Origin of the sequence: Rahnella laticis (assembly GCF_015644585.1) — a bacterium.
GTDB classification, from domain to species: Bacteria; Pseudomonadota; Gammaproteobacteria; order Enterobacterales; family Enterobacteriaceae; genus Rahnella; species Rahnella laticis.
In genome coordinates this window covers 1-115,343 of sequence record NZ_JADOBI010000011.1, presented here as the reverse complement: position 1 = coordinate 115,343, position 115,343 = coordinate 1, and the positions used below count along the sequence as shown (strand labels likewise).

Below are 115,343 nucleotides of genomic sequence, written 5' to 3'. Positions count from 1 at the left end.
GGCGTTACCGCTGGCGCTGGGCAGCGGCGGCGACGCGGATCTGCGCAGTCCGCTGGGTCTGGCAATCGCCGGAGGGCTGGCGCTGAGTCAGATCCTCACCTTATTCACCACGCCGGTGGTTTACCTGTATATGGATCGCACCAGCCGCGCGACGCACCGCTTATGGCACCGTTTGCGCCCGCATGCGACACCGCCGGAGGTCAGCTCTAATGACTGATAAAACAATGAATTCTTACCCAGAAGTGAATCTGATGACTCTGCAAAAAACGCGTTCTCTTGTGTTTCGTCTTGCGCCGCTGGCTCTGGCTCTGCTGGTCAGTGCCTGTGCCGTCGGCCCGGATTACAAACGGCCTGACGTTGCAATGCCGGTGGCGTTTAAAGAAGCCAAAGGCTGGACGGCGGCCGTTCCGAAAGATAACCAGAGCAAAGGCGAATGGTGGTCGGTTTATCAGGATCCGCAGCTTTCTTCCCTGCTGAGTCAGGTACAGATTTCCAACCAGAACGTCGCGCAGTACGCCGCGCAGTACCGCCAGGCACAGGCGCTGGTGACGCAGGCGCGTTCTGATCTTTACCCGTCCGTAGACGCGACCGCAGGCAGCACGCGCAGCGCCACGTCATCGTCGGTTTCCAACAAACAAACCGCGCAGCTCAGCGCCAGCTGGGAGCTGGATTTGTGGGGCAAACTTCGCCGCACGGCGGAAGAACAGGATGCCAGCGCACAGGCCAGCAAGGCCGATCTGGCGGACGCGACGCTCAGCGCCCAGTCCGAACTGGCGCAGGATTATTTCCAGCTCCGCGTCATGGATCAGCAAATTGCGCTGTATAAACAAAGCATTGAGGCGTATCAGCGTTACCTGACCGTGATTCAGAACCAGTATGCGGGCGGCAATACGTCGCGTGGCACGCTGGCACAGGCGCAGACGCAGCTGGAAAGTACCAAAGCCTCCGCGCTGGATCTGCAATGGCAGCGCGCGCAACTGGAACATGCGATTGCGGTGCTGATTGGCAAGCCACCGGCCCAGTTCAGCCTGGCGGCGAGCAACGTGAAACTGAACCTGCCGCCAATGCCGGATGCATTGCCATCGCAATTGTTGCAGCGCCGTCCTGACGTCGCTGCCGCCGAACGCACGATGGCGTCTTCCAATGCCGCGATTGGCGTCGCCACCGCGGCATACTTCCCGGATCTGACCCTCAGCGCGACCGGCGGATACACCGGATCCGCGCTGCATAACCTGTTCTCCCTGCCGAACCGCGTCTGGTCGCTGGGCCCGGAACTCAGCATGACCGTGCTCGATTTCGGGGCCACCCGCGGAAAAGTCGCACAGGCCGAAGCCGCGTATGACGCCGACGTCGCCAGCTATCGCCAGAGTGTGTTAACCGCGATGCAGGAAGTGGAAGATTATCTGGTGGAACTGCACACGATCGACACCGAACTTGTTGCCCGCCAGAACGCCGCCGACTCCGCGAAAGAATCCGCGCGCGTCACCTACAACCAGTATCAGGCCGGGATGATCGACTATCTCGACGTCGCCACCACCGAAAATACCAGCCTGACCCAGCAGCAAAGCGTGCTTTCGCTGCAAAGCACCCAGATGGTCACCAGCGTTAAGCTGATCGCCGCATTGGGCGGTGGCTGGAACGGGGATGTGGGGAAGTGATTTGAGAGACAGGGAAGGGCTGGAAACAGCCCTTTTCTGAGAACGAGGCCCGTTCCGTTTTACATTAAAAACGCAGAAGAGTGATCTTCAGCTTTGACTTCCATCCCGCTGAGGACATCGTTTAGAACGCCACGTAATATCGTCAGGAAGTAGCCATTAAATTTTTCTGTAGACAGTGTTCGTTCATAAACGTCAGTGGGGATAAAGCGTTTCATTTCATTATGGAATACACCTTTTTGCATTATTCCTTCCAGTGCATCCCGTTTCTCCCGGACTTTATCGACGTAATTTTCAACACGGTAATCCGCCAGTTTGCTGAACAGCAGCGGCATATTGATGCGCGCACCTTGTTGATAAAGCCAGACTAAATCCCACATGTCCCGGTAACGGATATAGGTCTGCGTTGCGGGGAATGCCACCAGTTTGTCGGCCAGTACTTCTTCCAGCGTTTCGACATAGATCAGCGTGTCACTGTAGCCGTCCGGCAAAACGAAATAGTTTCGGCCCAATGCCAGCGTATTTCGGGTGTAGGCCTCCACATTGGCAATCTCTATTTTTATTCTCTGGCGGGCGATATTGGATTGCCGGGGAGATGTTTCAATCGTAATTTGCCAGCGGTCGACATTAATCTGGTCATAATCGGGAAGCTGGCGCAACTCTCCGGGCGCTTTCACGCTGATGGCAAAACCATACCGGGCGCCGATGTACTCTTCGATGCAGGATTTCATCGCCATCAGCTGAGCGGAACAGAAAGTTCTGCCGCCGGCAAAGTCTAAATCCTCACTAAACCGGTTTGAGTTGTAGCAAAGACGCAGGGAAGTCCCGCCCTGAAAAACCAGCCCATCCAGCAAACCGGCTTTATCCAGACAAAAAAGCACATCGTAATGCAGTAATTCCTTTTCGATCACCGGACGCATTGCGGCAAGCCCTTCGCTTTGAAGCGCACGGTTAACCAGCAAATCAAAATCGACCTTTTCACTCATTATTCTTCCTTAATATCCAGCAGATGAGTATTCCTTCCTGCACGGCGCAAATCCCTGATTGCCGTAGCGGGTGTCGCTTGTTTCAGTGGTGATTGCGTTTCAACAGTGGCGTCGAGGATATTGAGAATACTGCGGCTGGTGTGCGTCAGCTCGATGGTGCCCCAGGGCGTTTTGTACTCACCGGAACGTCCGGTGGTCATTACCGTCAGCCTGTCGACAGGGATCTGCGAAATGATGCCGTAAGCCGACAGCGCAGATTCAAGGCTGACATATGTGTATTCCCCGCGCCGTAACGCCTTCACCACGTGCTCGAGAAGGTAACTGTCTTTGGGGGAGAAAATATTGACGTAAACACCCTTGATCGGTCTGCATAAAATTTCTTCATCGACAAGACGCAAGAGCCCGGCTTTCAGCGCATGCGGGGAGTCCTCAGGGAAGATTTTTTGCAGATCTCTCAGCAAAAAAACGGTACGACCCTGACGGCTTAGCGCTTCCAGTTTTCGGGTTGCTTCAAGCTTGTTCATTTTATCTCTACACAAAAGCGACAAAAAAGTGTCTTTACTGTAGAGATAAAGTGTAGCCGTTTGCATGCAAGGAAGCAAAAATCAGGGTTGAAAGATGTGTTATGTCTAAACGGAGCCGGGTTTTACCCCGACCCCGCATTGACCTATTTCCCGGCTTTACGTGCCTTAGCCACATCGCCCGGTGTGACTTCTGCGGCCTGATTTCCCCAGCTGGCGCGCAGGGTATTGGTTAACTCAGCGGCTTGCTGATCGGTCAGCGTCCAGCCATAACCCGGCATCGTATTGGACATATGTTCTGCGGTCACCGGTGTCTGACCGCCGTAGAGGATCACCCGCAACAGGGTTTGCGGATTTTCTGAATTCACCGTCAGATTGCCCGCCAGCGCAGGGATGGCCAGTGCCTTTCCATCGCCATTCACCCCGTGACAGGTAGAACAATAGCGCATAAAGGTTTGCTGCCCGGCAGGCGTTGCGACGGCGGTTTTAGCCGGTTTTTGCGGAACCTCTGCTTTCAGGCTCAGCAGATAAACAGCCATGCTGTTGAGATCGGCGTCAGTCATAAATTGCGTACTGTTGGTGATCACTTCCCCCATCGGCCCGCTGACAGCGTCACGGGTATTGCGCCCGGTTTTCAGCAATGTCACCAGTTCCGGCTGGCTGATTTTCAGGCCGCGCAGCGAAGGCGCGGACCAGCCATCCAGTTCCCCGCCACTCAGAAACGCTACGTTTTGCTGATCAACCGCTTTTTCCTGCTGCGCCCAGCCGCGCGGTGTGTGACAGGCACCGCAGTGTCCTGCAGCCTGTACCAGATAAGCGCCCCGGTTCCATTCGGCACTCTGATCTGCCTGCGGTTTGTATTCGCCGTTCTCCAGGAAAATGCTGTTCCAAACGTGCAGCGGCCAGCGAACCGACATCGGCCAGCTGATGTCATTGTCGCGGTTAGCGACCGGCTGAGGTTCCACCTCTTTCATCAGGTAGTCATACAGTGCGCGCATGTCCTTATCGCTCATTTTCACGTATGAGGTGTAGGGCATCGCCGGATAGAGTGCATGACCATCTTTGGCTATGCCTTCGCGCATCGCTTTATTGAACGCGTCGAAGTTGTAGCCGCCTATGCCGTGCTGAATATCCGGCGTGATATTGGTGGAATAAATATCCCCGAGCGGTGTGGCGAAACGCACACCGCCGGTCAGATCCTTGCCCTGCGGCGAAGTATGGCAGGCCGCACAGTCGGCTGATTTAGCGACGTATTCTCCTTCGGACAAAGCCACCGCGGAGCCCGCTGTCGCCATCAGCGTGGCGAAAATCATCAGATTTCTCATGCGTTCTCCTTCTTCAGTGCCGTCAGTTCATTCACCGCGCGCCATGCCTGATCCACCGCCGAGTTGGCGTACGGACTCCAGTCAGAATCGGAGTTAGCGATGGTGATCCGCCCGACCGGCTGACGGGCAAGGTGAATGGTTTTCTGCGACTGTTCTTCATCGTCGAACATCCCGCTGAGGAAGTAGGAATAGCCGTGCGACCAGCGGTTGACGGTGATCGCCATAATGTCGCGCTGATGGTCGAAACCGGCCTCGCCGAACATGCCCTGAAGCTGCTCGCGGATCATTTTTTCGTGAACGTCGAACGGGGTGCCGAGTAACAGGGCGCGGCCTTTACGCGACTGTTCGCGCGGGCTGAGGCCGCTGCCCGGCAAGGTCGGGACGTAAACCATATGCAGGCCAATCGGCTGGTTCGGGTCGCGCGGGTGCTGATAACCGCCCATATCCACCGGATAATCCAGCTTCACGCGGCTGTAAGGCGCGGCGGGGGAGTAAATCTCGTGAACGCCCAGCTTGATAAACGGCTGCCAGTTGCGGATCACGACTTTCGAATATACCAGTGGCGCTTTGACATTCTCTTTCAGCGCTGCTTTTTGCGTTTCGGCAATTTCAGGCACCAGATACGGGATCATCATATTGTAACCGGCCATCACCGCCTGCCCGGCGCGAACCCGGTGCAGCGTGCTGCCGGTCATGTAAGTTACGTCAACCGCCGGTTTTCCTTCATGCTCCACGTTGGCGACGTGCATTCCGGTGCTGTTGAGGCGCAGGCGCACCGGCCGCCCGGCCTTATCCAACTGGCTGTAATCAAATTTCGCCAGCACAATATCTTCCATCGTATTGCCGGGTGCCACTTGCGGGATCAGATGCCGCACCATCAGACGCGCTAAACCGGCGTTACCGTCGGGGAAGTGGAAAATATACGGCTGGTCGAGGTCTTCCAGCGATTCGGCATCCAGAGGCGGCAATCCCATATTTTCCAGCCCCGGCAGGGCGCAAATGCGTGCGTCACTGCACGATGTCGCATCAATGCCGACGGCCTGAAAATCATTGGTACGTTGCTGAAAATAGCGGATCGCCATCTCGCTGAGCCCGACTTTTTCGCGCAAAAATTGGGTATAGCTGTGCCCGTCAACCCAGGCGACTTTCTCTTCCTGGCTCATACCGTGCAGATAATCTTTTGATTCGGTGTGCAGGGCGATCAATGCCTTGCGGTCGGATTCCTGCAGCGGGAAATCGTTGATGAACGCAGTGATATCGCGGCCATTCAGGCGTTCTGGCGGAATGTCATCGGCCACCGCACGGCCCGGATCGCCGCTGACAATTTTATCTACACCAAAGTTTTTACGGTCAAAATACACGCCACGGCTCAGATGCAGATCCGGATAAAACGTCTGGTCGAAATCTTTTGCCATCGTCTCGATATCGACGTTCAGCGTTTTCAGTAATCCCATCGCCACCGGGCTGAAATTAGTGCGCGGCGACTGGAAAGATTCACTGCCGCCGTAACCGAGCAACATTTTATCCTCAACGTGAAATTCATTACGTTTCGCATGCCCGCCGAAATCATCATGGTTATCCAGCAGTAAAATGCGCTGCTGTTTTCCGTGCTGCTCCTGCCAGAAGCACGCCGCCGCCAGCCCGCTGATCCCGGCACCGACCACCACCAGATCGAACTCATCCTCAACCTGCAAACCGGAGGGATCGACCTTTTTACCTTCGCGCCCGAGAATGTGCGCGGCTTCGTAAGATCCCTGATGATTCCCGCGTAAACCGGTGAGCGAAGGCGGGTAATACAAAGACTGTGCAGCGGTTTGCGGCGAAGCCCGCAGCGCCTCGAACGGCGTCATACCGGCAGTGACGGTAATCGCCACACCGTTTAAAAAATCACGACGAGTGATGCCCATATTGTTTCCTCAAAATTACACCATCAACCCGCACGGAAGCCGTGCAGCAAAAGTTCTGTGCTTACAAAATGTCTCAGTTGTTTAACAAATTTAACATAAAGAGCGACTTAGGAAGAGTGATGTCGGGCGCAAATGAGGAATGAAGGGGCGGTAAGTTGGTAAACCTGGAAGCTTCGCCGCAAAAATCTTTGACCGAGTTTTTTGCTGCTGAGTATACCGATATGCTCAGAACAGCTCCCCTGTGAAGGGGGGACAGGGGGTATTAATGGCTGCGGGGAGTCACTATGTTCAATGGTTTAAAACATAAGGATTTACGACAACAGCTCAGGGGAAACCTGACGCGCCCGGAGTTTATTTTATGGCAGGCTATCCGGGGTAAAGCGCTGGGTGTGAAGTTCCGGCGCCAGCACGGGATCGGGCCTTATATTGTTGATTTCTACGCGGCGGAAATATCGCTGATTGTCGAAGTGGACGGCGAAAGTCACTTCGACGAGAAAGATATTTTTGCGGATGAATTGCGAACATGTCTTCTCAATGATTTTGGCATGAAGGTTTTGCGATATACAAATCTTCAGGTAATGCAGGAGCTTCCGGCTGTTCTTGAGCATTTGCTTGGTGAAATTGAACGACGCAGGCTCCGTTAAATCGCAGGCGTTTCATGCTAAACCCCCTCCCAACCTCCCCCTTCGCAGGGGGAGGAGCTAGAAACCAAAGCCTAAACTCAACGTTGCCTGAGTTATTCGCAGGAGGTGAAAAAAATCTTGGTCGGCTCCCTCCCCTGCGAAGGGGAGGGTTGGGGTGGGGTATTAAAAACGGCTCGGGATAAAATTTTTCACCCAAATTTTTTCCCAGATAACTCATCAATATTTCATTTAATTTCATCTTATCTATCAATGACCTGATCAATTTTTATCTGGTGCTATCCCGTTTTGGGATAATTTTTATGTCAGCTTACTCTTCCTGCGTAGACGTTTTACTTACTCATAACCAAGTAAAGGATCCTCCATGAATAACCCACAAAATTACACCGACTGGCATCAGGCAGGCATCATTGCGGCACTGCGGAAAAGAGGGACGACACTGGCGGCGGTTTCGCGTGGTGCGGGGCTGAGTTCATCGACGCTGTCGAATGCGCTTTCGCGGCCGTGGCCGAAAGGGGAGAAGGTGATTGCGCATGCGCTGAATGTGCATCCGAGTATTATCTGGCCGAGCCGTTATTTTAATACGCGGGGTGAACTGGTGGAGAAAATCCTGCGGGGAAACCGCTAAACCTGGAAGCTTCGCCGCAAAGGCCGCAGCAAACAAAAACGCCGACTTCCGTCGGCGTTTCTTATCAAATCAAAACATTTACTCCTTCCAGCCGCCGCCCAGCGCTTTATACAAACTGATGTCCTGATTCAGTTGGGCGAGCTGTGTGGTGATCAGCGTTTGCTGTGCGGAATACAGTGAACGTTGCGCGACCAGTACGCTCAGGTAGTTGTCGATGCCGCCTTTGAAACGCATCTGCGAGAGACCGTAGTTGCGCTGGTTGGCGTCGGCGTCCTGTGTGCGGGCCAGCAGTTCGTCTTTGTAGGTCGCCTGACCGGCTAAGCCGTCGGACACTTCTTTGAACGCCGTCTGAATCGCTTTCTCATAGTTGGCGATGTCGATTTTCTTGGTGTCTTTGGCAATGTCGAGGTTCGCCTGATTCACGCCGCCGTCAAATATTGGGATATTAATCGATGGCATGAATGACCACGCGCCGGTGCCGCCGTCGAAGAGCTTACTCAGGCTGCCGCTTTCAGAGCCGGCGGTGCCGGTCAGCGTAATGCTTGGGAAGAACGCCGCGCGGGCAGCGCCGATGTTGGCGTTGGCGGCTTTCAGGGTGTGTTCCGCCGCAATAATATCCGGGCGACGCGTCAGCAGATCAGAGGGTAACCCGGCGGGCGTCTGCGGGAATTTCCAGTCCTGTTGCAGCGTGGCACCGGCCAGCAGGTTTTGCGGGATCGTCGTGCCGACTAACAATGTCAGCGCGTTGACGTCCTGACGGACCTGACGCGTGTACTGCGCGATATCGGCCTGCGCCGCCCGCACCGTGGTTTCCGCCTGCACCAGATCCTGCGAGGTGCTGATACCCGAATCGTAGCTGCGTTTGGTCAGATCGTAGGATTTGTTCTGGCTGTTGGCAGTGTTGATCGCCAGTTTCAGCAGATCGTTATCCGCCGCCAGGCTCAGATAGCCGGAAGCCACTTCGGAAACCAGCGTGATTTGCGTGGCGCGCTGCGTGGCTTCGGTGGCGAGGAAGGTTTCCAGCCCCTGATCGCGCAGGCTGCGCACGCGGCCAAACAGATCTACTTCATATGACGTCACGCCGAGATTAGCGCTGTATTGCTGATACGTTACCGGTCCCGACGTTTGTGTTGAATACAATCCGCCCGGCAGATGCTGGTTGGTTTCACCGGCGCTGGCATTGAGCGTTGGCAGCAGGGCGGCGCGGTCAATCTGGAAGGCGGCGCGCGCCGTATCGACGTTTAACGCCGCGACCCGTAAGTCGCGGTTGTTATTCAGGGACATGCCGATCAGCTGGTTCATGGCCGGTTCATTGAAGAACGCTTTCCAGCCGATATCCTGCGCGGCGCGGGTGTTATCGCCGTTACCGGCGATCCAGTTGCTGGCGACCGGCAGGGCAGGACGCTGATATTTCGGTTCCAGCGTACAGCCCGCCAGCAGGGTGAGTGAAAACGCGCCAATTACGGACAGCGCGAAATGCGGTTTATTCATGGTGTGTTGCCTCAGTCGCCGGAAGCGCCTTGTCTTGTTTCTTTGATTTGCGCGTGAACAGGTTTACCACCGTCACGTAGAACATCGGGACGAAGAAAATCGCCAGGAAGGTGGCGGTGATCATGCCGCCTACCACCGCTGTACCAATAGAGTGCTGGCTGCCTGCACCCGCCCCGCTGGAAATCGTCAGCGGGAATACGCCGAGAATAAAGGCCATCGAGGTCATGATGATCGGGCGGATACGCAGCTTGGCGGCCTCCACGGCGGCATCAATAATCGACATTCCCTCTTTCTCGTGCAGCTCTTTGGCGAATTCGACAATCAATATGGCGTTCTTCGCCGCCAGCCCGACGGTGGTTAACAGCCCGACCTGGAAGAAGACGTCGTTGGATAATCCGCGCAGCAACACCGCGCCGATCGTCCCGAGGATCCCCAGCGGAACCACCAGCAGAACTGAGAACGGAATCGACCAGCTTTCATACAACGCGGCCAGACACAGGAATACCACGATGAGAGACAGGGTGTAGAGCGCCGGCGTTTGCGAGCCGGAGAGCTTTTCTTCATAACTCAGGCCGTGCCACGCCACTTTGTAGCCCTGCGGCAGTTTGGCGGCGATTTCCATGACGGCTTCGTTGGCATCGCCCGAGCTGTAGCCCGGTGCCGGTGCGCCCATCAGTTCCACCGAGGAAACCCCGTTGAAACGCTCGTAACGCGGTGAGCCGTAAACCCATTTACCGCTGCCGAAAGCGCTCCACGGCACCATATCGCCGCTGGTATTACGGAAATACCAGTTGTTCAGATCCTCAGGCGTAACGCGGGACGCCGCCTTGCCCTGGATGTAAACGCGCTTCACGCGGTTGTTGTACATGAACTGGTTCACGTACGCCGAACCCCAGGCCGCTGACAGCGTGTTGTTGATGTCGTCGAGGCTCAGACCCAGCGCCTGCGCGCGTTCGTCGTCGATTTCCAGCTGGTATTGCGGTTCGTCTTCCATTCCGTTCGGGCGAACGGCGGTCAGGCGTTTATCCTGCGACGCCATTTGCAGGAACTGGTTACGCGCGGCCATCAGGGCTTCGTGCCCCTTGCCGTTGGTGTCCTGAAGGAAGAAGTCGAAACCGGTGGCGTTACCCAGCTCCATCACCGCAGGCGGTACGAAGGCAAACACGCGGGCATCTTTGATGGTGGCGAAATGTCCCATCGCACGGCCCGCCAGCGCCTGGACTTTCTGCGCGGCGTCCGGACGTTGTGCCCAGTTTTTCAGCTGGACGAACGCAATGCCGACGTTCTGCCCGCGACCGGCGAAGCTGAAGCCGTTGGCGGTGAACACCGACGAGACAATCCCGCCTTCTTTATCCATCAGGTATTCGCGGACGTTATCGAGCACTTCCTGCGTACGTTGTGATGAGGCGTTGGCCGGCAACGTGGCCTGAATCAGCATGACGCCCTGATCTTCATCCGGCAGGAATGTTGTCGGCACGCGGGTAAACATAAACCCGGTGGCAACCACAATCAGCAGGTAAATCAGCATAAACAGACGACGGCGGGAGATGACCGTGCCGACGGCGCGGGTGTAATGCATCGCGCCTTTGTCGAAATTACGGTTAAACCAGCCGGCGAAGCCTTTCTGCGATTTCTCTTCGTCGTTGTGTTTGATGATGGTGGCACACAGCGCCGGGGTGAAAATCAGTGCCATCAGAACCGAAAGCGCCATCGCGGAAACAATGGTAATCGAGAACTGACGGTAGATGATGCCGGTTGAACCGCCGAAGAACGCCATCGGCACTAATACCGCCGACAGCACCAGCGCGATCCCGAACAGGGCGCCCTGAATCTGTTTCATCGACTTAATCGTGGCTTCTTTTGGCGATAACTTTTCTTCCGTCATCACACGTTCGACGTTTTCCACCACCACGATGGCATCATCCACCAGCAGGCCTATCGCCAGCACCATCCCGAACATTGTCAGGGTGTTAATGGAATACCCCGCGGCGGCCAGAATGCCGAACGTCCCGAGCAGAACGACCGGTACCACCAGCGTGGTGACCAGCGTGGCGCGCAGGTTTTGCAGGAACAGCAGCATGACGCAGAACACCAGCACGATGGCTTCGATCAGCGTTTTCACCACTTCTTCAATGGAGGCGCTGACCACCGGCGCGGTCTGGTACGGGAATTCTACTTTCACGCCCGCAGGCAGGGATGATTCCAGCCCGGCGACCGTGGCTTTAACGGCTTTATCGGTATCAAGCACGTTCGCGCCGCTCGCCAGACGCAGGGCGATGGCGGTTGACGGTCTGCCGTTAAAGGTGGAGGAAATGGAGTAACTTTCCGGCCCCAGATCCACATTCCCGACATCACTCAGGCGCACCTGAGAACCGTCGGCATTCACTTTGAGCAGCACATTTTTGAACTGGCTGATGCTGTCAAAACGCGTTTTACCAATGATGGTGGCGCTAACTTTGCTGTCTTTCACCGTCGGTAATCCGCCGAGAGAACCGGAAGAAACCTGCACGTTTTGCGCTTCAATGGCCGCGCTGACATCACTTGGGATCAGCTGATATTTATAGAGCTTCGCCGGATCTAACCAGATACGCATCGCGTATTCTGAACCGAGCACCAGGAAGTCGCCGACGCCTTTGGTACGGACAATCGGGTCTTCCAGTTTGGTGACCAGCAGGTTACTCAGGTCCGAGTTACTCATTTTGCCATCGGTCGAAATCAGGCTGACCAGCAGCATGAAGTTGGCCTGATATTTGGCAATACGGATACCCTGATTGACCACTTCGGTCGGCAACTGCGATTCGGCCAGAGACACTTTGTTCTGCACCTGAACCTGCGCGATATCCGGGTTAGTCCCCTGATCGAAGGTGGCGATAATCGTGGCACTGCCGTCGCTGTTACTTTGCGATTCGATGTAACGCAGGTTATCCAGCCCGTTAAGTTGCTGTTCGATAACCTGGACGACGGTATTCTGCGCGGTTTCTGCCGAAGCACCCGGATAGGTGACGCTGACGGAAATCGCCGGTGGGGCAATATTCGGGTACTGGTTGATCGGCAGCTGCATGATCGACAGCGCACCGGCGATCATGATGACGATAGCGACAACCCAGGCGAATATGGGACGGTTAATAAAGAAAGTAGACATTCAGCTCACCCGTTATTGCGCGGAAGGATCGGTCATCGCGAGATTAGCCTGTGCGGCAGGGGCGCTGGCCGGGCGCTCGGTGGCATTAACTTTTGCGCCCGCTCTGACGTTTTGTAATCCGTCGGTGATCACTTTATCGCCGTCGTTCAGCCCCTGATTTGCCAGCCAGTAGCCATTCATCATCTGGCCGGTGGTGATGGAACGCTGCTCGACGGTGTTATCGGCTTTCACCACGTAAACGTACGGTGCGCCTTTCACGTCGTGCATGATCGCTTCCTGCGGCACGAGGATCCCTTTGTCATCCACGCCCTGTTGCAGCTCGGCGTGAACAAACATGCCCGGCAGTAATTCGTCATGCGGATTCGGGAATGAGGCGCGCAGCGTCACGGAACCGGTGCTTTGCGAAACCGTCACTTCTGAGAATTCCAGTTTGCCCGGCAAGGCGTATTTGCTGCCATCTTCCAGCGTCAGATTGGCCTGTGCGGCGTTTTCACCGGCGGACTGCAATTTGCCGGAAGCCAGCGCGCGACGCAGTTTGAGCAAATCCTGTGAGGATTCACTGACGTCCACGTAGATAGGATTCAGCTGGTCAATCGTGGTCAGATACGCCGTCTGGCCGCTGGTGACGAGCGCACCTTCGGTCGACAGCGAACGGCCAATGTGGCCGGAAATCGGCGCGTAAACTTTGGTGTATTGCAGATTCACGCGGGCCGTTTCGACATCGGCGGCGGCTTCGCGCTCGGCGGCTACGGCGTCGTCATACTGCTGACGGCTGACTGCCTGCGCTTCGACCAGCGGTTTGTAGCGGCGCGCGGTGGCATCGGCGCTTTTCCATGTCGCCATCGCGCGGTCATAGGCCGCCTGATAGGTTGACGGATCAATCTGATAAAGCTGCTGACCGGCTTTGACTTCGCTACCTTCCACAAACAGACGTTTCTGGATTACGCCGCTGACCTGCGGACGAACTTCGGCGCTGCGCACCGCGGTTGTGCGGCCGGGCAGGCGGGTGGTTAACGTGACGGGCTGGCTGTGCAGAGTGACGACATTGACCGCAGGCACTTGTGCCGCCGGAGAGGCAGAACCGGCGGAACCATCACATGCGGAAAGCAGTACAACCGTACTGACAGAAAGAAACTTCAGGCGCATAGAATTCACTCTTTTTGGGGAATTGAGAATAACCGTTCTCAACAAGTCCCCCACTATACGAGAGCGCCACAATTCGCTGTGTAAGGTTATTGTCATGACGCATGTTGCGATGTTTCAAAATGGAAGGTAAATGTTGCGGCATAACCCCTTGTATCATTGAGGTTTTAATCTTTTCGTGCAGTCGCAAAGGGCAGGTTATTTGTTACTTAGCAAACTAACCAATAAGGCTTAAGCGGGATTTTCAGCAGAATCGTCTGAACGTAAATGAATTGTTGTAGCGCGGCGAAGTGTGATCTGGATCAAACAAATTTATACATTTTAACCTGCCGTTTACCAGAAAAGGCTGAAGGTTCTGCCGGTCTGCCGTTACCTTAAGACCCGAGAGCGAGCAGTTCTCACATTTGCTTGTTGCCAGCCGTACTGAACGACGGCCAGTTGCAACCCCCGTGCCCACAGTCCGATGTGGGCTTTTTTTTGCCTTTACTTTCCCTTCACTTCTCCGACATAACCAATAGATAAAGCATATAACTTTACTTCGGTTTACTTGCTGCTCTTATAATTCATGGTAATAATAAAACCAGTTTTACTAAGCCTTCAGGCCAATCAAAAGGAGTGATGATGAAGACTTTAAAAGTAGCAGCAGCAGCCGTATTACTGGGCACTTTCTCGTTTGGCGCGATGGCCGCGCAGGAAATTACCCGCGAGCAGGCAAAGGAATACGAGAAAATAGGCCGGGTGGATACGTCGGGTGTGACGTCCTCACCGATGGATGCGAAAGCGGAACTTTCGCGTCTGGCAGATGAAAAGGGCGGTAATTATTATGTGGTTATCGCCGCGGATGAAGCAAACCGCGTCAATGCCACGGCGGAGGTTTACAAGTAAGCTTCGCCCTGCAAACTCACCTTCAACCGGAACATACCCCCGCTTTTTAGCGTATGTTTCCGGTTGATTTGCATCTTTTACACGTCTGACCCCGCCCGTTTTCTTCCCGCAAAACTGTGATCCCTTTCATACTCCTGACTTCTATGTCTATACAACTATACATTCTGTGACTTAACTCAATTAACGGCTTATTTTTAGCCACCCAATTGAGGGATTTCAGATGATTAAACTTGGCAGCAAAATTCACGATCTGGGCAAGGCCCTGATGACGCCTATCTCGGTGATTGCCGCCGCCGGGATCTTCTTAGGGCTGGCGGCCGCGTTACAGAATCCGGCGGTGACCGGCGAAGCCTTTACCCAGATGAAAACCTTGCAGCTGGTGATCGGGTTTATCCGTCAGGTTTCCGGCGCATTGTTCGCCAATCTTCCGCTGTTTTTTGCCGTTGCCACCGCGATGGGTCTGGCCAATGCAGAAAAGGCCACAGCGGCCTTTTCCGCAGTGATCGGCTTTGTCGGGCTGCACGTCGGGGTGAATTACAGCCTGCTGGCGCAGGGGATTACACCGGACACCATTACCGTTGCGAAGCTCACCGCAAAAGGCATGACCGAAAGTAACGCGATGATTTACGCTGCCGAGTTCACCAACACGCTGGGGATTTTCACCTACAACATGAGCGTGCTGGGCGGTGTGCTGGTCGGACTTATCACCATGTGGCTGCATAACCGGTTTTATACGATTGTGTTGCCGACCGCGATTGCCTTCTTCGGCGGGCGTCGTTTCGTGCCGATTATTACCATCCTCGTGCTGCCGGTTGTCGGCGTCATTATGTCGCTGATCTGGCCGACGATTGCACTGGGTATTCAGTGGGTTGGCGAACTGATTGGCCGTACGGGAGAAATCGGGACGTTCATTTATGCAACGTCGGAACGGTTGCTGATCCCGACGGGTTTGCATCACATCATCAACGAAACCGTGCGTTTCACGCCGATTGGCGGGGTGACAACGGTGGATAACCAGAGCATTGTCGGCGCGCTGAATATCTTTAATGCCGCGCTGGCGAATCCGGGGATGATTCCGGATGCCGTCACGCAGCAGGCGACGCGCTTCCTGGCGCAGGGGAAAATTCCGGTCATGATGTTTGGCTTACCGGCGGCCGCGCTGGCGATGTATCACTGCGCGCGCCCCGAACATAAAGGCCGTGTGAAAGCGCTGATGCTGGCGGGGGGGCTGGCGTCATTTACCACCGGGATCACCGAGCCGCTCGAGTTCTGCTTTATCTTCGTCTCGCCGGTGCTTTATATCCTGCATGCGGTGCTGACCGGGCTTTCGTTCGTACTGATGCAGATGCTGCATGTAATGATCGGAAACGTGCAGGGCGGGGCGATCGACTTCCTGATCTTCGGCGTACTGGGTGGCAGCAAAACGCATTGGTGGTATCCGCTGATCCTCGGGATCATCTATGCGCCGGTTTATTACTTCAGTTTCCGCTGGGTTATTTTGCGCATGAAGGTGAAAACGCCGGGGCGTGAAGATGAAAATGATGCCGAAGAACGTGCAAAACCGGCGCAGGGAACCGGCGAGAAAACCAAAAATATCATTATCGGTCTGGGGGGCGAGGGAAATATTACCGCCGTCGACTGCTGCTTTACCCGTTTGCGGGTGAAGGTCAAAGATATGGCTCAGGTGCAGGACGGCACGTTAATGAAAACCGGTGCGGCAGGCGTGAAACGGATCACCGAAACGGATGTTCACGTGATTTATGGTCCGCAGGTTGAACAGGTGGCAAATCTGGTGAAGGCGGAGTTGTCAGGCATAGCCTGATGGCCGCTAGCTTTTAACTTTGGCATGGACGCTGAAGCTGTAGTTTTTCTGGTTGTAGTAGACGTCGGAAACTTCAAACAGCGTGCCGTCGGTAAATGACACCACGGCGTGCGAATGCAGCACCGGCTGATCGCGGGACAGATTCAGTGCAAGGCGGATTTCATTGGAAGGCAGTTCGGCGGAAATGAGTTTTGTGCTGCCCGCTGGCTGAAAACCTTTGGATCGCAGATAGGCGTATTTCGACGATGTCATCGCCGCGCGGCTGATATCAGGCAGGTTATCGGCGCGCATCCAGCATTGTTCATACACGAACGGCTCATCGCCCAGCAACCGCAGGCGGATCATGAAATAGACGTCCGTTCCCGCCGGGATATTCAGCTCGCGGGCAATTTCGTCGCTGGCGGGCGTCCGGCGAAATTCCAGAACCTGATTTTCGATGCGCTGATTATTTTCCTGCGCGACTTCGCTGGCGGTCAGATGGCGGTCGAGCGGCAGGACGATTTTCTGTTGTTCGCCGGGTTCAACGACGAAGGTGCCGCGTCCGCGAAAACGCGCCACACGTCCCTGGCGCACCAGATAATCCACCGCCTTGCGCGCGGTCATGCGGGATACACCGTAGATCTCACATAATGCGGCTTCCGTCGGGATGGGATCACCGGGTTTGATCTCACCCGCGCTGATTTTCTCGGTCAGTTGTTGTTCGATTTGCAGGTAAAGCGGTGTGAACGAGTTTTTATCTATTTTCATCAGACCTGAACCTCCGGATTTAAAGAAAGTCACTTAAGGATAATTGTATAGTCAGGTATACATTTGAACCAACCAGACTGTTGATTTTCTGCGCGAAATGGGTTTCAGCACACAAAAAAGAAAGGTTGCTGACATCAGCAACCTTTCTGTATTTCGAAACCACAGGACGGTGGTGTCAGGTTTTATTCAGGCAAAATCGCCGAAGTGGTGAAACCGCACGGGCCGTTTTCCTGATTTTTGAACTGCCAGCAATGCTGATGATATTTCGCCACCGTGCTGCGGTGCGCGACGCTGATTACCGAGGTTTCCGGCAGTTCGCTCAGCAGTAGCGAATAAACCCGGTGTTCAGTTTCTTCATCCATTGCGCTGGTCGCTTCATCGAGGAACAGCGTATCAGGCTTGATCAGCAGGGCGCGGGCAAATGACAGACGCTGTTGCTCGCCCGGCGACAGGCGCTGGCTCCAGTTGGCGTAGTCATCCAGCACTTCAGTTTTCGCCAGATGCGGCAGACGGCATTGTTCCAGCACGCGCTGCAACTGCTCGTCGGTGTAATCGCGGTCAGTGTCCGGATAACTCAGCGCATCACGCAACGTCCCGATCGGGATGTAACTGCGCTGTGGCAGGAACAGATAGCGCTTACCTTCGGCCAGCGAAACATTGCCTGCGCCGTAAGGCCAGATACCGGCAATCGCGCGCAGCAATGTGGATTTACCACAACCTGAAGGACCGGCAACCAGCACACGTTCGCCCGGTTTCATGGCCGCAGAAACGTTGCAGAACAGCGGGCTGCCGTCCGGCAGATTCAGCGTCAGGTTATCAAGTTTCAACGCATGTTCTGTGTTTTGCCCCACTTTAATGCCGCGCGGCTGAGCGTTAACCTGATCAATGGCGGCGTTGAAACCGGCCAGACGGTTCACGGTGGCTTTCCAGCTTGCCAGATTATCAAACGCGTTGATAAACCAGGATAATGCGTCCTGAACCTGACCAAATGCTGAGGAAATCTGCATCAGTGCGCCGAGCTGGATTGCACCGGAGAAATAGCGCGGAGAGGCCACCAGAATCGGGAAAATATTGGCAAACTGCGCGTAGAAGTTGGTGGCAATGTTCAGGCGACGGGTGACGCGCATGATTGACCACCAGTTGGTTTTGATGGAATCAAATTTGCCGGTCAGCTGGTCGTGCTCATTTTTCTCGCCGTGATACAACGCAATCGCATCGCTGTTTTCACGGATACGGATCAGCCCGAAACGGAAGTTCGCCTCGAACCATTCCTGATTAAAACCTAAACGAACTAACGGCTTACCGACCGACCAGATGATGGCAGAACCGACGGCAGCGTAAAGGATCGCGAACCACACCATATAACCGGGGATCGTAAATTCATGGGAAGCAATCGCAAAGGACAACGGCCCGCTGATAGACCATAAAATAAACACGAAGGAGAACAGTGTGACCACGCTCGACAACAGCCCGAGCACCAGAGAAAGCGTGCCGCTGGTCAGGGAATTCAGGTCATCGGAAATACGCTGATCGGGGTTATCGACCTGATGCTGATACTCCGTGTAATAATAGGCGTGATTGGTCAGCCACTTCTCCATATACTCTTCGGTCATCCAGCGCCGCCAGCTCATTTGCAGGCCCTGCGTCAGATAAACGCGATACACCGCAATGACAATAAACAGCAGCGCCAGCCAGGTAAATTTGAAGAGCTGAGCTTTGAAAACCGGATAGTTTCTGTTTTGCAGCGCGTCATAAAAAACGCGGTTCCATTCGTTGAATTGTACGCTGAGGTACACGCCGGCCAGCGAGAGGATGATAATCGTGGTTAACATGCCCCAGGCACGCCACTTTTCTTCTGAGCGCCAGTAAGGCTTAATTAGCTGCCAGACGGCGCCCCATTGCGCCGATTTCCCAGGTTTTTTAGTCATAATTGCCATTAGTCATCGATATGTTGTGAAGCCAATCATCCCAGAATGAGTGCCTCAGCGCGATAGAGCAATGAGCCACTTGTAAGGATGTTTTTCCAGCACGAAGCTCTGTAGACCACAAAAGTAGAAGGATGTTTGATGAAAGTCGCAGTGAATTTACTGCTGGTGGCAGGATGTTTTGCCAGTGTTGAGGCGTTTGCTCAGATTGATGAACCGGATATTGCGAACGATTGCGTAAAAGCGGGCATCTATGCGGCCGCCGGAAAAGTGGCGTATCAGCAAGGGGACATCGCCAAAGCGCGGGAAATTTTCCGTAATCAGGTGGCCTGGAGTGAGTTTTGCCACAAACCGCAGGACCAGATTGCGACGGCTTACAACAACATCGCACTGACCTACATAAAGCAGGGAGATTACCTGAAAGCCAAAGCGTGGCTGATGCTGGCGCCTGCGGACAAAAAATCACAGTACAATCTGGGTCAGATCCAGCCAAAACTGGATGCCTTACCGCAGCCGGAATCTCCGGCGGGCGTTTACTGGCAATATGCCGGTTTCGGCAGCTGGAATCTGGTGGAAGTCAAAGCGGAAGAAGCGCAGTTCAAAATCGATTTCACCGGTATGTACATGGGGCAAATGTCATTGTACTACGGCCCGAACACCGGCGATTTCTCCGTCGTGACGGCGGTGAAAGATAATTACGCGGTTTATCACGAAGCCGACGATGCCTCCGCGGGCGGCGGCCAGTGCAGCGTGGATATGAAATTTGATGTCGCCAGCGTCATGCTGCATACCACCGGCGACTGCGGTTTCGGACAAAACGTCCGCGCCGAAGGGCAGTTTGTCAGGGTGACGCAGTAGGTTGAGGTGAGGATTTTCAGGTAATAAAAAACCCGCGTTATGCGGGTTTTAACGTCATGACCAGCCGGTGTAATCCGCTGGTGTCCACCGTTTGTTCTGCTATCCACAAGCTCCGGTTTGCCTGCAAATTCAGCCAGTACTCTGCTGAGCCTCCCAATACCGCTGCCAGCTTAACCGCCATTTCCGGCGTCACGGCCATTTTCCCTGTCACGATCCGCTGAGCCGTTGAAGGCGCGATGTGCAGGGCGCGGGCGAATTCACGCACGCTGACGTTCAGCTCATCCAGCGTTTCTGCAATCAGTTCACCGGGATGAGGTGGGTTATGCATGTTCATCAGTGATAATCCTGATCGTTGTATGAGTTATACATAAGAATACAGGGTGTTGCGTGTGAAGCAACACCCTGTTTCACACTATTATTCCGCCGTTTCCGCCGGATATGGGCCAAAGCGGTTATCTTCAGGATCGCTTTTGAAGAACATCAGGATCAGGTTAAAAATAGGGCAGAGGATCCACCAGCCGCTGTAACCGGTATCGTGATTACGGCGAACCATAACTGCCAGACCCGGTAAGAATGCGAATAAAGAGTAAATCGTCGAGATAATCCAATCATCGCCAAATAACAGGGCAAACAACGTTACGCCTAATGAAATAAGACCATTAAAAAGGGTAAACCACCAGTACTCCCTTCTTTTCGCCCGGCCAGAAAATGTGGAGTAATTCTTTATTGCCTTGATATACCAATTCATAATATTCCTTTATATAAATTGAGGTGGGTAATCCCAGAATGAATAGGATTTTCCCTGTACCTTTTTTGGGGAAGTGTAATGCCGTGCGGAGTCTAATACGGGGAAAGTGAGGCTTCAATTACTGATTAATGCGTTGTTATTGTTTAATAAAAGATGTTTTGGCTGTTTGGGAAAGGCTGATGGCTAACGTAATGATAAATAGTAAATAGAGTTCCTCTGTATTTTCTGAAAATAAAAAACGGCGATAAATAATATCGCCGTCAGATTTTATTCATTATTTAAAGAAGAGTATTTACTGCGGCCACTTCATTTCGCCTTTCAATACTTTTGCACTCAGCTGTAATGAAGAATCGTCTTTCAGCTGCGGATAATGTTTTTTCATCGCAGCGACCAGCGCGGCGGAATCTTTAGCTTTTGGCAGCTCTTTTTCCAGCGTCAGCAGATAGTTGCGGGTGAATTTCACGGCTTCCAGCGTCTGAGAAGCGCCTGGCAGGAAATGCCCCGGCACCACAACGGACGGTTTCAGCCCGGCGATTTCATCCAGCGCTTCGACCCACTGTTTGCGCGATGTCGTGGTTTGGGTATCGGCAGTCCAGACATGCATGTTGTCGCCATTCACCAGCACACCGCCAACGACGGCTTTCAGCGACGGGATCCACACGAAAGTGCGTTCCGCATCCACGCCCTGAATTTCAAACTTGTGGCCTTCCAGCTCGAAAGATGAGCCTTTCAGCGGAGCCGGAACGACGACCGATTTCGGCGCGTTATCTTTCAGTTGCGGGCCCCAGAAAGCGACTTTGCCGTCTTTGGTGGCATTGATCTGATCGACCGTTGCCTGTGTGGCGATAATTTTAGCCTCCGGGAAAGCCGCGTGGATCACATCCAGGCCAAAGTAAAAGTCCGGATCCGACTGGCTGATGTACACGGTGGTCAGCTTTTTGCCGGTTGCTTTGATCATCTCCACCAGTTTCTGCGCGTCATTGCGCTGGAACTGTGCGTCGATCAGCACCGCGTCTTTTTCACCGGTAATAATTTCAGAAGACACCGGAAATACGCTTTTTTCACCGGGGTTATAAACGTCCATTTTCAGCGCGGTGGCGGCATGAGCGGACAGGCTGCTGCCCAGAAGGGCGGCGATCAAAGTCAGGGGTTTCAGGGACAGGCGCATAGCATTTCCTCAGAGAGCAAAAATAATCACGTTCAGTAAGCATCTACTGTACGTTGCATAATCCGCGGGAAAAACCGGATAATACGCAACTGTTTGTTGCATAAACCGGACGAATCATGGACAGAATTACCGCTGCACAAGTCTTTGTTGCCATCGTGGAACGCGGAAGCATGATCAATGCCGCCGAGTCGCTGAATATGTCGCGGGCGATGGTGACGCGTTATTTGTCGGAGATGGAAAAGTGGTCGGGCGCACGCCTGCTGCACCGTTCCACCCGCAAGCTCAGCCTGACCGATGCCGGTGAAAACACGCTGGCGCGGTGCCGGAAAATGCTATCGGTCGCGGCGGAAATGGGCAGCGTGGCCGATACCGGCAGTGAGGCACTGCGCGGCTTACTGCGCCTGAGTTGTTCGCAATCTTTCGGGCAGGGCGCGGTGGTGATTGCCGTCAGCGAGTTTTTGCGGCGTCACCCGCAGGTGAGCATCGATCTCCAGCTGGAAAGCCGGGCAATCAATCTGGTGGAAGACCGTATCGATCTGGCGCTGCGCATTACCAATGATCTGGATCCGAACCTGATTGCCCGGCCACTGGCGATGTGTCCGTCGGTGGTGTGCGCCTCTCCGGCGTATCTTGCCGCGCAGGGCACGCCACTGCATCCGCAGGATCTGAGCGTCCACAACTGCCTGACGTACACCTATTTTGGCAAAAGCCTGTGGCAGTTTGAGCATCAGGGCGAAAAAGTGACGGTGCCGGTAAGCGGTAATCTGAGCGCCAATGAATCGCTGGTGTTGCTGACCGGCGCGGTGGAAGGCGCGGGGATTGTCATGCAGCCTTATTACTCGGCGGCGCCGCTGATTGCCCGCGGGCAGCTGGTTTCCCTGCTGGAAGGCTGGCAGCCGCAGGAAATGGGCATTTACGCGATTTACGCGTCACGGCGGCAGATGCCTGCGGCGCTGCGTGCTTTGCTCGATTTCCTGGTGGAATGGTTCAAAGGGCATCCGCGCTGGCTGTCCCTGACGGATGAAAAGCGCTGAGCCGCTTCGCAAGGCGCTTACTGGAATCGGTTCCTTTTCGGCTTTTATCGCAATTTATGCAATGTATTGTTATGTAAAGATTAATCCGGATATTGAACGTTTTGCAGGCAGTCAGGGCACAGACTGCGTCTGGTCAAAAGTGTGATCAACGTGGTATTTAAGCCAATCCGGTGGAATACCGGAGCCATTAAACATAACTAAAATATCCGGAGTTTTTATGCCTGTCGCACTCCTGGCACTGGCGCTAAGCGCATTTGCCATCGGTACCACCGAATTCGTCATCATGGGGCTGTTGCCCAATGTGGCGGGTGATCTGAATGTCAGCATTCCTTCCGCAGGCTGGTTAATCAGCGGCTATGCGCTGGGCGTGGCTATCGGCGCGCCAATCATGGCCGTGCTGACCGCCAAACTGCCGCGCAAGAAAACCCTGCTGCTGCTGATGAGCATCTTTATTATCGGCAACGTGATGTGTGCGTTGTCCTACAGCTACGGCTTCCTGATGCTGGCGCGCGTGATCACCGCACTGTGCCACGGCGCATTCTTCGGGATTGGCGCGGTCGTTGCGGCCAGTCTGGTGGCACCGAACCGCCGTGCTTCTGCGGTGGCGCTGATGTTTACCGGCCTGACGCTGGCAAACGTGCTGGGCGTTCCGCTGGGCACCGCGCTGGGGCAGGCTTTTGGCTGGCGTTCAACTTTCTGGGTTGTGGCCGTCATCGGTGTGGCGTCGCTGTTTGCGCTGTATAAAAAGCTGCCGGATAAGAAAGAAGAAGAACCAACGGATTTGCGTAAAGAAATCCGCGCGCTGGGCAGCCTGGGTTTGTGGCTGTCGCTGTCGATTACTATCTTCTTTTCTGCGGCGATGTTCGCACTGTTCACCTATATCGCGCCAATCCTGACCGAAATCACCGGCGTTTCTGAGCACGGCGTCAGCTGGACGCTGCTGCTGATTGGCCTCGGCCTGACCATCGGTAACGTGGTTGGCGGGCGTCTGGCGGACTGGCGTCTGGGCGTTTCCCTGACCATGACTTTCCTGCTGATCGCCGTGTTTTCCGTGCTGTTCAGCTTCACCAGCGTGCATCTGGTGGCCGCGGAAATCACGTTGTTCATCTGGGCGATGGTGAACTTCGCCGCCGTTCCGGCCTTGCAGGTGAACGTGGTGACTTACGGCAAACACGCGCCCAATCTGGTGTCGACGCTCAATATTGCAGCCTTCAACGTGGGTAATGCGCTGGGTGCCTGGGTGGGCGGCGTGGTGATTGAACGCGGGCTGGGCCTGAGCGTTGTCCCGCTGGCGGCGGGCGGTTTGGGCGCTGTTGGTTTCGTGCTTTGCGTGATCACTTTCCGCCGTGCGGCGAAAAAGGCTGAGAAAGCCGTCGCGTAACCTGTAAGAAATGTGTTGAAAGGGCCACGCGGAATGATTTCTGCGTGGCCTTTTTTTTGCTTTTATCTGATGTGAAGTGATCAGAAGCGGATTTCGCCGCCCGCGATATACGTCCGGCCGCGGGCTGTGTTAACCGACGTGCCCGGGTCATTCTGGCCGTACATAGAATTCAGTTTATTCAGGGCTTCTGAATAATCTTTATCCATCAGGTTCTGCACGGTGAATTTCAGCATCACGTTACGGTTAATTTCGTAGGTGCTGTAGAGATCGACAATCGTCGGGATCTTCGGCATATCTTCGTTTTCCAGCGCGCCGGTTTGTTCGTTGAAGTTCTGATCCGGTGAGGTGCGGCGGGTTTTCCCCGTGTATTTCACCAGCGAGCCTACGGTCAGGGATTCATCGAGGAAACGCACGCCGGTATCCACCGTGAAATACATCTGCGGCAGCTCGTTAATATTGCCGACGCCAAAGGAACCGGTAGCGATCGACGTCGGCTGATTGGTGTGTTCCTTGCTGAACGAAAGTTTGGCGAAGGCGCGTCCGGCATCATATTCCGCTTCAATCTCAACGCCGTGTGTGCGCACCGGCGACAGGGAATTCACGTAGATATACATGTTGTCGGAATACTCATCGCTGGCATCTTCCCAGTCGTTTTGGATATTTTCGCCAATGCTGCATTTGCGGCCATTACGGCACACCATAAAGGATTCGCTGTAGATGTAATTCTTGATTCTGCTGGTGTAATACAGGGCTTTCAGGCGGAAAGCATCCTCTTCAAACAACAGGTTACCGGCAGTGGAGTTGAAACCAATCTGGTAGGTTTCAGCCCGTTCGCCTTTCAGGAACGGGTTCATGGACGCGCCGCCTGAGTTGGAGAAAAACACTTCCTGAACGTTCGGACCGCGCATGGATTTGCTGTAGCTGACAAACGGCTGGAACCATGGCCGGACTTCCGCCGACAACATGACCGACGGGTTAAATCCGTCTTCGGTTAAATGGATATCCTGGCCACCCTGCGGGAAACAGGCAACGCGCGGATCGCACGCCGGTTTGTATCCGCTGAGATCGTAATAGCTGTAATTCAGGTCAAAGTTGGCCTGCCAGATGCCTTTTTTCAGCTCCAGCCCGGTATACAGGCTGTAAACATCCTGTTTGCCGGAAGGCTGGAAAGTGTTGTTCTCGATGGACTGTTCTGCCGCATCCGGGTTATCCGGATCCCAGGCGTTGCTGTTGATGTTTTTATCGTACTTATTACGCATCAGCTTACTGCCATAACTCCACGCTAAATCCACGTCAGCGAGCGTAAAGCGCGAGGTGTTATTAATATCGAGAGCGTCAGACTGATTGCTGGCATCGGTATTATAAAAAGTATAAAGCGTGTTCTCGTTATACTTTTGATTCCCGCGGCTGGTGCTCAGCATCAGATTAAAATCCACCAGCTCAGAGAAGGGCGCGAAATGATATTTCATATAGAAGTCATCGCTGCGGATATCACGCTGGGTAAATTTATTCTCGTAATGCCGCCCGGATAATTCAATAGAGTTAAATTCATCCGGTTTAATATCCACTTTCACTAACTGGGATTTCGGATTCTGGCGGTAACTCTTTTCGTAGCCGAAATCGCTGCTGTTCTGACCGTCGCCATTTTTGAAATCAGCATCGATAGAACTGCCGCTGATGGCCGCCATAATGCCAAAACTGCCGGTGTCGGTGAAGGCGTCTGTTTTGCTCGCCACCGCCACCATACCGCTTTCGCCGATGCCGTTATTCCCGGCGGAAAAGCGGGTGCGTATCCCGAACGGATTGCCGGAAAAAATCACGTCATCTACGCCGATAGTGCGCAGGTTGGCGCTGCCCGCGAGGGCGTTAACCCCGGCTGAACCGGCGCTGGAGCCGCGCGAGACATCAATGCCGACCAGGAAATTCGGGTCGATCAGTGCGCCCGCCGCGCTGCTCGTCGAGCCGTGGGAAATCCCGCCCGGTACTGAGGAGCCGTAGAAGTTTTGGGTGACGCCGTCGATCATGGTGTTGACGCGCCCAAAGCCGGACATTCCGCGAATATTGACGTCTACCGTGCCCTGGCTCGGGTCAATCTGCGTGAAGGTGCCGGGTATACCGCGCAACACCGAATCGGTCGATTGCAGGTTGGTGTTTTCACCACGCGAGCTGAACGCGCCGGGCTTTGCCATCGCTTCATGTTCACTGTTTACTTTTGCCGCAGAAACTTTCAGCGGGCTGAAGGCGACGGTTTCTTTATTACTTTCTGAATCTGTGGTGTCAGCGAATGCCAGCGGTGCGGCCAGCGTTAAACCGGCACTTAATATGCCGGTGAAAAGTGTATTTTTCATATTCCCTCGAGGAGCGATATTTTCTAATTGTTATTGCCCTGCATTGCGTTCCGTAAATTAAAAACGGGGACTGCGATTATTATTATTTTTGTCCATCTCAAGGATGAAACTGTATTCCTGCGCGGTATTTTTCAGGCGGTTCAGGCGGCCTGATTTCCCGCCGTGCCCAGCGGCCATTTCGGTGGACAGTAAGATCAGGGAATTCCCCTGATTCATGGCGCGTAATCTGGCGACCCATTTCGCCGGTTCCCAGTAGGGCACTTGTGAGTCGTACAATCCGGCCGTCACAAACAGATTCGGGTAAGCGGCTGGTCGCACATTGTCGTAAGGGCTGTAGGATTTGATGGTCCGATAGGCGGCGGGCTGCGCCGGATTTCCCCACTCTTCGTACTCGCCTTCGGTGAGCGGTAACGTCGGATCAGACATGGTGGTCAGCACATCAACGAAAGGCACCTGCGCCACGACCGCGTGAAACAGCGCCGGTGCCTGATTGATGACAGCGCCCACCAGCAGGCCGCCCGCGCTGCCGCCCTGAGCGTATAAATGCCCCGGCTGGCCGAAACCTTTCTCCGCCATCGCCTGCGTGGCATCAATAAAGTCATTGAAGGTATTCGGTTTTTTGTCGAGTTTCCCTTGCTGATACCACTGCTGACCCAGCTCGCCGCCGCCGCGAACGTGGATCAGCGCAAACACAAAACCGCGATCCAGCAAACTGATGCGGCTGGCGCTGAACGCCGGATCCATGCTCATGCCGTACGCGCCGTAGCCGTACGCCAGCAGCGGATTCCGGCCTTTCTTAAACAGCGATTTGCGGTACACCAGCGAAACCGGCACCTGCACGCCGTCGCGTGCGGTAATCATCAGCCGCTGACTGGCATAATTGGCCGGATCCACGCCTTCGACCGGCTTTTGCTGCAACAGCGTGCGGGTACCGGTCGCCATGTCCCATTCATAAATCGTGGTTGGCGTGGTCATCGAGGAATAGCCGTAACGCAGTTTGTCGGTTTCCGGGCTGGGGTTGGAACCCAGCCACGCCATGTAACTTTCTTCATCGAACGGCACGGTTCGCGTTTTGTGATCTTCCCGGCCAATCTGTTCCAGCTGCACGCGTCCCTGGCTGCGAACCTGCAACACCAGATGGCGGCGGAACAGCGCGAAGTTTTCCAGGTCACGGTTATCGTCTGGCGCGATCAGCGTTTGCCACTGACCTGCGATGTCAGTTGTCTGATACAGACCGAAATGCGGGCTGTACAGGTTGGAGCGGATGTAAAACTGGCCGCGGTAATGATCCAGATAATATTCAACGCCCGCACGACGTGGCGTGAAGCGCTGCGGAACCGCCAGCGGACTGGCGGCCGGGATCAGATGAACTTCAGACGACGTACTGCCGCTGCTGAGAATAATCAGGAACTCACCGGACGCCGAACGGGAAAGGCCGAGGTAAAATCCGCCATCTTTCTCTTCGTAAACCCGCGCGTCCTGCGCCACCGGTGTGCCGATTTTGTGGCGATAAACCTGATACGGCATCAGCGTTTGCGGGTGATTACGGATGTAAAACAGATAATTTCCGTCGGCGGACCACGCCATACTTCCCGAGGTATTGTGCAGTACGTCGTTTTGCCAGCGGCCGGTGTTGAGATTGCGCAGGCTGACGGCAAACTGGCGACGCCCCTGCGTATCTTCGGCAATAGCCATTTGCTGATTATCCTGACTGATTTCCAGCCCGCCAAACTGATAAAACTTTTTGCCCGCCGCACGCTGGCTGGCATCGGCCAGCGTCTGCCAGACGGTATTTCCGCCAACCGGTTGACGCAGATATTGTGCGTAATCCTGGCCCGGTAAATAGCGTTGCTGATAGCGATAACCGCGTAATTCGTAGGGCACGGATTCGGTGTGTTCGCCCTGACGCAGGCGCATTTCCTGATACAGCGTGTTGGTCAAATCTGACCAGCGCGACATTACCTGCGCGCTGTACTGGTTCTCCGCACGCAGATAATTCAGGACCTTAGGATCCTGCCGGGAATCGTCGCGCAGCCAGTAATAATTGTCCGTCCGGCGCTCGGTTGCACTGCTCAAAATATGCGGATGTTTTTCAGCGACCGGCGGCTGGAATTCAGCGGTTGCCGTCGCGCAGAAAAAGAGAGTTCCCGCCAGTAACAGCGTAATAAAACGTGAAAAAGTCATAGTGGCCCGATGATATTGAAAACAATAAATATTCCCTGAAAAACTCAGGAATAAAGGTATTAACCGTTTGGTTTTACGACTTCCGGCTGCCGCCGTCGCTGAGCGTGAATTCCAGCGGCATACTGACCGGCACTTGTCCGGCTTTCAGCATATCGCCCGGCGGTGGCGGCAGCGGGCTGGCGCGTTGCAAAACAGCCAGCGCTTCGCGATCCATCGACATCGTGCCGGAAGATTTCAGCAGGCGGCTGCTGATAATTTCTCCCCGCGCATCCACGACAAACGCCACCTGCGCGACGCCCGTCCGGTGGCGCGCAATCGCATCCTGCGGATATTTTTTCAGGCGGTTAAGCTGCACCTTCACCCGGGTTTCCCATGTCACTTTCGCGCTGGCGGACTGCGTGGAATCGCTGTTCATCGGTGCGGCGATTTTGTCGGAAAGGCTTGCGGTTGCCGGTGGCGCGGCGGCACTGGCAGCGGAAGCGCGGGTTTGATCCTGCGAGCGCTCCTGTGTTTTCTGTACCGGTTTCGGGCGCTTTTGCTGTTCTTTCGGTTTCTTATGCTGCTGAACCAGTTTGATTTCCGCGCTTTCATCGACCGGCGGCGTGATGTTTTTTTGTTGCTGCTGCACGGCTTCCTGCTGGCTGGACGCAGCCGAATCCACCGCCTGCACAATGCCTACCGGCAGCGGTTTAGTCAGTTGGTTATTTTCGATATCAGCGGAGAACGTCAGCATGACGGCGGGCGGCGGCAGCTCGACAGGTGACGGTACGGGCGCGGACCACAGGAAAAATGCGGCCAGCGCGACGTGAATCGTCACTGATAAGAGAAGCCCGAGGCTCCGGCGCTGAGGACGGAAGATAAACGCCGCAGCAGCCGGAGATCCGGAAGGAGAGTAAGTCGTCATTTAGTCCATTAAAATGATAATGAGATTCAATATTATTTGATAATAGTAATCATTTGTAATGGGTCTTAACAAGAAACTTTCGATTCCTCCACAATTTAATTTCAGTAGACACAATGATTTAATGGTTATCAGGGCGCAGATTTCGCCGCCGCGGCTGCCGTCGTCCAGACAAAATCGGCCTGTGATTTATCAATCACCACGCCTTTTTCGGCCAGTATCAGAACGGCGACAGACGCCTGAGGATCCAGATCCTGAATATGCACCGGCACGCCGATACTTTTTCCAGCGTGATAGCCCCCGGCAATCAGCAATGCGGGCGCAGGCGCGGCCAGCAGACGCTCAGCCATGCGGCGGTCGCGTTGTTGCTGAATGGCGAGCATCGCGTGTAACTGCTTTGCATCGATATTTTGCTGATGAGAAGTGCGGATGGTGTCGCTGATGGCATCACGAACATGCGGATCTGCCGCGTGAACGCCCGCCGGGAAGACGGGTTTTTCGTAAAATGCCATGATTTCACTGCGATTCAGATTGGCGGAAAGCAGCGGATATGGCGCTTTCATCGCGGTCATCACCACATCGCTGTACATCGACCAGTCCCAGCTTTTCTGCCAGTTAATCAGCTCTGTAACCCGGGCAGGCCGCGCTTCCGCGCCGGTTTGCAGCCAGGCTTTTACCTGATCGACTTTCGGCTGCTGATCCGGCGTCAGCATTTCCATCAGCACGCTGCCTTGCGGGCGGATCTCCGGCAGGCGCTGAACCAGCCAGTTTTCAATCTGATGATGCGCGGGGTTGTCATGTTTTTCGCCGACGATGACCCTTGGTGCGGCGGCAAGCTGGCGGAGCAGCTGATCCGGCGTCAGCGTTTTTCCGGTGCGTAAATCCTGAATCTGGCCTGAAGGCGCGGTAGCGGGAACGGCGGTATTGTGCGGTGCGGTCGAGCAGGAGGTCAGTGCAAGTGTGGCCAGAAGTAACAGCTTTTTCATTGTGATCCTCATTTTCCATAGCGGGACAGTGCCCGCATGTTATGGATAATGATTATCATTTACAAGATCAGCCGCCGACGACCACCTCGAGGCGTTCTGCGAACCGTTGTGCCTGCTGATGACAATGTTCGGTAAATGTCGTGACCAGCGCGGAAGCGGGGCGGTGCAGCGGTTTGATCAGGCTGACGGTAAACGGCACGGCGACGCTGAATTCGCGGATCACCACGCCGTGGTCGCGTTCGGCATAATCCAGCGCCGTCAGCGGATTGACCACCGACACGCCCGCACCTTCGCGCACCATGCTGCATACCGAGGCGGCGCTGTGTGTTTCCATCACCAGCCGCCGGGTAACCTGCTGCTCGGCGAACAGCGTATCCAGTAACTGCCGGTAGCTGTCGGTGGCCGACAAACTGATAAAGTTCAGGCCGCTGAAATCCTGCGGTGTCAGGCACTTTTTCGCCGCCAGCGGATGGCCTGCGGGCAGCACGCAAACTTCGTTGAGCGTCAGCAGCGTCTGCCGTTCAGTGCCGGCGGGCGTCTGAGTGTTTTCCGTCAGCCCCAGATCATGACGCTGCGCCGACAGCCACTCTTCCAGCAGCGGCGATTCCTGCGGCACGATGTTAAAACTGACGTCAGGATACTTGTCGAGAAACGGTTTACAGACCGCCGGTAACAGCGACTGGCTGAAAACCGGCAGACAGGCGATCGACAACTGCGCCTGCTCAAACTGGCGGATCCCTTCCGCTGCGCTGATGATCCGGTCCAGCCCGTAATACGATCGCTGCACTTCTTCAAACAGCCGCAAACCCTGCACCGTCGGGTATAAACGCCCGCGCAGACGCTCAAATAACTGGAGATCCAGCAGCTTTTCACAGCGCGCCAGCTCGCGGCTAACCGTTGGCTGTGAAGTATTGAGCAGTGCGGCGGCTTCGGTCAGGTTGCCGGTGGTCATCACGGCATGAAAGATTTCGATGTGGCGCAGGGAGAGAGCGGGCATGAGTTTATTGCATTCCGGCAAGGTATTTAGCCATATCATAAATGAATAGACTAGCCTGAAATAGATATTTTATCGGCGCTTCATCAGCCGTCATACTGAACGAAATATGACAGCCTTCATCTGACGGAAAATCTTATGCCACGCGCCCTGAACGATACGTCCACTGCACTTAACGCCGCGAATTTGCTGGCGCTTGTGCAACAATTTGGTTGCCCGGTCTGGGCGTATGACGCTGAAATCATTAAGCAACGTATTGCACAGTTACGTGAATTTGATGTGATCCGCTTTGCGCAAAAAGCCTGTTCGAATATTCATATTCTTCGCCTGATGCGTGAGCAGGGCGTGAAGGTGGATTCGGTATCGCTGGGCGAAATAGAACGTGCGCTGGTGGCCGGTTTTATTCCGGGGCGTGAAAACAGTGAAATCGTGTTCACCGCCGATGTGCTGGATCAGCCGACGCTGGAACGCGTAACGGCGCTGGATATTCCGGTGAACGCCGGTTCCATTGATATGCTCAGCCAGATTGGTCAGCACAAAGCCGGGCATCCGGTATGGCTGCGCGTGAATCCGGGCTTCGGCCACGGTCACAGCCAGAAAACCAATACCGGCGGTGAGAACAGCAAACACGGGATCTGGCATGCCGATTTACCGCAGGCGCTGGCTGAAATTGCCCGTTACGGCCTGAAACTGGTGGGTATTCATATGCACATTGGTTCGGGCGTGGATTACGGCCATCTTGAGCAGGTTTGTGATGCGATGGTTCGCCAGGTCATTGAAACCGGACAAGATATTGAAGCGATTTCAGCTGGCGGCGGGTTGTCGATTCCGTATCATTTTGACGAAGAATCTATCGATACCGGCCACTATTTTGGTCTGTGGAACCGTGCGCGTGAGCAGATTGCGGCACACCTCGGGCATGAAGTGAAACTGGAAATCGAACCGGGGCGTTTCCTGGTGGCGGAATCCGGCGTGCTGGTGGCGCAAATCCGCGCGGCGAAAAACATGGGCAGCCGCCATTTCGTGTTGTGCGACGCCGGGTTTAACGATCTGATGCGTCCGGCGATGTACGGCAGTTATCACCATATTTCACTGTTACCGGCAGATAACCGCGACCTCAGCGGTCAGCCGCTGACGGAATCCGTGATTGCCGGGCCTTTGTGTGAATCCGGCGACGTATTTACCCAGCAGGCAGGCGGCGGCGTTGAAACCTTCCCGCTGCCACCGGTGCAGATCGGCGATTATCTTGTGTTCCACGATACCGGCGCATACGGTGCATCGATGTCTTCCAACTACAACACCCGTCCGCTGCTGCCGGAAGTGCTGTTTGAAAATGGTGTTCCGCGGTTGATTCGCCGCCGTCAGACGGTAGATGAACTGATTGCCTTAGAGTTATAATTTTTAGCATCTCCCCCTGCTAAGGGGGAGATGCCGGACTCACGCCTTCTCAAACATCTCTTTGCGCAGTAACACGATTTCTTCGGCCAGTTCGCGGCACAGCATGGCGGTCATCAGATGATCCTGCGAATGCACCATAATCAGATTGACCGGTATTTTCCCCACGCCTTCATCCAGCCCGATCAGCTGCGTCTGCACTTTGTGCGCGACGCGCGCCGCATCGTCTGAAGCTTTCAGCATGGCATCGGCCTGCTCCCATTCCTTTTTGCGGGCGTGCTGAATCGCCATCATCGCGTTAGAACGCGCTTCCCCGGCGTTGATCAATAACTCCATTACCGTTTGTTCCAGATCGAATTCCATCGACATCTCCAAAATTGGTATACCAGAAAGGGGTGAATTCATCATATTGGAATTCCAATATTCACATGTGAGAACGCTGTCACAGAAATTAATTCGTATTCCGCTATTTTTTGGCATGCCACATTAAGACAACAATCACCAAAAAGATGGACGGAATTTCTCTCAGAACCGGAATCTGACTTTATATTCGCACTCAACCTTTATCCTCTGATACGTCAAAAGGTCAATGCGAAACAAACACCTGTAAAGCAAAACACAATATTAAAAGAGGTGGTGTCATGTCACTGAAAGACCGTTTTATCGATTCTCTCGGGGGATTCGCGAATACTTTTAATAGCCTCAGATACATCATGGCTATTAAGGCTTCTTTTATCACGTTAATGCCGGTCATTATCGTGGGGGCATTCTCAGTTTTAATTTCAAATATGGTGATGGATCCGAAAAACGGATTAGCCCACTTTGAAATGTTCTCCTGGCTGGCGACGCTCAAACCGATTATGAGCAGTATTAACTACGCCACGCTGAGTTTCCTGACTATCGGCGCGGTATTTTTAATTGGTATTGAACTGGGCAAAATTAACGGCTCGCGTTCGTTATTTCCCGGCCTGCTGGCGGTGATTTGTTTTATTGCCGTCACGCCGACGACCGTCGATATGATGGTCAACGGCCAGATGCAGGAAGTGAAAGACGTGCTGGCGAAACAATTCTCCGACACCAAAAGCCTGTTCCTCGGCATGTTTATTGCCATTCTCTCGGTGGAAATATATTCCCGCCTGGAAAAGGTAAACGGCCTGCGCATTAAAATGCCGGAAAGTGTGCCGCCGAACGTTTCTGCATCGTTCTCCGCACTGATCCCCGCGATCATTACCGTGGTTATCGTCGCCACATTCGGCTTCGTTTTCCATCGCGTGACCGGCATGTATTTGTACGACGCGGTGTATCAGGTGATCCAGCGTCCGCTGGAATCGGTGATGCAAAGCCTGCCGGGCATTCTGCTGCTGATGTTTGTCGCGCAACTGTTCTGGGTCATTGGTATTCACGGCAATCAGATGATCAAACCCATCCGTGAGCCGCTGCTGCTGGGCGCGATCATGGTGAATATGACGGCGTTCGAGCAGGGACATGAAGTGCCGAACATCATCACCATGCCGTTCTGGGATGTGTACATGAGCATCGGCGGTTCCGGCTGCACTATCGGGCTTTTGCTGGCGGTCATGCTGGGAACGCGCCGCAAAGAAATGCGCGAAATCGCCAAATTATCCATGGGGCCGGGCTTTTTCAACATCAATGAACCGGTGATTTTCGGCATGCCGATCATGCTCAATCCGATTCTTGCGATCCCGTTCATCATCACGCCGCTCATCACCGGCACTATCGGGTATTTCGCGACCAGCCTGGGTTTTGCCGGACGTGCCGTGGTGATGGTGCCGTGGACCACGCCGCCGATCATCAACGCCTGGCTGTCGACCGCCGGTTCGATGGGCGCGGTGATTACCCAAATTGGCTGCATCGTGGTGGCAGTGCTGATTTATCTGCCGTTCGTCAAAGTGGCTTCGCGCCGCGCAGAACAGGCGCAGATTGATGCTATTGCGCAGCAGCAAAAACGCGCTGCGACGGCCTGAATTCGGGACAACGAGGAAAATTATGAGCAAGGTTTCAATCACCCTTCCTGACGGATTTATTCTCGGTGCGGCGGCTTCCGCGTGGCAAACCGAAGGCTGGAGTGGCAAAAAGGACGGGCAGGATTCGTATCTGGATCTCTGGTACAAAAACAACCGCCACGTCTGGCACAACGGCTACGGCCCGGCGAAAGCCACCGATTTCATCAACCGCTACAAGGAGGACGTGGCGCTGATGAAAGCCAGCGGACTGAGCCATTACCGCACCTCGGTCAACTGGTCGCGATTTCTGACTGACTATGAGCTGGGCACCGTCGATGAAGAATATGCGGCGTACATCGGCAATCTGCTCGATGAGATGAAGCGCAACGGCATTGAGCCGATGCTGTGCCTCGAACATTACGAATTACCGGCGTATCTGCTTGAAAAATATGACGGCTGGAGTTCGAAAAAAGTCGTTGAACTGTTTGTCCTGTACGCGGAAAAAGTGCTTGAGCGCTTCGCCGGAAAGGTCAGCCGCTGGTTCACTTTCAACGAGCCGGTAGTGGTGCAAACGCGCGTCTATCTGGACGCAATCCGCTGGCCGTTCGAGCAAAACACCGGTAAATGGATGCAGTGGAATCACCACAAAGTGCTGGCAACCGCCAGAGTCGTCGAGTTGTTTCACCGTAAAGGTTACGGTTCGCACGGCACGATGGGCGTGATTTTAAACCCGGAAGTGACGTACGCCCGTTCAGCGGCGGCGCACGATCAGAAGGCGGCGCATTTATACGATTTATTCTATAACCGCGTATTTTTAGACCCGATGATTAAAGGCGAATACCCGCAGGAATTGCTCGATTTGCTGCAAAAGCACGACGTGCAATTTGATTATTCAGAGCAGGAACTGGCGATTATCCGTAATAACACGGTGGACGAGGTGGGCATTAATTTGTATTACCCGCACCGTGTTAAAGCGCCGTCCCGCGAATGGAATAAAGAGACGCCATTCCATCCCGCGTTTTACTACGAACATTTTGAACTGCCGGGCCGACGGATGAATAAATCCCGTGGCTGGGAAATTTACCCGAAAATTGTTTATGACTTTGCAATGCGCATTAAAACGGAATACGGAAATATTCCGTGGTTTATTGCTGAGAACGGAATGGGCATTGAAAATGAAGGCCAGTTCCGTGATGCCAGCAGCGGGGAAATTCAGGACGATTATCGTATTGAATTTATTGCCGAACATCTTTACTGGACATTAAAGGCGCGGGAAGACGGTGCACATTGCCGGGGATATATGCTCTGGGCTTTTACCGATAACGTCTCGCCGATGAATGCGTTTAAAAACCGTTACGGGCTGATCGAGATTGATCTTGATAACAACCGTGATCGCCGTCAGAAGAAATCATCTCACTGGTTTAAATCGCTGAGTGAAAGTGGTGTGTTGTCTTTAACACTGGACGATGAAGATAAATAACCCGAGGAAACATTATGAAACGACTCGTTTTAGCTTGTTCGGCAGGGATGTCCACTTCCCTTGTGGTCACCAAAATGGAAAAAGAAGCCGCCGCCCGCGGGCTGGAATTTAAGATCTACGCCATCCCGGAAAATAATCTGCGCGACGAACTCGAGGCCTACGGACGTGACATTCAGGTCGTGCTGTTAGGGCCGCAGGTGAGGTTCAAACTGGCGGAAAATAAAAAGCTGACGGATGAACACAACATTCCCATCGCCGTGATCGACATGGTGGCATACGGAACCCTGAACGGCGCCAAAGTGCTGGATCAGGCATTAAGTTTGATACACTGACCCTTCAGCGTAGGTCCATTGGCTCTGTCTTTGGAGCCAATTTGTCAGTCTTTGCATCAGGGTGAAAGTGTGGATAAAGGTGTGGTTTCGCAGGACAGAAAGCAGTATCAGGAAATCGGGCATGACCTGCGCGAGCAAATCAAGCAGGGGCATTTCGCTGTGGGTTCCCGCCTGCCGCCTGAACGAAATATGGCTGAAACCTACGGCGTCAGCCGGACTATCGTGCGCGAAGCCCTGCTGATGCTGGAACTCGAAGGCACGGTGGATATTCGTCAGGGCTCCGGCGTTTACGTGATCCGCATTCCGTCGCAGGAAGAGGGCGAAGACGAGCTGATGTATCAGGGGCAGATTGGCCCGTTTGAAATTTTACAGGCGCGGCAGTTGCTCGAAAGTAACATTGCCGCGTTTGCCGCCAAAATGGCGACCAAGGCAGATATCGAAAACCTGCGCCGCACGCTGGAGCAGGAACAAATCGCAATTGTCGCCAACGACGAAAGTGGCGATAACGACCGGCTTTTTCACCTGCTGATCGCCGGTGCCACGCAGAACCAGATGCTGCTCGATTCCGTCAAAAATATCTGGATGCATCGCGACTCCAGCCCGCTCTGGAAGCAATTACACAGCCACATCGCCACGCGCGGTTACCGGCTGAAATGGCTGGCTGATCATCAGAATATTTTGGCCGCACTGCGCCGCCGCGACGTGATGGGTTCGTATCAGGCCATGTGGCAGCACATGGAAAATGTGAAGAACACGCTGATGGAACTTTCTGACGTTGATGCGCCGGAGTTCGACGGTTATCTGTTTGAATCTGTGCCGATTTTTCAGGGGAAACTGGTCTGAGTATGAAGATCATCAATCTCAGCGAACGCCCGGAGTTTCAGGAAACCGTCACGGACTGGCTGTGGAAAGCGTTTGGCAGTGAAAACAGCCGGGCGTTTTTTGAAAGCGTCGTGCAAAGCAGCCTGCGCGGTGCGGATTTGCCACAAACCTTTATCGCGCTTGAAGGCGAAACGCTGGCGGGAACGGTCGGGTTATGGCGCTGCGATTTAATCAGCCGTCAGGATCTCACCCCGTGGCTGGCGGCGCTGTACGTTGATGAAGGTTTCAGGTCGCGCGGGTTAGGGTGGGAATTGCAGGCTTTCGTGCTGGAACACAGCCGCCGCAGCGGCTTTTCCGAACTCTATCTCTACGCTGAATTTACCGGCTACTACGAACGGTTTGGCTGGAAATACATCGGCGATGCGCTGGATTACCCTGACAAACCCGTCCGCGTTTACCAGCAATTTCTTTAATTCCCCGGAGAACTCACCGAGTGACGGCGCACCAGCGTCGGGCTGAACATGTGCGTGGTTTCGGGCAACGGCTGGCCGTTTGCCAGCGCTAACGCCAGCTGCGCAGCCTGATTCGCCATCGCGACAACCGGATAACGCACCGTGGTCAGACGCGGGCGCAGATAGCGCGAAATCAGCACGTCATCAAACCCGATAAGAGAAATTTCCCCCGGCACATCAATGCTGTTATCGCTTAATACCGAAAGCGCACCGGCGGCCATCGGGTCGTTGTAGCAGGTCACGGCGGTAAAGCTTTTACCTAATCCCAGTAAGTCCGCCATCGCTTTTTCGCCGCCGATTTCATCGGGTTCGGCGTAGGCAATCAGTTTGTCATCGACAGGAATATTGTGTTCGGTCAGCGCGTCAATGTAGCCCTGAAGACGGTCGCTGGCATCGGAAATGCCGTGGTTGGAACACAAAATGGCGATGCGCTGATGCCCGGCCTGAATCAGATGGCGGGTTGCCAGCCAGGAACCGTAGCGGTCATCAAGCGCAATGCAGCGCTCCTCGAAACCGGGCAGCGTGCGGTTGATCAGCACCATGCCGGGAATTTGCTGCATCAGGCTGGTCAGTTCATCTTCCGGCAGCATTTTGGCGTGAACCACCAGCGCCGCACAGCGGTGACGGATCAGCTGTTCGATGGCCTGACGCTCTTTTTCCACATTGTGATAACCGTTACCAATCAGCAGGAAATTGCCGGTCGCATACGCCACCTGTTCGACGGCTTTTACCATCGCGCCAAAAAATGGATCGGACACGTCGGCCACAATCAGGCCCAGCGTTTCGGTGGCCTGCTGTGCAAGGGCGCGGGCGTTGGCATTCGGATGATATTGCAGATGCTGCATGGCGTTCTGTACGGCTTCCCGCGAGCTTTCACTGGCTTTCGGGGAATGATTTATCACGCGTGAAACGGTCGCAACCGATACGCCTGCCAGTTTTGCTACATCCTTAATCGTTGCCATAACTCTTCCGCTATTCCGTGAGGGTAATCGTTTACACTGCCCAGTTTTGCGGAAAAGACCAGTGGCTGCAAGGATGTCGATCGCAACTTTTCGATGCAAGACGCATGTAACGGGAAAAGAATGCCGTCTTTAACGGAAATCGCAGCCTGAAAGGGCCGAAATGGGTTTGATTAAGATGATTTGTTCTTTGAACTGAGAACGGCGCGAATGTTATTTTTAAGGCTATTCACCCGCGCTGAGAAAAAGAAAAAATGTCGATAAAACGTTACCCGCAACTGGCTCACTGGGGCGCGTATACCGCCGTGGTGGAAGATGGCCGCCTGATCCGCTGCGAGCCTTATTCCGCCGATGCTGACCCTTCGCCTTTACTCGATTCGATTGCGCCGCTGGTGTATTCGGAAAAACGCATCCGCAAACCGGCGGTGCGCCGTTCCTGGCTGAAAAAACGCGAAAACAGCGACCGCTCGCTGCGCGGGCGTGAAGATTTTGTCGAAGTGGACTGGGATCTGGCGCTGGATCTGGTGGCTGAAGAGAACAAACGCGTGCGCGACCGCTATGGCGCATCCGGGATTTTCAACGGCTCTTACGGCTGGTCTTCTGCGGGGCGTTTACACCATGCCCGTTCGCTGGTGCGCCGTTTTTATTTCACCGGCGGCGGTGGTGTGGATCAGCAGGGCAATTACAGCTGGGGCTCGGCGCAGTTTTTCCTGCCGTATGTGATTGGCACATTTACGCCACTGACCGGGCGCGTCACGTCGTGGCCGAGCGTGGTGGAACACGCGGAAATCCTGCTGGCCTTCGGCGGTCTGGCGCTGAAAAACGCACAAGTGGCGTCCGGCGGCGCGGTGGAACATACGCTGAAACCGGCGCTGGAACAGCTGGCGAAAAAAGGCACGCGGGTGATTAACATCAGCCCGATGCGCGATGACTGCCCGGCGTTTGTGAATGCCGAGTGGATCCCGATCCGCCCGAACACTGACGCGGCGCTGATGATGGCGATCGCCTATGAAATTCAGCGCAAAGACGCACAGGACGATGCGTTTCTGGCCAGCCACTGCGTGGGTTATCCGCAGCTTGCGGCGTATCTGCGCGGTGATACCGACGGCGTGGCGAAAACGCCGGAGTGGGCGAGCCACATTACCGGCGTTCCGGCTGAACGTATTGCACGGCTGGCTGACGATCTGACGGGCGTCCGCAGCTTTATCACCTGTTCTTATTCCGTGCAGCGCGCCCATCGCGGCGAACAGCCGTACTGGATGATGATCGCCATTTCCGCCATGCTGGGGCAGGTCGGTTTGCCGGGCGGCGGTTTCTCGTTTGGTCACGGTTCGATGAACAGCGTCGGCAATCCGCGTTTTGACACGCCTGGGCCTGCCGTCAGCGCCGGGCCGAATCCTTCTGGTTTGTCGATTCCTGTGGCGCGCATCAGCGACATGTTGCTCAACCCCGGTCAGCCGTACGAATTCCAGGGCGAGACCCTGAATTATCCGGACATTCATCTGGTCCACTGGGCGGGCGGTAATCCGTTCCATCACCATCAGCAGCTTAACCGTCTGGTCGAAGGCTGGCATAAACCGGACACCGTGATCGTGCAGGATAACGTCTGGACGCCCGCTGCGCAGATGGCCGACATCGTGCTGCCCGCGACCACCTCGCTTGAGCGTAATGATATCGGCGGTTCTTCGCGTGACCGTTTCGTGCTGGCGATGCATCAGGCCGTCGCGCCGCAGCATCAGGCGCGTAACGACTTTGATATCTTCGCCGATATTGCCGACCGTCTCGGTTACCGCGAACAGTTCACGCAGGGGCGCAACGAAGATCAGTGGCTGCGCCATATTTACCGTCAGTGCGGTGAAGCGCAGAAAGGCACCGGCGTGGAATGGCCGGACTTTGAAACGTTCTGGGAACGCGGTTTTGTTGAATTGCCGACGCCGGAAAAAGATTACGTGTTCTTTGAGGAGTTCCGCAAAAGCCCGCGTGCGAATCCGCTGGGCACACACAGTGGAAAAATCGAATTGTTCTCCGAAACCATCGCCGGATACGGTTACGAAGATTTCGCCCCGCACCCGGAATGGCAGCCGCCGGTGGAGTGGCTGGGCGCAGAAACGGCCAAAGAGTGGCCGCTGCATCTGATTTCCATCCAGCCGAAAGACCGGTTGCACAGCCAGCTCGATCAGTCGCCGCTGGCGCAGTCGAACAAAACGGCCGGGAAAGAAACGCTGTTTATGCACCCTGAAGACGCGGCCAGCCGCCAGCTGAACGACGGCGACCGGGTGAAAGTGCATAACGCGCGCGGCAGCTGTCTGGCCGGGGTTTCGTTCAATGACGGCATTACGCGCGGCGTGGTGCTGATGTCCACCGGTGCCTGGTTTGATCCGGGCTTTGGCGGCAAATGGCAGGAAACCGAGCAGGCGGGAAATCCGAACGTGCTGACGCTGGACATCGGCACGTCGCGTTTAACGCAAGGGCCGAATGCGATGAGTTGCCTGGTGGAAGTCTCACAATCCGCATTAAATGACTAAAATCGGGGCTATTTTCACCACTGGTTACACTTTGCGGAATTATGTTTCGATTGCGTGCTGGCTGAGGATCGTGCAAATCCGCTAAATTGAACGTCCCAGAGGTATTGATTGGTGAATCATCAACGTGCTCTGCATGTTGATACCGATTAAATTTGCACCAACCTACGCGGATGCGTAGGTTTTTTTTTGCCTAAAACCTGACAACCTCATCAGGCTCCTCCTAAACTCTCATCTGACTGTCGTGATTCTTCCGCCGCTTATAGTATGCTGTTTCCCCAACCTTTTTCTTTCAAGATCAGGGATGACACATAAGGAGATGGCAAACATGTATAACTTTCTTTTCGCCGCGTTCAGGTGGCTGTTCCGCATAGCGTTCCGGGTGACGGTCACGCCGGCGAAATCCTCATTTAATTACCCGCGTTTACTGCTCACGCCCAACCATGTTTCTTTTATAGACGGCATGCTGCTGGTGCTTTTCCTGCCGGTCAAACCGGTGTTTGCGGTGTATTCCAACATTACTGATACCTGGTTTATGCGCTGGCTGAAGCCGTACGTGGACTTCATGCCGCTGGACCCGACCAAACCGATGGCGATTAAGCACCTGATCCGCGAAGTGGAGAAGGGGCGTCCGGTGGTAGTTTTCCCGGAAGGGCGTATTACGGTTACCGGTTCATTAATGAAAATTTACGACGGCGCGGCCTTTGTGGCGGCGAAGTCACAGGCCACGGTGATCCCGATCCGCATTGACGGCGCAGAATTTACGCCGTTTGGTCGCCTGTTCGGCAGTTTCAAAATCCGCTGGTTCCCGAAAGTGACGATCAACGTTTTGCCGCCGGTGACGATCCCGATGCCGGAAGCCGCGCGTTCCCGCGACCGCCGCGTGCTGGCCGGTGAGCAATTGCATAAAGTGATGATGCAGGCGCGCATGGAAACCCGCGAGCCGGAAACGTTGTATCAGGCGTTCCTGTCGGCGCAAACCCGCTATGGCCGCCGCAAACCCTGCATCGCCGATGTTTCTTTCAAGGAAGATTCTTATCAGGGCCTGCTGAAAAAATCTCTCGGCGTCAGCCGTATCCTGCAACGGTTTACCCGCGAAGGGGAACACGTCGGGATGCTGCTGCCGAATGCCACGATCATGGCGGCGGCGCTGTTTGGCGCGTCTATGCGCAACCGTATTCCGGCATTGCTCAATTACACTGCCGGCGCGAAAGGGTTGCAAAGCGCCATGAAAGCGGCGCAAATCAAAACCATTATTACGTCCCGCCAGTTCCTCGAAAAAGGCAAACTGACGCATCTGCCGGAGAATGTCCCGGAAGCCAACTGGGTGTATCTGGAAGATTTAAAAGATACCGTCACGTTACAGGACAAACTGTGGATCCTGCTCCACCTGATTGTCCCGCGTCGCGCGATGTTGCCACAGCAACCTGACGATGCCGCGCTGGTGCTGTTTACCTCCGGCTCCGAAGGCAATCCGAAAGGCGTGGTCCATTCCCATGCGAGCCTGCTGGCGAACGTCGAGCAAATCCGTACCGTGGCGGATTTCACCCCGCGCGACCGTTTTATGTCCTCCCTGCCGCTGTTCCATGCGTTCGGGCTGACCGTCGGTCTGTTAACGCCGATCATGACTGGCGCGCGCGTGTTCCTGTATCCGAGCCCGCTGCATTACCGCATCGTGCCGGAGCTGGTCTACGATCAGAACTGCAACGTGTTGTTTGGTACGTCCACCTTCCTCGGCAACTATGCCCGCTTTGCACATCCTTATGATTTTGCCCGCTTGCGCTATGTCGTTGCTGGCGCTGAAAAACTGGCGGAAAGTACTAAGGAAATCTGGCAGAACAAATTCGGTATCCGCATTCTCGAAGGTTATGGCGTGACCGAATGCGCGCCGGTGGTGGCGATTAACGTGCCGATGGCCGCGAAAGTGAATACCGTCGGTCAGATTCTGCCGGGAATGGAATCACGTCTGATTAAAGTGCCGGGCATTGAAGAGGGCGGACGCCTGCAACTGCGTGGCCCGAATATCATGAAAGGCTATCTGCGCGTTGAAAATCCGGGCGTACTGGAAGCGCCGCAGGCCGAAAATGCCGACGGCGAAATGCAGGCTGGCTGGTATGACACCGGCGATATCGTCACGCTGGATGACAAAGGTTTCTGCGCCATTCGTGGCCGCGTGAAGCGTTTTGCCAAGCTGGCCGGTGAAATGGTGTCGCTGGAAAGCGTCGAGCAACTTGCCATCAAAGCTTCACCGGATAAACAACATGCAGCGACGTCCCGCAGCGACAGCAGCAAAGGCGAAGCATTGGTGCTGTTTACCACCGACCCGGAATTACGCCGTGATGCCCTGAGCAAAGCCGCCCGCGAGCTGGGGCTGCCGGAACTTGCGGTGCCGCGTGATATTCGTGTGATTAAAGCCTTGCCGTTGCTGGGCAGCGGTAAACCTGATTTTGTCACCCTGCGCCAGATGGCAGAAAACCCGGAGAGTGAGGCATGAGCCAACCTTCTATGGCGGCAGCGCCGCTGATGTCGAAAAGCATGACGGCGGTGATCGTCGCGCAGTTTCTGTCTGCGTTTGGCGATAACGCGCTGCTGTTTGCCGCGCTGGCACTGATCAAACAACAGCTGTATCCCGACTGGAGCCAGCCGGTTTTGCAGATGGCGTTTGTCGCGACCTATATCATTCTTGCGCCGTTCGTCGGGCAGTTCGCGGACAGCTTCTCGAAAGGCCGCGTGATGATGGTTGCCAACCTGCTCAAACTCGGCGGGGCGGCGGTGATTTGTGCCGGGCTGAACCCGTTCCTCGGCTATACGCTGGTAGGGATTGGCGCGGCGGCGTATTCACCGGCCAAATACGGCATTCTGGGTGAAATCGCCAGCGGCGAGCAGCTGGTGAAAGCCAACGGCATGATGGAAGCCTCGACCATTGCTGCGATCCTTCTCGGGTCGGTGGCAGGTGGCGCGCTGGCTGACTGGAGCATTCTGGCGGCGCTCGGCATCTGCGTGCTGGCGTATGGCGCGGCGGTCGCGGCGAACTGGTTTATTCCCAGGCTGACACCGGCGCGTCCGGGGCAATCCTGGAACCCGGCCAAAATGACGCGGACGTTTTTCTCTGCCTGCAAAACCTTGTGGCAGGACGGCGAAACCCGCTTTTCGCTGGTCGGTACCAGCCTGTTCTGGGGCGCGGGCGTGACGCTGCGTTTCCTGCTGGTGCTGTGGGTGCCGGTGGCACTCGGTATTACTGATAACAAAACGCCGACACTTCTGAATGCGATGGTCGCCATCGGGATTGTGTTTGGTGCCGGTGCGGCGGCGAAACTCATCCGTCTGGAAACAGTGAAACGCTGTCTGCCTGCGGGTGTGGCGATCGGGATCGCGGTCGTCGTGTTCGCCCTGCAAACCAGCATGCTGAGTTCGTATATTGTGCTGGTGGTTGTCGGGATCCTCGGTGGTTTCTTCGTGGTCCCGCTGAACGCACTGCTACAGCATCGCGGTAAAATTTCCGTCGGTGCCGGTAATGCGATTGCGGTGCAGAACCTCGGCGAGAACACGGCGATGTTGCTGATGCTGGGTTTGTATTCGCTGGTGGTGATGGCGGGTGCGCCGGTCGTGGCGATTGGTATCGGCTTCGGCGTGGTGTTTGCGCTGGCGATTACCGCGCTGTGGATCTGGAAGAATATGCAGAAACGCCGTCTGGCGTAATGCTGTTTTTATAGCAATTCCGCAAAAACAAAAGGGCGCTGAGCGCCCTTTTTTAATGGCTGTGATACGGCGTTTGTTACGGCGCCGGAATGGTGAAGCGTTTGTGGATTTCTTCCAGCTCAACCAGAATATCGCCTTCAAGCGTCAGGTCCTGACTGTCGATATTGATCTTCAGTTGTTCCAGCGTGGTCGCGCCCAGCAGCGTGCTGGCGACAAACGGTTGCTGGCGCACGAAGGCCAGAGCCATCTGCGAAGGATCCAGATTGTGTTTTTTCGCCAGCGCCACATATTCCGCGATCGCCGCTTCTGACTGCGGTGAGGAATAACGGGTGAAGCGGCTGAACAGCGTATTACGGGCATTCGCCGGTTTCGCGCCGTTCAGGTATTTCCCGCTCAGGGTACCGAACGCCAGGCTCGAGTACGCCAGCAATTCGACGCCTTCGAACTGGCTGATTTCTGCCAGACCGATTTCAAAGCTGCGGTTGAGCAGGCTGTACGGGTTTTGAATGGAAACAATGCGCGGCAGATCGTGTTTCTCGGCCAGTTGCAGATAACGCATCACGCCCCATGGCGTTTCGTTGGAAACACCGATGTAGCGGATTTTACCGGCGCGCACCTGCTCGTTCAGCGCTTCCAGCGTTTCCAGCAGCGTGACCGGAGACTGATCCTGCGTGTACTGATAGCTCAGTTTGCCAAAGAAATTGGTCTGACGCTGCGGCCAGTGCAACTGATATAAGTCCAGATAATCCGTATTCAGACGTTTCAGGCTGGCATCCAGCGCCGCGCGGATATTTTTGCGATCCAGCATCTGGCCCGGACGGATGGAATTGTCGTTGCCGCGCGAAGGACCGGCGACTTTACTCGCCAGAATGATCTTCTCGCGGTTGCCGCGGGCTTTCAGCCAGCTGCCAATATAGCTTTCCGTCAGCCCCTGAGTTTCAGGACGCGGCGGAACGGGGTACATTTCTGCGGTATCAATCAGGTTGATGCCCGCCGCAACGGCGTAATCCAGTTGCTGATGGGCGTCGGCTTCGCTGTTCTGTTCACCAAAAGTCATGGTGCCAAGTCCCAGTAAGCTCACTTCTAAAGAACTGTGGGGTATACGGTGATATTGCATTGCCGGTCTTCCTTTCTATCTGAGAATGTCAGCCTAACGAAAAAGCGCCTTTACTGACTATATACAAGGCTGGAACAAGGGGGAAGGGGGCAACTATCCTGCAATAACGCGGGTGGCACGTATGGCTACCCGCGTTACCGCATCAGGCAGGATGGGGTGGGGCGCGGTGCTTAGCGTTTCATGACCTGGCTGACGTTATCGTTGTTGATCTGACGCTTATTGCCCTGTTCATCGGTGTAGCTGAGCAGGCCGGTGGATTTATCCAGTTCCGGTTTGCCGTCGGTCAGGATCATATTGCCGTCTTTGGTGGAAATCACGTAGTCGCTGGCGCAGCCTGAGAGGCCAAAAACCACAAGTGCAGCACCGGTCAGCATCAAAGTTTTCTTCATCATCGTTGTTATTCCTTTGGTTACGTCGAAGATTTTTCGTTATGGGAAATGATCTACAGTCTAGCGTAGCAAAAGGAATCCAAAGTGGCAGAAAAGGTGTGTGAAATTTTATAAATTTCGGTATTCAAAGCAGAAAGTGGCGGGACAGCAGCGCGCCGGTGAAACGCTTCTTAAGATAAAAGCCGCGGGGAAGTGTCAGGATCGGCTGTCCGAACTCGCCGATAGCTTCTGTCAGCGCCTTACTGTTCGCGGCTTTCGGGCGCAGTTGCAGGTATTCACCGTGACGGGCCGTTATGCTTTCAACTTTGCCGAGCACGATTAAATCCATCAGCTCTTCCCAGTCCTGACGCAGCTGTTCATCTTCTTCCTGCGACGGTTGCCACAGCAAAGGTGCACCGATATGCCGTTCTGCCAGCGGGATCTGACGTTCGCCTTCTACAGGGATCCACAGCACGCGGGCCAGTTTGTGCCGTACATGGCTGCTTTCCCACGTCACGCCGCTGTTTCCGGTTAGCGGGGCGACGCACACGAAAGTGGTTTCCAGCGGTTTCCCCCGGGAATCGACCGGGATCGTTTTCAGCTCAATGCCGATATCGGCAAAATCCTGCTCGGGTTTACTGCCCGCGATGGCACCGAGATACACTTCCAGCAACATGCCGACCCAGCCTTTTTCACGTTTCAGATTCGCCGGAATTGGCAAACCTGCGCGTGCGGCCAGTTCGCCTAATGTATGACCCGCAAGAGATTGCGCGCGTTGCAGCAGCGCGTTTTCGTCGCGGGGCGGTTGTGTTGCAGGTAAAGGAATCGACATAAAAAACAATGCTCATTCAATAGATTAAATTTCGTACTGCTTTCATCCGGCGCAGTGAATAAAAAGTTATACCTGCGCGGCGGCGGAATAATAGCATGATTTATCTTAGTTTTTTTTCCGCATTCCGGCGGATTTTGCAGGCTAAAGATTAGGTTGATCACCTGTTGAAGGCGACAATAAACAGGATCTTCCACCTAGTTATCCACAGATTTCTTGGATAACCTCAGGTTTATCCGATCACTGGTTCGATTTACAGGCTTGACGTATGGGGTTTTATCCAATTTTTGCCCCGGCAACGTCAACTTTTAGTCGATCGCTGTGGATAAAAACGTCATTGGTCGATCTTTCGCCAGATCACTTTCCAATGTGATTTGGCTCTCATTTTATAACGTGGGATAACGTGTTTATCGGCCTTCAATTTTATGTTTTTTAAGTGTTTTATTGGTTTTCATTTTTTGCGGGAAAATAAGTTCAGAAGAGTTTTACCCTGCTTACTCTGAAGTTCTTCACATATCTATCCACAGAAAAAGTGAATAAAATCGCGGGTGTTTTCCCAAATCTGTTTATAACTTTGGTTATAACTGTGAGTTATCCCATTTTTATTCATGCCGATCGGCGTTAACCAGTGGTTTACCGCCTGTTGGTAGTATGAAACAATCAGAACATCTATGATTTTAAGCTATTGAGGTAGTCCGGTGATCGATGATGATGGCTACCGCCCGAATGTTGGTATCGTAATCTGTGACAAGCAGGGTCAGGTGTTATGGGCCAGACGATACGGTCAGCACTCCTGGCAGTTTCCACAGGGGGGCATAAACCCCGGTGAAACCGCTGAGCAGGCCATGTACCGCGAGCTGTTTGAGGAAGTGGGGCTTGGCCGTAAAGATGTACGTATTCTGGCTTCGACCCGTAACTGGTTACGTTATAAATTGCCAAAACGTTTGGTGCGTTGGGACACAAAGCCGGTTTGTATCGGCCAAAAGCAAAAATGGTTCTTGCTGCAACTGATGTGCAACGATGCGGATATCAATATGCAGCGCAGCAGCACGCCTGAATTTGATGGCTGGCGTTGGGTGAGTTTCTGGTATCCGGTTCGTCAGGTGGTGTCATTTAAACGTGATGTTTACCGTCGTGTAATGAAGGAGTTTTCCACCACCATTATGCCGATGCAGGAAGTCTCTCTTCCAAAGACATCACCCGCTTATCGTCGTAAAAGAGGCTAAGTCACGAAGAAATGCTCACGCGTTTGCGAGAAATTGTTGAAAAGGTAGCAATGGCGTCCAGCCTGAATGATGCGCTGGACGTACTGGTCAACGAAATCTGCCTGGCGATGGACACCGAAGTGTGTTCCGTCTATCTCGCTGACAATGACCGCCGTTGTTACTATCTGATGGCGACGCGAGGTTTGAAAAAACCTCGCGGGCGAACTATTACCCTGGCGTTTGATCAGGGGATCGTGGGTCTGGTCGGGCGTCTGGCTGAACCCATCAACCTTGCCGATGCGCAGAGCCACCCGAGTTTCAAATATATCCCTGCCGTAAAAGAAGATCTTTTCCGATCCTTCTTAGGCGTGCCGATCATTCACCGTCGTCAGCTGCTGGGCGTGCTGGTTATTCAGCAGCGCGAGCATCGCCAGTTTGATGAAAGTGAAGAGTCCTTTATGGTTACGCTGGCAACGCAGCTGGCGGCAATCCTTTCCCAGGCACAGCTTAATGTTCTTTACGGACGTTTTCGTCAGACCCGCGTGCGGGCACTGGCCGCATCGCCCGGTGTGGCGATTGGGATCGGCTGGCAGGACAGCTCGCAACCTTCGCTTGAGCATGTCTACATGGCGTCCACGCTGGACACCGTTCGCGAACGCGAGCGGCTGACCCGCGCACTGGAAGATGCCGGTGCAGAATTCCGCCGTTTCAGTAAACGGTTCACGGCCAGCGCGCAGAAAGAAAGCGCGGCAATTTTCGACCTCTATTCCCACTTACTCAATGATGCGCGTCTCAAACGCGAACTGTTTGCGCAGATTGATCAGGGCGCAGTGGCGGAATGGGCGGTCAAAAAGGTTGTTGAAGAATTTGCGGCTCAGTTTGCCAGCCTCCAGGATACCTATCTGCGTGAGCGCGGCAGCGATTTACGCGCACTCGGCCAGCGGCTGGTGTTTCATCTCGACGATACCATCCAGGGCAATACTCAGTGGCCGGAACGTTTCATTCTGGTCGCCGATGAACTGACAGCGACATTGCTGGCGGAAGTTCCGCAAGACCGGCTGGCGGGGGTCGTCGTCCGCGACGGTGCAGCGAACTCGCATGCCGCAATTTTAGTCCGTGCGATGGGCGTGCCAACCATTATGGGCGCGGATATTCAGCCCGCGCTGCTGAGCCAGCGTCAGCTGATTGTAGATGGTTACCGTGGCGAACTGCTGATTGACCCGGAAGCCGTTCTGGTGACGGAATACAAACGTCTCATCAGCGAAGAAATGGAGCTGAGCCAGAAAGCCGAAGATGATGTTGAGCAACCGGCTGCGCTGAAAAGCGGCGAGCGGGTACAGGTTATGCTCAACGCCGGGCTTAGCGCTGACCACGAAAAACTGTTTGGCAGCCGCGTTGACGGTGTCGGGTTATACCGCACGGAAATTCCGTTCATGCTGCAAAGCGGCTTCCCTTCCGAAGAAGAACAGGTCGCGCAGTATCAGGGCATGCTGCAATTATTCCCGCAAAAATCGGTGACGCTGCGCACGCTGGATATCGGCTCTGACAAACAACTGCCGTATATGCCGATCAGCGAAGAAAACCCGTGTCTGGGCTGGCGTGGAATTCGCATCACGCTCGATCAGCCTGAGATTTTCCTGATTCAGGTTCGCGCCATGCTGCGCGCCAACGCGGCGACCGGCAATCTGGGTATTCTGCTGCCGATGGTCACCAGCCTCGAAGAGATTGATGAAGCTCGACGCCTGATTGACCGCGCCGGACGTGAAGTGGAAGAACAGCTGGGTTATGAGCTGCCGCCGACGCGTCTGGGCGTCATGATTGAAGTGCCTTCGATGATCTTCATGCTGCCGGCTCTGGCCGGAAGAGTGGAGTTTATCTCCGTGGGCACCAACGATTTAACGCAATATCTCCTGGCCGTCGATCGCAACAACACCCGCGTCGCCGGGCTTTACGACAGCCTGCATCCGGCGATGCTGCGTGTGCTTAAGCAGATTGTTACCAGCGCAGAAGCCGCCGGGCTGGATGTCAGCTTGTGCGGTGAAATGGCCGGTGACCCGATGGGTGCGCTGCTGCTGACCGGCATGGGGTTCCGCAATCTCAGCATGAATGGCCGCAGCGTGGCGCGTATAAAATATCTGCTCCGCCGTATTGAATTACACGATGCCGAAGAGCTGGCCAGCCGCGTTTTACAGGCGCATTTCACCACGGATGTCCGCCATATGACGGCGGCATTTATGGAGCGACGCGGGCTGGGCGGCCTGATTCGCGGCGGTAAATAAACACCTTACGCGGTACGCCGTACCGCGTGACTTCTGCTCTGGCCGCATTCCGGCGAACGATGAGATGATTTTTTACAGAACTTTTCCAGCGGCTTAGCCCCGGAAAACCTCCCGGCTATGCTACTATTCGCACCCTGCTGGCCCTTAACCGGGCGATAATGATAAACAATTTGTGGTGATAGATGAGCAACAGCTATCTGGCGTTTCCCCAGTTTGACCCGGTGATTTTCTCCATCGGGCCGGTATCTCTTCACTGGTACGGACTGATGTATCTGGTCGGTTTTGTCTTTGCAATGTGGCTGGCGGTACGCCGTGCCAACAAGCCAGGCAGCGGCTGGAAAAAAGAGGAAGTAGAGAATTTACTCTATGCCGGTTTCCTCGGTGTCTTCCTCGGTGGCCGTATCGGTTATGTCTTCTTCTACAACCTGCCACTGTTCCTCGATAACCCTCTGTATCTCTTCAAAGTGTGGGACGGCGGTATGTCCTTCCACGGTGGCCTGATTGGTGTGATCGTCGTGATGCTGATTTTCGCACGCCGTACCAAGCGTAATTTCTTCCAGGTTTCCGATTTTATTGCTCCGCTGATCCCGTTTGGTCTGGGTGCAGGACGTCTGGGCAACTTCATCAATGGCGAACTCTGGGGTCGTGTGACCACCGATGTGCCTTGGGCGATGCTGTTCCCCGGCTCACGTCAGGAAGATATCGCAATTGCCGCCGCAGACCCGAAATGGCAGCCGCTGCTTAACCAGTACGGTGTACTGCCGCGCCATCCTTCGCAGTTGTATGAACTGCTGCTGGAAGGCATCGTATTGTTCATCATTCTGAACGTATTTATTCGCAAATCACGCCCGATGGGCGCGGTATCAGGCTTGTTCCTGATTGGCTACGGCTTATTCCGCATCATCGTCGAACATTTCCGCCAGCCGGATGCGCAGCTGGGCCTGTTCGATGGGATCATCAGTATGGGGCAGGTTCTGTCCATCCCGATGGTGGTCATTGGCCTGATTATGATGGTCTGGGCATATCGCCGTCCGCAGAAACAATTGTCGTGAGGTAACATGAAACAGTATCTGGATTTAATGCAGAAAGTGCTCGATGAGGGCACCCCTAAAGCCGACCGTACCGGTACTGGCACGTTGTCGATTTTTGGTCATCAGATGCGTTTCAATTTGCAGGAAGGCTTCCCGCTGGTCACCACGAAAAAATGCCATCTGCGCTCCATCATTCATGAACTTCTGTGGTTCCTGAAAGGCAAAACTAATATCGCCTATCTGCGTGAAAACAACGTCAGCATCTGGGACGAGTGGGCAGATGAAAATGGTGACCTCGGCCCTGTGTACGGCAAACAGTGGCGTGCATGGGGTGCGGCTGATGGCACGCAAGTTGACCAGTTGTCGAATGTGATTAAGCAACTGAAACAGGACCCTAATTCCCGCCGTATCATTGTTTCGGCCTGGAACGTGGGTGAGCTGGATCAGATGGCGCTGGCGCCGTGCCACGCCTTCTTCCAGTTCTATGTGGCGGACGGCAAATTGTCCTGCCAGCTGTATCAGCGCTCATGCGATATCTTCCTCGGCCTGCCATTCAATATCGCCAGCTATGCATTGCTGGTTCACATGATGGCGCAACAATGCGACCTTGAAGTGGGCGATTTTGTCTGGACCGGTGGCGATACTCACCTGTACAGCAACCACATGGAACAGACGCATTTGCAACTGAGCCGTGAGCCACGCGCGTTGCCTAAACTGATTATCAAGCGCAAACCTGCCTCCCTGTTTGATTACAACTTCGAAGATTTTGAGATTGAAGGGTACGATCCGCACCCGGCAATCAAAGCGCCCGTCGCTGTCTGATCCTTCGCTGTTTGCCGCCTGCCACTCTGGTCAGGCGGCCATTTCCGTTAACGCCTTTCTCCCTGCTGCCGTACGTTTTACACCTTTTCCTGACGATTTCTGCCCCGATTTCTAATTTCATTTCATTCCTGCGAGGCGTCGCGCAACGATTTTGCTGTGTACGCTTCGTTGCACATATTGTTCCCGAGGCGTGCCGGAAAAATGCGTTTTGCCTGTGGCGGGTAAAATTTAAATGCCTAACCTGACCGCATGAAAACAATACAACGGACAGGAGAACAGGGAATGTCGCTGATAGAAATGATGGTCGTGGTTGTTATCGTAGCGATGTGCGCGCTGTGGGGAATGCACAGCTGGCGCGGTTATCAGCAGGCGTTGAAGCTTGAACAGCACGCTCAGCGGCTGCGTCTGTATTTTTATGGTATTCAGACCGGAGCCAACAATTACAACCGTTCCGCGATACTGTGGGTGATGAGCGGAAAGGGCGGTTGCGTGGGAACCGGGCAGCGTGCGGCGGATTGCAATGTGGCTGGTAGTAAGGTGTTTACGGTTGATGATCCTGAAATTGAACTGCTCGATTTTTCTGACAACGCGACCGGTTTTTACGGATTGCGAAATTCGGCCGTGCCGGGACATCTCACCCTGAAAAATGCGGCAGGCAGCCTGCGGATTGTCCTTTCTGCGCGGGGAAGATTGCGGATATGCAGTGAAAATCAGCCTTTACTGGGGATCGCATCATGCCAGTAATCCCGCGAAACAGCCTCGGTTTCACGCTGCCGGAAGTGATGATGGCGATGGGATTGGGCAGTATGCTGATGCTCAGTGCCGCGCAAATTTACCCAATGATGCGCCAGAGAAGCCAGAGCCTTGGCAGACATTATCAGCTGGATCAGCTTCTGCGTCAGACGGCATTTACGATGGAGAAAGATCTCAGACGGGCTGGTTTTTGTAATGGCATCTGTGAGGGAAAGCCCGTCCTTATCGGCAATGCTGACGGAGAAGCGGCGGGCTCCTGCGTCATTGCCATTTACGACCTGAACCGCAACGGAAAATGGGAAAACCCCGGCACCGCTGAATCTGAATATTTTGGCTATCGTCTGCGTCAGGGAGGCATTGAAATCCAGCGCGGAGCCTCCGGTTGCAGCGGTTCCGGCTGGGAAAAATTGCTCGACCCTGCCGAAGTCAGCGTGACAAGGTTTAACGTCACAGAACAAACCAGTGGTTCTGCCGGCCATTTGTTTACTTTGGAACTCGAGGCCCGGTGGAGCCGAAATCCTTTTATCCATCAGCAGGTCCTGGCGCAGGTTGCGGGGCATAACTTGTGAAGGCTGTTGTGAATTTTACCGGTGCGGAACGCCAGCGCGGCAGCGCCATTATATTGAGTGTTATGGTGATGATGGGGCTGGGGCTTATTGCCCTTAACTCATTACAGCAGCAACTTTCGGCCGGGCTGGCGCTGACTTCCAGCCAGCACCGGTTCGTTATTGCCTGGGAAAATGCTTCAACGGCTCTGGCCTGGGGAATTCAGCAAAGCTGGAAGGCTTCTACCGGTTCAGACTGGCAATGCCAGGATGTGGCCGCAGGTTTACTGATTTCAGGAAAAGGTCGGGTCTGTGTGCGCCCGTCACTGCGTCCGGATGTGTTTCTGCTGCGCGGTGCAGGGCAAATGGCCGAAGGCGGTGAGCCTGTCATGCAATTTCAGCAAGCCAGTGGCAAAAAGCAGGCTGACGGCACTCTGGTTTTTATCCCGCTAAAACAAGGCTGGCTGGATTTCTGCCCGGAAAATAATGAGCTGATTTGTAATGGTTAGTGCATCCGGAAAAGAAGATATCTCACAGCAGGGTTTTAGCTTGCCGGAAGCATTGATAGCCGCACTGTTGCTGTCGGTGTCTGTTTTAGGGTTGCTGAATTATTACCAGTCACTGACCTATGGTTTTATGCGTCAGTGGCAGGTACAACAGGCGTGGTCAGAGGCACATTCGCAGCTGGAAGCTTACGCCGCAACCGGCCAGAGCCACGAAACTGTCATGAAAGGCTGGGAATATCAGCTGTCGGGGATATCTTTCGGGCAATCATGCCAGCGGGTCAATATTGTTATCCGGTCACCTGCAAAATATCAGGCAATTTTGCAGCGTCTGATCTGCAAACAGAATGGCTAAATGGCAGCAGAACGGCTTCAGAATAAGTCGGGAAAATACCCTCAAGCCGCTTGCAATGACGGGCTAACAGCTTAGAGTGGTTTAACAGGGTGATTTTCCCCTGGAGGAAACGCCCGGTTCGGGAACAAAATGTGACGGAGCTCCTGACTGCTCATCCCGGTTCGATTTTTTTGACAACTATCCTGCGTCTGCGGGGTCTGAACAGACCTGATAGCAGAAAACAGCAGGTTGAGATCCATCAGTTGTTGAACTGTTTATTTTTAGTGCCCGCGGGCATATTTACTCGATTGAGGGAGAGTGGCAATGTTGAAACAGGTTACCCGAATTTCCGGGTTACTGTTGTTATTGACCTTTTGGGCCCCTGGAGTCGCAAGCGCCGCCAACTGGCAGCCTTATGCACAAGCTATTAATAAAAGTCAGAACGACCCCCGTCGGTATCAGGCGATCAAGCTTGAGAATGATATGACGGTATTGCTGGTTTCTGACCCTCAGGCGCCCAAGTCACTTGCTGCGCTGGCTATTCCCGTGGGTTCGCTGGAAGACCCTGATTCCCAGCTTGGCCTTGCCCATTACACAGAACACATGCTTCTGATGGGATCGAAAAAGTATCCTCAGCCTGAAAGCCTCTCTGAATTCCTCAAAAAACATGGCGGCAGCCATAATGGCAGCACCGCGTCTTACCGCACGGCCTTTTATCTGGAAGTTGAAAATGATGCCCTGCCTGAAGCCGTAGATCGCCTTTCGGACGCCATCGGTGAGCCATTGCTGGACCCGGCTAACGGTGACCGTGAGCGTAATGCGGTGAATGCCGAACTGACCATGGCGCGTTCGCGTGACGGGATGCGTATGGCTCAGGTTCGGGCCGAAACGTTAAACCCTGAACACCCGGCGGCCCGTTATTCCGGTGGTAATCTCGATACGTTAAAAGATAAACCGGGTAGCAAACTTCACGATCAGCTCACCGCGTTCTATCACCGCTATTATTCGGCCAATCTGCTGGTCGGGGTTATCTACAGCAATAAACCGTTGCCGGAGCTGGCTGATCTGGCTGCCAATACTTTCGGAAAGATCACTAACCATCATGCCGTTGTACCGCCGATTACCGTACCGACGGTGACGGCAGAGCAAAAAGGTGAATTTATCCATTTTGTTCCCGCGCAGCCACGCAAAGAATTGCGCATTGAATTTGCTATCGACAACAACAGCGCAGATTTTCGCAGTAAAACAGATACCTATATCAGCTATCTGATTGGTAACCGCAGCCCGAATACGCTGTCAGACTGGTTGCAGAAACAAGGTTACGCAGACGGGATCAGCGCCGGAGCAGACCCGATGGTTAACCGGAATATGGGGGTATTTAATATCTCTGTTTCCCTGACGGATAAAGGTCTTGCCCAGCGTGACACAGTGATCGCCGCGATTTTCAGTTATCTCAACGAAATGCGGACACAGGGCATTAAGAAGTCTTATTTCGACGAAATTGCTCATGTTATGGCGCTTGATTTCCGGTATCCCGCGTTAACCCGCGATATGGATTATGTAGAGTGGCTGGTGGATACCATGCTACGTGTTCCGGTTGAACACGTGCTCGATTCACCGTATCTGACCGATCAGTACGATCCCAAAGCAATCGCATCGCGTCTGGATGAAATGACGCCGCAAAATGCGCGCTACTGGATCATCAGCCCGAATGAACCGCACAACAAAATGGCTTACTTTATGGATGCACCTTACGAAGTTGATAAAGTGCCGCCGCAAACTTTTGAACAATGGAAAACGCTGGCGCAGGGCATCACGTTGTCGCTGCCAGCGCTGAACCCGTACATTCCCGATTCTCTGGCGCTGGTGACGAAAGACTCGACGGCGACCAAACCTGAGTTGCTGGTGGAAGATAAAGGGCTGCGTGTCTTCTATATGCCGAGCCGGTACTTCGCCGATGAACCGAAAGCCAATGTCACGGTGTCTTTCCGTAATGAAGAGGCACTGAGTTCGGCAAAAAATCAGGTGTTGTACGGCCTGACGGATTATCTGACCGGCGTCGCGTTTGATCAGCTGAGCTATCAGGCGTCCATCGGCGGCATTACGTTCGGGACGTCTCCGGATAATGGCCTGCAATTTACCGCCACCGGCTTTACTGAATGTCTGCCTGATTTGCTGGCGGCATTAGTGGATAACTATCCGAACTTTAAGCCGACACAAGAACAGCTGGATCAGGCGAAATCCTGGTATCTGGAACGCTTATCTTCAGCCGATAAAGGCAAAGCTTTCGAACTGGCGTTACAGCCGATCCAGCTGCTTTCCCGTGTGCCGTATACCGAACGCGCCGAGCGTGAAAAGTTAGTCGCGCAGATTACGCTTGATGACGTGAATAATTACCGTGAACAGCTGATTCACCATGCCGCCGTCGAAGTGATGGTGGTGGGTAATATGACCGCCGATCAGGTCAGGGCGATGTCACAGCAGATTATGCAAAAGCTGGGCGCGCACGGAACCGAATGGTGGCGCGGTAAGCAAGCTGAAGTTTCTGAGCCGATGAAGGCCAATATCCAGCGTACCGGCACCAGTACAGATTCTGCACTGGCGGCGGTGTATGTGCCACGCGGTTATGACGAAGTTCAGAGTATGGGCTACAGTGCGCTGCTGGGGCAGATTATTCAGCCGTGGTTCTACAGCCAACTGCGTACGCAGGAACAGCTGGGATACGCGGTATTTGCCTTCCCGATCCCGGTGGGCAAACAATGGGGTATCGGCTTCCTGCTGCAAAGTAACAGCAAACAACCTGACTATCTCTATCAGCGCTATCTGGCATTTTATCCGCAGGCTGAAAAGCGTTTGCGGGAAATGAAAGATGATGAATTCCTGCAATATAAGCAGGGGCTGGTGAATGAGATGCAGCAACGTCCGCAAACGCTGGATGAAGAAGCCGATCGTCTGGGCAATGACTTCAGCCGTGGAAATGCTCAGTTTGATACCCGGGCCAATGTGATCCGTGTGATTGCCGGATTGACGCAGACTCAGCTGGCTGACTATTTCCATCAGGCTGTAATTGCGCAAGATGGTCTGGCGATGCTGTCTCAGGTTTCCGGCAACGACAGTAAAACGCCGCAGTATGCTGCGCCGGAAGGCTTCAAAACCTGGCCGGATACGTCAACCCTGCAGCAGGCTCTGAAATCGCAGACCAGCAAATAGAACTTCCAGACTTCAGTAAAAGCAAAAGGACGCGAAAGCGTCCTTTTTTATGCTCAGAATTATGGGTTCTGATTTTCAGAGATCTGAAATCAGGATCTTAGACCGGCGCTGGTAGTTGTACATTTCCTGTTTCTGAATCGGCAGGACGTCAACTTCCGCAGGTTTGAAACCACGTTCCTGGAACCAGTGAATACTGCGTGTCGTCAGAACAAATAACCGGTTCAGACCCATTTGTTTGGCCTGGCTGGCGACGCGTTGTAGCAGCATTTCACCGCGTGAAGAACTGCGGTAATCGGGATGAACCGCCACGCAGGCCATTTCGCCAATTCCTTCATCGTGGAACGGGTAAAGCGCGGCGCAGGCAATGGTCAGGTTATCGCGCTCGATAATGGTGAATTTATCAATTTCCATTTCGAGCTGCTCGCGTGAGCGGCGAACCAGAATGCCTTGTTGCTCCAGCGGGCGGATCAGCTCAAGAATACCGCCGATATCGTTAATGGTGGCGCGGCGAACCTGCTCGGCGCTTTCCATAACGATTTGCGTACCAATACCGTCACGTGAGAACAGCTCCTGAACCAGTGCGCCATCTTCCTGATAACTGATCAGATGGCTACGACGAACGCCGCTGCGGCAGGCTTTCACCGCACCACGCAGGAACCTGACGGTGCCGGAAAGATAATCTCCACCCGATTCCATCAGGTCGATACGTTCCTGCGCTTCGTTAGGGAACAACTCAGAGATAATATTCCCTTCATCGTTGATGACGCCCTGAGAAGAACAGAAGCCGATCATTTTCTCGGCTTTAAGCTTAATGGCCAGTTGCGTCGCGACCTCTTCTGACGTCAGATTGAAGCTTTCACCTGTGACCGAAACCGCGACCGGGCCAAGCAGCACAATCGCATTACTGTCGAGCTGGCGGTGAATGGCTTCTTCATCGATACGGCGGATGCGGCCACTGTGGCAGTAATCAATACCGTCATCGACGCCCAGCGGCTGAGCAATGATAAAGTTCCCGCTGACAACGTTGATATGCGCGCCCTGCAGTGGCGTATTATTCAGACTCATGGAAAGCCGCGCGGTGATATCAAGCTGCAACAAACCCGCTGCCTGCTTCACCAGTTCGAGGGCCCGGGCGTCTGTCACGCGGATATTTTTGTGATAAATCGGCTCGTAATTGTGCTCAGAAAGGTTCTCATCAATCTGCGGGCGTGCACCATAAACCACCACCAGACGAATGCCTAAACTGTGTAACAGCCCGATATCATTGACGATATTGCTAAAATTCTCATGTTCTATGGCTTCCCCACCGAGCATGACCACGAACGTTTTGCCACGGTGCGCATTAATATAGGGAACTGTGTGGCGAAATCCCTGAACCAGTTCTGTACTACGTTCCTTCACGGCAAAACCTCGTATGAATTTTTATTCGTAATTTTTGTATTTTTATTCTTTTGTCGGCGTGTGGCAAGTAAGAAATCGTTGTTTTTGTTTTAACACCCATTACAAACCTACAACAAATTGATTAATCGAATAAATGTTTAGGAATGACATGCAGGATACGATTAGTTAGAATCCATAAACTGAGTTTTTTATCAGCAATTTCTTACTTTTAGATACTTTTGAGACTGCATGACTGACGATAACCACAATCCCGGACGACGACGACTTCTTCAAACTGTAGCGGCTTCCTGGATGCTGAGTGTGAGCAAAGTGGGGTTTGCTGCCAGCTCACAGGTTATTGCAGTACGCATCTGGCCTTCTTCCACGTACACCCGCATTACGCTCGAATCCAGTACGCCACTAAAATATAAGCAATTTCTGCTGAGTGACCCGCCGCGTGTGGTCGTCGATATTGAAGGTGTTCACCTCAACAGCGTTCTGAAAGGGCTGGGAGAAAAGGTCCAGCAAAGTGACCCTTATATCCGCCAGGCGCGGGTGGGGCAGTTTGATTCCAAAACGGTGCGCATGGTGCTTGAGCTCAAGCGTGCCATCAATCCACATGTGTTTACTCTCAAGCCGGTCGCCGAATTCCACAACCGCCTGGTCGTCGATTTGTATCCGGAAGACGGTGCCGTGAGTGCGGAAGATGATCCGCTGCTGGCATTACTGGAAGATTACAATCGCGGCGATGTGGCGAGAACGCTGCCGCCTGAAACGGCCAAAGACGGTCAGGCCGGGCGAAGCAGGCCGCTGGTCATTATGCTGGATCCGGGGCACGGTGGTGAAGATCCGGGTGCGATTGGTAAATACAAAACGCGTGAAAAGGATGTGGTTTTGCAAATCGCGCGCCGTCTGCAAAAACTGATTACGCGTGAACCTAACATGAAAGCGCATATGACCCGTAATGAAGATGTCTTTATTCCGCTGAAAGTCAGGGTGGCGAAAGCGCGAAAACTACGGGCAGATCTGTTTATTTCTATTCATGCCGATGCGTTTACAAACCGGGCTGCAAAAGGCTCGTCCGTTTTTGCCTTATCGACCAAAGGCGCCACCAGTTCTGCTGCGCGTTTTCTGGCACAAACCCAGAATGAATCTGACCTGATTGGCGGCGTCAGCAAAAGCGGCGATCGTTATCTGGACCATACGATGTTTGATCTGGTTCAGACGGCAACCATCGGTGACAGCCTCAAATTTGGCAAAGAAGTGCTGACGCGCATGGGAAAGATTAATCATCTGCACAAAAACAAAGTCGATCAGGCCGGTTTTGCCGTACTGAAAGCGCCGGACATTCCGTCCATTCTGGTGGAGACGGCTTTCATCAGTAATATCAATGAAGAGAAAAAATTGAGGACGGCCCATTTTCAGCAGCAGGTCGCGGAATCAATCATGGCAGGCATCAAGGTTTGGTTTTCAGAAGGCGGGGCGGCAAGGGCGAAATAAGCGGGGGAATGGTGTGAGAATATGACGCCATTCCTGGCTGTGCCCGAAATTTGGATACAAAAAAACACCCGTTAAGGTGCTTGTTGTTTAATTCAATTCACTGTTTAAGTAGTTGGTTGCGGGGGCCGGATTTGAACCGACGACCTTCGGGTTATGAGCCCGACGAGCTACCAGGCTGCTCCACCCCGCGTCCGTCACTACTTGGTACTGCTTTACATCATCACAGAATCCGAACTGAACATCGTTATGCATCAGTCTCGAATTGGTTGCGGGGGCCGGATTTGAACCGACGACCTTCGGGTTATGAGCCCGACGAGCTACCAGGCTGCTCCACCCCGCGTCCGTGATACTGCTTTATTACATCGAACAATTCAACTGAGCATTTCATACATCGAAATCGAATTGGTTGCGGGGGCCGGATTTGAACCGACGACCTTCGGGTTATGAGCCCGACGAGCTACCAGGCTGCTCCACCCCGCGTCCGATGGAGGCGAACTATACTCCCCATGAGATTTCGTGCAACCCTTTTTTGAATTTATTCAAATAAAGCACCAAGTTGCTGGGTTTTTGTCCACAAAATCGTCGTTTGGGGTGCAATTTGGCTCAGTACACTTTTTTATACTGTGGCAATTCCTTTCTGATATCCCGTTTGTTATCGTTTCGCCAGTCATTTCCCTGAAAGTAAGAGAGCGCGGCAACAATGAAAGGACGTTGGAGTAAGTATCTGCTGAGTGGTCTGGTGATTGCAGTGTTGGCGGGCTGTTCCTCGCGGCCGACTGACCGGGGCCAGCAGTATAAAGATGGCCGTCTGGACAACGCACTGGAATACGTGAATGAGCCGAATGCCACAGGGAAACCGGTCAACGCGCTGGATTATTCAAATCAGGTTGCCGCCGTACAAATCGCGTCTTCCTCTTTATATGGCAGAAATAACACGACGTTTCAGGCCGTGGAGCAATGGCTTCGCTCCGGAGCCGACACCCGTAACCTGAGTCAGTACGGCCTCAGCGCCTATCAGATGGAAGGTGCCGATAACTTTGGTAACGTGCAGTTGACCGGCTATTACACGCCGGTTGTGCAGGCACGCTATACCCGTCAGGGCGAATTCCAGTACCCGCTTTACCGTATGCCGCCAAAACGTGGTCGCCTGCCGGATCGCGCCTCTATTTACTCCGGTGCGCTGAGCGACAATTACGTCGTCGCCTGGACCAATTCCCTGATGGATAACTTTATGATGGAAGTGCAGGGCAGCGGTTATGTGGATTACGGCGACGGGCGTCCTTATATGTTCTTTGGTTATGCGGGCAAAAATGGTCACGCCTACCGCAGCATTGGCAAGGTGCTTATCGACCGTGGCGAAGTGGCGCGCGAAAATATGTCGATGCAGGCCATCCGCCAGTGGGCTGATACTCACTCTGCGGCTGAAGTGCGTGAGTTGCTGGAACAAAACCCGTCATTTGTCTTCTTTAAACCTGAACCTTTTGCGCCGGTTCGCGGCGCCAGCGGTGTTCCGCTGATTGCCAAAGCCTCGGTGGCTTCTGACCGTTCGCTTATTCCGGCAGGCACCACGCTGCTGGCAGAAGTGCCTGAACTTAATGATAAAGGTAAGTTTACCGGTAAATATCATATGCGTCTGATGGTTGCGCTGGACGTTGGTGGCGCGATTAAAGGACAACATTTCGATATGTATCAGGGGATTGGTACGGATGCCGGGCATGCAGCAGGATTTTATAATCACTACGGGCGCGTCTGGGTGTTAAAATCAGCGCAGAACGGCAAACCGCTGTTCACCGCTTATTCACAATCAAATTAAGTTTTCAGACGCACTGAGGTTTTTCGTTCATGACTGCAACATACTCCGACGCTTATCAGCAACGCTTTGGCGGTACTGCTCGCCTTTATGGTCAGCAGGCGCTGGAGCTTTTCTCGCAGGCCCACGTCTGTGTGATTGGTATTGGCGGGGTGGGTTCCTGGGCGGCGGAAGCGCTGGCGAGAACCGGCATTGGCGCTATTACGCTGATTGATATGGATGATGTGTGCGTCACCAATACCAACCGGCAGGTTCATGCATTGCGGGAAAATGTCGGGCAGGCCAAAACGGAAATTATGGCGCAGCGTATTCTGGCGATTAATCCGGAGTGCAATGTGACCTGCATCGACGATTTCATTACGCCCGATAATGTCGCTGAAATGCTCGACAGAGGTTTCAGCTATGTCATTGATGCTATCGACAGCGTGCGTCCGAAAGCGGCTTTGCTGGCGTACTGCCGCCGTTTTAAAATCCCTGTCGTCACCACGGGCGGTGCCGGTGGGCAGATTGATCCGACGCAAATTGCCGTCGTCGATCTGGCAAAAACCATTCAGGATCCGCTGGCTGCGAAACTGCGCGAACGTCTGAAAAATGATTTTAATGTCATGAAAAATAGCAAAGGGAAGCTGGGCATTGATTGTGTATTTTCCAGCGAACCGCTGATGTATCCGCAGGCGGATGGATCGGTATGTACGTCACGCGCGACGGCGGAAGGGCCGAAACGTATGGATTGTGCTTCCGGATTTGGTGCTGCGACCATGGTTACCGCCACATTCGGTTTTGTCGCGGTTTCCCATGTCCTTAAAAAGATGATGGCGAAAGCTCAGCGTCAGGCTCAGGCGGCCTGACGGGCGAGGGCGATTACGCCTTCTGCCAGCGCATTCAGCCCGCTGGAACGGCTAGTGCTCAGTTGTTCGCGCAAACCTAATACGTCAAACAGCGCCAGCGGATCCCGCTTCAGGATTTCCGCTGGCGTTTTGCCTTCAACGGCCGTCAGTAATACGGCCAGCAACCCTTTCACGATCCGTCCTTCGCTGTCGCCATAGAAATGCATTATTCCGTTTTCTGCCTTTTCGGCACCCAGCCAGACCCGGTTTTCGCAGCCTGATAATTCATTTTCAGGTGTTTTGAGCGAAACATCGAGCGGCGGCAGGGATTTCGCGAGCAGGATTAACTGGCGGTAGCGATCTTCCCACTGACGGAATGAAGCAAATTTTTCAGTCAGGGACGTTTCAGTGATTTCATGCCCGAAAGGGTGTGGGGCTAACATGGCTTTCCTCGGTGTAAATTAATCTGCTAACAGCGTCAGGGCGTATTTAACCGCCGCGACCAGCCGCGATACGTCATTTTCGTTATTATACGGTGCAAATGAGGCACGCAATGTTCCGCTGATGCCCATCGCCTCGATTAACGGCTGCGCGCAATGCTGTCCTGCGCGAAGTGCGATCCCCTGTTCAGCCAGCAGTGTCACCAGATCGCTGTGATGCACACCGGCGATATCAAAAGATAAAATCGATGAGTTTTGCGAACGGAAGCTGCGGAAACCTGCAAGTTCTGCAAGCTGTTGCTCTGCGAGCGTCGCGAGGTGCTGCGCATAAATTTCGGCTGCTGGCATATCGACAGTTTCCAGCCACTTCAGCGCCGCTGACAGGCCGATAACGCCTGCAATATTCGGCGTGCCTGCTTCAAAACGATGCGGAACGGTCTGAGGCGTAAAACCGGTCATCGACGCCTGCGTCAGCATTTTTCCGCCACCTTGCCACGGCTGCATATCTTCCAGCAGCGCCGTTTTGCCATAGAGCACGCCAATGCCGGTCGGGCCGTAGAGTTTGTGGCCGGAAAAAGCATAGAAATCAATGTCCAGAGCCTGCATGTCTGCCGGGCAATGCACCGCGCCCTGCGCGCCATCAATAAAGACCGGTGTTCCGTTGGCATGGGCTAGTTCAACAGCGCGGGCCAGATCCGGCGCGCCTCCTGTGACATTCGACATCTGCCCCAATGCCAGCAGGCGGCTTTTGGAATTCAGAATGGCCGGAAGGGCGGAGATATCCGGCAAACCCTGCTCATCAATGGGCAGCGTGACGACGCGCGCCTGGCATTGTTCCGCCACAATCAGCCACGGGATCAGGTTTGCATGATGCTCCGCCTGGCTGACAATTATCTCATCGCCCGGTTGTAATTGCGGGCGCAGCCAGCCTTGCGAAACCAGATTGACGGACTCCGTCGTGCCGCGCGTCCAGATAATATCTTCTGAGCGGGGCGCGTTAATCCACTGCGCAACCCGTTTTCTGGCCTGCTCATATTCTTCTGTCAGCGTTTGCGCTGCGCGGTGCTGGCTGCGGTGAACCGTCGCGCCTTCCTGCATATAAAAATTCAGGGTTGCGTCAATCACCTCCTGAGGCCGGAGCGCCGTCGCAGCGCTGTCGAGATAGCATTGCCCTTGTGACAGCGCGGGAAATTGTTGACGAAAATCAGCAGGTTTAAAGTCTTTCATACGAAATCAGATCCTTCGGCCTGAATGAAAAAGTACAGATTTATCTGTTACACAAGCCACTTATTCATTTTAGGAATGGTTACCTGGAAATTTATCAGAGGTTTGTTATGCTGAATTACGATGACTAGAAGCATTAGCCTGGGGTTTTCCCAGGGTTTTAGAGCATTTTAATCTGCAAGGAGTCTATGATGAAGAAGATCGCCGCCGTAATTTCAGCTGCACTGCTGACAACAACACTTGCCGCCTGTTCAAGCAATTATGTGATGCACACCAACGATGGCCGGACCATTGTTGCTGAAGGCAAACCAAGCACCGACAGTGATACCGGTATGATCAGTTATACCGATGCGTATGGCAATAAGCAGCAGATCAATAAATCTGAAGTCAAAGAAATGGCAGAAGGGAACTGATCCCTCCGGTGAGCCCCTGACGGGCGCTCACTCAGATGCTTTATGACAAAACCGGCCCCTCTTGCGACGTGGCCGGTTTTGTCACATTATGCGCAGCACAAAACGTGGCCTGCGGTGAAATTTGGGCAAAAAAAAGCACCGCAAATTGCGGTGCTGAAAAATCACTTTGGACAGACAGGGTAATGTACAGGAAGTGAAAAGTTTGTAGCATTCAAGCTACGTGTCCGGATTGCCAGACAATTGCAAACACAACATCACAACCACAAGCCAAAAGTATTTCAGCATCCTCATACCAATCTACTTTTCGTTCCGGCTCAGGAAGTGGCGCCACTATAGGTTTTTGCCTGTACATCCTCAACGGACAAATTATAATGTCTCGGATTAAAAAAACTAATATCAAAACCCACGGACAGGCGCTCCGCTTACCGGCGAATAAGAAGTATCCATTCTATGTCAAAACGTTTACCGCCTCTTAATTCTCTGCGGGTGTTTGATGCCGCAGCGCGCCACCTTAGTTTTACTAAAGCGGCTGAGGAATTGTTCGTCACACAGGCCGCCGTTAGCCACCAGATTAAGTCACTTGAGGACTTTTTAGGGCTAAAACTGTTTCGCCGGCGCAACCGGTCATTGTTACTGACCGAAGAAGGGCAGAGTTATTATCTGGATATCAAAGAGATATTCTCTGCCCTGAATGAGGCTACGCGCAAACTTCAGGCGCGGAGCGCGAAAGGCGCGCTGACCGTCAGTTTGCCGCCAAGCTTTGCGATTCAATGGCTGGTGCCGAGATTGTCTGGCTTTAACTCAGCTTATCCGGGCATCGATGTGCGTATCCAGGCTGTGGACCGCGAAGAGGACAAATTGTCCGACGACGTGGACGTGGCGATTTTCCACGGGCGTGGTAACTGGCCGGGTCTGCGGGCGGAACGTTTATATGCCGAATATTTACTCCCGGTTTGTTCTCCGTCTTTACTGATGGGCGATAATCCGCTGAAAGAACCGGCAGATTTGAGTCATCACACGTTATTGCACGATGCCTCGCGCCGTGACTGGCTGGCCTATACCAAACAGCTTGGGTTGCAGCAGGTGAATGTTCAGCAGGGGCCGATTTTCAGCCACAGTGCAATGGTCGTTCAGGCGGCGGTTCACGGGCAGGGAATTGCGCTGGTGAATAATGTGATGGCGCAGACGGAAATTGAGGCCGGACGTCTCGTGTGTCCGTTCAGTGAAGTTTTAATCAGTAAAAATGCTTTTTATCTGGTTTGTCATGACAGTCAGGCAGAACTGGGTAAAATAGCCGCCTTTCGTCAGTGGATCCTCGCCCGCGCAGCCAGCGAGCAGGAAAAACTGCGTTTTCGTTTCGATCAGGCGTGATGCCTGAGTCTGGGGAAGGTTTTCCTGAACAGGCTGACAAAGCTGATAATTCGCGGCTTTATCAGCGCACAACGATAACAGGTAACGCATAATGACCAGTCGTTCAATGTTGATCTTTGCCGCGATCAGCGGTTTTGTTTATGTCGCTTTTGGCGCATTCGGCGCACACGTCCTGAGCCAGTCGCTCGGCGAAGCGGAAATGGCATGGATCCATACCGGCTTAACGTATCAAAGTATTCACACGCTGGCGGTGATGATTTTAGGTGTTGCGATGCAGCGCCAGCGTAATGTGTGGTTCTACTGGAGCAGCGCCTTTCTAGCGCTGGGAACCGTTTTATTCAGCGGCAGCCTTTATTGCCTGGCGCTGTCTCATCTCCGGTTATTCGTTTTTGTAACTCCGATTGGCGGTACCTTATTTCTGGTCGGTTGGATTTTGTTGTTGATCGGCGCACTGCGCCTGAAGAAAAAGGCCGAACGCCATGAATAAAGTTGCTCTCTACTGCCGTCAGGGTTTTGAAAAAGAATGCGCAGCAGAAATTACCGACAAAGCCGCGAAGATGGAAATCTTTGGTTTTGCCCGCGTAAAAGAAAACAGCGGTTATGTGCTGTTTGAATGTTATCAGCCGGATGACGCTGACCGTATTGCAAAAAATCTGCCTTTCCGCGAGCTGATTTTTGCCCGTCAGCTGATTGTCGTCGGCGAACTCCTGAAAGATTTACCGCCGGAGGATCGCGTTTCGCCGATCGTCGGTATGGTGCAGAACGTCATTACCAACGGTGGTGAACTGCGCGTTGAAGTGCCTGACACCAACGAAAGCAAAGAGCTGACCAAGTTCTGCCGTAAGCTGACTGTTCCGCTGCGTTCTGCGATGCGCGAGTGCCGCGTGCTGGGTAAGAAAGAAAACGCCCTGCGCCCGGTCGTCCACGTGTTCTTTATCGCGCCAGGTTGCTGCTATGTGGGCTATTCCTACAGCAATAACAATTCCCCGTTCTACATGGGTATTCCGCGTCTGAAGTTCCCGTCCGAAGCGCCGAGCCGTTCAACGCTGAAACTGGAAGAAGCGTTTCACGTGTTTATTCCGGCCGACGAGTGGGATGAGCGTCTGGCGAGCGGGATGTATGCGGTCGATCTGGGCGCGTGCCCGGGCGGCTGGACGTATCAGCTGACCCAGCGCAGCATGATGGTGACGGCGATTGATAACGGCCCGATGGCACCAAGCCTGATGGAAACCGGCCAGGTCATCCATTTACGTGAAGATGGTTTCCGCTACAAATCCACCAGCACCAAAAACTACTGGCTGGTTTGCGACATGGTAGAAAAACCGGCGAAAGTAGCCGCGCTGATGTGTGACTGGCTGGTGAACGGCTGGTGTCGCGAGGCGATTTTCAACCTGAAGTTGCCGATGAAGAAGCGTTATGAGGAAGTGTCTAACATTCTTGAACGCATTGATGAGCGCCTGAAAGAAAACGGCGTGAACGCGGAGATCTTCGCCAAGCAGCTTTATCATGACCGCGAAGAAGTGACCGTACATATCCGCCGTTTCTGGTCGGCAATTGGTGGGCGTCGCGACGAGCGCGACCGCTGATACTTTCGATCATTCAGTCTGTTAATGAGGCGCTTCTCTTCGGAGAGCGCCTTTTTTAATGCAAAATTCAGGGTAAGCGCAGTTGCTGTAAATTGCCATCCAGCGCGAGATCGGTTTGCAGCGTGGAAACCCGTTTACAGACATAAGCCAGCTCGCGGTGTTCTTCCAGCTTTTTGCGCCATTTCTCCGGAACACCTTCCAGATTGTGGTAAAGCTCGTCCAGCGAGCCGGTCTGCGTCAGCAATGTCACCGCTGTTTTCGGCCCAATTCCCGGCACGCCCGGAATTTTACTGCTGCTGATCCCCGCCAGACCCCAGTAATCGGTAAGTTGCTGAGGCAAAACGCCAAAGGTTTCGCGCACGAAAGGCATGTCCAGCCAGCGTTTCTGGAAATAATCGCGGATTTGCACGTTCGGCGCCAGCAACTGGCAGTAACCTTTGTCTGTCGACACAATTGTGACCTGATGCCCGCCGGAAGAGACTTTTGCCGCCAGTGTGGCAGCCAGATCGTCCGCCTCATTTCCGGCGGAATGCCAGCAGGTGATGCCCATCGCGGCAAAACCCGCTTTCAGTTCCGGCATCTCCGCAAACAGGTTGTCCGGCATCGGGGAGCGTCCGGCTTTGTAATCCGGCAGACACTGATGACGCCAGCTGTCGGCGCGATCGTCTTCATCGAAAACCGCAACGGCATGCGTCGCCTGTGTGTGCTGAACGAGCTGTCTGGCGGCATTTTGGCAGGTGAGAAGACAAGGAGAACCCTGGACCGCGTGAATGCGGCGGATCAGGTTGAGGGCATCAATAATCAGCAGGTGTATTGCCATAAGCGGGTCATCAAAATCCATAAAATCAGAGCGACTTACGTCGCTCCGGGAACTGTTTCAGAAATGCAGCCTGAACGGTGTCAGGCGCAGATTTCATAACAAGGAATGTACGCGCTGCCCGGCAATTTCATGCGGTGCTGTGCGACAAAGCCCTGCAACAGACTGTCCATTTTTTTCATCAATGCCGGGTCGCCGTGCAGCTTGAAACGCCCGTGCTTTTCGATAGCGTGAATACCGAATTCTTTCACGTTACCGGCCACAATCCCGGAGAAGGCGCGACGCAGTGCGGCGGCCAGTTCCTGTGGTGGCTGGTTCGGATACAGATTCAGGTTCGCCATGTTTTTGTGATTTGGCTCAAACGGATGTTGCAGGTCCGGCGCAATACGGATTGACCAGTTGAAGCTGTAAGCATCCCCACTGTTTCGGCGGTTTTCTTTCACCAGCGGCATGGCGCGTTTCATCTGGCGCGCGACTTCGGTCGGATCGTCTACGATGATGGTGTAGAACTTAGCGGCTTCTTCACCCAGCGTGTCTTTGATAAAAGCATCCAGAACGAGGAAGTAATCCGCGCTTTCTTTTGGCCCGGTCAGGATCAGTGGCAGAACCTGATCGCTGTTTTCCGGATCCATCAAAATACCCAGCAGATACAACAGCTCTTCCGCTGTGCCTACGCCGCCCGGGAAGATAATGATCCCGTGAGCGATACGCACGAAAGCTTCCAGCCGTTTTTCGATATCCGGCATGATGATCAGTTCGTTGACCAGCGGATTCGGTGGCTCAGCCGCGATGATAGAAGGCTCGGTCATCCCGATAAAACGACCGGCTTTATAACGCTGCTGCGCGTGGCCGACGGCGGCACCTTTCATCGGTGCTTCCATCGCACCCGGACCACAGCCGGTACAAATGTTCAGTTCACGCAAACCCAGCTGGCTGCCGACGTTGCGGGCATACAGGTATTCATTTTCATTAATGGAATGACCGCCCCAGCACACCACCATGTTTGGATCTTCATCCAGATGAAGCGCGCGGGCGTTGCGTAAAATCGAGAACACCATATTGGTGAGATGGGCTGAATTCCCGCTGTTGAAATTCTCAAAGCGCGAATTGCTGGAGATCTGGGCATTCACGAACAGGATGTCGCGCAGGACGGCGAACAGGTTAGCCTGCAATGAACGGATAATCCGGCCATCGACAAAGGCATCTTCCGGTGGATTCACCAGTTCAAGTTTCACGCCACGCTCTCTGCGCAGCACGTTGATATCAAAACTTTCGAAACGTTCGAGGAGTTCTTTACTGCTGTCAGTCTGGCTGCCGCTGTTGAGAACGGCCAGTGAACAGTTGCGGAAAAGACGGTATAAGTCGCTGCTCGCGGTTCGCTTGAGCATGTCGACTTCCAACTGCGACAACAAATCCATTGAGCCCAACGGGCTGATATGTGTAATCAAAGTTGCTCCTTGACACCAAATGGTGCAGTGAATGTTTCTGCTGAGTCCCGCTACGCATGATTTTTCGGATCACGTTTTTTGCGTCGCATCGCGGAAGACGAACAAAAACACTAGCCTGATAGCAGAGAGAACGCCGGGTACGCAGTGCCCGGAACCTCTCTCTGAATTAACAGTAACCTTGTCATCAGGCTTTTACCAATGCTGACAGAGCGTTAGCTCAGTTCTTGAGCAATGCCCCGCATTATTGTCTGACAAGCCTCGCCGTTGCAGGCTCAAACGGGAAGTTAGATCTCCAGGGATTGATATCCAGACCGCCGCGTCGTGTATAGCGGGCGTAGACGGCCAGCTTTTCTGGCTGACAAAAACGCAGGATGTCATTAAAGATGCGTTCGACGCATTGTTCATGGAATTCATTGTGATGGCGGAATGAAACCAGATAGCGCAGCAGCGCTTCGCGATCAATTTTCGGGCCGCGATACTGGATTTGTACGGAACCCCAGTCTGGCTGATGAGTGATCAGGCAGTTAGATTTCAGCAGGTGGCTGACCAGCGATTCTTCGACAATTTCTTCACCGGCGGCGTCAGCAAGGTAGTCCGTGCTGAATTCATAGCTGTCGATTTCAATATCCTGGTCGTCAATGCAGGTGCCTGCAAAGTGCCCGACCGGCGAGCCTTCGATGTCGGACAAACGGCTGATGGTGACCGTGACGTCGCCCTGAGCGCAGGCGCTTAAATCCCGCGTTAACGTTTCCTGTACCGCCTGCCAGTCCGGGAATACGGTCTGGTTGAAGCTGTTGAGGTAGAGCTTAAAGCTTTTGGATTCGATCAGATTCTGGCTGTCGGCTCTCAGGCTGATTTCACCGACGGCCACCTGGGGTAACCCTTTGGCGTTGAGCCACGACAGCTCGTACAGCGTCCAGATATCGGCGCCCTGGAACGGCAGGTTGTCAGGGAACAGGCCCAGCGGTTCGCGGTTCATGCTGCGCGGAACCGCCTGTAATAAAGAAGCGTCGTAGTGATCGACGTAGGCCGTGCTTTTGCCCAGCGTCAGTTGCGCCAGTGCGGGGTTATCCTGATAAGAGGACATGCTGTCACCTTGCTTAGAGATAGGTACAATAGGGAATAGCCACCAGTTTAACCCAGCCTTACCTGAAGATGAGAGAATTATGGAGTCTGAAGTTTCTGTAGCATTGCGTGAATTTACTCAGCGTTATGTCGATGTCTGGCAGAAGGAGACCTGTATGTCGCCTTCCAGCGAAGCGCTGTTTGGCGTCGATTCCCCTTGTGTGGTGAAAACCGATGATGACGTTGTTTACTGGCTGACTCAGGTTTTCAGCCCGGCGGCCACGCTGGAAAATGTGGAACGTGCGATGGAGCTGCAGCTCCGACCGGAAGCACATGCGTTTTACACTACGCAGTTTGCCGGTGATATGACGGCCAGCTGGCAGGGCAATGCGATGACGCTGCTTCAGGTCTGGAGCCCGGAAGATTTTACCCGTTTGCAGGAGAATCTGATTGGCCATCTGGTGACACAAAAACGCCTGAAACTGACGCCGACGGTTTTTCTGGCCACCACGGATTCCGAGCTGGATATGGTTTCTTTGTGCAATGTGACCGGAAATGTTGTTCTGGAACAGTTCGGCAGCAAAAAAAGAACGATACTCTCGCCTTCGCTGCCAGAATTCCTTACAATGCTGACCGCTGTTTACCCCGCCTGATGTTGTTCTGAACACCCCATTCCCGCAGAGCTCAAATGGCTCACAAGCGTGTGAGAGATCTCTCACAAAGGCTGTAAGAGATCTCGCTAATTTGACTTAATTACTCTCTCCGTTTATTTAATAAATCCTTTTATTTCAGTTGGATAATGTTTTTATCACCTGTAAGACGGCTCACATTCCCTGGTTTTGGCTTACACGCTGTCTTGCTCCAAAGGTCGAAATCGACGATTCTAGTCGTGCACAAAGGAAGCATGAAACAGAACATCAGGATGATGGCTGATTCATAAAGCAGGGGACGGCTCAGGAAGAGTCAGGACGGCATCGGATTATGCCAGGATGTTTCAGGACGAAACCAGGGACACCTCCAGGACGGAGAAGAGAGCTCACAAAGGAAGCTGAGCGGGTCACAGATGACCAAGGGATTATAGTCAGGACGACTTAGGATAGCCCGTCAGGATGAAAGTAGGACGATGCGAAGGACAGCCGGTTAGGATAACCGCAGGAAAAGTTTTCAAGGATTGAGCAGGGAGCACTAATGTAGCTGGATTGCTATAAAACGAACCGGGGGCACTGTGAAAACAGTGCCCCCAACTTTTTGTTTTTCCGCTAAAAATTCACGCGCTTTAAACCCACGCGTTATATGTCGCTCCTGCCAGAACAGGAGCATCCGTTGTCGTCAGCCAATCGCACCCAGTACGTCATCCTGCCCTTGCTTTTTTGGCAGCAGGAAAAGCGTGGCGAAGATATCCAGCAGGTAAATGGCGGCCAGCAGGCTAATGGCGGCAGTAAATGAAACCTGTGAAACCAGCAGGCCGATCACCAGCGGGCCAAAACCGCCCACACCGCGCCCCAGATTGAACAGCAAATTCTGCGCCGTCGCCCTGACGCGTACCGGATACAAATCAGAAATCAGTCCGCCGTAGCCGCCAATCATCCCGTTCACGAACATGCCCATCACCGCGCCGGCAAACAGCATCAGCGTTGGGTCAGAAAGTTGTGCGTAACACACCACCATGATGACTGCGCCAATCTGATAGAACAGGAAGATTTTCCAGCGCGGGAAACGGTCCGACAACACGCCGAACAGCCAGATCCCAAACGTCATCCCCACGACCGTGACCGCCGTCCATAAGCCGGATTTTGTGAGGGAGAAACCGAAGTTTTTCGACAGGTAACTGGGCATCCAGATCATCAGCCCGTAATAGCCAAAATTCTGCACGGAGCAGAGGATCAGAATGCCGAGGCTGGCTTTGGTGGTGGCTTTGTCACGAAACAGTAACCTGATGCGGCTCAACAGCGAACCCTTGTTATCAGTGGCCGTGTTTTTGACGAAGGCTTCCGGTTCGCCCATGGTGCGGCGGATCAGGAAAGAAGCCAGCGCCGGTAGCAGGCCGACCAGGAACATCCCGCGCCAGCCGATAATACCGAGCAACATCGGCGTCAGGAAGGCAGCCAGTAATACGCCCAGCTGCCAGCCCATGCCGACATACGCCGAAGCGCGGTTACGTTTTTCAACCGGCCATGCTTCGGCAATTAACGCCATACCAATACCAAATTCGCCGCCCAGACCCACGCCTGCCAGCGTGCGGTAAATGAGTAAATCCCAGTAACCTTGTGCAAAAGCGCACAGGCCGGTGAAGACGGAGAACATCAGAATGGTAAACGTCAGAACGCGGATTCGGCCAAAGCGGTCACTTATCGGGCCGAAAATGACGCCGCCGAGAACGGCACCAATCAGCGTCCAGGTGACCAGCGAGCCACTTTGTGATGACGTTAACCCGAATTCACTGGCGATGGCGGGCAGCATGAAACCGAGGATCAATAAATCGAAACCGTCCATGGCGTAACCCGTGACGGAAGCCAGCATGGCTTTGGCTGGCGTAGCGTGTGCTTTTTGCGGATGTTGTGAGGACATGTTGACACATCTGTGAAGAAAAAAGTGGCGGTAGTTTGCCCGTATCGGGCGTTTACCGCCACCATGAAAAACTTATAGATTGATTGATAATTTGGATACGATGCAGAAGGTTGGGGCATCCGGCCTTCAATGTTATGCTTTGCGCCCCCGGCAGAAGCTGCCCGGGCCATGAACGAAGAGAGTAACCATGAATACAGAAAAACAGGTCCGCGAGATTTTAGAAGATATCGAACAGGCGATGCGCAACGACAAGCTGTGGCATGCCACGCCGCCGGAACCGGAAGCTTTTGAAAGCAAAGAGCCGTTTTCGGTGGATACCATGTCCGCGGATCAGTGGTTGCAATGGGTTTTGATCCCTCGCATGTACGCGTTGCTGGCCGCTGAAGCCCCGCTGCCTACCCGTTTTGCTATTACCCCCTATTTTGAAGAAGCGATGCCTGAAGCAGCTCTGTTGCTGAACCAGCTGCAACGCCTCGACGACTTGCTCAATATAGAAGACTGACATGCTGGAAATTTTGTATCAGGACGAACATCTGGTCGCAGTGAATAAACCTGCGGGTATGCTGGTTCATCGCAGTTGGCTGGACCGACATGAAACGGTGTTTGTGATGCAAACATTACGCGATCAGATTGGTCAGCATGTTTTTACCGTCCATCGTCTGGATAAACCGACGTCGGGCGTTTTGCTGCTGGCGTTGTCGAGCGACGTAGCGCGGCTGTTGTCTCAGCAGTTTGAAAATCAGCAGATGAGCAAGGTGTACCACGCCGTGGTTCGCGGTTATCTCACTGAAGACGGAACGCTTGATTACGCGCTGACGGAAGAGCTGGATAAAATTGCCGATAAGTTCACGAATCCGGATAAAGCGCCGCAGCCCGCAGTGACCCATTACCGTTCGCTCGCACAGGTAGAAATGCCGGTCGCCGTCGGGCGTTACGATACGGCCCGGTACAGCCTGGTGGAACTCCGGCCGGAAACCGGTCGTAAGCATCAGCTTCGCCGTCATATGTCGCATTTACGTCATCCGATCATCGGCGACAGCGCGCACGGCGATTTAAAACAAAATCGCGGGATGACCGAACATTTTGGCTGTTCCGGTCTGATGCTCCACGCCAGTCATATGCAACTGCCGCATCCGGTGACGGGTGAGTTGCTTAGCTTGCAGGCGCGCTGGGATCACCGCTGGCAAAATGTCGTGACGCAGTTCGGCTGGCAGGAGAAAGTCCCCGGGCTTGAAAGGGTTGAGTTTGACCCCGCTTGCGGTCAGGATAGTGCACAAATTTAAGACGTTAAGATCACACAGGAGTGAAGCTCATGGCTGAAGTCGGAATTTTTGTCGGGACGGTGTACGGCAATGCGTTACTGGTAGCGGAAGAAGCGGAAACCGTGCTCAAAAGCCAGGGGCATGACGTCAAACTGTTTGAAGAAGGCACGCTGGAAGCCTGGCAGTATTACCGCCATCATTTCGTGCTGGTGGTGACGTCGACGACCGGTCAGGGCGATTTGCCCGACAGCATCGCGCCGCTTTATGCCGCGATCCGTGATACCGTTGGTTATCAGCCAGAGCTGCGTTACGGCATGATTGCGCTGGGCGACAGCAGTTACGATCATTTCTGTGGCGGCGGTCATAAGCTGGATGATTTATTGCAAGAGCAGGGCGCTTCCCGGATTGGCGAAATGCTGGAAGTCGATGCGATGGAAACGGCTGAGCCGGAAACCGTGGCAATTCCGTGGGCCGAAAAATGGGGCCAGCTGCTGAAATAGGTTATTGCTGAAAAAAGTCAGTCCGGCGCAGCGCAGCGGAAGGCAATAAAAAAGGTCAGGTTTAAAAACCTGACCTTTTTGCTTTATGACAGTTCGGGCGGTGATTAATCAGCGGCCGCTAGTCAGTTTTTCCAGATCAGATTCAATCTCAGTAATCTTATTTGCCACAACGGATTCAAGGTGACGAAGGTCATCAAGAATTTTACGTTTCAGATCCACTTCTACCTGATCGCGCTGACAGATTTGATCCAGCTCATCAATGACATAACGCAGGTTCGGGCTGATTTCATGAATTTCTTTATAACCCTGACCCGCATTATCGGCAACGATCGTTTTGCGCTGACGCGGGTATTTGAATTTCACGCTTTTAGCAAAAAATTCGCCTTTGTCTCTGCGGAAATAGATCTTCAGAATATCGTTATTGGCCTCCTGACGCAGGCTGTAACGATCAATATCGTCGGGATTATTAATGCCCAGGCTTTTCAGATTGTCATACATAGCGCCACCTTCGTTTAGGAGAATATCTGTTGATCATAATGAACCGAACAGCGGTCCGAATCGTTGACTGATGACACAATTCGCCATCTGCAAGATAAAAAAATAGCGGGTAATCTTTTTGTTTTCAAAACAATTACCCGCTTTTTAATTTTACTCGATGGTGCGCAGCAACTCATTCAGGCCTGTTTTGCCCAGCGTTTTCGCATCCACTTTCTTCACGATAACGGCGCAGTACAGGCTGTATTTACCGTCTTTAGAAGGCAGGTTGCCGGAAACTACGACGGAACCCGCAGGTACGCGGCCGTAGAATACTTCGCCGGTTTCACGGTCGTAAATTTTGGTGCTCTGGCCGATGTAAACGCCCATGGAAATCACAGAGCCTTCTTCAACAATCACGCCTTCAACGATTTCTGAACGCGCACCGATGAAGCAGTTGTCTTCGATGATGGTCGGGTTAGCCTGAAGTGGCTCCAGAACGCCACCGATGCCGACGCCGCCGGACAGGTGAACGTTTTTACCAATCTGCGCGCAAGAACCGACAGTCGCCCAGGTATCAACCATGGTGCCTTCATCAACGTATGCGCCGATGTTGACGTAAGAAGGCATCAGAACCGTGTTACGGGCGATGAACGCGCCTTTACGCACTGCCGCCGGTGGCACCACGCGGAAACCTTCACGCTGGAAACGGGCTTCGTCGTAGTCTGCGAATTTCATCGGGACTTTGTCGAAGTAACGGCTTTCGCCACCTTCCATAACCTGGTTGTCGTTGATTCTGAAGGACAGCAGCACCGCTTTCTTCAGCCACTGATGCGTAACCCATTCACCATCAATCTTCTCGGCAACGCGCAATTCGCCGCTGTCGATTTTGTTGATAACCTGGTTTACGGCGTCGCGCGTTACGCTGTCAACGTTTGCCGGGGTGATGTCCGCACGGCGTTCGAAGGCTTGTTCAATAACGGTTTGTAGTTGCTGCATCCTGTTCTCTTTCCTGAATTGGTTTTAAAAGATAATGGTACTTGTATCACATTTTATCGCCCGGGTTGAGTGCCTCGGTTAATCGGCGTGTGATTTCCTTGCGAGTTTGTTTATCCAGCGCACGGCGTTCCCCGTTTGCCAGAATAAATAAGTCTTCTACCCGCTCGCCGATGGTCGAGATCCTCGCGCCATGTAACGAAAGCCCCAGGTCTGAGAAGACTTCCCCGACGCGCGCCAGCAAACCCGGCTGATCGAGCGCGACGAGTTCCATGTACGTCCGGCGGTCGGTATGTGTCGGCAGGAAGCTGACTTCGGTCTGCACGCTGAAATGGCGTAGTTTCGGTGACGGGCGTCGCGCACGCGGCGGCTGATAAGCTTGCGTCATCGATTGTTCCAGCGCATAACGGATGGCTTCGTGCCGGTCCTGCGCCAGCGGGCTGCCGTCCGGTTCCAGCACGATAAAGGTGTCCATCGCCATGCCGTCGCGGTTAGTGAAAATCTGTGCGTCGTGGATGCTCAGATTACGTCTGTCCAGCTCACCGGCTACCGTGGCGAACAGATACGGGCGGTCAGCGCTCCAGATGAATATCTCGGTACCGCCGCGCGTGGCCTGACGGCTGACTAACACCAGCGGTTTGGAGGAGTCATGCTCAAGTAGATGTCTGGCGTGCCATGCGAGCTGATTCGGTGAATGGCGAAGGAAGTAATCGGCGCGGCAGCGGCTCCAGATGCGGTGCAACGCTTCCTCATCGATATTATCCATACGCAGTAACGCCAGCGCCTGTAAGCGGTGATGACGCACGCGCTCGCGCAGGTCCGGTGTATTTTGCATGCCACGGCGCAGCTGTTTTTCGGTGGCGAAATACAGCTCACGTATCAGGCTCTGTTTCCAGCTGTTCCACAACGTTTCGTTGGTCGCGCAGATATCGGCAACCGTCAGGCTGACCAGATAACGCAGACGCACCTCGCTCTGCATCTCGGCGGCGAATTGCTGGATTTCGTTGGGATCCTGAATATCGCGGCGTTGCGCGGTGACTGACATCAGCAGATGGCAGCGCACCAGCCACGAGACAAGCTGTGTTTCACGCGAATTCAGGCCGTGAAGTTCGGCAAACTCCAGTACGTCCTGCGCGCCGAGAATGGAATGGTCGCCGCCGCGTCCTTTGGCGATATCGTGGAAAAGGGCAGCGATCAGCAGCAATTCAGGCTGCGGCAGGCGCGGATATAATTCCACGCACAACGGATGTTTTGGCCGCGTTTCTTCATGGGCGAAGCTTTCTAATTTTTGCAGAACGCGAATGGTGTGTTCATCAACCGTGTAGGCGTGGAAAAGGTCAAACTGCATCTGTCCGACGATTTGCCCCCACTGCGGCATATAGGCCCAGAGAACGCTGTGGCGATGCATCGGGACCAGCGCTCGCGAGACGGCGCCGGGGTGGCGCAGAATCGACATAAAGGTTTCACGCGCCTGCGGGATCATGCACAACGGTTCTTTCAGATGACGGCGCGCATGGCGCAGCAAACGTACCGTGGTGGAGTAAATGCCTTTGATTTCGCGATGGCGAACCATCAGCTGAAACATGCTGATAATGGTTTCCGGGCGATGCTCAAACAGTGATTCATCGCGCAGGTCGATGAGATCACCGCGCAACTGGAAATTCTCATCCAGAGGACGGGGTTTTTCATTTGGCCCGATGGCCAGAATCGCTTCATCAAACAGCTGCAATAACATCTGATTCAGTTCGCCAACCCGGCGGGTCATGCGGTAAAAATCTTTCATCATGCGTTCGACGGGCTGATTGCCTTCGCCCTGATATTGCAGCAGTTGCGCCACACTTTGCTGTCTGTCGAAAAGCAGGCGGTTATCGTAACGCGGCAGCACCAGATGCAGCGCAAAACGGATGCGCCACAGGAAACTCTGGCATTCCAGAAGTTCGTTGCGTTCCGCTTTCGTCAGGAAGCCAAAGGCGACCATTTCATCGAGCGACGTGGCCCCGAAGTGGCGGCGGGCGACCCACAATATGGTATGGATATCACGCAGGCCGCCAGGGCTGCTTTTGATGTCGGGTTCCAGGCCGTAGCTGGTGCCGTGATAGCGCTGGTGACGCTCATTTTGCTCGGTAATTTTGGCGCGGAAGAAATTTGGCGAAGGCCAGAAACCGTCACTGAAAATGTGTTTTTGCATATTGAGGAACAGGGCGACATCGCCGCAAATCAGGCGCGATTCGATCAGATTGGTCGCGACCGTTAAATCAGCCAGCCCTTCCAGCAGACATTCTTCCAGCGTGCGCACGCTGTGACCGACTTCCAGCTTCAGATCCCACAACAGGGTAATCAGCTCGCCAATGCGCTGCGCCTGCTCATCGTTGAGGCGCTTCTGGCTGAGTACCAGTACGTCAATATCCGACAGTGGGTGTAATTCGCCGCGCCCGTAACCACCGACGGCCACCATTGCGGTTTCCGGAATATTGTCAAAGCCATAAAACGTCCACAGGCGTTGCAGCAGCTGGTCGATATAATGCGTGCGTGCATCGACCAGTTCTTCGGCGCGCTGTCCGGCATTGAAAGCTTCTGCCAGCCAGACCTGAAACTGTTCCATGTGTTGCTTGAGGCTCTGACGGTTTAAGTCGTCATCCGGATAGGCGGAAGGGGAAACAGGCTGTGGCGGGAAAGCGCGGGGGAGTTCCTGCGTTGTTTGCGGCAGCAGGCTCTTTTCAGCAGAGAAGTTTTCAATCATAGATGCGCAGCCTATTCCTACACGTTAAGGATAAAAAAACCGGCTTTCGCCGGTTTGATTGACAGATTTAACCCCTCTGCGCCGAGCGGGGAACTGTTAGTCGTGCGTCAGGATAGCCGGGATGGTGTCATCCTTACGCAGCGTCATAATTTCACAACCGTTATCTGTCACCACAATAGTATGCTCGTACTGAGCCGACAAGCTGCGATCTTTAGTTTTTACTGTCCAGCCGTCTTTCATGGTGCGGATACGGTAATCACCGGCATTGACCATCGGTTCAACGGTGAAAGCCATACCGGCCTGTAACACAACGCCACCGTCATCCGCATCGTAATGCAGAACCTGAGGTTCTTCGTGGAAACCTTCGCCGATACCGTGACCGCAATATTCGCGCACCACGGAGAATTTCTCCGCCTCCACGAATTTCTGGATTTCTTTACCCAGCGTGCGCAGGCGGATGCCCGGCTTGATCATGCGCAGGGCAATGTACAGGCTTTCCTGCGTGATACGGCAAAGACGTTCGCCAAGAATGGTCGGTTTGCCTGCGATGAACATCTTAGAGGTATCGCCGTGGAAACCGTCTTTAATCACGGTAACGTCGATATTGACGATGTCGCCATCTTTAAGGATTTTGTCTTCGCTCGGGATACCGTGGCAGACCACTTCGTTGATGGAGATGCAGACCGATTTCGGGAAGCCGTGGTAATCCAGGCAGGCAGAAATGGCATGTTGTTTGTTGACGATGTGATCGGAACAAACTCGGTCGAGCTCGCCGGTGCTGACGCCCGGTTTAACGTAAGGCTCAATGATTTCCAGCACTTCCGCAGCCAGACGGCCAGCGACGCGCATTTTTTCGATATCTTCCGGGGTTTTGATTGAAATTGCCATGAGTAATCCTGCAGGTTCTGTACATCGGGTGTGCTTTATTTCTGCACCGATGTCGTCAATAATTAGCTGTGGCTTATGGTATCAGCCCTGATATTACCTGCCAAACTATCATTTTCCGGGAAGTCATCCGGTGAACAAAAGTTGCTGCCGGGTCGTTATTTATGGTATAAAGCGCGCCGGCAATCCGCTCTGAGTCTTAACGACGCTGAGGGATTAAAGCCAAAATCACTCATTGTGTACTTATTAACGTAAGTAATAACACACACGTATCGACACATTCGCCGGGGTGCTCTGGGAATTCGTTCTGCAGGGTCGGTGTTATGGGATACGTGGAGGCATAACCCCAACTACTTAATAGAGGTTTTATCATGGCAACTGTTTCCATGCGCGACATGCTCCAGGCTGGTGTTCACTTCGGTCACCAAACCCGTTACTGGAACCCGAAAATGAAGCCATTCATCTTCGGCGCACGTAACAAGGTTCACATCATCAACCTGGAAAAAACTGTTCCAATGTTCAACGAAGCTCTGGCTGAGTTGCAGAAGATTTCTGCCCGTAAAGGCAAAATCCTGTTCGTTGGTACTAAACGCGCAGCAAGCGAAGCGGTAAAAGAAGCTGCACACAACTGCGACCAGTTCTTCGTGAACCATCGCTGGTTGGGCGGCATGCTGACTAACTGGAAAACTGTTCGTCAGTCCATCAAACGTTTGAAAGATCTGGAAGTTCAGTCTCAGGACGGTACTTTCGAGAAGCTGACCAAGAAGGAGGCGCTGATGCGTACTCGCGAATTGGCTAAGCTGGAAAACAGCCTGGGTGGTATCAAGGATATGGGTGGTCTTCCTGATGCTCTGTTCGTTGTCGACGCCGATCACGAACACATTGCAATCAAAGAAGCTAACAACCTGGGTATCCCGGTATTCTCCATTGTTGATACCAACTCCGATCCGGATGGCGTTGACTTTGTTATCCCAGGTAACGATGACGCAATCCGTGCAGTAAATCTGTACCTGAGCGCTGTTGCTGCTACTGTCCGTGAAGGCCGTTCGCAAGATCTGGCTGTTCAGGCAGAAGAAAGCTTCGTAGAAGCTGAATAATAAGGCAAGCTCAGCAGAGCCCTTATTAACCAGGTATTGAAATATGTTGGTTAGGGGGCCTTTATTGGCCCCCTTTGCTTATCTTAAATGCGAGAAATATCTCACCGCAAAAAGCCTTTTTGCACTGAGATAATCGAGGAAAATACAATGGCTGATATTACCGCTGCCCTGGTAAAAGAACTGCGCGAACGTACTGGCGCTGGCATGATGGATTGTAAGAAAGCTCTGATTGAAGCTAACGGCGACATCGAGCTGGCAATTGAAAACATGCGTAAATCTGGCGCGATCAAAGCGGCGAAAAAAGCAGGCAACGTAGCTGCTGACGGCGTGATCAAAACCAAAATCGAAGGCAACTACGGTGTGATTCTGGAAGTTAACTGCCAGACTGACTTCGTTGCTAAAGATGGTGGTTTCCAGGCTTTCGCTAACAAAGTATTGGACGCTGCGGTTGCAGGCAAAATCACCGACGTTGAAGTGCTGAAAGCACAATTCGAAGAAGAGCGTGTTGCTCTGGTCGCAAAAATCGGTGAAAACATCAACATTCGTCGCGTTTCTTCCCTGGAAGGCGAAGTGCTGGGTAGCTACCTGCACGGCGCACGTATCGGTGTTCTGATCGCAGCTAAAGGCGCTGACGAAGATCTGGTTAAACAAATCGCTATGCACGTTGCTGCAAGCAAGCCTGAATTTGTTAAACCAGAAGACGTGTCTGCTGAAGTTGTTGAAAAAGAGTACCAGGTACAGCTGGACATCGCTATGCAGTCTGGTAAGCCTAAAGAAATCGCAGAGAAAATGGTTGAAGGCCGCATGAAGAAATTCACCGGCGAAGTTTCTCTGACTGGTCAGCCTTTCGTAATCGACCCAAGCAAAACTGTGGGCCAGGTTCTGAAAGAGCACAACGCTGACGTTGTTAACTTCATCCGCTTCGAAGTGGGCGAAGGTATCGTGAAAGTTGAGACTGACTTTGCTGCTGAAGTTGCAGCGATGACTAAACAGTCTTAATCAGTATCTGGTACACCTAAAATGGAACCGCTGCGAAAGGGCGGTTCCGTTTTATCCAGCCCCAAATTCCCATTACATTGTGCGTGTGGTCATTCAGACAGCGCTATGATGTAAAGACCGACTATCCATTAAGACACATTGCTTCTAGGACAGACACCATGGCTACCAATGCGAAACCCGTTTATCAGCGTATCCTGCTCAAACTCAGTGGCGAAGCCCTGCAGGGCAGTGAAGGTTTTGGTATCGACGCGAGTGTATTAGATCGTATGGCTCAGGAAGTGAAAGAGCTGGTCGAACTCGGCATTCAGGTAGGCGTTGTGATCGGCGGCGGTAACTTGTTCCGCGGTGCGGGTCTGGCGCAGGCTGGCATGAATCGTGTTGTAGGCGACCATATGGGTATGCTGGCGACTGTCATGAATGGTCTGGCGATGCGTGACGCGTTACACCGTGCTTATGTTAACGCACGTTTGATGTCCGCAATCCCTTTGAACGGTGTTTGTGATAATTACAGCTGGGCTGAAGCGATCAGCCTGTTGCGTCATAACCGCGTGGTGATTTTCTCCGCCGGTACCGGCAATCCTTTCTTTACCACTGACTCAGCAGCGTGCCTGCGTGGTATCGAAATCGAAGCCGATGTGGTATTAAAAGCCACCAAAGTCGACGGTGTATATTCCGCCGACCCGGTGAAAAATCCGGAAGCGACACTGTACGAAAAATTGACCTATCAGGAAGTGCTGGAACAGGAATTGAAAGTGATGGATCTGGCGGCGTTTACACTGGCCCGCGATCACAATCTGCCAATTCGTGTTTTCAACATGAACAAACCGGGCGCATTGCGCCGTGTGGTGATGGGTGAAAATGAAGGGACGCTGATTTCTAACGCGGAGTGATCCTTCACAATTGAACATACCGTTCAGCCAGCCTGTGCTGGCATAAGTATTCACGGACTATACTGATGTTATGGTCTGCCAGGTAACCAGCTTTCAAGGGTTCACAACGTGATTAACGAAATCAAAAAAGACGCTGAAATCCGTATGGATAAATGCGTTGAAGCATTCAAAACGCATATCAGCAAAATCCGTACCGGTCGTGCTTCTCCAGGCATCCTGGATGGCATCATGGTCGATTACTATGGTTCATCTACACCACTGCGCCAGCTGGCTCAGGTAACGGTTGAAGATTCCCGTACTTTGGCTATTTCCGTATTCGACCGCTCTATCAGCGCGGCTGTGGAAAAAGCGATCATGACATCTGATTTGGGTCTGAACCCATCTTCTGCGGGCGCAACTATCCGCGTTCCATTGCCAGCACTGACTGAAGAGCGTCGTAAAGACCTGATCAAAGTTGTTCGTGGCGAAGCAGAGCAGGGCCGTGTTTCTGTGCGTAACGTCCGTCGCGACGCTAACGACAAAACCAAAGCACTGCTGAAAGATAAAGAAATCAGCGAAGATGAAGATCGCCGTTCTCAGGACGATATTCAGAAACTGACTGACATTTTCATCAAGAAAATCGACGTTGCGTTAGCTGAAAAAGAAACTGAGCTGATGGATTTCTAATCCGGCTTATGTCTCTCACAAAGCGCCGCAATTGCGGCGCTTTGTTTTTAAGTGGCCTCCAATTCTTTTATCTGTCTGCACAATCTCATGGACAAGCCCGATAAGAGGTTTCAGACTGTACACTTTCCGAATTTACGAGCGTTATCCCGGGCATTTTCATGAAACAAATGACTATTCTTGGTTCGACAGGATCTGTCGGCACCAGCACGCTTTCCGTTGTCCGGTCTAACCCTGACGCGTTCTCTGTAAAGGCTCTGGTTGCGGGCCGCAATGTCGACGTTATGGCGCAGCAATGTCTGGAGTTTCGTCCGGCCTATGCGTCGATGGCGGATGAGTCTTCTGCGCGCAAACTGCGGACAATCTTGTCGGAACAGGGAATCAACACCGAAGTCCTGTCTGGCCCGGATGCGGCCATCGAACTGGCGGCACTGGATGATGTCGATCAGGTGATGTCCGCCATTGTCGGCGCGGCGGGGCTGTTACCGACGTTGTCTGCCGTTCGTGCGGGCAAACAAGTTCTTCTGGCAAATAAAGAATCCCTGGTGACCTGCGGCCGCATTTTCATGGATGCCGTGCGTCAGAGTCAGTCTCAGCTCTTGCCTATCGACAGCGAACACAATGCGATTTTCCAGAGTTTGCCTGAATCCGTTCAGAGACAACTGGGCTATGCTTCACTTGAGGAACATGGGATTTCCCGCATTGTACTGACCGGTTCCGGCGGGCCATTCCGCGAATTACCTTTAGATCAATTCAGCCGCGTGACACCGGATCAGGCATGCGCTCATCCGAACTGGTCAATGGGACGCAAGATTTCTGTTGACTCTGCCACGATGATGAACAAAGGGCTGGAGTATATTGAAGCGCGCTGGCTCTTTAATGCGTCAGCCGCCGAAATGGAAGTGATTATCCATCCGCAGTCGGTTATCCATTCTATGGTTCGCTACCGTGACGGCAGCGTACTGGCTCAGCTGGGCTCACCGGATATGCGAACGCCTATTGCGCATGCCATGGCGTATCCCCGCCGTGTGACGACTGATGTTGAAGCACTGGATTTTTGTAAGATGGGCGCACTGACGTTTAGTGATCCTGATTACGCGCGTTATCCTTGCCTTCAGATTGCTATCGAAGCCAGCAATACCGGGCAGGCAGCCACTACCACGCTGAATGCAGCGAATGAAATCTCAGTGGCGGCTTTTCTGAATGGCGAGATTCGTTTTACTGACATTGCTTCACTGAATCGCCTGGTTATGGAGCAGTTAGTGAGCGCCGAACCGACGTCTGTTGAGGAAGTGTTGGAGATTGATGCTCGCGCGCGTGCATCGGCAAAGGATAAACTTCCTCAGTTTGCGCGATAAGACCGGTTTAGTGCTTATGCAGCAGTTTGTTAGCGCCACATTGAAATGGTATAGTCTGCGCCACACTGACAGTAGATTTGGCTTTTCTGAGCCTGAATGTTAAAGGTGGAATCGGTGATCTGTCAGTGTAAGCCGTGCCTGTAAGGGAGACACGGCTTTTTTGCGCGTGTTGCCGCACCCTCGGTAAAAGGTGCAGCGTCAGCTAAACGTTGTAGCGTGAGCCATATCAGGCTTATGTCAGCTGGAAAGCCGTTGTGTTCTGATAAAAGGAAATGAGTACGCGTTATGTCCCTCGAAAATCAACAGATGTCTGATATGTGTTGCTCTCAACCTCGCCATGTTGCCATTATCATGGACGGCAACGGACGCTGGGCAAAACGTCAGGGTAAAATGAGGGTATTCGGTCATAAAGCGGGAGTGAAGTCAGTGCGTAAAGCGGTAAGCTTTGCTGCCAGTCATCACCTTGATGCGCTCACGCTTTATGCCTTTAGCAGTGAAAACTGGAATCGTCCGGCTCAGGAAGTTTCCGCCTTGATGGAGCTGTTCGTTCGTGCGTTAGACAGCGAAGTTAAAAGCCTGCATAAACATAATGTCAGGTTGCGGATCATTGGCGATGTCAGTCGTTTTAGTGCTCGTCTGCAGGAACGCATTCGTCGTTCAGAAACACTTACTCAAAATAACGACGGTCTGACCCTGAACATCGCTGCAAATTACGGTGGCCGGTGGGATATTATTCAGGGCGTGAAGACGCTGGCCGGGCAGGTTGAAGCCGGTACATTGCGGGCAGAGCAGATTACAGAAGAGTTGCTGAATTCAGCGGTCTGTATGAGCGAACTAGCACCCGTCGATTTGGTGATCAGAACCGGTGGGGAACATCGGATCAGTAACTTTTTGCTGTGGCAGATTGCCTATGCGGAGCTCTACTTTACCGATGTCCTCTGGCCTGATTTTGATGAAAACACCTTTGAAGGTGCGCTGACCGCGTTTGCACAGCGAGAGCGCCGCTTCGGGGGGACTACACCTATCGGCGCCGATGCGTCCTAGGGAGAACATTTGCTGAAGTATCGCATTATCACAGCTTTGATTTTAATACCGATTGTTATTGCAGCACTCTTTTTGCTGCCGCCGGTGGGTTTCGCCATTGTCACCTTAGTGGTGTGCATGCTGGCCGCGTGGGAGTGGGGTCAGCTCGCCGGGCTTGCAACCCGTAGTCAGCGTATCTGGCTGGCGATACTGTGTGGTTTTCTGTTAGCCGCGATGATGTTGAGCATTCCGGCTTATCATCAGAGTGTTTACTTACCACAGGTTAGCGGCTCGCTGTGGGCAGCGCTGGCGTGGTGGTGTCTGGCGTTAGTTCTGGTTGTTGCGTATCCGGCTTCCGCTGCATTCTGGCGTCATTCACGCGTATTACGTGTGCTGTTTGGCGTACTGACGATTGTGCCGTTCTTCTGGGGCATGGTTGCGTTGCGTCAGTACGGTTATGCTGAGAATCCTCACACAGGCGCGTGGTGGCTGTTATATGTCATGCTGCTGGTCTGGGGCGCAGATTCCGGCGCTTACCTGTTTGGCAAGTTGTTCGGTAAGCATAAACTGGCACCAAAAGTTTCTCCGGGGAAAACCTGGGAAGGGTTTATCGGTGGGCTGGTGACATCTGCCCTGATAGCCTGGTTGTTTGGCCGGTATGCACCTTTGAGCGTGCAACCCGCAACGTTATTGATTTGTTCTGTGGTTGCTGCGCTGGCCTCTGTGCTGGGCGACCTGACGGAAAGTATGTTCAAGCGTGAAGCCGGAATCAAAGACAGTGGTCATATGATCCCGGGTCATGGCGGAATATTGGATCGCATTGACAGCCTGACTGCTGCGGTTCCTGTATTCGCCTGTCTGATGCTGTTAGTGTATTAACCGTCGCAGACGGTGAAGTTTTCTAAGGAATAGTTGGACATATGATGAACATACTCTGGAGCCTGGCCGCCTTTATCGTTGCATTGGGGGTGCTTATCACCGTGCACGAGTTCGGCCATTTCTGGGTTGCTCGTCGTTGTGGTGTGCGTGTTGAACGCTTCTCTGTTGGTTTCGGTCGCGCTTTGTGGCGTCGCACCGACCGTCAGGGAACTGAGTATGTGCTGGCCATTATTCCTCTCGGGGGCTACGTCAAAATGCTCGACGAACGCGTCGAGGCCGTAGCCCCTGAATTTCGTCATCAATCCTTCAATAACAAAAAAATCTGGCAGCGTGCTGCTATCATCAGCGCCGGGCCGATTGCCAATTTCATCTTTGCGGTTTTTGCATACTGGCTGATCTTCGTGATTGGTGTGCCGACCGTGCGTCCGGTTGTTGCAAATGTCACTGCAAATTCAATCGCTGCGCAATCCAATATTTCTCCGGGAATGGAACTAAAGTCTGTTGCCGGTATCGAAACGCCTGATTGGGATTCAGTTCGTATGGCGTTGATTGGCGAGATTGGTGATGATCAAACGACAGTGGGAGTAGCGCCTTTTGGCTCCAATAATGTTGTTGAGAAAACACTGAATTTACGTCAATGGCAGTTTGATCCTGAAAAGCAGGATCCGGTGGTCTCTCTGGGTATGATTCCACGAGGTCCGCAGATAGAATCTGTCTTGCAGGAAGTACAGCCAGATTCAGCCGCGCAAAAGGCGGGTTTGCAAGCCGGAGACAGGATCGTTAAAGTCGATGGTCAGATTCTGGAAAGTTGGCAGTCGTTTGTCATTCAGGTGCGTGACAATCCGGGCAAGCCAATCAGTCTGGAAGTTGAGCGGGGAGGTTCTCCCGTCGCTTTAACACTGACGCCGGATACGAAGTCTGCAGGTAAAGGCAAAATACAGGGTTTTGCTGGTGTGGTCCCGAAAGTGGTGCCGCTGCCTGATGAATACAAAACAATCCGTCAGTATGGTCCGTTTGTGGCGTTTTATGAGGCCGGGGATAAAACCTGGCAACTGATGAAACTCACCGTGAGCATGCTGGGTAAGTTAATTACCGGGGATGTGAAGCTGAACAATCTGAGTGGTCCAATCTCCATCGCACAGGGCGCAGGAATGTCAGCGGAGTATGGTTTGGTGTCTTACCTCACGTTTTTGGCACTCATCAGTGTCAATCTGGGGATCATCAACCTCTTCCCGTTACCGGTATTAGATGGTGGCCACCTGCTGTTTCTTGCAATAGAAAAGCTTAAAGGTGGGCCAGTTTCCGAGCGAGTTCAGGACTTCAGTTACCGCATTGGTTCAGTTTTGCTGGTGTTGTTGATGGGGCTTGCACTTTTCAATGATTTCTCCCGTCTTTAAGACCGGAGATTAGGTTAGGAAGAACGCATAACAACGATGGCGATCAAAAAGTTGCTCATAGCGTCGCTGCTGTTTGGCAGCGCCACCGTATACGGTGCAGACGGTTTCGTAGTGAAAGATATTCATTTCGAAGGCCTGCAGCGAGTTGCCGTCGGTGCGGCGTTACTCAATATGCCGGTTCGTGTCGGTGATACCGTTACTGACGATGACATCAGTAATACCATTCGCGCATTGTTTGCCACTGGCAACTTTGAGGACGTTCGTGTCCTTCGCGATGGTGATTCTCTGATTGTGCAGGTCAAGGAACGTCCAACGATTGCCAGCATCACTTTCTCCGGTAATAAATCGGTGAAAGATGACATGCTGAAACAAAACCTGGAAGCCTCTGGCGTCCGCGTTGGCGAAGCGCTTGACCGTACAACCATCGGCAGTATTGAAAAAGGCCTGGAAGATTTCTATTACAGCGTCGGTAAATACAGTGCGTCGGTAAAAGCGGTTGTGACCCCTTTACCGCGTAACCGTGTTGACCTGAAACTGGTGTTTACCGAAGGTGTTTCTGCCAAGATTCAGCAGATCAACATCGTGGGTAACCATGCCTTCTCGACTGATGAACTGATTTCCCGCTTCCAGTTGCGCGATGAAGTGCCTTGGTGGAACGTGGTCGGCGACCGTAAATACCAGAAACAAAAGCTGGCGGGTGACCTTGAAACCCTGCGTAGTTTCTATCTGGATCGCGGTTATGCCCGTTTCAACATTGATTCGACTCAGGTCAGCCTGACGCCGGACAAAAAAGGCATCTACATCACGCTGAACATCACAGAAGGTGAGCAGTACAAACTTTCTGGTGTTGAAGTCACCGGCAGCATGGCGGGTCACTCAGCAGAAGTTCAGAGCCTGACTAAAATTGATAAAGGCGAGCTGTACAATGGCGCTAAAGTCACCAAGATGGAAAACGACATCAAGCAGATGTTGGGCCGTTATGGCTATGCCTATCCACGTGTGACTACTCAGCCTGAAATTAACGATGCAGACAAGACAGTAAAACTGCATATCAACGTAGATGCGGGTAACCGTTTCTATGTGCGTCATATCCGTTTCGAAGGCAATGACACCAGTAAAGACAGCGTTCTGCGCCGTGAAATGCGTCAGATGGAAGGTGCCTGGTTAGGTAATGATCTGGTCGATAAAGGCAAAGAGCGTCTGAACCGTCTGGGTTACTTCGAAACTGTTGATGTGGATACACAACGCGTTCCGGGTTCACCGGACCAGGTTGATGTGGTCTACAAAGTGAAAGAACGTAACACCGGTACTTTCAACTTTGGTGTCGGTTACGGTACTGAAAGTGGTGTCAGCTTCCAGGTGGGTGTCCAACAGGACAACTGGCTGGGTACGGGTAACTCCGTAGGCATCAGTGGTACGAAAAATGATTACCAGACGTACGCAGAATTCACGATTACAGACCCGTACTTCACCGTTGACGGTGTGAGTCTGGGCGGTCGTATTTTCTATAACGACTTTAAAGCGGATAATGCGGACCTGTCTGACTATACCAACAGAAGTTACGGTATTGGCGGCAACCTTGGTTTCCCTGTCAATGAGAACAACTCATTGCGTCTGGGTCTGGATTACGTACACAACGATCTGTCCAATATGGAACCTCAGATCGCGATGTTCCGTTATCTGAACTCTGTGGGCCTGAAACCTGCGGTAACGACCAGCGATAACTCAGATGCTGATTTCAGTGCTGATGACTTCTTCGTGAATCTGGGCTGGGGTTATAACAACCTTGACCGTGGTTACTTCCCGACGTCAGGGACCAAAGCCAGCCTGAACGGTAAAGTGACCGTGCCGGGTTCAGATAACGAATATTATAAAATCACCTTCGATTCAACCAGCTATATGCCGCTGAATCAGGATCGTGATTGGGTACTGATGGGACGTGCGCGCGCAGGTTATGCGGATGGTCTGGGCGGCAAAGAAGTGCCGTTCTATGACAACTTCTATGCCGGCGGCTCAAGCAGTGTTCGTGGTTTCCAGTCGAACACCATCGGTCCGAAAGCAGCTTATTACAAATGTACTACGGCTAATACCTCGTACAGCACCTGCCCGATTGATAACTCGAGCGATGCAGTGGGCGGCAACGCAATGGCCATCCTGAGTGCGGAACTGATTGTTCCAACTCCGTTTGTTAGCGAGAAATACGCTAACTCATTGCGTACGTCTCTGTTCGTGGATAGCGGTACAGTCTGGGATACAGGTTGGGAAAACACGCCGCAAACTATTGCAGCGGGTGTGCCTGATTACAGTAAGCCTGGCAACATTCGTGTGTCTTCTGGTCTGGCCTTGCAGTGGCAGTCTCCTCTGGGGCCGCTGGTGTTCTCTTACGCACAGCCAGTTAAGAAATACGAAGGCGACAAAGCGGAACAGTTCCAGTTTAACATTGGTAAAACCTGGTAACGTTTTGTCTGCAAAGAGTTTATTCAGCAGAATCGCAATGGCCTGATGCTGAATTTGATACACGGGTTTCGGCCCGTGTATTGTTTTAATATCGGGTGTTTTGTGTAATTTACTGTGCCATCTGGCACAAACGGGTGATGGAAGGAGTTTATAGTGAAAAAGTGGTTATATGCCGCAGGCCTCGGTTTAGTTATGGCTTCTTCAGCTAGCGTTCAGGCTGCTGACAAAATTGCTATCGTTAACGTCGCTAGCATTTTCCAACAGATGCCAGCTCGCGAAGCTGTGGCTAAACAACTGGAAAACGAGTTCAAAAGTCGTGCAACTGATTTGCAATCTCAGGAACGTGATCTGCAAACCAAAATGCAACGTCTGCAACGTGATGGCTCAACCATGAAAGCCAGCGATCGTGCTAAACTCGAAAAAGACGTTATGGCTCAGCGTGAAGCTTTCTCAGCTAAAGCGCAGCAGTTCGAGCAAGATAACCGTCGTCGCCAGGGCGAAGAACGTAACAAAATCCTGAGCCGTATTCAGGACGCTGTGAAATCTGTTGCCAGCAAAGAAGGTTATGATGTTGTTATTGATGCAAACGCAATTGCGTACGCAAGCAATGACAAAGATATTACTGCTGATGTGCTGAAACAGGTTAAATAAACATGTCTTCAATTCGACTGGCTGATCTCGCACAGCAGTTGGATGCACAATTGCACGGTGATGGCGAAATTGCCATCACCGGCGTTGCTTCAATGCATTCCGCACACTCTGAGCAAATCACGTTTTTATCAAACAGCCGCTACCGTGAACAGTTGGCCTCCTGTCATGCAGGTGCCGTAGTGTTGACGGAAGCGGATCTGCCATTTTGCCCTACAGCGGCATTAGTGGTTAAAAACCCTTACCTGACGTATGCGCGTATGGCGCAGTTGCTGGATACCACGCCAGCACCGGCACAGGATATTGCTGCGAGCGCGGTGATATCAGACAGTGCTTCATTGGGTAAGAATGTCTCGGTTGGCGCAAATGCAGTCATCGAATCGGGCGTTGTGCTGGGTGACAATGTTGTCATCGGCGCAGGCTGCTTTATCGGTAAAGAGGCAAAAATAGGCGCGGGTACACGTTTGTGGGCCAACGTTTCTATTTATCACCGCGTAGAAATTGGCGAGCTGTGCCTGATTCAGTCAGGCACGGTGATCGGTGCTGACGGTTTTGGTTATGCCAACGACCGCGGCAACTGGATCAAAATTCCTCAGCTGGGCACCGTCATCATTGGCGATCGCGTTGAAATTGGTGCGTGCACCACGATTGACCGCGGCGCGCTGGATGACACCATTATCAGCAACGGCGTTATCATTGATAACCAATGCCAGATTGCACACAACGTCGTGATTGGAGACAATACGGCGGTGGCTGGCGGTGTTATTATGGCCGGTAGTCTGAAAATTGGACGCTACTGCCAAATCGGTGGAGCCAGTGTTATCAACGGTCACATGGAGATTTGTGATCAGGCTGTCGTAACAGGAATGGGAATGGTGATGCGACCAATCACTGAACCTGGGGTATACTCCTCCGGTATTCCGTTACAACCGAATAAAGTTTGGCGTAAGACGGCTGCGTTGGTAATGAATATTGATGAGATGAATAAGCGCTTGAAAGCTGTCGAGCGTAAAATCGAAAAAGATTAATTACCATTTACGGTGACGCTTTGTGTTCCCTTTGTTGAGTGAACCTGCGACATACGTTCCTATTTGCGGCCTGCCTGATGACCTTTTTTTGGGGTCTGGCAGGCCGTGTTATTGATGCCATCAGTTTTTTATAGACAGGAAGAGTATTTTGACTACTGACACTCATACTCTGCGTATTGAAGAGATACTGGATTTATTGCCACACCGTTACCCGTTCTTACTGGTTGATCGCGTGCTGGATTTTGAGAAAGGCAAATTTTTGCGCGCTGTGAAAAACGTTTCTTTTAACGAACCGTTCTTCCAGGGCCATTTCCCGGGCAAACCTATCTTCCCAGGCGTATTGATTCTGGAAGCGATGGCTCAGGCCACCGGTATTCTGGCATTTAAAAGCGTGGGTAAACTGGAGCCAGGCGAACTGTATTACTTCGCAGCAATCGATGATGCACGCTTTAAACGTCCGGTCCTTCCGGGTGACCAGATGGTTCTGGAAGTTGAATTCATTAAAGAGCGTCGTGGTGTTGCTCGTTTTAAAGGTGTCGCAAAAGTAGATGGTGAGATTGCTTGCGAGGCATCAATGATGTGCGCCCGTCGCCGGGAGTCTTAATACATGATTGACAAAACCGCCTTTATTCATCCAAGCGCTATTGTTGAAGACGGTGCCGTTATCGGTGCCGGAGTGCATATCGGTCCTTTCTGCTACGTGGGTTCCCAGGTAGAAATCGGAGAAGGTACTGAGCTTAAATCACACGTAGTTCTTAATGGCGTGACCAAAATTGGTCGCGATAACCGCATTTTCCAGTTCGTCTCCATTGGTGAAATTAACCAGGATCTGAAATATGCCGGTGAACCAACACGCGTTGAGGTCGGCGATCGCAACAATATTCGTGAGAGCGTTACCATTCACCGTGGTACCGTTCAGGGCGGTGGTCTGACAAAAGTGGGCAGCGATAACCTGTTGATGGTTAATGCACATATCGCCCACGATTGTGTCATTGGAAATCGCTGTATTCTGGCGAACAACGCGACACTTGGCGGCCACGTTGAAGTTGATGATTTTGCGATCATCGGCGGCATGACCGCAGTGCATCAGTTCTGCATCATCGGCGCGCATGTGATGGTAGGGGGGTGTTCTGGCGTTGCCCAGGATGTCCCTCCGTTCGTTATTGCGCAGGGTAACCATGCGACACCTTTCGGTATCAATATCGAAGGTCTTAAGCGCCGTGGTTTTGAGAAAGCAGATCTGCACGCAATCCGTAATGCCTACAAGTTACTGTACCGTAGCGGTAAAACGCTGGAAGAAGCACAACCGGAAATCGCTGCTATCGCCGCTGAATTCCCGAAAGCTAAACCTTTCAGTGATTTCTTTAGCCGCTCTACCCGCGGCATTATTCGCTGATCTGCGCTACGGAAAACAATGCAAAAGCCTGTTCTGACAATTGGCCTGGTGGCCGGTGAAACGTCCGGTGACATTCTTGGCGCCGGGCTGATTCGAGCACTGAAAAAACATCATCCTGATGCCCGTTTTGTAGGGGTCGCAGGTCCGCTGATGCAGGCGGAAGGATGTGAAGCCTGGTACGAAATGGAAGAGCTGGCTGTGATGGGCGTGGTGGAAGTTTTAGAACGGCTGCCACGCCTGTTGAAAATCCGCAAAGACCTCACCCGGCGTTTCAGCGAACTTCAGCCAGATGTTTTCGTGGGCATTGATGCTCCCGACTTCAATATCACACTGGAAGGCCGCCTGAAACAGCGTGGTATCCGCACGATTCATTATGTCAGCCCTTCCGTATGGGCCTGGCGACAAAAACGTGTTTTCAAAATCGGGAAAGCAACTGACTTAGTGCTGGCGTTCCTGCCTTTCGAAAAAGCGTTTTACGACAAATTTAACGTTCCATGCCGTTTTATCGGTCACACGATGGCGGATGCCATGCCTTTGCATCCGGACAAGCAGGCGGCTCGTGCATCGCTTGGGATCCCTGATGATGTCCATTGCCTGGCATTATTGCCGGGAAGCCGACATGCCGAAGTAGAAATGCTCAGCGCAGATTTCCTGAAGACAGCGTTACAGCTGCGACAGACTTACCCTGATTTGCACATCGTGGTGCCGTTGGTTAACGCCAGACGTCGCGAGCAATTCGAGCGTATCAAGGCTGAGATTGCGCCTGATCTGCCTGCGCATTTGCTCGATGGCAAAGGGCGTGAAGCGATGATTGCCAGCGATGCTGCGCTTCTTGCGTCTGGCACTGCCGCGCTCGAGTGTATGCTGGCGAAATGCCCGATGGTCGTGGGTTATCGCATGAAGCCTTTTACGTTCTGGCTGGCGGAGCGTCTGGTGAAAACCCCTTATGTATCCCTGCCAAACTTGCTGGCAAGACGGGAAATTGTCACCGAATTGCTGCAAACCGAATGCGTACCGGAAAAGCTTTCTGCCGCACTTCTGCCGTTACTGGCGGGTGGTGAAAAAAGCGAGGAATTGCGTAAAATTTTCCTGGATTTGCATGAAAGCATTCGCCGTGATGCTGATGAGCAGGCCGCTCAGGCCGTAATGGAGCTGGCAAACCGATGAGTGAATTATTTGTTTATCCGCAGGCCGTGTGTATTGCCGGTGTGGATGAAGTTGGCCGCGGCCCGCTGGTCGGCGCAGTGGTGACGGCTGCGGTGATCCTCGATCCTGCCAACCCGATTATGGGGCTGGCGGATTCAAAGAAGCTCACCGAAAAACGTCGCGAAGCGTTATACATCGAAATCAAAGAAAAGGCGCTGGCCTGGAGTCTCGGACGGGCAGAGCCGCATGAAATTGATGAACTGAACATCCTGCATGCCACGATGCTGGCCATGCAAAGAGCCGTCGCCGGTCTGGCACTGACGCCGGATATGGTGCTGATTGATGGCAACCGCTGCCCGAAACTGCCGATGGCCTCACAGGCCGTGGTGAAAGGCGACAGTAAAGTCGCTGAAATCAGTGCGGCATCCATTCTTGCCAAAGTGACCCGCGATCGCGAAATGGTTGAACTGGATTTGCAGTTCCCTGAATATGGTTTTGCAAAGCACAAAGGCTATCCGACGCCGGTGCATCTTGAAAGCCTCGCCCGGCTTGGTGCGACAGTACATCACCGCCGCAGTTTTGCGCCGGTAACACGCGCACTCGGGCTGGCCTAGCGCGTCACTTTGTTTTTGCCCCTGACTTTTATTTATAAAATGGCGGGGCACATAAACTCTTAATTCACATATTTCTGGACTCTGGATATGGCCGAACCTCGTTTTATTCATCTGCGCGTACATAGCGACTATTCCATGGTGGATGGCCTCGCGAAAGTGGGTCCGCTGGTGAAATGCGCAGCGTCACTCGGCATGCCTGCTCTGGCTATCACCGATTTCACCAACCTGTGCGGGCTGGTTAAATTTTACGGTGCGGCGCACGGCGCAGGCGTTAAGCCGATTATCGGCGCAGACCTGAATGTTCAAAGTGAAATCCTCGGCGATGAACTCGCGCAACTGACCGTACTGGCGATGAACAATCAGGGTTATCAGAACCTGACCCTGCTCATTTCCCGTGCTTATCAGCGCGGCTATGGCGCGGCGGGCCCGATTGTTGACCGCGAGTGGCTGGCAGAGCTGAATGAAGGGCTGATCCTGCTTTCCGGCGCAAAAATGGGCGATGTCGGCAAGTTCATGATCCGCGGAAATGGCCCGCAGGTTGAGCAATGCCTGGAGTTCTATCAGCAATATTTCCCCGATCGTTATTATCTCGAACTGATCCGCACCGGTCGCGCAGAGGAAGAAAACTACCTGCATGCCGCCGTGGCGCTGGCGACGGAGCGCGGTTTGCCCGTTGTGGCCACCAACGACGTGCGTTTTATGGTTCCGACGGACTTTGATGCCCATGAGATCCGCGTAGCAATCCACGATGGCTTTACGCTTGATGACCCGAAACGCCCGCGAAACTACACCGCGCAGCAGTACATGCGCAGTGAAGATGAAATGTGTGAGCTGTTCGAAGATATCCCGGAAGCGCTGCAAAACAGCGTGGAAATCGCCAAGCGCTGTAATGTCACGATCCGTCTGGGCGAGTATTTCCTGCCGCAGTTCCCGACGGGCGAAATGACCACGGCTGATTTTCTGGTCGAAAAATCAAAAATCGGGCTGGAGGAGCGCCTGGAGTTTTTATTCCCGGATCCTGAAGTCCGCGCGCAACGTCGCCCTGAATATGACGAACGTCTGGATATCGAACTCAAAGTTATCAACCAGATGGGCTTCCCGGGCTACTTTCTGATCGTTATGGAGTTCATCCAGTGGTCGAAAGATAACAGCGTGCCGGTCGGGCCGGGACGTGGTTCCGGTGCGGGTTCACTGGTGGCCTATGCGCTGAAAATCACGGATCTGGATCCCCTTGAATTCGATCTTCTGTTCGAACGTTTCCTTAACCCTGAACGTGTTTCCATGCCCGACTTTGACGTCGACTTTTGCATGGAAAAACGCGACAGGGTTATCGATCACGTCGCGGAAATGTACGGTCGCGAAGCGGTTTCACAGATCATTACTTTTGGTACGATGGCGGCGAAAGCAGTTATCCGTGACGTGGGCCGCGTGCTGGGTCATCCCTACGGTTTCGTCGATCGCATTTCGAAATTAGTTCCGCCGGATCCGGGTATGACGCTGGAAAAAGCGTTTGCTGCTGAACCTCAGTTGCCTGAAATTTATGAGGCGGATGAAGAAGTTAAGTCGCTTATCGACATGGCGCGTCAGCTGGAAGGCGTTACACGAAATGCCGGTAAGCACGCCGGTGGTGTGGTTATAGCGCCGACGAAAATTACCGACTTTGCGCCGCTCTATTGCGACGCCGAAGGTAATCATCCGGTTACACAGTTCGATAAAAACGACGTGGAATATGCCGGGCTGGTGAAGTTCGACTTCCTGGGCCTGCGTACGCTGACGATCATCGACTGGGCGCTGGAAATGATCAACGCGCGCCGTGCAAAAGCGGGTGAAGCACCGCTGGATATCGCTGCGATCCCGCTTGATGACAAGAAAAGTTTCGACATGCTGCAACGCTCGGAAACCACTGCGGTTTTCCAGCTTGAATCCCGTGGCATGAAAGATTTGATCAAACGCCTCAAACCCGACAGCTTCGAAGATATGATCGCACTGGTGGCGCTGTTCCGCCCGGGGCCGTTACAGTCGGGAATGGTAGATAACTTCATCGACCGTAAACACGGTCGTGAAGAGATTTCTTACCCCGATATCCAGTGGCAGCATGAGTCCCTGAAACCGGTACTGGAGCCGACCTACGGCATCATTTTGTACCAGGAACAGGTTATGCAGATTGCGCAGGTTCTGGCGGGTTATTCGCTGGGCGGCGCAGACATGTTACGTCGTGCAATGGGTAAGAAAAACCCGGTCGAAATGGCTAAACAGCGCGGCGGCTTCGAAGATGGCGCTAAATCACGCGGCGTTGACGGCGAACTGGCCATTAAAATCTTTGACCTGGTAGAGAAATTTGCCGGTTACGGCTTTAACAAATCTCACTCAGCCGCCTACGCTTTAGTGTCGTACCAGACGTTGTGGCTGAAAGCGCACTATCCGGCCGAATTCATGGCGGCGGTAATGACCGCGGATATGGATAACACCGAGAAAGTTGTCGGGCTGGTGGATGAATGCTGGCGTATGGGCCTGAAAATCCTGCCCCCGGACATCAATAGCGGTCTGTATCACTTCCACGTCAACGACGAAGGTGAAATCGTTTACGGCATCGGCGCGATAAAAGGCGTGGGTGAAGGCCCGATTGAAGCGATTATTGAAGCGCGTAATGAAGGCGGCTATTTCAAAGAGTTGTTTGATTTGTGCGCGCGTGCCGACGTTAAAAAGCTGAACAAACGCATTCTCGAAAAACTGATTATGTCCGGCGCTTTTGACCGGCTTGGGCCGCATCGCGCCGCTCTGATGAGTTCTCTTAGTGACGCGCTGAAAGCGGCCGATCAGCACGCGAAGGCGGAAGCGATTGGTCAGGTGGACATGTTTGGTGTTCTGGCCGAAGCGCCTGAACAGGTTGAGAAATCTTACTCAAACGTGATGCCGTGGCCGGAACAAACGGTGCTCGACGGCGAGCGGGAAACGCTCGGCTTGTATCTGACCGGGCATCCGATCACGCAGTATCTGAAAGAGATTGAACGTTATGGCGGCGGCCAGCGTTTGAAAGATATGCACCCGACGGATCGGGGCAAAATGACCGTCGCAGTGGGGTTGGTTCTCGCTGCTCGCGTCATGGTCACCAAACGCGGTAACCGCATTGGGATCTGTACGCTTGACGATCGTTCCGGTCGTCTCGAAGTGATGTTGTTCACCGAAGCGTTGGAAAAATTCCAGCATTTATTGGAAAAAGACCGTATCCTTATCGCCACAGGACAGGTCAGCTTTGATGACTTCAGTGGCGGGCTTAAAATGATGGCCCGCGATGTAATGGACATCAGTGAAGCACGGGAAAAATATGCTCGCGGTCTTGCTATCTCGCTGACTGACAGGCAAATTGATGACCAGCTTTTGAACCGTCTCCGCCAATCGTTGGAACCTCACCGATCGGGGACGATACCAGTGCATCTGTATTACCAACGAGAAAATGCAAGAGCCCGGCTGCGATTCGGGGCGTCATGGCGTGTTACGCCAACGGACAAACTGTTGCTGGATTTGCGAGGCCTGGTCGGTAGTGAGCAGGTGGAACTGGAATTTGACTAAAATAGGAATGCTATGAGTCTGAATTTTCTTGATTTTGAACAGCCGATTGCGGAACTGGAAGCGAAAATTGACTCGCTGACTGCAGTCAGCCGTCAAGACGAAAAATTAGATATTAATCTGGACGAAGAAGTTGCACGCTTGCGCGAGAAAAGCGTTGAACTGACCCGTAAGATTTTCTCTGATCTGGGCGCCTGGCAGATTGCCCAACTGGCGCGCCATCCTCGTCGCCCTTATACCCTGGATTACATCAAACATATCTTTACCGATTTTGATGAACTGGCGGGTGACCGTGCATTCGCGGACGATAAAGCTATCGTTGGTGGTATTGCTCGTCTGGGCGAACGTGCTGTGATGATCATTGGTCATCAGAAAGGCCGTGAAACCAAAGAGAAAATTCGTCGTAACTTCGGTATGCCTGCACCTGAAGGGTATCGCAAAGCGTTACGCCTGATGGAAATGGCCGAACGTTTCAAACTGCCAATTATCACCTTCATCGACACCCCGGGTGCATACCCTGGTGTGGGTGCGGAAGAACGTGGCCAGTCTGAAGCGATCGCCCGCAACCTGCGCGAAATGTCGCGCCTGAACGTCCCGGTTATCTGCACCGTTATTGGTGAGGGGGGTTCCGGTGGTGCTCTGGCAATCGGTGTGGGTGACAAAGTTAACATGCTGCAATATAGCACCTACTCGGTAATTTCACCGGAAGGCTGTGCGTCGATTCTGTGGAAAAGCGCAGATAAAGCGCCTCTGGCTGCGGAAGCGATGGGGATTGTTGCCCCGCGTCTGAAAGAGCTGAAACTGATCGACTCCGTGATCCCGGAACCTCTGGGTGGCGCGCATCGTAACGTTGAGGCGATGGCCGCTTCTCTGCGTGCACAACTGGAAGCTGACCTGAGCGATCTGGATGTTCTGAGCACTGAAGAACTGCGCAACCGTCGTTATCAGCGTCTGATGACTTACGGTTACTGCTGATATCAGCAATGTATTGCGAAAGGCTATGCTCCGGCATAGCCTTTTTTATTACCCGTTTTTTCCTCTCAGATTTTCCTGCATTCTTAAATTCCCTCTTTTTGGTCGAAACCCGGTGGTAAAGGGTACACAGCGTCCGTTAACCGTGTTTCTATAAATACCTGAGAGATATACAACAGAAGGATTTGTCAGATGAATATTATCGCTATCATGCGCCCGGAAGGGGCCTACTATAAAGATGAGCCAATCCGTGAACTGGATAGCGCGCTGACGCTTCTCGGATTCCAGATTATTTATCCGCGCGATCGTGCCGACTTACTGAAACTCATCGAAAATAATGCCCGTATCTGCGGGGCGATTTTCGACTGGGACCAGCACAGTGAAGAGCTGTGTACGGAAATCAATGAACTGAATGAATACCTGCCGCTTTACGCGTTCATCAATACGCACTCCACGCTGGACGTTGATGTTAATGAGATGCGCATGGTCTTGTATTTCTTCGAGTATGCTCTGGCTGCTGCCGATGATATTGCCAAGCGTATCCGTCAGTACACCGATGAATATATCGATACCATCACGCCGCCGCTGACCAAAGCGTTATTTACCTATGTGGAAGAAGGGAAATATACCTTCTGTACGCCCGGACATATGGCCGGTACGGCCTTTCTGAAAAGCCCGGTCGGGACGCTTTTTTATGACTTCTTCGGGGCTAAGACCCTGAAAGCGGATGTGTCGATTTCGGTAACGGAACTCGGTTCTCTGCTCGACCATACCGGCCCGCATTTAGAGGCGGAGGAATACATCGCGCGAACATTTGGGGCGGAGCAAAGCTATATCGTTACCAATGGCACATCCACGGCAAACAAAATTGTCGGGATGTACGCCGCGCCTGCGGGCAGCACCGTGCTGATTGACCGAAACTGCCACAAATCTCTGGCGCATCTGATGATGATGACCAACATCGTGCCGGTGTACTTGCGTCCGAACCGCAATGCCTACGGTATTCTGGGCGGAATCCCGCAATGGGAATTCACACGTGAAAGCATCGAAGAGAAGATCGCGCAGACCGAAAATGCCACCTGGCCCGTGCATGCTGTGATCACTAATTCCACCTACGACGGGCTGCTTTACAACACGGACTACATCAAAAGCACGCTGGATGTACCGTCGATTCACTTTGATTCCGCGTGGGTGCCTTACACCAATTTCCATCCGATTTATGATGGCAAAAGTGGAATGAGCGGCGAGCGGGTTCCCGGCAAAGTGATTTATGAAACGCAGTCGACGCATAAATTGCTGGCGGCTTTCTCACAGGCTTCCATGATCCACATTAAAGGCGACTACAACGAAAGCACCTTTAATGAAGCCTACATGATGCACACCACCACATCGCCGAACTACGGCATTGTGGCGTCGGCAGAAACTGCGGCGGCTATGTTGCGCGGAAATCCCGGACGGCGGCTCATCAACCGTTCTGTGGAACGTGCGCTGCATTTCCGTAAAGAGATACAACGGCTGCGTGAAGAAACTGACGGCTGGTTCTTCGATATCTGGCAACCTGAGCATATTGATGAAGCAGAGTGCTGGCCGCTGAATCCTGATCAGAACTGGCATGGGTTTGCTGATGCGGATACCGATCATATGTATCTGGATCCGATCAAAGTGACGATCCTGACGCCCGGTATGAATGAAATGGGCAAACTTGAAGAAGAGGGGATCCCGGCGGCGCTGGTGGCGAAATTCCTTGATGAGCGCGGCGTAGTGGTGGAAAAAACGGGTCCGTACAATCTGCTTTTCCTGTTCAGTATTGGTATTGATAAAACCAAATCCATGAGCCTGATGCGCGGGCTGACAGATTTCAAACGCAGCTATGATCTTAATCTTCGGGTCAAAAATATGCTTCCGGACCTCTATGCGGAAGATCCGGATTTCTACCGTAATATGCGCATTCAGGATCTGGCTCAGGGGATCCACAAACTGATTGTCCGCCATGATCTTCCGCGTCTGATGATCGAGGCTTTTGATGTATTGCCGGAAATGAAAATGACGCCATATGAAATGTTCCAGCATCAGGTGCGCGGGTATATCGATGAGTGCGACATTGACGAACTGATTGGCAAAGTGTCCGCTAATATGATTCTGCCGTATCCACCGGGCGTGCCCGTGGTGATGCCCGGTGAGATGATTACGCAAGAGAGCCGGGCCGTTCTCGATTTTCTGATCATGCTGTGTTCTATCGGTGAGCGTTATCCGGGATTTGAAACGGATATTCATGGAACCCGTCTCACAGAAGACGGACGCTATCTGGTAAAAGTTTTAAAACTCCCGGAAGCGGGTTAACAAACCGCCCTCTTCGTGAGGGCTTTTTATTGACGTCTGCAAACACCCTGAGTAACGTGCACAGCAGGAATTAACAGGAAATCATCATGCTTAATCTTCGTCAGGTTCATCACATCGCGGTCATTGGTTCTGATTATCAGGCCAGTAAACATTTCTATTGCGATATTCTTGGGTTTACCTTACTTGGCGAGTTTTACCGCGAGGAACGTGATTCCTGGAAAGCCGATCTGGCACTGAACGGCCAGTATACGATTGAGTTGTTCAGCTTCCCGAATCCACCTGCCCGTCCAAGCCGGCCTGAATCCTGCGGTTTGCGCCATCTGGCGTTCAGCGTTGAAGATATCGGGCAGTCCGTCAGTGTGCTGAACGCAGCCGGTGTCTCTTGCGAACCGGTGAGAACAGATCCTTATACCGGCAAACAGTTTACTTTTTTCACCGATCCCGACGGCCTGCCGTTAGAGCTTTACGAATCCCGGTAATCTCATGAATCGTCATCCGTCAGCACTGTTTCTGACTGAACATCTGCGCACCAAAATTGGCTCTGCGCGAAAACTTTGCGTGGCATTTAGCGGCGGTCTGGATTCAACCGTTTTGCTGGCTGGTCTTGCACAGTTGCGGGACAACCAGATCCCGGACTTACGGCTGCGGGCATTACATGTGCATCACGGATTAAGCCAGTTTGCGGATGACTGGGCGAAGCATTGCCATGATTTTTGTCAGCTGTGGAATATCGGGCTGTCGGTCATCAAGGTTCAGGTAAATGCCCGTGATGGCGGGATTGAAGCGGCAGCAAGAGCTGCGCGTTATCAGGCATTTTCAACACAGCTGGAAGAAGGGGAAGTCTTACTGACAGCGCAACATCTTAACGATCAGTGTGAAACGTTTTTGCTGGCGCTCAAACGCGGCAGTGGCCCTGCGGGTTTGTCGGCGATGAGCGCGGACAGCATGGAGCTGGGCTATCGGCTGATGCGGCCGTTGCTCGATCTCAGCCGGGATCAGCTTGAGGAATACGCAGATCAACACCAGCTGACGTGGATCGAGGATGACAGCAATCGTGATGCCCGTTTCGATCGTAATTTTTTGCGACTCGATATTCTCCCTCCGCTCTATGCGCGCTGGCCACACTTTGCGCAATCCACCGCCCGCAGCGCTTCGTTGTGCGCGGAACAGGAATCTCTGCTGGATGAACTGCTCAGTGAGTCCCTGACTGCATTAACAGATGAACAGGGGAGTTTATCCGTTGAGGGCATGGAGAGTTTCTCGGCGGCAAGACGTTTCGCGCTGCTGCGCCGCTGGCTGGCTGGACGGGGAGCAAAAATGCCTTCCCGCGAACAGCTCCAGAGAGTTTGGGACGAAGTGGCGTTAAGCCGTGAAGATGCACAGGCGCAGCTTCAGCTTGGGAGTCTTGTTGTGCGACGTTTTCGCCAGCGTCTGTATCTGTTGCCCCAATATTCATCCCTCAAAGATCAGATCATCAGCTGGGATCCTGCTGACAAACTTCTGTTGCCTGACGCTCTGGGTGTTTTATCAGTTTCTGCAATTCGTGATGCGGGTGATGAAAACTGTGTCATCCGTCAGCCGCGCGCGGGGGAAACGATCACCGTTCGCTTCCATGCTTCCGGGATGATTGAAAAGGTTGGGCGCGATCGTGCCCGTCAGGCGAAAAAGTTGTGGTCTGAGTTAGGCGTGCCGCCCTGGCAACGGGATCGCATTCCGCTGGTTTATTACAATGAACAGCTTATTGCTGCGCCTGGCTGGTTTATCACCCGTCAGGCACTGGCTGAAAATAACGAAGAGCAATGGCGGCTGTTATGGTCCGTTGCCCAATAAAATAGAAAGCAGTTAATTTTGGGGAGTTGTAATGCTGAGAGTTTTGTTGCGGGCAATGGCAGGGGTATTGCCGCTGATATTGCTGAGTTCACCGGTTCTGGCTCAGGGAAGCAGTGCTGATGGTCAGTCTAAAGCGGCAAGCTGTGCGGCATGCCACGGCGCAAAAGGAAAAGCGGTTAATGCTATTTACCCTAATCTGGCCGGGCAAAATGAAGACTACCTGGCACTGGCGCTGCGTGCTTATCAGAAAGGAGAACGCAGCGGCGGGCAGGCGGGTGTCATGCAGGCATTTACGTCATCACTGTCTGAGCAGGATATCAGTGATCTGGCAGCCTACTATGCCAGTCTGACGCCGCTTAAATAGGAAATGGGTCGGTTGCAGAAATGCAAACGGGCAACCCTGAGATTGCCCGTTAGTCATAGTGACGGAGGTTTTCGCTTATTCTGCGCTCACGACCACCGTGCCAATTTCCGGATGGCTAAAGCTTTCAATATGGTCAAGCCGCAGATCGCGTTGTTCTCCGCTGGCCTCGACCACCAGATACTCCACTTTCTTACGCATTAACAAATCTTTGGCTTTTGCCTCAACGACTTCTCCGCTACGCAGCTTCAGCGTCAAAACCAGGTGATGCTGGCAGGCGAGCTCGAGATTATCGTAGTCATCACAATTGATGGGTTGGTACTCATCATTCATCGACATAATCGCTCACCAATAAGTTAGCGGCGGCGTAGGCCGCCTGGTCCCTAACGGAAGACGGAAGCTCAGCATTCGCTGCCACTTCGTCCAATGCTTTCAATACACAACCCAACGCATCGGGCACATATCCGAGATCGCCGCTGGCGATCTCAGAATATTTACGGCGTACCAACTCACAGTATTGTTGCATAAGTTCTCCCTAAAAAGCGTATCCCCCTGAGGAAAGCGCAGAAAGATAAACTCTCAGTATTTAACGACTATAGCACAGGAGAGTGTGAGTTATTAGCAGGCCTGTAAAGGTAAATCGTTTGCGTACAGCCTTTATTCAGAAGGTCCATCGGGGGAAAACTGGTTTAGGCAGGACGCTTTCAAGTACACTGTGCGTCTGATATCAAGAGGTTTCCCATGGCGCTAAAAGCAACAATTTATAAAGCAGCAATCAATATTGCTGATATGGATCGTAATTTCTTTCATGACGCCAACCTGACTTTGGCCCAGCATCCCTCAGAAACAGAACAACGAATGATGCTGCGTCTGCTGGCATGGATTTATCATGCAGATGAACGCCTGACTTTTACCCGCGGATTAAGTGCGGAAGATGAACCTGAAATCTGGCGTAAAAACGATCATAACGGCATCGAATTATGGGTTGAATTAGGATTGCCGGATGAGAAGCGTCTGAAAAAGGCCTGTAACCAATCGCGCGAAGTCGTACTTTACGCTTATGGTGAGAGAGCGGCAAAAGTCTGGTGGTCGCAAATCGAAGGAAAAGTCAGAGGTTTTAACAACCTTCGCATTCGATATTTAGAAGACGAGCTTCTGAATCAGCTGACCGCTTTTGGCAGCCGAACCATGGATTTACAGGCAACTTTACAGGATGGAACTATTTGGCTTTCCGATGCTCAGAGTAATTTGGAAATTCATTTTTCTGAATGGAAAGAGTTTGCCGGAAATGACGGAAGGTAATCAGCGTGCTAATCCTTTCCGGAAAACTGGAAATCCCTGACAGCGAAATCGAATTAACGGCGATCCGCGCGCAGGGAAATGGTGGTCAGAACGTCAATAAAACATCAACGGCGATCCATTTACGCTTTGATATTAAAGCGTCAAGTTTGCCAGAATATTACAAAGAGCGGTTACTGGCATTCAATCACCACTCTATTACTGCCGACGGGTGGGTAATTATTAAAGCCCAGGAATACCGGAGTCAGGAGCAGAACCGCGAAGCCGCTGTAGCCCGGCTGAGTACATTGATTTCGCAGGCGATGGTGGTAGAAAAACCTCGCCGGGCGACGAAGCCGACCAAAGGGTCCAAAATTCGTCGCGTAGAAAGTAAGGTGCGCAAAGGTGCCACAAAAGCATTACGAGGCAAAATTCGTCAGCCTTAAATCGTGTTGCAGGACAATCTTTATCGCAGCACAAGGAAAAAGCAGTAGGGGAGAAACTGTGAAAAAAATCATTATCACGGCAGTGCTGGCGCTCGGGGCGCTGTCACTGTTCGGCTGCCACACCGCTGCCTTCAATCATGAAAAACCGCTTCAGGCGATGCAGCAAAGTTACAGCGGTGTTTTGCCTTGCGCAGATTGCAGCGGCTTAAAAACCTCATTGTTCCTGCAACAGGACGGCACTTACATCTTGCAGGAAGTGTATCAGGGCAGCAAAGAGGGCGATCAGAGCTTCGCCAGCTACGGCCGTTGGGCGCGTACGGCAGATAAACTGGTGCTGACTGACAGCCGTGGCGAGAAGCGCTATTTCCATCCAAAAGATGAAAATCTGGAAATGCTTGATCACAGCGGTGAGCCGATCGTTTCTTCGTTCAACTACACGCTGAAACCTGTGCAGCAGAGCCTGCCTAAAACGCCAATGGCACTGACCGGCATGATGCAATACAGCGCCGATGCGGCCTCTTTTAAAGATTGCGCAACGGGAAATATTTTCCCGATGTCCGCCAATAAAACGCTGGAAGCCGGTTATCTTGCTGCGCGTAAAGCGCCGAACCAGCTGGTCTTCATCTCGATGGACGGTCATTTTATGACAGAACCGTCAATGAAAGAGGGGCAGATGCAACGGGCGGTTGTTGCGGATAAGAATATCAGCTTTGATGCCAATAAGGTTTGCCCTTAGGTTTTAAGCTTTTATCGGATTACACAAACAAAAATGCCCGCGCGATGCGGGCATTTTTATGGGCGAACGTTTGTCGCTAAAATATTAACGCGGGATCTGGCTCAGCAGATATTCAACAATATCGCCTTGCTTGATCATTTGTTTTTCACCGCTGCGGCGGTTTTTATATTCCAGCTCTTCGGCGTCCAGATTACGATCGCCAATCACCACGTGGTGTGGAACACCGATCAGTTCCATGTCTGCAAACATGACGCCCGGACGCTCTTTACGATCGTCGAGGATCACATCGATACCGTGTGAACGCAGTTCTTTGTACAACGCTTCCGCCGCATCTTTCACGCGGAAAGATTTGTGCATGTTCATTGGCAGAATCGCAACCTGGAACGGGGCAATAGCATCCGGCCAGATAATTCCACGGTCATCGTGGTTCTGTTCGATAGCCGCAGCGACCACGCGGGTCACCCCAATGCCGTAGCAGCCCATGGTCATGACCTGATTACGGCCATCTTCACCCTGAACTGTCGCATTCATTGCTTCTGAGTATTTAGTACCCAGCTGGAAGATGTGGCCAACTTCGATACCGCGTTTGATGACCAGAGAACCCTGACCGTCCGGGCTTGGATCGCCGGCAACTACGTTACGGATATCTGCCACTTCTGGCAGCGCAACATCGCGATCCCAGTTAATGCCAAAGTAATGCTTACCGTCGATGTTTGCGCCAGCGCTGAAATCGCTCATCGCGGCAACGGTGCGGTCAGCAACAACTGGCATTGGCAGATTAACCGGGCCGAGTGAACCCGGACCTGCTGCAACGATTTCACGGATTTCAGCTTCAGTTGCGAAAGTCAGCGGAGCAGCAACTTGCGGCAGTTTTTCAGCTTTGATTTCGTTCAGTTCATGATCACCACGAACCAGCAGAGCAACCAGTTTATGACCACTTTCAGCCGTCGCGTGTACCATCAGGGTTTTCACGGTTTTCTCAACCGGAACCTGGAACTGTTCTGTCAGTTCAGCGATGGTTTTCGCATCGGGTGTTTCCACCACACGCATTTCCTGCGTAGCGGCGGCACGCGGTGCAGCCGGAGCCAGCGCTTCTGCGAATTCGATATTGGCAGCGAAATCTGAAGAGTCAGAGAACACCACGTCATCTTCGCCACTTTGTGCCAGTACCTGGAATTCATGGGACGCGCTGCCACCGATAGAACCGGTATCAGCCAGCACAGCACGGAAATCCAGACCCATGCGGTTGAAGATTTGGCTGTAAGCCGCATACATCGCGTCGTAAGTTTCCTGAAGGGATTCCTGCGTCGTGTGGAACGAGTAGGCATCTTTCATCAGGAATTCACGAGAACGCATCACACCAAAACGCGGGCGAACTTCATCACGGAATTTGGTCTGGATCTGGAAGAAATTCAGCGGCAGTTGCTTGTAAGAGCTGACTTCGTTGCGGATCAGATCCGTAATGACTTCTTCGTGGGTTGGACCCAGTACGAACGGACGATCGCCACGGTCAACGAAACGCAGTAGTTCCGGGCCGTATTGTTCCCAACGTCCGCTCTCCTGCCACAAATCTGCGGGCTGAACTACCGGCATAGACACTTCAATGGCGTTCGCGTTGTTCATTTCTTCGCGTACGATGTTTTCAACTTTTTTGAGAACACGTAAGCCTGTCGGCAGCCAGGTGTACAGGCCGGAGGCCAGTTTGCGAATCATACCAGCGCGAAGCATCAGCTGGTGGCTGATGACTTCTGCGTCGGCTGGCGTCTCTTTCAGTGTAGAGAGCAGATATTGAGTAGTACGCATGATGTGTTGGTTCCGTTAGCACTGCAAATTGCAATCGGGCTGCCAGTGGCAGCCAAAACGTGAAAAGTGGCTTAGTTTACCAGCGAGTTGGTGTTGCCAAAAGAGACGCAGAGGAAATTTAGTCTTCGTCGAGGGACAATACCTGATTCAGGGAACCCACAACCCGCCAGCGGACATTAAATTCCAGCAGGCGAACGGCGTAATCCCGCTCAGCAGATTCACCTTTGCGGTAAGCAGGACGCGGATCCTGCCCTAATACCTGTGTAATAAAGCGGCGCAGATGCGGATATTTTTCTGCATTTTTTGCCAGTTGAGATTCTGCCTGAGGGAGAAATTCCACGGGCATATCAGCTTGCGGCGCATGTTGGGCAAAACCTGCACGGGCTTCAGGATGGCTTTCTGCAAACGGCAGATAAGGTTTGATATCAACAACGGGGGTGCCATCGACGAGGTCGAGACTGCCGAGTTGCAGAATCACACTCTGCCCCTGACAGCGAATGCCTTTCAGTTCAACCAGCGACATGCCCAGCGGATTGGGGCGAAAGGTTGAACGTGTGGCAAACACGCCGGTACGGATATTGCCACCAAGGCGCGGCGGACGCACAGTCGGGCGCCATCCCCCGTCCATTGTCTGATGAAAGATGAACATCACCCATAAATGGCTGAAATCTTCCAGCCCGCGTACGGCCTCGGGCTGGTTATAAGGCGCATGAAGATGTAATTCGCCGTCACCATCCTGAACTAACCTCGGCTGGCGCGGAACAGCAAACTTCTCTTTGTAAGGAGAATGAATGGTCCCTATTTGCTCAAAAGAAAATGAGGTCATTTAAAGGTGACATTCAGGGCCGAACCCTGACAAATTGCCTGCTGGTAGCATCCGGGGACGCCGCCGACGATCTCGCACTGATGCAGCAGCACCGCATTTGCTTTCATATAAGAGGCGCGGGTAAGCATTCTTTTACGCGCAGCCGCAAGGCTTGGTGGCGTATCGTTTTGATCGCTCTGGCAGGACTCGCCAGAAACTTCACCCAGGTCGCGGAAAGGTGTTCCGACCAGAGCTTCAGCATCTTTATACAGTTTGACGGGGGCAGGGCGAACCGGAGCCGGTTTTGGTTTGACAGGTTTTGGCTCTTCTTTAACAACAGGTGCAGTGGTTGTTGGCTGTGTGTGTTGAGTCAGGGAACAACCCGCCAGCAAAAGTGCCGACAAACAGAGAGGTAAAGCACGCATGGTATGTCCTCTGCTTTTTTAATATGTTTACAGGAAAGAATGTGGCGTTATTGAACCAAGGTATTGAGGAAATAACAAGGCGGGCATAAGCCCGCCTTGAATTTATTTGTGAAAGGAATATTTGCGAGAGTAATTATCAGGATAAATACTGAGTTCCTGACATTCGCGAATTACCAGCCTTTCACCGCGCCGCCGTTGAAGATCTTGTTGGCAGCCGCGTTAACTTCATCAGACTGATAAGCCTGAACGAATTTCTTCACGTTTTCAGCGTCTTTATTGTCTTCACGCGCAACGATCAGGTTAACGTATGGAGATTCTTTATCTTCAACGAAGATGCCGTCTTTTTCTGGCGTCAGGTTGATCTGGCTGGCGTAAGTTGTGTTGATTACAGCCAGTGCGATTTTTGCATCATCCAGTGAACGTGGCAGTTGTGGTGCTTCCAGCTCAACCAGCTTCAGGTTTTTAGGGTTCTCAGTGACATCCAGAACAGTCGGCAGCAAGCCAACACCGTCTTTCAGTTTGATCAAACCTTGTTTTTGCAGCAGCAATAACGAACGGCCCAGGTTAGTCGGGTCGTTTGGCAATGCAACCTGATCGCCATCTTTCAGCTCATCGATAGATTTGATTTTTTTAGAGTAACCGGCGATTGGGTAGACGAAAGTGTTGCCGACCGGAACCAGTTTATACCCACGATCTTTAATCTGCTGATCAAGGTATGGTTTATGCTGGAAGGCGTTAACATCGATATCGCCTTTGCTCAGCGCTTCGTTTGGCAGAACGTAGTCGTTGAAAGTCACCAGCTCTACGTCAAGACCGTATTTTTCTTTAGCGACTTTCTGTGCAACTTCAGCAACCTGCTGTTCAGAACCGACAATCACACCCACTTTAATATGGTTAGGATCCTGTTCTTTCGGCCCGCAACCAACTAAAGCCAGCGCTCCCAGAAGTGCGCCGACAACTGCAATGGATTTAAATTTATTAGACATGTCCTTTCCTCAATAAGCGGATAAAAATTATTCGCAGGGTTAGCTATTACAGCAGTTGTTTCATTATTTGTGCGTGACTGCTTTTACGATGCGGTCGCCGCAAAACTGAATTAAATACACCAAAACGACTAACAGGACTAATACCGTATTCATTACAGTTGCGTCATAACCAATGTAACCGTACTGATAACCGATTTGCCCTAATCCACCGGCACCGACAGCACCGCCCATAGCGGAATAACCCACCAGAGTGATCAGCGTGATAGTGGCTGCGTTGACCAGACCCGGCAAGGCTTCCGGCAACAAGATTTTACGAATGATTTGCATCGGTGTGGCGCCCATGGCGCGCGAGGCTTCAACCAGACCGCTTGGGATTTCCAGCAACGCATTCTCCACCATACGTGCGATAAATGGCGCCGCGCCAACGGTCAGGGGGACAATTGCTGCCTGCAAACCGATAGAAGTCCCGACGATCAGACGTGTGAACGGGATCATCCAGACCAGCAGGATAATAAAAGGTATAGAACGGAAAATGTTAACCAGCGCAGACATCACGCGATAGACGTTTTTGTTTTCAGCAATCTGGCCCGGACGGGTGACGTAAAGCAGCACGCCAAAAGGCAGACCCAAAACGAAACCGAAGAAGCCAGAGGTCAGTGTCATGATGACAGTTTCCCAAATCCCCCTACCCATTAACCACATCATTGGCTCAGACATAACCGAGTACCTCTACTTTTACCTGATTTTCATGCAGGAACTGAATGGCTGCCTGAGTGCTTTCTTCTGCACCGTGCATTTCTGTCAGCATAATCCCGAACTTCACGCCGCCGGCATAATCCATCTGAGCACTGATAATATTGTTGTTTACGTCGAAACGGCGCACGGCCTCTGAAAGCAGCGGCGCATCAACGGACTGACCGGTGAATTCCAGGCGTAATAAAGGTACCCGACCGGCTTCAGGTTCAGGAACCAGACGTACGGCGTAATCTTCCGGGACATCCAGGTGCAGAGTAGACTGAATAAACTGCTGCGCCAGCGGGGTTTTAGGGTGTGAGAACATCTCACTCACTTTATCCTGCTCGATTAATTTGCCATCGCTGATCACCGCAACCTGATCGCAAATGCGCTTAACGACATCCATCTCGTGGGTGATCAACAAAATAGTTAATCCAAGGCGACGGTTGATATCTTTCAGCAATTCAAGAATTGCGCGGGTTGTCGCCGGGTCAAGAGCACTGGTCGCTTCATCGCACAGTAAGACTTTAGGATTGCTGGCCAGAGCGCGTGCAATCGCCACGCGTTGTTTTTGACCACCGGAAAGATTGGCCGGATAAGCATCATGTTTATCTTCCAGGCCTACAAGACTCAGCAACTCTGAAACACGTTTTTTGATTTCAGCAGAAGAGAGGTTATCCAGCTCCAGCGGTAGTGCCACATTGCCAAAGACAGTACGTGACGACAGCAAATTAAAGTGCTGAAAAATCATACCAATCTGGCGACGTGCGCGGGTCAGCGCTTTCTCGGAGAAGGACATCAGATCCTGACCATCAACCAGTACCTGGCCTTTGGTCGGACGTTCCAGCAAATTGACGCAGCGGATTAATGTACTTTTCCCCGCGCCAGATGAGCCGATTACGCCATAAATTTGCCCGGCAGGGACGTGAAGACTCACGTCAGAGAGCGCGACTATCTGGCGCGAGCCCTGCTGGAAAACCTTGGTGATGTTTGAAAGTTTAATCATATTATTTTTTATTCTGTCTTTTTGCCGTGACGTGGTGAAATTAACTCTGCGGGAGCACTTTCCCGAAGCATGTCGTGGATGCTAAGGCGTCTAGACGTCTAAGTCAACCAGGTTAGCGTTCTCACGAGCAGTGAAAACATGCGATACTGACGCCGTTAACCCGCCATCAGGAGCAAATTCGTGGCACAACCAGTTTCAGCAATCTTTCTTGACCGTGATGGCACTTTGAATGTCGACCACGGCTATGTACATGAAATCGATGATTTCCAGTTTATCGATGGCGTTATTGATGCCTGCCTAAAACTCAAAGAGATGGGCTTCTTATTGGTATTAGTGACCAATCAGTCCGGTATCGCGCGCGGCAAGTTTACCGAAGATCAGTTTATGACGCTGACGGAGTGGATGGACTGGTCGCTTGCCGACAGAGGTGTCGATCTCGACGGCATCTACTTCTGCCCGCATCATCCCGAAGGTACCGTTAAAGAGTTTACTCAGGTTTGCGATTGCCGTAAGCCTCTGCCAGGTATGTTTATGACGGCTAAAGAGGAGCTCAATATTGATATGGCTTCTTCTTATATGGTGGGCGATAAGCTGGAAGATATGCAGGCAGCGGCAGCTGCAGGCGTGGGGACTAAGATTTTAGTTCGCACAGGCAAGCCGGTAACTCCAGAAAGTGAAACTGCAGCAGATGCCGTATTGGAAAGCCTTGCTGCTTTGCCTTCCTTTATAGCAAAAGGGCAGAAATAAGGTTCTTTGGATAAAAAAACGGCAAACGAAATAAAACTGTATTTATTCGCTTGCCATTAAAATTCAACTCCCTATAATGCCGCTCCATCGACAGGGAACAACGTGAACAACATCACGAAGTGACCGGGTCGGAAAGATTAAAAACAGCGGCAGCCGGATAAAATAAACGGTTGACACTGAATGAGGAAAGCGTAATATACGCCACCTCGAGTTAGCAAGCGAAAGCGCGTAACTCACTGCTCTTTAACAATTTATCAGACAATCTGTGTGGGCACTCACAAGACGATATCAGCCACCTCGGTGG

Annotated in this window: 104 protein-coding genes and 3 tRNA genes (1 of these 107 running past the window's edge); 63 read left to right on the top strand and 44 right to left on the bottom strand. The window is 53.0% G+C overall.

From position 1 onward, the window contains the following. Both IV433_RS20745 and IV433_RS20740 read left to right on the top strand, forming a co-directional pair. Positions 1 to 217 carry the 3' end of an efflux RND transporter permease subunit gene (locus IV433_RS20745; protein WP_165061685.1) on the top strand. Its footprint begins 2,909 nt before the window's first position, so 217 of the gene's 3,126 nt are visible here — the last part of the coding sequence; the start codon falls outside the window, past its left edge; the stop codon is at positions 215 to 217. Next, complete coding sequence (locus IV433_RS20740; RefSeq protein ID WP_370530272.1) at positions 210 to 1,658, top strand: efflux transporter outer membrane subunit; 1,449 nt, start codon at positions 210 to 212, stop codon at positions 1,656 to 1,658. Before IV433_RS20745 ends, IV433_RS20740 begins: the two co-directional genes overlap by 8 nt. A 59-nt stretch (positions 1,659 to 1,717) precedes the next feature. On the opposite strand, the gene IV433_RS20735 is transcribed toward IV433_RS20740, so the two are convergent. The 4 genes from IV433_RS20735 to IV433_RS20720 all read right to left on the bottom strand — a co-directional run bounded on the left by IV433_RS20735 (position 1,718) and on the right by IV433_RS20720 (position 6,394). Beyond that, positions 1,718 to 2,641: a nucleotidyl transferase AbiEii/AbiGii toxin family protein gene (locus IV433_RS20735; RefSeq protein ID WP_195815710.1), complete on the bottom strand. Its 924-nt coding sequence runs from the start codon at positions 2,639 to 2,641 to the stop codon at positions 1,718 to 1,720. Beyond that, the gene (gene abiEi, locus IV433_RS20730) at positions 2,641 to 3,165 is read right to left on the bottom strand and encodes a type IV toxin-antitoxin system AbiEi family antitoxin (protein WP_195815711.1); all 525 of its coding nucleotides are present in this window, start codon (positions 3,163 to 3,165) and stop codon (positions 2,641 to 2,643) included. The genes IV433_RS20735 and abiEi overlap by 1 nt, the downstream gene beginning before the upstream one ends. A gap of 143 nt (positions 3,166 to 3,308) precedes the next feature. Beyond that, the gene (locus IV433_RS20725) at positions 3,309 to 4,487 is read right to left on the bottom strand and encodes a cytochrome c (protein WP_195815712.1); all 1,179 of its coding nucleotides are present in this window, start codon (positions 4,485 to 4,487) and stop codon (positions 3,309 to 3,311) included. Then, positions 4,484 to 6,394 carry an NAD(P)-binding protein gene (locus tag IV433_RS20720; protein ID WP_195815713.1) on the bottom strand — a complete coding sequence of 637 codons (1,911 nt, stop codon included), beginning with the start codon at positions 6,392 to 6,394 and terminating at the stop codon, positions 4,484 to 4,486. Before IV433_RS20720 ends, IV433_RS20725 begins: the two co-directional genes overlap by 4 nt. Positions 6,395 to 6,678: 284 nt before the next feature. On the opposite strand from IV433_RS20720, the gene IV433_RS20715 reads away from it, so the two are divergent. Beyond that, positions 6,679 to 7,038, top strand: a complete 360-nt coding sequence (locus tag IV433_RS20715) for an endonuclease domain-containing protein (RefSeq protein WP_195815714.1) — start codon at positions 6,679 to 6,681, stop codon at positions 7,036 to 7,038. Between the two features lie 361 nt (positions 7,039 to 7,399). Beyond that, complete coding sequence (locus tag IV433_RS20710; protein ID WP_195815715.1) at positions 7,400 to 7,663, top strand: helix-turn-helix domain-containing protein; 264 nt, start codon at positions 7,400 to 7,402, stop codon at positions 7,661 to 7,663. Between the two features lie 78 nt (positions 7,664 to 7,741). On the opposite strand, the gene IV433_RS20705 is transcribed toward IV433_RS20710, so the two are convergent. From IV433_RS20705 to IV433_RS20695, 3 genes are read right to left on the bottom strand one after another with little or no spacing between them, the layout of a single operon-like run. Then, a complete protein-coding gene (locus IV433_RS20705; RefSeq protein WP_195815716.1) occupies positions 7,742 to 9,154 on the bottom strand; it encodes an efflux transporter outer membrane subunit in 1,413 nt (470 codons plus the stop codon). Next, positions 9,147 to 12,296: an efflux RND transporter permease subunit gene (locus IV433_RS20700; RefSeq protein ID WP_195815717.1), complete on the bottom strand. Its 3,150-nt coding sequence runs from the start codon at positions 12,294 to 12,296 to the stop codon at positions 9,147 to 9,149. Before IV433_RS20700 ends, IV433_RS20705 begins: the two co-directional genes overlap by 8 nt. Positions 12,297 to 12,308: 12 nt before the next feature. After that, on the bottom strand, positions 12,309 to 13,442 hold the full coding sequence (locus IV433_RS20695; RefSeq protein WP_195815718.1) for an efflux RND transporter periplasmic adaptor subunit: 1,134 nt from the start codon (positions 13,440 to 13,442) through the stop codon (positions 12,309 to 12,311). A 618-nt stretch (positions 13,443 to 14,060) separates the two neighbouring features. Here IV433_RS20695 and IV433_RS20690 point away from each other — a divergent pair. Both IV433_RS20690 and IV433_RS20685 read left to right on the top strand, forming a co-directional pair. Continuing rightward, positions 14,061 to 14,324: a YdgH/BhsA/McbA-like domain containing protein gene (locus tag IV433_RS20690; RefSeq protein ID WP_195815719.1), complete on the top strand. Its 264-nt coding sequence runs from the start codon at positions 14,061 to 14,063 to the stop codon at positions 14,322 to 14,324. Between the two features lie 220 nt (positions 14,325 to 14,544). Continuing rightward, a complete protein-coding gene (locus IV433_RS20685; protein ID WP_195815720.1) occupies positions 14,545 to 16,146 on the top strand; it encodes a PTS transporter subunit EIIC in 1,602 nt (533 codons plus the stop codon). Between the two features lie 6 nt (positions 16,147 to 16,152). On the opposite strand, the gene IV433_RS20680 is transcribed toward IV433_RS20685, so the two are convergent. Then, positions 16,153 to 16,893 carry a GntR family transcriptional regulator gene (locus IV433_RS20680; protein WP_195815721.1) on the bottom strand — a complete coding sequence of 247 codons (741 nt, stop codon included), beginning with the start codon at positions 16,891 to 16,893 and terminating at the stop codon, positions 16,153 to 16,155. 182 nt (positions 16,894 to 17,075) lie between these two features. Continuing rightward, a complete protein-coding gene (locus tag IV433_RS20675; RefSeq protein ID WP_195815722.1) occupies positions 17,076 to 18,830 on the bottom strand; it encodes an ABC transporter ATP-binding protein/permease in 1,755 nt (584 codons plus the stop codon). A gap of 129 nt (positions 18,831 to 18,959) precedes the next feature. On the opposite strand from IV433_RS20675, the gene IV433_RS20670 reads away from it, so the two are divergent. After that, positions 18,960 to 19,676 carry a tetratricopeptide repeat protein gene (locus tag IV433_RS20670; RefSeq protein WP_195815723.1) on the top strand — a complete coding sequence of 239 codons (717 nt, stop codon included), beginning with the start codon at positions 18,960 to 18,962 and terminating at the stop codon, positions 19,674 to 19,676. Between the two features lie 37 nt (positions 19,677 to 19,713). Here IV433_RS20670 and IV433_RS20665 read toward each other — a convergent pair whose 3' ends face one another. The 3 genes from IV433_RS20665 to IV433_RS20655 form a co-directional block, all read right to left on the bottom strand. After that, a complete protein-coding gene (locus tag IV433_RS20665) occupies positions 19,714 to 20,010 on the bottom strand; it encodes a HigA family addiction module antitoxin (RefSeq protein WP_195815724.1) in 297 nt (98 codons plus the stop codon). 81 nt (positions 20,011 to 20,091) lie between these two features. Continuing rightward, positions 20,092 to 20,424 (bottom strand): DUF805 domain-containing protein, encoded by a 333-nt coding sequence (locus IV433_RS20660; RefSeq protein ID WP_195815725.1) that lies wholly within the window; start codon positions 20,422 to 20,424, stop codon positions 20,092 to 20,094. Positions 20,425 to 20,716: 292 nt separating this feature from the next. Further along, positions 20,717 to 21,592 (bottom strand): MBL fold metallo-hydrolase, encoded by an 876-nt coding sequence (locus tag IV433_RS20655; RefSeq protein WP_195815726.1) that lies wholly within the window; start codon positions 21,590 to 21,592, stop codon positions 20,717 to 20,719. 116 nt (positions 21,593 to 21,708) lie between these two features. Between IV433_RS20655 and IV433_RS20650 the strand changes: the two genes are divergently transcribed. After that, complete coding sequence (locus IV433_RS20650; protein ID WP_195815727.1) at positions 21,709 to 22,626, top strand: LysR family transcriptional regulator; 918 nt, start codon at positions 21,709 to 21,711, stop codon at positions 22,624 to 22,626. Between the two features lie 217 nt (positions 22,627 to 22,843). Beyond that, on the top strand, positions 22,844 to 24,007 hold the full coding sequence (locus IV433_RS20645) for an MFS transporter (RefSeq protein WP_195815728.1): 1,164 nt from the start codon (positions 22,844 to 22,846) through the stop codon (positions 24,005 to 24,007). A gap of 80 nt (positions 24,008 to 24,087) precedes the next feature. On the opposite strand, the gene IV433_RS20640 is transcribed toward IV433_RS20645, so the two are convergent. From IV433_RS20640 to IV433_RS20620, 5 genes are all read right to left on the bottom strand, one after another. Further along, positions 24,088 to 26,355 carry a TonB-dependent receptor domain-containing protein gene (locus tag IV433_RS20640; RefSeq protein WP_195815729.1) on the bottom strand — a complete coding sequence of 756 codons (2,268 nt, stop codon included), beginning with the start codon at positions 26,353 to 26,355 and terminating at the stop codon, positions 24,088 to 24,090. Positions 26,356 to 26,412: 57 nt separating this feature from the next. Then, positions 26,413 to 28,539: a S9 family peptidase gene (locus tag IV433_RS20635; RefSeq protein WP_195815730.1), complete on the bottom strand. Its 2,127-nt coding sequence runs from the start codon at positions 28,537 to 28,539 to the stop codon at positions 26,413 to 26,415. Positions 28,540 to 28,612: 73 nt separating this feature from the next. After that, on the bottom strand, positions 28,613 to 29,443 hold the full coding sequence (locus IV433_RS20630) for an energy transducer TonB (protein WP_195815731.1): 831 nt from the start codon (positions 29,441 to 29,443) through the stop codon (positions 28,613 to 28,615). 128 nt (positions 29,444 to 29,571) lie between these two features. Then, positions 29,572 to 30,426, bottom strand: a complete 855-nt coding sequence (locus IV433_RS20625) for a ChaN family lipoprotein (protein WP_195815732.1) — start codon at positions 30,424 to 30,426, stop codon at positions 29,572 to 29,574. Between the two features lie 67 nt (positions 30,427 to 30,493). After that, positions 30,494 to 31,423: a LysR family transcriptional regulator gene (locus tag IV433_RS20620; protein WP_195815733.1), complete on the bottom strand. Its 930-nt coding sequence runs from the start codon at positions 31,421 to 31,423 to the stop codon at positions 30,494 to 30,496. Positions 31,424 to 31,558: 135 nt separating this feature from the next. Here IV433_RS20620 and lysA point away from each other — a divergent pair, with 135 nt between their 5' ends. Then, positions 31,559 to 32,818, top strand: coding sequence for a diaminopimelate decarboxylase (gene lysA / locus IV433_RS20615; protein ID WP_195815734.1), 1,260 nt, complete (start codon positions 31,559 to 31,561; stop codon positions 32,816 to 32,818). Between the two features lie 39 nt (positions 32,819 to 32,857). Here lysA and IV433_RS20610 read toward each other — a convergent pair whose 3' ends face one another. Beyond that, positions 32,858 to 33,178 carry a PTS lactose/cellobiose transporter subunit IIA gene (locus tag IV433_RS20610; protein WP_101079260.1) on the bottom strand — a complete coding sequence of 107 codons (321 nt, stop codon included), beginning with the start codon at positions 33,176 to 33,178 and terminating at the stop codon, positions 32,858 to 32,860. A 278-nt stretch (positions 33,179 to 33,456) separates the two neighbouring features. Between IV433_RS20610 and IV433_RS20605 the strand changes: the two genes are divergently transcribed. The 5 genes from IV433_RS20605 to IV433_RS20585 all read left to right on the top strand — a co-directional run bounded on the left by IV433_RS20605 (position 33,457) and on the right by IV433_RS20585 (position 37,886). Further along, positions 33,457 to 34,800, top strand: a complete 1,344-nt coding sequence (locus IV433_RS20605) for a PTS sugar transporter subunit IIC (protein ID WP_101079259.1) — start codon at positions 33,457 to 33,459, stop codon at positions 34,798 to 34,800. A gap of 22 nt (positions 34,801 to 34,822) precedes the next feature. Continuing rightward, the gene (locus tag IV433_RS20600; protein WP_195815735.1) at positions 34,823 to 36,259 is read left to right on the top strand and encodes a glycoside hydrolase family 1 protein; all 1,437 of its coding nucleotides are present in this window, start codon (positions 34,823 to 34,825) and stop codon (positions 36,257 to 36,259) included. A 14-nt stretch (positions 36,260 to 36,273) separates the two neighbouring features. After that, complete coding sequence (locus IV433_RS20595) at positions 36,274 to 36,591, top strand: PTS sugar transporter subunit IIB (protein WP_101079257.1); 318 nt, start codon at positions 36,274 to 36,276, stop codon at positions 36,589 to 36,591. Between the two features lie 69 nt (positions 36,592 to 36,660). Continuing rightward, positions 36,661 to 37,434: an FCD domain-containing protein gene (locus IV433_RS20590; RefSeq protein ID WP_152325445.1), complete on the top strand. Its 774-nt coding sequence runs from the start codon at positions 36,661 to 36,663 to the stop codon at positions 37,432 to 37,434. A 2-nt stretch (positions 37,435 to 37,436) separates the two neighbouring features. Beyond that, the gene (locus IV433_RS20585) at positions 37,437 to 37,886 is read left to right on the top strand and encodes a GNAT family N-acetyltransferase (RefSeq protein ID WP_195815736.1); all 450 of its coding nucleotides are present in this window, start codon (positions 37,437 to 37,439) and stop codon (positions 37,884 to 37,886) included. Here the strand turns inward: IV433_RS20585 and galR are convergent. Then, entirely contained in the window at positions 37,883 to 38,887 is a 1,005-nt protein-coding gene (galR, locus tag IV433_RS20580) for an HTH-type transcriptional regulator GalR (protein ID WP_152325427.1), read from the bottom strand. The two genes, IV433_RS20585 and galR, sit on opposite strands and share 4 nt — an antisense overlap. 251 nt (positions 38,888 to 39,138) lie before the next feature. Here galR and IV433_RS20575 point away from each other — a divergent pair, with 251 nt between their 5' ends. The 3 genes from IV433_RS20575 to lplT all read left to right on the top strand — a co-directional run bounded on the left by IV433_RS20575 (position 39,139) and on the right by lplT (position 45,105). Then, the gene (locus IV433_RS20575) at positions 39,139 to 41,409 is read left to right on the top strand and encodes a molybdopterin guanine dinucleotide-containing S/N-oxide reductase (RefSeq protein WP_195815737.1); all 2,271 of its coding nucleotides are present in this window, start codon (positions 39,139 to 39,141) and stop codon (positions 41,407 to 41,409) included. A gap of 325 nt (positions 41,410 to 41,734) precedes the next feature. Continuing rightward, positions 41,735 to 43,900, top strand: coding sequence for a bifunctional acyl-ACP--phospholipid O-acyltransferase/long-chain-fatty-acid--ACP ligase (gene aas / locus IV433_RS20570; RefSeq protein ID WP_195815738.1), 2,166 nt, complete (start codon positions 41,735 to 41,737; stop codon positions 43,898 to 43,900). Further along, entirely contained in the window at positions 43,897 to 45,105 is a 1,209-nt protein-coding gene (gene lplT, locus IV433_RS20565; RefSeq protein ID WP_195815739.1) for a lysophospholipid transporter LplT, read from the top strand. Before aas ends, lplT begins: the two co-directional genes overlap by 4 nt. A 76-nt stretch (positions 45,106 to 45,181) precedes the next feature. Here lplT and IV433_RS20560 read toward each other — a convergent pair whose 3' ends face one another. The 3 genes from IV433_RS20560 to mutH all read right to left on the bottom strand — a co-directional run bounded on the left by IV433_RS20560 (position 45,182) and on the right by mutH (position 47,422). Then, entirely contained in the window at positions 45,182 to 46,222 is a 1,041-nt protein-coding gene (locus IV433_RS20560) for an NADP(H)-dependent aldo-keto reductase (protein ID WP_195815740.1), read from the bottom strand. Between the two features lie 170 nt (positions 46,223 to 46,392). After that, positions 46,393 to 46,611 (bottom strand): YgdI/YgdR family lipoprotein, encoded by a 219-nt coding sequence (locus tag IV433_RS20555; RefSeq protein WP_195815782.1) that lies wholly within the window; start codon positions 46,609 to 46,611, stop codon positions 46,393 to 46,395. A gap of 124 nt (positions 46,612 to 46,735) precedes the next feature. Beyond that, positions 46,736 to 47,422, bottom strand: coding sequence for a DNA mismatch repair endonuclease MutH (gene mutH, locus IV433_RS20550; protein ID WP_195815741.1), 687 nt, complete (start codon positions 47,420 to 47,422; stop codon positions 46,736 to 46,738). 695 nt (positions 47,423 to 48,117) lie between these two features. Between mutH and rppH the strand changes: the two genes are divergently transcribed. The 9 genes from rppH to ptrA all read left to right on the top strand — a co-directional run bounded on the left by rppH (position 48,118) and on the right by ptrA (position 58,101). Then, positions 48,118 to 48,645, top strand: coding sequence for an RNA pyrophosphohydrolase (rppH, locus tag IV433_RS20545; RefSeq protein ID WP_101079247.1), 528 nt, complete (start codon positions 48,118 to 48,120; stop codon positions 48,643 to 48,645). Between the two features lie 11 nt (positions 48,646 to 48,656). Next, positions 48,657 to 50,903 (top strand): phosphoenolpyruvate--protein phosphotransferase, encoded by a 2,247-nt coding sequence (ptsP, locus tag IV433_RS20540; RefSeq protein ID WP_195815742.1) that lies wholly within the window; start codon positions 48,657 to 48,659, stop codon positions 50,901 to 50,903. A gap of 182 nt (positions 50,904 to 51,085) precedes the next feature. Beyond that, entirely contained in the window at positions 51,086 to 51,955 is an 870-nt protein-coding gene (gene lgt, locus IV433_RS20535; RefSeq protein ID WP_152325434.1) for a prolipoprotein diacylglyceryl transferase, read from the top strand. A 6-nt stretch (positions 51,956 to 51,961) separates the two neighbouring features. Beyond that, a complete protein-coding gene (thyA, locus tag IV433_RS20530) occupies positions 51,962 to 52,756 on the top strand; it encodes a thymidylate synthase (protein ID WP_195815743.1) in 795 nt (264 codons plus the stop codon). Between the two features lie 249 nt (positions 52,757 to 53,005). Further along, positions 53,006 to 53,500, top strand: a complete 495-nt coding sequence (locus IV433_RS20525) for a prepilin peptidase-dependent protein (RefSeq protein WP_255534127.1) — start codon at positions 53,006 to 53,008, stop codon at positions 53,498 to 53,500. Beyond that, positions 53,491 to 54,078 (top strand): prepilin peptidase-dependent protein, encoded by a 588-nt coding sequence (locus tag IV433_RS20520; protein ID WP_195815745.1) that lies wholly within the window; start codon positions 53,491 to 53,493, stop codon positions 54,076 to 54,078. Before IV433_RS20525 ends, IV433_RS20520 begins: the two co-directional genes overlap by 10 nt. Next, complete coding sequence (locus IV433_RS20515; RefSeq protein ID WP_326838670.1) at positions 54,075 to 54,563, top strand: YgdB family protein; 489 nt, start codon at positions 54,075 to 54,077, stop codon at positions 54,561 to 54,563. The genes IV433_RS20520 and IV433_RS20515 overlap by 4 nt, the downstream gene beginning before the upstream one ends. After that, positions 54,556 to 54,912 carry a prepilin-type N-terminal cleavage/methylation domain-containing protein gene (locus tag IV433_RS20510; RefSeq protein ID WP_195815746.1) on the top strand — a complete coding sequence of 119 codons (357 nt, stop codon included), beginning with the start codon at positions 54,556 to 54,558 and terminating at the stop codon, positions 54,910 to 54,912. The genes IV433_RS20515 and IV433_RS20510 overlap by 8 nt, the downstream gene beginning before the upstream one ends. A gap of 303 nt (positions 54,913 to 55,215) precedes the next feature. Next, positions 55,216 to 58,101, top strand: a complete 2,886-nt coding sequence (gene ptrA / locus IV433_RS20505; protein WP_195815747.1) for a pitrilysin — start codon at positions 55,216 to 55,218, stop codon at positions 58,099 to 58,101. A 75-nt stretch (positions 58,102 to 58,176) separates the two neighbouring features. Here ptrA and argA read toward each other — a convergent pair whose 3' ends face one another. Next, a complete protein-coding gene (gene argA / locus IV433_RS20500; protein WP_152325440.1) occupies positions 58,177 to 59,502 on the bottom strand; it encodes an amino-acid N-acetyltransferase in 1,326 nt (441 codons plus the stop codon). Positions 59,503 to 59,730: 228 nt separating this feature from the next. On the opposite strand from argA, the gene amiC reads away from it, so the two are divergent. Next, on the top strand, positions 59,731 to 60,981 hold the full coding sequence (amiC, locus tag IV433_RS20495; RefSeq protein WP_195815748.1) for an N-acetylmuramoyl-L-alanine amidase AmiC: 1,251 nt from the start codon (positions 59,731 to 59,733) through the stop codon (positions 60,979 to 60,981). 113 nt (positions 60,982 to 61,094) lie between these two features. On the opposite strand, the gene IV433_RS20490 is transcribed toward amiC, so the two are convergent. From IV433_RS20490 to IV433_RS20480, 3 genes are all read right to left on the bottom strand, one after another. Continuing rightward, positions 61,095 to 61,171, bottom strand: a tRNA-Met gene (locus IV433_RS20490). Positions 61,172 to 61,244: 73 nt separating this feature from the next. Further along, positions 61,245 to 61,321, bottom strand: a tRNA-Met gene (locus IV433_RS20485). Between the two features lie 63 nt (positions 61,322 to 61,384). After that, positions 61,385 to 61,461 (bottom strand) — tRNA-Met (locus IV433_RS20480). A gap of 220 nt (positions 61,462 to 61,681) precedes the next feature. Between IV433_RS20480 and mltA the strand changes: the two genes are divergently transcribed. Continuing rightward, positions 61,682 to 62,794 (top strand): murein transglycosylase A, encoded by a 1,113-nt coding sequence (mltA, locus tag IV433_RS20475; protein WP_195815749.1) that lies wholly within the window; start codon positions 61,682 to 61,684, stop codon positions 62,792 to 62,794. Positions 62,795 to 62,823: 29 nt separating this feature from the next. After that, positions 62,824 to 63,639 (top strand): tRNA cyclic N6-threonylcarbamoyladenosine(37) synthase TcdA, encoded by an 816-nt coding sequence (gene tcdA, locus IV433_RS20470; protein WP_101079238.1) that lies wholly within the window; start codon positions 62,824 to 62,826, stop codon positions 63,637 to 63,639. Here the strand turns inward: tcdA and csdE are convergent. Both csdE and csdA read right to left on the bottom strand, forming a co-directional pair. Continuing rightward, positions 63,627 to 64,061 (bottom strand): cysteine desulfurase sulfur acceptor subunit CsdE, encoded by a 435-nt coding sequence (csdE, locus tag IV433_RS20465; RefSeq protein ID WP_195815750.1) that lies wholly within the window; start codon positions 64,059 to 64,061, stop codon positions 63,627 to 63,629. The two genes, tcdA and csdE, sit on opposite strands and share 13 nt — an antisense overlap. A gap of 18 nt (positions 64,062 to 64,079) precedes the next feature. Next, on the bottom strand, positions 64,080 to 65,285 hold the full coding sequence (gene csdA / locus IV433_RS20460) for a cysteine desulfurase CsdA (protein WP_195815751.1): 1,206 nt from the start codon (positions 65,283 to 65,285) through the stop codon (positions 64,080 to 64,082). A 188-nt stretch (positions 65,286 to 65,473) separates the two neighbouring features. Between csdA and IV433_RS20455 the strand changes: the two genes are divergently transcribed. The 4 genes from IV433_RS20455 (at position 65,474) to rlmM (ending at position 68,652) form a co-directional block, all read left to right on the top strand. Further along, positions 65,474 to 65,695, top strand: coding sequence for a YgdI/YgdR family lipoprotein (locus tag IV433_RS20455; RefSeq protein ID WP_104924609.1), 222 nt, complete (start codon positions 65,474 to 65,476; stop codon positions 65,693 to 65,695). A 450-nt stretch (positions 65,696 to 66,145) separates the two neighbouring features. Then, a complete protein-coding gene (locus IV433_RS20450; protein WP_101079234.1) occupies positions 66,146 to 67,066 on the top strand; it encodes a transcriptional regulator GcvA in 921 nt (306 codons plus the stop codon). Between the two features lie 91 nt (positions 67,067 to 67,157). Next, positions 67,158 to 67,553 (top strand): DUF423 domain-containing protein, encoded by a 396-nt coding sequence (locus IV433_RS20445; RefSeq protein ID WP_152326511.1) that lies wholly within the window; start codon positions 67,158 to 67,160, stop codon positions 67,551 to 67,553. Beyond that, complete coding sequence (rlmM, locus tag IV433_RS20440) at positions 67,546 to 68,652, top strand: 23S rRNA (cytidine(2498)-2'-O)-methyltransferase RlmM (protein WP_101079232.1); 1,107 nt, start codon at positions 67,546 to 67,548, stop codon at positions 68,650 to 68,652. Before IV433_RS20445 ends, rlmM begins: the two co-directional genes overlap by 8 nt. 67 nt (positions 68,653 to 68,719) lie before the next feature. Here the strand turns inward: rlmM and xni are convergent, their stop codons facing one another. From xni to queF, 3 genes are all read right to left on the bottom strand, one after another. Continuing rightward, positions 68,720 to 69,472 (bottom strand): flap endonuclease Xni, encoded by a 753-nt coding sequence (xni, locus tag IV433_RS20435; protein WP_195815752.1) that lies wholly within the window; start codon positions 69,470 to 69,472, stop codon positions 68,720 to 68,722. Between the two features lie 80 nt (positions 69,473 to 69,552). Continuing rightward, the gene (gene ppnN, locus IV433_RS20430; protein WP_195815753.1) at positions 69,553 to 70,917 is read right to left on the bottom strand and encodes a nucleotide 5'-monophosphate nucleosidase PpnN; all 1,365 of its coding nucleotides are present in this window, start codon (positions 70,915 to 70,917) and stop codon (positions 69,553 to 69,555) included. Between the two features lie 241 nt (positions 70,918 to 71,158). Beyond that, positions 71,159 to 72,004 (bottom strand): NADPH-dependent 7-cyano-7-deazaguanine reductase QueF, encoded by an 846-nt coding sequence (queF, locus tag IV433_RS20425; RefSeq protein WP_195815754.1) that lies wholly within the window; start codon positions 72,002 to 72,004, stop codon positions 71,159 to 71,161. Positions 72,005 to 72,083: 79 nt separating this feature from the next. Here queF and syd point away from each other — a divergent pair, with 79 nt between their 5' ends. After that, the gene (gene syd / locus IV433_RS20420; protein ID WP_195815755.1) at positions 72,084 to 72,635 is read left to right on the top strand and encodes a SecY-interacting protein; all 552 of its coding nucleotides are present in this window, start codon (positions 72,084 to 72,086) and stop codon (positions 72,633 to 72,635) included. Positions 72,636 to 73,311: 676 nt separating this feature from the next. On the opposite strand, the gene IV433_RS20415 is transcribed toward syd, so the two are convergent. Further along, on the bottom strand, positions 73,312 to 74,550 hold the full coding sequence (locus IV433_RS20415; protein WP_195815756.1) for an MFS transporter: 1,239 nt from the start codon (positions 74,548 to 74,550) through the stop codon (positions 73,312 to 73,314). A 187-nt stretch (positions 74,551 to 74,737) separates the two neighbouring features. Between IV433_RS20415 and IV433_RS20410 the strand changes: the two genes are divergently transcribed. The 3 genes from IV433_RS20410 to IV433_RS20400 are packed head-to-tail and all read left to right on the top strand — an operon-like array spanning position 74,738 to position 76,312. Further along, a complete protein-coding gene (locus IV433_RS20410) occupies positions 74,738 to 75,052 on the top strand; it encodes a YqcC family protein (protein ID WP_152326517.1) in 315 nt (104 codons plus the stop codon). A gap of 1 nt (position 75,053) precedes the next feature. Beyond that, positions 75,054 to 75,833 (top strand): tRNA pseudouridine(65) synthase TruC, encoded by a 780-nt coding sequence (gene truC / locus IV433_RS20405; RefSeq protein WP_195815757.1) that lies wholly within the window; start codon positions 75,054 to 75,056, stop codon positions 75,831 to 75,833. A gap of 29 nt (positions 75,834 to 75,862) precedes the next feature. Continuing rightward, positions 75,863 to 76,312, top strand: a complete 450-nt coding sequence (locus IV433_RS20400) for a flavodoxin (protein WP_104924619.1) — start codon at positions 75,863 to 75,865, stop codon at positions 76,310 to 76,312. A gap of 108 nt (positions 76,313 to 76,420) precedes the next feature. Here IV433_RS20400 and IV433_RS20395 read toward each other — a convergent pair whose 3' ends face one another. From IV433_RS20395 to map, 4 genes are all read right to left on the bottom strand, one after another. Further along, complete coding sequence (locus tag IV433_RS20395) at positions 76,421 to 76,810, bottom strand: DUF3461 family protein (RefSeq protein WP_056781756.1); 390 nt, start codon at positions 76,808 to 76,810, stop codon at positions 76,421 to 76,423. A gap of 150 nt (positions 76,811 to 76,960) precedes the next feature. After that, complete coding sequence (gene dapD / locus IV433_RS20390) at positions 76,961 to 77,785, bottom strand: 2,3,4,5-tetrahydropyridine-2,6-dicarboxylate N-succinyltransferase (protein WP_152326519.1); 825 nt, start codon at positions 77,783 to 77,785, stop codon at positions 76,961 to 76,963. Positions 77,786 to 77,831: 46 nt separating this feature from the next. Continuing rightward, the gene (glnD, locus tag IV433_RS20385) at positions 77,832 to 80,522 is read right to left on the bottom strand and encodes a bifunctional uridylyltransferase/uridylyl-removing protein GlnD (RefSeq protein WP_195815758.1); all 2,691 of its coding nucleotides are present in this window, start codon (positions 80,520 to 80,522) and stop codon (positions 77,832 to 77,834) included. A 96-nt stretch (positions 80,523 to 80,618) separates the two neighbouring features. Then, on the bottom strand, positions 80,619 to 81,410 hold the full coding sequence (gene map, locus IV433_RS20380) for a type I methionyl aminopeptidase (protein WP_195815759.1): 792 nt from the start codon (positions 81,408 to 81,410) through the stop codon (positions 80,619 to 80,621). A 368-nt stretch (positions 81,411 to 81,778) separates the two neighbouring features. Here map and rpsB point away from each other — a divergent pair, with 368 nt between their 5' ends. From rpsB to IV433_RS20275, 21 genes are all read left to right on the top strand, one after another. Further along, positions 81,779 to 82,504 (top strand): 30S ribosomal protein S2, encoded by a 726-nt coding sequence (gene rpsB / locus IV433_RS20375; RefSeq protein ID WP_152326522.1) that lies wholly within the window; start codon positions 81,779 to 81,781, stop codon positions 82,502 to 82,504. A 147-nt stretch (positions 82,505 to 82,651) separates the two neighbouring features. Then, on the top strand, positions 82,652 to 83,503 hold the full coding sequence (tsf, locus tag IV433_RS20370) for a translation elongation factor Ts (protein ID WP_195815760.1): 852 nt from the start codon (positions 82,652 to 82,654) through the stop codon (positions 83,501 to 83,503). Between the two features lie 158 nt (positions 83,504 to 83,661). After that, positions 83,662 to 84,393 carry a UMP kinase gene (gene pyrH / locus IV433_RS20365; RefSeq protein WP_101079218.1) on the top strand — a complete coding sequence of 244 codons (732 nt, stop codon included), beginning with the start codon at positions 83,662 to 83,664 and terminating at the stop codon, positions 84,391 to 84,393. Between the two features lie 108 nt (positions 84,394 to 84,501). Beyond that, positions 84,502 to 85,059 carry a ribosome recycling factor gene (gene frr, locus IV433_RS20360; RefSeq protein WP_152326524.1) on the top strand — a complete coding sequence of 186 codons (558 nt, stop codon included), beginning with the start codon at positions 84,502 to 84,504 and terminating at the stop codon, positions 85,057 to 85,059. Positions 85,060 to 85,217: 158 nt separating this feature from the next. Beyond that, positions 85,218 to 86,414, top strand: coding sequence for a 1-deoxy-D-xylulose-5-phosphate reductoisomerase (gene ispC / locus IV433_RS20355; protein WP_195815761.1), 1,197 nt, complete (start codon positions 85,218 to 85,220; stop codon positions 86,412 to 86,414). Between the two features lie 285 nt (positions 86,415 to 86,699). Then, positions 86,700 to 87,458, top strand: a complete 759-nt coding sequence (gene ispU, locus IV433_RS20350) for a (2E,6E)-farnesyl-diphosphate-specific ditrans,polycis-undecaprenyl-diphosphate synthase (protein WP_095923213.1) — start codon at positions 86,700 to 86,702, stop codon at positions 87,456 to 87,458. A gap of 9 nt (positions 87,459 to 87,467) precedes the next feature. Further along, a complete protein-coding gene (gene cdsA / locus IV433_RS20345) occupies positions 87,468 to 88,316 on the top strand; it encodes a phosphatidate cytidylyltransferase (protein WP_152326526.1) in 849 nt (282 codons plus the stop codon). 41 nt (positions 88,317 to 88,357) lie between these two features. Next, positions 88,358 to 89,713: a sigma E protease regulator RseP gene (rseP, locus tag IV433_RS20340; RefSeq protein WP_152326527.1), complete on the top strand. Its 1,356-nt coding sequence runs from the start codon at positions 88,358 to 88,360 to the stop codon at positions 89,711 to 89,713. 36 nt (positions 89,714 to 89,749) lie between these two features. Continuing rightward, complete coding sequence (gene bamA / locus IV433_RS20335) at positions 89,750 to 92,170, top strand: outer membrane protein assembly factor BamA (RefSeq protein WP_195815762.1); 2,421 nt, start codon at positions 89,750 to 89,752, stop codon at positions 92,168 to 92,170. Positions 92,171 to 92,323: 153 nt separating this feature from the next. After that, positions 92,324 to 92,821, top strand: a complete 498-nt coding sequence (gene skp / locus IV433_RS20330) for a molecular chaperone Skp (RefSeq protein WP_195815763.1) — start codon at positions 92,324 to 92,326, stop codon at positions 92,819 to 92,821. Positions 92,822 to 92,823: 2 nt separating this feature from the next. Then, positions 92,824 to 93,846 (top strand): UDP-3-O-(3-hydroxymyristoyl)glucosamine N-acyltransferase, encoded by a 1,023-nt coding sequence (gene lpxD / locus IV433_RS20325; RefSeq protein WP_152326529.1) that lies wholly within the window; start codon positions 92,824 to 92,826, stop codon positions 93,844 to 93,846. Positions 93,847 to 93,994: 148 nt separating this feature from the next. After that, a complete protein-coding gene (gene fabZ / locus IV433_RS20320) occupies positions 93,995 to 94,450 on the top strand; it encodes a 3-hydroxyacyl-ACP dehydratase FabZ (RefSeq protein WP_095923207.1) in 456 nt (151 codons plus the stop codon). A gap of 3 nt (positions 94,451 to 94,453) precedes the next feature. Beyond that, a complete protein-coding gene (gene lpxA, locus IV433_RS20315) occupies positions 94,454 to 95,242 on the top strand; it encodes an acyl-ACP--UDP-N-acetylglucosamine O-acyltransferase (RefSeq protein ID WP_195815764.1) in 789 nt (262 codons plus the stop codon). Positions 95,243 to 95,260: 18 nt separating this feature from the next. Continuing rightward, on the top strand, positions 95,261 to 96,409 hold the full coding sequence (lpxB, locus tag IV433_RS20310; protein ID WP_195815765.1) for a lipid-A-disaccharide synthase: 1,149 nt from the start codon (positions 95,261 to 95,263) through the stop codon (positions 96,407 to 96,409). Next, positions 96,406 to 97,002 carry a ribonuclease HII gene (rnhB, locus tag IV433_RS20305; protein WP_195815766.1) on the top strand — a complete coding sequence of 199 codons (597 nt, stop codon included), beginning with the start codon at positions 96,406 to 96,408 and terminating at the stop codon, positions 97,000 to 97,002. Before lpxB ends, rnhB begins: the two co-directional genes overlap by 4 nt. A gap of 87 nt (positions 97,003 to 97,089) precedes the next feature. After that, a complete protein-coding gene (gene dnaE / locus IV433_RS20300; protein ID WP_195815767.1) occupies positions 97,090 to 100,572 on the top strand; it encodes a DNA polymerase III subunit alpha in 3,483 nt (1,160 codons plus the stop codon). 12 nt (positions 100,573 to 100,584) lie between these two features. Further along, a complete protein-coding gene (gene accA, locus IV433_RS20295) occupies positions 100,585 to 101,544 on the top strand; it encodes an acetyl-CoA carboxylase carboxyl transferase subunit alpha (protein ID WP_101079205.1) in 960 nt (319 codons plus the stop codon). Positions 101,545 to 101,733: 189 nt separating this feature from the next. Further along, positions 101,734 to 103,881 carry a lysine decarboxylase LdcC gene (locus IV433_RS20290; protein ID WP_195815768.1) on the top strand — a complete coding sequence of 716 codons (2,148 nt, stop codon included), beginning with the start codon at positions 101,734 to 101,736 and terminating at the stop codon, positions 103,879 to 103,881. Between the two features lie 86 nt (positions 103,882 to 103,967). Further along, entirely contained in the window at positions 103,968 to 104,360 is a 393-nt protein-coding gene (locus IV433_RS20285; protein WP_195815769.1) for a VOC family protein, read from the top strand. 4 nt (positions 104,361 to 104,364) lie between these two features. Next, positions 104,365 to 105,711, top strand: coding sequence for a tRNA lysidine(34) synthetase TilS (tilS, locus tag IV433_RS20280; RefSeq protein WP_195815770.1), 1,347 nt, complete (start codon positions 104,365 to 104,367; stop codon positions 105,709 to 105,711). 31 nt (positions 105,712 to 105,742) lie between these two features. Further along, positions 105,743 to 106,075: a c-type cytochrome gene (locus IV433_RS20275; protein ID WP_195815771.1), complete on the top strand. Its 333-nt coding sequence runs from the start codon at positions 105,743 to 105,745 to the stop codon at positions 106,073 to 106,075. Positions 106,076 to 106,150: 75 nt separating this feature from the next. On the opposite strand, the gene rof is transcribed toward IV433_RS20275, so the two are convergent. Both rof and IV433_RS20265 read right to left on the bottom strand, forming a co-directional pair. Continuing rightward, positions 106,151 to 106,411: a Rho-binding antiterminator gene (gene rof, locus IV433_RS20270; protein ID WP_101079200.1), complete on the bottom strand. Its 261-nt coding sequence runs from the start codon at positions 106,409 to 106,411 to the stop codon at positions 106,151 to 106,153. Continuing rightward, positions 106,398 to 106,598: a YaeP family protein gene (locus IV433_RS20265; RefSeq protein WP_015696108.1), complete on the bottom strand. Its 201-nt coding sequence runs from the start codon at positions 106,596 to 106,598 to the stop codon at positions 106,398 to 106,400. The genes rof and IV433_RS20265 overlap by 14 nt, the downstream gene beginning before the upstream one ends. A gap of 215 nt (positions 106,599 to 106,813) precedes the next feature. Between IV433_RS20265 and IV433_RS20260 the strand changes: the two genes are divergently transcribed. From IV433_RS20260 to nlpE, 3 genes are read left to right on the top strand one after another with little or no spacing between them, the layout of a single operon-like run. Continuing rightward, a complete protein-coding gene (locus IV433_RS20260; RefSeq protein ID WP_152326538.1) occupies positions 106,814 to 107,374 on the top strand; it encodes a YaeQ family protein in 561 nt (186 codons plus the stop codon). Between the two features lie 5 nt (positions 107,375 to 107,379). Then, positions 107,380 to 107,796: an alternative ribosome rescue aminoacyl-tRNA hydrolase ArfB gene (arfB, locus tag IV433_RS20255; protein WP_165061789.1), complete on the top strand. Its 417-nt coding sequence runs from the start codon at positions 107,380 to 107,382 to the stop codon at positions 107,794 to 107,796. 58 nt (positions 107,797 to 107,854) lie between these two features. Continuing rightward, positions 107,855 to 108,532 (top strand): envelope stress response activation lipoprotein NlpE, encoded by a 678-nt coding sequence (nlpE, locus tag IV433_RS20250; RefSeq protein WP_195815772.1) that lies wholly within the window; start codon positions 107,855 to 107,857, stop codon positions 108,530 to 108,532. Positions 108,533 to 108,616: 84 nt separating this feature from the next. Here the strand turns inward: nlpE and proS are convergent, their stop codons facing one another. From proS to metN, 6 genes are all read right to left on the bottom strand, one after another. Then, positions 108,617 to 110,335 carry a proline--tRNA ligase gene (gene proS / locus IV433_RS20245; RefSeq protein WP_195815773.1) on the bottom strand — a complete coding sequence of 573 codons (1,719 nt, stop codon included), beginning with the start codon at positions 110,333 to 110,335 and terminating at the stop codon, positions 108,617 to 108,619. A 118-nt stretch (positions 110,336 to 110,453) separates the two neighbouring features. Beyond that, entirely contained in the window at positions 110,454 to 111,161 is a 708-nt protein-coding gene (gene tsaA, locus IV433_RS20240; protein WP_195815774.1) for a tRNA (N6-threonylcarbamoyladenosine(37)-N6)-methyltransferase TrmO, read from the bottom strand. Beyond that, positions 111,158 to 111,565, bottom strand: a complete 408-nt coding sequence (rcsF, locus tag IV433_RS20235; protein WP_195815775.1) for an Rcs stress response system protein RcsF — start codon at positions 111,563 to 111,565, stop codon at positions 111,158 to 111,160. Before rcsF ends, tsaA begins: the two co-directional genes overlap by 4 nt. A gap of 170 nt (positions 111,566 to 111,735) precedes the next feature. Then, a complete protein-coding gene (locus tag IV433_RS20230; RefSeq protein WP_195815776.1) occupies positions 111,736 to 112,551 on the bottom strand; it encodes a MetQ/NlpA family lipoprotein in 816 nt (271 codons plus the stop codon). Between the two features lie 63 nt (positions 112,552 to 112,614). Further along, a complete protein-coding gene (locus IV433_RS20225) occupies positions 112,615 to 113,268 on the bottom strand; it encodes a methionine ABC transporter permease MetI (RefSeq protein ID WP_104924647.1) in 654 nt (217 codons plus the stop codon). Further along, positions 113,261 to 114,292 (bottom strand): methionine ABC transporter ATP-binding protein MetN, encoded by a 1,032-nt coding sequence (gene metN, locus IV433_RS20220; protein WP_195815777.1) that lies wholly within the window; start codon positions 114,290 to 114,292, stop codon positions 113,261 to 113,263. Before metN ends, IV433_RS20225 begins: the two co-directional genes overlap by 8 nt. A gap of 180 nt (positions 114,293 to 114,472) precedes the next feature. Here metN and gmhB point away from each other — a divergent pair, with 180 nt between their 5' ends. Beyond that, positions 114,473 to 115,039, top strand: coding sequence for a D-glycero-beta-D-manno-heptose 1,7-bisphosphate 7-phosphatase (gene gmhB / locus IV433_RS20215; protein ID WP_195815778.1), 567 nt, complete (start codon positions 114,473 to 114,475; stop codon positions 115,037 to 115,039). Positions 115,040 to 115,343 lie beyond the last annotated feature (304 nt).

What these genes read in the sequence shown, in the direction of transcription:
- IV433_RS20670 (WP_195815723.1), top strand. Translation starts at nt 18,960, where the DNA reads ATGAAAGTCGCAGTGAATTTACTGCTGGTGGCAGGATGTTTTGCCAGT.
- IV433_RS20620 (WP_195815733.1), bottom strand. Translation starts at nt 31,423, where the DNA reads ATGCCCGCTCTCTCCCTGCGCCACATCGAAATCTTTCATGCCGTGATG.
- dapD (WP_152326519.1), bottom strand. Translation starts at nt 77,785, where the DNA reads ATGCAGCAACTACAAACCGTTATTGAACAAGCCTTCGAACGCCGTGCG.
- IV433_RS20705 (WP_195815716.1), bottom strand. Translation starts at nt 9,154, where the DNA reads ATGAATAAACCGCATTTCGCGCTGTCCGTAATTGGCGCGTTTTCACTC.
- IV433_RS20635 (WP_195815730.1), bottom strand. Translation starts at nt 28,539, where the DNA reads ATGACTTTTTCACGTTTTATTACGCTGTTACTGGCGGGAACTCTCTTT.
- IV433_RS20285 (WP_195815769.1), top strand. Translation starts at nt 103,968, where the DNA reads ATGCTTAATCTTCGTCAGGTTCATCACATCGCGGTCATTGGTTCTGAT.
- IV433_RS20675 (WP_195815722.1), bottom strand. Translation starts at nt 18,830, where the DNA reads ATGGCAATTATGACTAAAAAACCTGGGAAATCGGCGCAATGGGGCGCC.
- bamA (WP_195815762.1), top strand. Translation starts at nt 89,750, where the DNA reads ATGGCGATCAAAAAGTTGCTCATAGCGTCGCTGCTGTTTGGCAGCGCC.
- IV433_RS20625 (WP_195815732.1), bottom strand. Translation starts at nt 30,426, where the DNA reads ATGAAAAAGCTGTTACTTCTGGCCACACTTGCACTGACCTCCTGCTCG.
- IV433_RS20230 (WP_195815776.1), bottom strand. Translation starts at nt 112,551, where the DNA reads ATGTCTAATAAATTTAAATCCATTGCAGTTGTCGGCGCACTTCTGGGA.
- IV433_RS20695 (WP_195815718.1), bottom strand. Translation starts at nt 13,442, where the DNA reads ATGCGCCTGAAGTTTCTTTCTGTCAGTACGGTTGTACTGCTTTCCGCA.
- IV433_RS20265 (WP_015696108.1), bottom strand. Translation starts at nt 106,598, where the DNA reads ATGCAACAATACTGTGAGTTGGTACGCCGTAAATATTCTGAGATCGCC.
- proS (WP_195815773.1), bottom strand. Translation starts at nt 110,335, where the DNA reads ATGCGTACTACTCAATATCTGCTCTCTACACTGAAAGAGACGCCAGCC.
- IV433_RS20510 (WP_195815746.1), top strand. Translation starts at nt 54,556, where the DNA reads ATGGTTAGTGCATCCGGAAAAGAAGATATCTCACAGCAGGGTTTTAGC.
- rlmM (WP_101079232.1), top strand. Translation starts at nt 67,546, where the DNA reads ATGAATAAAGTTGCTCTCTACTGCCGTCAGGGTTTTGAAAAAGAATGC.
- rof (WP_101079200.1), bottom strand. Translation starts at nt 106,411, where the DNA reads ATGTCGATGAATGATGAGTACCAACCCATCAATTGTGATGACTACGAT.
- IV433_RS20290 (WP_195815768.1), top strand. Translation starts at nt 101,734, where the DNA reads ATGAATATTATCGCTATCATGCGCCCGGAAGGGGCCTACTATAAAGAT.
- rnhB (WP_195815766.1), top strand. Translation starts at nt 96,406, where the DNA reads ATGAGTGAATTATTTGTTTATCCGCAGGCCGTGTGTATTGCCGGTGTG.
- IV433_RS20575 (WP_195815737.1), top strand. Translation starts at nt 39,139, where the DNA reads ATGTCGATAAAACGTTACCCGCAACTGGCTCACTGGGGCGCGTATACC.
- tsf (WP_195815760.1), top strand. Translation starts at nt 82,652, where the DNA reads ATGGCTGATATTACCGCTGCCCTGGTAAAAGAACTGCGCGAACGTACT.
- tcdA (WP_101079238.1), top strand. Translation starts at nt 62,824, where the DNA reads ATGACTGCAACATACTCCGACGCTTATCAGCAACGCTTTGGCGGTACT.
- csdA (WP_195815751.1), bottom strand. Translation starts at nt 65,285, where the DNA reads ATGAAAGACTTTAAACCTGCTGATTTTCGTCAACAATTTCCCGCGCTG.
- mltA (WP_195815749.1), top strand. Translation starts at nt 61,682, where the DNA reads ATGAAAGGACGTTGGAGTAAGTATCTGCTGAGTGGTCTGGTGATTGCA.
- IV433_RS20560 (WP_195815740.1), bottom strand. Translation starts at nt 46,222, where the DNA reads ATGCAATATCACCGTATACCCCACAGTTCTTTAGAAGTGAGCTTACTG.
- xni (WP_195815752.1), bottom strand. Translation starts at nt 69,472, where the DNA reads ATGGCAATACACCTGCTGATTATTGATGCCCTCAACCTGATCCGCCGC.
- glnD (WP_195815758.1), bottom strand. Translation starts at nt 80,522, where the DNA reads ATGATTGAAAACTTCTCTGCTGAAAAGAGCCTGCTGCCGCAAACAACG.
- IV433_RS20650 (WP_195815727.1), top strand. Translation starts at nt 21,709, where the DNA reads ATGGACAGAATTACCGCTGCACAAGTCTTTGTTGCCATCGTGGAACGC.
- IV433_RS20715 (WP_195815714.1), top strand. Translation starts at nt 6,679, where the DNA reads ATGTTCAATGGTTTAAAACATAAGGATTTACGACAACAGCTCAGGGGA.
- abiEi (WP_195815711.1), bottom strand. Translation starts at nt 3,165, where the DNA reads ATGAACAAGCTTGAAGCAACCCGAAAACTGGAAGCGCTAAGCCGTCAG.
- IV433_RS20450 (WP_101079234.1), top strand. Translation starts at nt 66,146, where the DNA reads ATGTCAAAACGTTTACCGCCTCTTAATTCTCTGCGGGTGTTTGATGCC.
- IV433_RS20735 (WP_195815710.1), bottom strand. Translation starts at nt 2,641, where the DNA reads ATGAGTGAAAAGGTCGATTTTGATTTGCTGGTTAACCGTGCGCTTCAA.
- ispU (WP_095923213.1), top strand. Translation starts at nt 86,700, where the DNA reads ATGTCCCTCGAAAATCAACAGATGTCTGATATGTGTTGCTCTCAACCT.
- amiC (WP_195815748.1), top strand. Translation starts at nt 59,731, where the DNA reads ATGACTGACGATAACCACAATCCCGGACGACGACGACTTCTTCAAACT.
- lgt (WP_152325434.1), top strand. Translation starts at nt 51,086, where the DNA reads ATGAGCAACAGCTATCTGGCGTTTCCCCAGTTTGACCCGGTGATTTTC.
- metN (WP_195815777.1), bottom strand. Translation starts at nt 114,292, where the DNA reads ATGATTAAACTTTCAAACATCACCAAGGTTTTCCAGCAGGGCTCGCGC.
- IV433_RS20685 (WP_195815720.1), top strand. Translation starts at nt 14,545, where the DNA reads ATGATTAAACTTGGCAGCAAAATTCACGATCTGGGCAAGGCCCTGATG.
- rcsF (WP_195815775.1), bottom strand. Translation starts at nt 111,565, where the DNA reads ATGCGTGCTTTACCTCTCTGTTTGTCGGCACTTTTGCTGGCGGGTTGT.
- IV433_RS20700 (WP_195815717.1), bottom strand. Translation starts at nt 12,296, where the DNA reads ATGTCTACTTTCTTTATTAACCGTCCCATATTCGCCTGGGTTGTCGCT.
- IV433_RS20415 (WP_195815756.1), bottom strand. Translation starts at nt 74,550, where the DNA reads ATGTCCTCACAACATCCGCAAAAAGCACACGCTACGCCAGCCAAAGCC.
- IV433_RS20710 (WP_195815715.1), top strand. Translation starts at nt 7,400, where the DNA reads ATGAATAACCCACAAAATTACACCGACTGGCATCAGGCAGGCATCATT.
- IV433_RS20225 (WP_104924647.1), bottom strand. Translation starts at nt 113,268, where the DNA reads ATGTCTGAGCCAATGATGTGGTTAATGGGTAGGGGGATTTGGGAAACT.
- truC (WP_195815757.1), top strand. Translation starts at nt 75,054, where the DNA reads ATGCTGGAAATTTTGTATCAGGACGAACATCTGGTCGCAGTGAATAAA.
- IV433_RS20630 (WP_195815731.1), bottom strand. Translation starts at nt 29,443, where the DNA reads ATGACGACTTACTCTCCTTCCGGATCTCCGGCTGCTGCGGCGTTTATC.
- dnaE (WP_195815767.1), top strand. Translation starts at nt 97,090, where the DNA reads ATGGCCGAACCTCGTTTTATTCATCTGCGCGTACATAGCGACTATTCC.
- tsaA (WP_195815774.1), bottom strand. Translation starts at nt 111,161, where the DNA reads ATGACCTCATTTTCTTTTGAGCAAATAGGGACCATTCATTCTCCTTAC.
- tilS (WP_195815770.1), top strand. Translation starts at nt 104,365, where the DNA reads ATGAATCGTCATCCGTCAGCACTGTTTCTGACTGAACATCTGCGCACC.
- IV433_RS20555 (WP_195815782.1), bottom strand. Translation starts at nt 46,611, where the DNA reads ATGAAGAAAACTTTGATGCTGACCGGTGCTGCACTTGTGGTTTTTGGC.
- IV433_RS20660 (WP_195815725.1), bottom strand. Translation starts at nt 20,424, where the DNA reads ATGAATTGGTATATCAAGGCAATAAAGAATTACTCCACATTTTCTGGC.
- IV433_RS20410 (WP_152326517.1), top strand. Translation starts at nt 74,738, where the DNA reads ATGAATACAGAAAAACAGGTCCGCGAGATTTTAGAAGATATCGAACAG.
- mutH (WP_195815741.1), bottom strand. Translation starts at nt 47,422, where the DNA reads ATGTCGATTCCTTTACCTGCAACACAACCGCCCCGCGACGAAAACGCG.
- IV433_RS20665 (WP_195815724.1), bottom strand. Translation starts at nt 20,010, where the DNA reads ATGAACATGCATAACCCACCTCATCCCGGTGAACTGATTGCAGAAACG.
- IV433_RS20395 (WP_056781756.1), bottom strand. Translation starts at nt 76,810, where the DNA reads ATGTATGACAATCTGAAAAGCCTGGGCATTAATAATCCCGACGATATT.
- IV433_RS20525 (WP_255534127.1), top strand. Translation starts at nt 53,006, where the DNA reads ATGAAAACAATACAACGGACAGGAGAACAGGGAATGTCGCTGATAGAA.
- IV433_RS20595 (WP_101079257.1), top strand. Translation starts at nt 36,274, where the DNA reads ATGAAACGACTCGTTTTAGCTTGTTCGGCAGGGATGTCCACTTCCCTT.
- IV433_RS20445 (WP_152326511.1), top strand. Translation starts at nt 67,158, where the DNA reads ATGACCAGTCGTTCAATGTTGATCTTTGCCGCGATCAGCGGTTTTGTT.
- IV433_RS20725 (WP_195815712.1), bottom strand. Translation starts at nt 4,487, where the DNA reads ATGAGAAATCTGATGATTTTCGCCACGCTGATGGCGACAGCGGGCTCC.
- IV433_RS20260 (WP_152326538.1), top strand. Translation starts at nt 106,814, where the DNA reads ATGGCGCTAAAAGCAACAATTTATAAAGCAGCAATCAATATTGCTGAT.
- IV433_RS20645 (WP_195815728.1), top strand. Translation starts at nt 22,844, where the DNA reads ATGCCTGTCGCACTCCTGGCACTGGCGCTAAGCGCATTTGCCATCGGT.
- pyrH (WP_101079218.1), top strand. Translation starts at nt 83,662, where the DNA reads ATGGCTACCAATGCGAAACCCGTTTATCAGCGTATCCTGCTCAAACTC.
- IV433_RS20690 (WP_195815719.1), top strand. Translation starts at nt 14,061, where the DNA reads ATGAAGACTTTAAAAGTAGCAGCAGCAGCCGTATTACTGGGCACTTTC.
- IV433_RS20455 (WP_104924609.1), top strand. Translation starts at nt 65,474, where the DNA reads ATGAAGAAGATCGCCGCCGTAATTTCAGCTGCACTGCTGACAACAACA.
- IV433_RS20640 (WP_195815729.1), bottom strand. Translation starts at nt 26,355, where the DNA reads ATGAAAAATACACTTTTCACCGGCATATTAAGTGCCGGTTTAACGCTG.
- ptrA (WP_195815747.1), top strand. Translation starts at nt 55,216, where the DNA reads ATGTTGAAACAGGTTACCCGAATTTCCGGGTTACTGTTGTTATTGACC.
- IV433_RS20400 (WP_104924619.1), top strand. Translation starts at nt 75,863, where the DNA reads ATGGCTGAAGTCGGAATTTTTGTCGGGACGGTGTACGGCAATGCGTTA.
- syd (WP_195815755.1), top strand. Translation starts at nt 72,084, where the DNA reads ATGGAGTCTGAAGTTTCTGTAGCATTGCGTGAATTTACTCAGCGTTAT.
- IV433_RS20605 (WP_101079259.1), top strand. Translation starts at nt 33,457, where the DNA reads ATGTCACTGAAAGACCGTTTTATCGATTCTCTCGGGGGATTCGCGAAT.
- IV433_RS20585 (WP_195815736.1), top strand. Translation starts at nt 37,437, where the DNA reads ATGAAGATCATCAATCTCAGCGAACGCCCGGAGTTTCAGGAAACCGTC.
- rseP (WP_152326527.1), top strand. Translation starts at nt 88,358, where the DNA reads ATGATGAACATACTCTGGAGCCTGGCCGCCTTTATCGTTGCATTGGGG.
- galR (WP_152325427.1), bottom strand. Translation starts at nt 38,887, where the DNA reads ATGGCAACGATTAAGGATGTAGCAAAACTGGCAGGCGTATCGGTTGCG.
- csdE (WP_195815750.1), bottom strand. Translation starts at nt 64,061, where the DNA reads ATGTTAGCCCCACACCCTTTCGGGCATGAAATCACTGAAACGTCCCTG.
- lpxD (WP_152326529.1), top strand. Translation starts at nt 92,824, where the DNA reads ATGTCTTCAATTCGACTGGCTGATCTCGCACAGCAGTTGGATGCACAA.
- IV433_RS20610 (WP_101079260.1), bottom strand. Translation starts at nt 33,178, where the DNA reads ATGGAATTCGATCTGGAACAAACGGTAATGGAGTTATTGATCAACGCC.
- IV433_RS20720 (WP_195815713.1), bottom strand. Translation starts at nt 6,394, where the DNA reads ATGGGCATCACTCGTCGTGATTTTTTAAACGGTGTGGCGATTACCGTC.
- rpsB (WP_152326522.1), top strand. Translation starts at nt 81,779, where the DNA reads ATGGCAACTGTTTCCATGCGCGACATGCTCCAGGCTGGTGTTCACTTC.
- aas (WP_195815738.1), top strand. Translation starts at nt 41,735, where the DNA reads ATGTATAACTTTCTTTTCGCCGCGTTCAGGTGGCTGTTCCGCATAGCG.
- ptsP (WP_195815742.1), top strand. Translation starts at nt 48,657, where the DNA reads ATGCTCACGCGTTTGCGAGAAATTGTTGAAAAGGTAGCAATGGCGTCC.
- IV433_RS20655 (WP_195815726.1), bottom strand. Translation starts at nt 21,592, where the DNA reads ATGCGCCTGTCCCTGAAACCCCTGACTTTGATCGCCGCCCTTCTGGGC.
- lysA (WP_195815734.1), top strand. Translation starts at nt 31,559, where the DNA reads ATGCCACGCGCCCTGAACGATACGTCCACTGCACTTAACGCCGCGAAT.
- IV433_RS20600 (WP_195815735.1), top strand. Translation starts at nt 34,823, where the DNA reads ATGAGCAAGGTTTCAATCACCCTTCCTGACGGATTTATTCTCGGTGCG.
- IV433_RS20520 (WP_195815745.1), top strand. Translation starts at nt 53,491, where the DNA reads ATGCCAGTAATCCCGCGAAACAGCCTCGGTTTCACGCTGCCGGAAGTG.
- ispC (WP_195815761.1), top strand. Translation starts at nt 85,218, where the DNA reads ATGAAACAAATGACTATTCTTGGTTCGACAGGATCTGTCGGCACCAGC.
- accA (WP_101079205.1), top strand. Translation starts at nt 100,585, where the DNA reads ATGAGTCTGAATTTTCTTGATTTTGAACAGCCGATTGCGGAACTGGAA.
- IV433_RS20680 (WP_195815721.1), bottom strand. Translation starts at nt 16,893, where the DNA reads ATGAAAATAGATAAAAACTCGTTCACACCGCTTTACCTGCAAATCGAA.
- IV433_RS20275 (WP_195815771.1), top strand. Translation starts at nt 105,743, where the DNA reads ATGCTGAGAGTTTTGTTGCGGGCAATGGCAGGGGTATTGCCGCTGATA.
- lpxB (WP_195815765.1), top strand. Translation starts at nt 95,261, where the DNA reads ATGCAAAAGCCTGTTCTGACAATTGGCCTGGTGGCCGGTGAAACGTCC.
- lpxA (WP_195815764.1), top strand. Translation starts at nt 94,454, where the DNA reads ATGATTGACAAAACCGCCTTTATTCATCCAAGCGCTATTGTTGAAGAC.
- IV433_RS20740 (WP_370530272.1), top strand. Translation starts at nt 210, where the DNA reads ATGACTGATAAAACAATGAATTCTTACCCAGAAGTGAATCTGATGACT.
- queF (WP_195815754.1), bottom strand. Translation starts at nt 72,004, where the DNA reads ATGTCCTCTTATCAGGATAACCCCGCACTGGCGCAACTGACGCTGGGC.
- map (WP_195815759.1), bottom strand. Translation starts at nt 81,410, where the DNA reads ATGGCAATTTCAATCAAAACCCCGGAAGATATCGAAAAAATGCGCGTC.
- lplT (WP_195815739.1), top strand. Translation starts at nt 43,897, where the DNA reads ATGAGCCAACCTTCTATGGCGGCAGCGCCGCTGATGTCGAAAAGCATG.
- thyA (WP_195815743.1), top strand. Translation starts at nt 51,962, where the DNA reads ATGAAACAGTATCTGGATTTAATGCAGAAAGTGCTCGATGAGGGCACC.